Source organism: Undibacterium sp. Ji83W, from assembly GCF_049340385.1.
In the GTDB taxonomy this organism is placed as follows: domain Bacteria; phylum Pseudomonadota; class Gammaproteobacteria; order Burkholderiales; family Burkholderiaceae_D; genus Undibacterium.
This window is the reverse complement of record NZ_JBMPOZ010000022.1, coordinates 1-115,343: the sequence shown is the minus strand read 5'-3', so window position 1 is coordinate 115,343 and position 115,343 is coordinate 1. Positions and strand designations below refer to the sequence as shown.

The window sequence follows — 115,343 nt, the reverse complement described above, 5'->3', positions numbered from 1 at the left end:
TGACTCCGCTGAAAAAATGCCAGATCATGTCTGAAGATGACTACGCTGCCAAGTACGAAGAATTCGGCGACGAATTCACGGCATTCATGGGTGCTGAAGGTATCCGCGAACTGTTGCGTTCCATCGACATCGACCGTGATGCAGAAACCCTGCGCACAGAGTTGAAAGAATCCAAATCTGAAGCCAAGATCAAGAAATACGCAAAACGTCTGAAAGTACTGGAAGCATTCCAGCGCTCAGGCATCAAGCCAGACTGGATGATCATGGAAGTTCTGCCGGTCCTGCCGCCAGAACTGCGTCCATTGGTCCCGCTGGATGGTGGCCGTTTCGCGACTTCCGATCTGAACGACCTGTATCGCCGCGTCATCAACCGTAACAACCGTCTGAAGCGTCTGATGGAATTGCGCGCTCCTGAAATCATCACACGCAATGAAAAGCGCATGTTGCAGGAAGCCGTCGATTCCCTGCTCGATAACGGCCGTCGCGGTAAGGCAATGACAGGCGCCAACAAGCGTCCTCTGAAATCCCTGGCAGAAATGATCAAGGGTAAGGGCGGTCGTTTCCGTCAAAACTTGCTGGGTAAGCGCGTCGATTACTCTGGCCGTTCCGTTATCGTGGTTGGTCCACAACTGAAATTGCATCAGTGCGGTCTGCCAAAATTGATGGCATTGGAACTGTTCAAACCTTTCATTTTCAATAAACTGGAATTGATGGGTCTGGCTACCACTATCAAGGCAGCGAAAAAACTGGTCGAAATTCAAGAACCAGTCGTATGGGATATTCTGGAAGAAGTCATCCGCGAACATCCTATCATGCTGAACCGTGCGCCTACGCTGCATCGTCTGGGTATCCAGGCTTTTGAGCCGGTCCTGATCGAAGGTAAAGCGATCCAGTTGCATCCACTCGTCTGCGCGGCTTTCAATGCCGACTTTGACGGTGACCAAATGGCGGTCCACGTTCCTCTGTCTATCGAAGCACAGATGGAAGCACGCACTTTGATGCTGGCATCCAACAATATTCTGTTCCCATCCAATGGTGAACCGTCTATCGTTCCTTCCCAGGATATCGTGTTGGGTCTGTACTACGCTTCCCGTGAAAAAATCAACGGCAAGGGCGAAGGCATGATGTTCCCTGACGTTTCAGAAGCGATCCGCGCCTGGGACAACAAGGAAGTCGAACTGAGCACACGTATCACAGTCCGTATTACTGAATTTCCGAAAGATGCTGAAACTGGCGAATTCGTTAAAACCATCAAGCGTTATGAAACGACTGTCGGCCGTGCGATCTTGTCCGAGATTCTGCCTAAAGGCTTGCCATTCACCGTACTGAACCGTGCGCTGAAGAAAAAAGAAATTTCCAAACTCATCGATACATCATTCCGCAAGTGCGGTCTGCGTGCCACGGTCGTGTTTGCTGATCAATTGATGCAAATGGGTTTCCGCCTGGCGACACGCGCCGGTATCTCCATCTGTATCGATGACATGTTGGTTCCACCGCAAAAAGTGACTTTGCTGGCAGCAGCAGAACACGAAGTCAAACAGATCGAACAGCAATATGCGTCCGGTCTGGTGACTGCGGGCGAACGTTACAACAAAGTGGTCGATATCTGGGGCAAGACTGGTGATGAAGTCGGCAAGGCCATGATGGAACAACTCAAAGTTGAACCGGTCACACGCCGCGACGGCTCTGTCGGTACACAAGAATCTTTCAACGCCATTTACATGATGGCCGACTCCGGTGCGCGTGGTTCTGCAGCCCAGATTCGTCAGTTGGCAGGTATGCGTGGTCTGATGGCGAAACCGGATGGCTCGATTATCGAAACGCCGATCACCGCGAACTTCCGCGAAGGTCTGAACGTTTTACAGTACTTTATTTCCACTCACGGTGCGCGTAAAGGTCTGGCCGATACGGCATTGAAAACAGCGAACTCCGGTTACCTGACACGTCGTCTGGTTGACGTGACGCAAGATCTGGTCGTGGTTGAAGATGACTGCGGTACATCCAATGGTTCGTCCATGAAAGCTATCGTTGAAGGCGGTGAAGTTAACGTGCCTTTGCGTGATCTGATCCTGGGCCGTGTTTGCGCGAATGACATTGTCAATCCAGAGACACAGGAAACACTGTACGAAGCTGGTTCCCTGCTCGACGAAACAATGGTAGAACGCATCGAAGCCCTGGGTATCGATGAAGTCAAAGTACGTACGCCACTGACTTGCGACACACGCTACGGTCTGTGCGCAATGTGCTATGGCCGTGATCTGGGTCGTGGTTCCCTGGTGAACTCTGGTGAGGCAGTCGGTGTTATCGCTGCGCAGTCCATCGGTGAACCAGGTACACAGTTGACGATGCGTACCTTCCATATCGGTGGTGCGGCATCCCGTGCAGCGATTGCATCTTCTGTTGAAGCCAAGTCCAACGGTACTATCCGTTTCACAGCGACCATGCGTTATGTCACTAACGGTAAAGGCGACCAGATCGTCATTTCCCGTTCTGGCGAAGTGCTGATCACTGATGACCACGGTCGTGAACGTGAGCGTCATAAAGTACCTTACGGTGCAACCCTGATCGTTAAAGATGGTTTGATCATCAAGGCTGGTACTGCATTGGCGACATGGGACCCATTGACCCGTCCTATCATTACCGAATACACCGGTACGGTGAAATTCGAGAACGTCGAAGAAGGCGTGACTGTTGCCAAACAGGTTGATGAAGTGACAGGTTTGTCCACGCTGGTGGCGATCGATGCGAAACGCCGTGGTAGCGCAGCAGGTAAAACACTGCGTCCACAAGTCAAGCTGTTGAACGAGCAAGGCGAAGAAGTCAAGATCGCTGGCACAGAACACGCAGTAACGATCGGCTTCCAGGTGGGCGCGCTGATTACCGTTAAAGACGGTCAGCAAGTACACGTGGGTGAAGTTCTGGCGCGTATCCCGACAGAATCACAAAAAACCCGTGATATTACCGGTGGTCTGCCACGCGTTGCCGAGTTGTTCGAAGCCCGTTCACCAAAAGATGCCGGTATGCTGGCAGAGGTAACAGGTACGGTTGCGTTTGGTAAAGAAACCAAAGGTAAGCAACGTCTGGAAATCACAGACATGGACGGCGAGAAACACGAGTTCCTGATCACCAAGGACAAACAAGTCCTGGTGCATGACGGCCAGGTCGTGAACAAGGGTGAGATGATTGTTGACGGCCCAGCCGATCCACAAGACATCCTGCGTTTGCTGGGTATCGAAGCGCTGGCACGTTACATCGTTGATGAAGTTCAGGACGTGTACCGTTTGCAAGGCGTTAAGATCAATGACAAGCACATCGAAGTTATTGTGCGTCAGATGTTGCGTCGCGTTGTCGTGGTTAATCCAGGCGATGCCAACTACATCGTTGGTGAACAGGTAGAGCGTTCTGAATTGCTGGATGAAAATGATCGCGTAGCAGCAGCTAACGGTATCCCTGCAACATATGAAAATATCTTGCTGGGTATTACCAAGGCATCCTTGTCTACAGATTCCTTCATCTCTGCGGCGTCCTTCCAGGAAACCACACGTGTTCTGACCGAAGCTGCGATCATGGGCAAAAAAGACGGTCTGCGTGGCTTGAAAGAAAACGTCATCGTTGGTCGCCTGATCCCTGCTGGTACAGGTCTGGCATTCCACCGCGCCCGCAAGTTGAAAGAAACTTGGGAAGCAGATGAACGCGTAGCCTTGCTGGAAGCGGAAAAGGCAGCATTTGCTCCTATCCCGGAAGTAACAACAACTGATGTAGTGGATGGCGGCGAAGCATAAGTAGCCACTGCACCAATGCCGCGCGAATACCGTAGCATTAAGATGTTGATGTAAGAAAAAACGGCACCTGCATAAGGTGCCGTTTTTTTTGGGGCCTGAACATTTGTTCCGGCAGCAGTACAATACGGCTGCTAACCATAGACAGATTATGCAAGAGAATAAAAACCTGGAACTGAATGCGGCTGCCATAGAAAAACTCTGCGATGGCGCAGCCCGCGAAGTCGATATTGAAGTCGTCGCAGAAACCGGCTCCACCAATGCCGACCTGATGGCACGCCTGCCAACATTGCAGCGTCCGGTGTTGCGGGTGGCCGTGCATCAGACTGCAGGGCGTGGCAGGGCAGGTCGCCCATGGCTGACCGTGCCTGGTGGCATGCTGACTTTTTCGTTGGCCTGGCATTTGCCACAAGCGCCACACAACCTGCTGGGCTTGCCGCTGGCGATAGGCGTTGCCCTGGCAGAGTGCCTGAATGCCTTGAACCAGAATGTGCAATTGAAGTGGCCGAATGACATTTTGCGCGATGGTAAAAAACTCGCCGGTATCTTGCTGGAATCTGCTGCCGCCAGTGAGGGCGGCACCTGGATAGTCGCTGGCATAGGCCTGAACCTGCAAGTGTCGGATGAGCTGGAAGCACAAGTCGGCCGCGCCTTGGCAGATGCACCCTGGCTGGCAAAAATGGACAGGAACCTGTTGCTGGCGCAGTTATTGAACGCCCTGGCAACAACATTGCAGCAATTTGGCCAGCAAGGTTTTTCAGCATTCTTGCCACGCTGGAATACCTTGCATGCCTACGCCAATCAAACCGTGCATATACTCGACCACGGCCAGGTTTTGCACACCGGCAAAGCACTCGGTGTGGATTTGCATGGCTGCCTGGTATTGCAGACTGAACAGGGGCAGGTCAATGTATTGGCGGGCGATGTGTCCTTACGGCCTGTTGCATAAAACAAGGAAAACCAAGGCATGATGCAGTTGTTAATAGACGCCGGGAATACACGGATAAAATGGGCTACAGTTAATCTGGATGCTGCACAGGCGAACTCCGTAGCGGCGAAGTCAGTACCGGTCAACTCTGCAGCAGTCTGGCAGCAGATTGCCTCCGTCAGTCATGCCGAACTGGATACTCTGAAAACCAGCTGGCAAGGCATGCGCTTTGCACGCGTTCTGACTTCCAATGTTGCCGGTGCCAGCATCAAGGAGAAACTCACGGCTTTACTGCAAGAAGTACAGCCGGACTTGCACATAGACTGGTTTGCCTCGCAAGAAGACATCGCGGGTCTGCATAATGGCTACCGTAATCCCGCGCAACTGGGTTGTGACCGCCTGGCCTCCATGATAGGTGCGCATTACCTGTTTCCGCAACAAAGCCTGATCGTCGCCACTTGTGGAACTGCCACCACAGTCGATGCAGTAACAGCACAAGGCATATTCAAGGGCGGCATGATCTTGCCCGGTCTTAAACTGATGGCAGAATCGCTGGCACGCAATACCGCACAATTGCCCCAGGTGGCAGAATCAACGGATATCGCCAAAGTCTTTGCCGATAATACCGATCAAGCCATCGTCAGTGGCTGTATCAGCGCCCAGGTTGGCGCAATTGTGCGCGCCGTCAATACCCTGGAGCAGCAAGAAAACCAAGCCATCAACTGTGTGATTTCTGGCGGCGCTGCCCCGTATTTATTGAGCCATCTGGGCATTCCTTATCAATATGTAGATAATCTGGTCTTGACGGGGCTGTTTGTCGTGGCACAATCAAGCCCGGACTGATAACACTGACACTTACCATGCTGAGATTCTTTTTTTGGAGCCTGCTCATACTGAATGCCTTCTTGCTGGCATTTAATCTTGGCTATCTGGGACACTGGTCCCTGGATACGCACGAGCCAGAGCACCTGAAAAAACAGCATCATGCCGATCAGTTAAAGCTCCTGACCGCGACCGAAGCAGCTTCGCCAAGTGAGCCAGCAGCAGAAAAGAAAGCCGAAGTCATCGCCTGCCTGGAAGTGGGCAATTTCCAGCAAGGCGATATTCCCAAGTTTGAAGAAAAATTAAAAACCTTGGCCCTGGGTGACCGTCAGTCCCGCATCAACGTCGTCGATGTCGCTACGCACATGGTTTTCATCCCTTCACAAGGCAGCAAAGAAGGGGCTGACAAAAAAGCCGGTGAATTGCGCCGCCTTGGCATTACCGATTTCTATGTCGTGCAAGACCAGAGCAATCTGCGCTGGGGTATTTCGCTGGGCGTGTTCAAGACCGAAGAGGCAGCAAAACTGCACTTGAATAACCTCAGCAATAAAGGCGTGCGCTCAGCCCGCATAGGCCCGCGCACAGTTAGCACGAACAAGTTCGCCTACCAGTTCAGAGCCTTGAGTGCAGAAGAAAAGAGTATGTACGATGTCATCAAGGCTGGCTTTCCCGCGCAGGAAAACCGCAATTGCCAGATGACGGCATATAGCAGGAGCTAAGGCATGAGCAATCTTGAGACGCTGACGATATACTGCCTGTGCACAATGTGTGCGATAAACATCTACGTCAGTTACTGTATCTTGCGTAGCGATTATTATGGGGTCATGCAAAAAATTGCCCAATTTCTCTTGATCTGGTTACTCCCTGTGCTGGGTAGTCTGTTTTGTTATTCGCTGGCCAAGCCATCTACGGGGCGCAAAATCAGTGTAAGTGAGGATGCCCCTGAATATCCTGGGGTTGGTTTGCAGGGTCTGGATCACTAAGAAGCTGTTTATAACGAATAAAAGCATCTAACAAGAGCTTGGTTCTCCTTACTGAAAACTCTGCTACCCTTATAAATATGGATATTCTCTTGCTTGTAACCGTCTGCATAGTGAGCCTTTTACTGGCTCTGAACTTGTACATCAGTTTTTTGGTCGTGAAGAGTGACTTTTACGAGCCTGCTCAAAAGTATGCACAATATGCGCTGATCTGGCTGCTCCCGGTTATCGGAGCGATAGCTTGTTATCTGTTTGTACAGCCTACCTTAGGGACTAACAGTAAGCATATTGCTTGTGATTATGATAATGATGTCGCATTCGTCACTGGGGACGATGGTTATGCCGGTCCACAGCACCACGATTAATTTTTAAATAAAAATAAGCAGTAATTCTCATTGCATGAGAATTTGCAGTTGATGTTTCCCGCCTTAATGCTAGCATGAGTATATACAAATTTATGTGCTAGCTCTCTATGGCTGCTCTTCACCAAATAGACATTCCTCAAAGCGAACGGGTTTTACAAGTCCTGGCCTGCATCGCCCGCCATGGCGAAGCACTATCTGCGCGTGAACTGGTAGAGCAAACCGGCTTGCCACTTAGCACCCTGTACCGCCAGCTCGCACCGCTCAAGAAATGGGGCCTGGTGCAGGAACATGCGCAGACTGGCTTATATGAACCAGGCCCGCTGGCGGTGCAGCTGGCGCGTGGCTTTGACCAGCATTCCTGGCTTATGAGTGCAGCGCGCGATGAGCTCGCAGACCTGGTACAAAAGTCAGGTGAAAGTGTGGGCTTGCTGGCCTATGTAAATGGGCAGGTGGTATGCCTGGACATGCAGGAAAGCCAGCAAGCCCTGCGCTGTTCCTTTGCCAAAGGTCGCGCCAGTTCCAGCGTGCGCGGTGCGTCGGCCAAGGCTTTGCTGGCGTATTTGCCGCCAGCTTTGCAAGACGATTTGCTGGCACAGAATTTTTTGGAAAATGCGCCATTACCAAATCAGCCACTGCAAGACTTGCAAACCCAGTTGCACAGCATACGAGAACAAAGATATGCCACCAGTGAGAATGAAGTTGACCTTGGCATCTGGGGTGTCAGCGCCCCTGTGTTTTCTGGCCGAGACAAGCTGGAAGCGACCTTGTCTTTGATGGCACCGGCGCAGCGCATACAGCAACGCAAGCAAGAACTCATCAACATGACCCTGGCTGCAGCCGACAGGCTGAGCCGCAAATTACAATATCCATAAATACGGGAGACACCATGACTGCGTATCACTTTCAACAAGGCAGCCTGCCCCTGCTGATTTCCATGCCGCATGTGGGCACCAGCATACCGGACGATATCGCTGCCCAGATGCTGCCAGTCGCGCAAGAAAAGACCGATACCGACTGGCATTTGCGCAGCCTCTACAATATGGCAGCAGAGCTGGGCGCATCCACCATCGCAGCTGAATATTCGCGCTATGTGATAGACCTGAACCGTTCTTCCGACAATGCCAACCTGTATCCCGGGCAAGATACGACCGGTCTGTGCCCGGTCGATACCTTTGCCAAACAGCCGCTGTATGCAACCGAGAATCTGCCGACAGAAGCCGAAGTGCAACGCCGCATCGCCACTTACTGGCTACCCTATCACCAGCAATTGCAGCAAGAGCTGGAACGTCTGTTGAGCCTGCATGGCAGCGTCATCTTGTGGGATGCACATTCCATCGCATCCGAAGTGCCTCGTTTTTTTGATGGCAAATTGCCAGACCTGAACTTTGGCACTGCTGATCAAAAGTCCTGTGATGCAGGCATGCAGACAGCTATCGCAAACAGCCTGCAGAATTCGACTCACACATCTGCCTATACCCATATTTTCAATGGCCGTTTCAAGGGTGGTTTCATCACCCGTAATTACGGCCAGCCTTCACGCAATATCCATGCAATACAACTGGAGATGAGCCAGTGCATCTACATGAACGAATCTGCACCGTATGAATACCGGCCTGACCTGGCGGTGCAGGTACAGCCTTTGCTGAAGCAATTGCTGCAAGCCTGCCTGGACTGGAACAAGACGCAAGGGAGTGTCGCATGAGCAGTTTGTTTGCCCATCATGCTTTGCTGCCCCAAGGCTGGACCAGCAATGTACGCCTGCACTGGAATGAGGGCGGTGACCTGAGTCAGATCGAGCAGGATGCCGTTTTGCAGGCACATGAAAACCAGGCACAATTTGTCGTGCCCGGTATCACCAATCTGCATTCGCATGCCTTCCAGCGCGCCATGGCTGGCATGACAGAAATGGCAGGCGAGGGCAAGGACAGCTTCTGGACCTGGCGCGATCTTATGTACCGCTATGCACTGCATATCACGCCTGAGCAAATCCAGGCCATCGCTGCACAACTATATGCTGAATGCCTGCGCCATGGCTATACCGCAGTCTGTGAATTCCATTACCTCCACCGCAATCAGGACGGCAGTTTTTATGCACGCCCAGCCGAGATGGCAGAACGCGTCATCGCTGCTGCAGAGCAGACCGGCATGGGTATCAGTATGCTGCCCGTTTTGTACAGTTACGCCGATTTTGGCGAACAGGCTTTACGCCATGACCAGCGCCGTTTCTCCACCAATGTGGCAGAGATCATGCAATTGATAGAGGCACTGGAAGGCAAGCGCAGTGACCAGGTTGAAGTCGGCGTGGCCCCACATTCATTGCGTGCTGCCAGCATCAACCAGATACGTGAACTGGTAGCTGCACTTCCCGCAACGCGCCCCATCCATATCCATATCGCTGAACAACAAAAAGAAGTTGATGCCTGCATCGCTTACTCAGGCAAACGCCCGGTAGAACTCTTGCTCGATAGCGGTTTGGTGAACGAACGCTGGTGCCTGGTACATGCCACCCATTTGAAAAAGGCAGAAGTGCAGGGCATGGCTGCCAGTGGCGCAGTAGCTGGTATTTGCACGACCACGGAAGGCAATCTCGGTGATGGTTTTTTTGATCTGCCAGATTACATCGCAGCCAATGGCCGCTTTGGTATCGGCAGTGACAGCCATGTGTCACAAAGCCCGGTAGAAGAATTGCGCTGGCTGGAATATGGCCAGCGCCTGCGCCTGCAAGGCCGCAATATTGCCAGCGTTACTGGGCAGCGCAAGGTCGGTGATTTCTTATATCAGGCCGCTTTGCAAGGTGGTGCGCAAGCCAGCGGACGCAAACTGGGGCAACTTGCTACCGGTTATCGCGCTGATATCGTGGTACTTGATGAGCAGCATCCAAACCTGGCAGGTATCAGTAGTGCTGATGTACTCAATACCTGGATCTTTGCGGGTAATGATAATCTGGTGCGTGACGTCTATGTGGGCGGAAAGAAAATAGTGCAGGCAGGCCAGCACAAAAATCAGACAGAAATACAGCTTTCCTATGTAACTTGCATGCGCCAACTGAGGCAATTGTGATGCCTCGCCATTACAATGACAGGCTCATCAATTGAATAGCCAAGGTGTGTCCATGTTTAAAACCAGCCTGTCACTGATTGCCTCCAGTCTGCTCTGCAGCATATACGTATCAGCTTATGCTGCCGACAATATCACTAGTCCCAAGACTGAGGCAACACGCGTCATCAAGGCCAGTGGTATTGTCCGGATGGTCAAGGCGACTAACCAGCCAGCAAAATTTGCTTGCGTAGACAAGGCATGGAAAAAATCTGAAGTGGAAGTGCAGGGACTGTTAGCCACCAACTTCACTGGTGAGGAATTGCATACCATCGCTGATTTTTATGAAACACCTCTGGGTGCCAAATACATCACCGCCATAGAGACCCAGGTCTATAACCGCAATCATCCAGCACAGGCGAAAACTATCGCTAATTTCAGTGATGCCGAACAGCTTGAGCTCAAGCAATTTTATGAAACCCCGGCTGGTAAAAAATACTTGAGCAGCCCTGAAGCACAAATCATTACAGACGCGACGATTAAGGCTGGTTTTGATATTGCCCTGGCTTGCTTTAAACCAAAATGAATTACTGTTGAAGTTCTGGCCAGATATAAAAATGGATGCATGTATTGCATCCATTGAGCAGTTTAATATGTAATTTGATGAACCGTTTAATCACATGCCAGGCCGGAAACGGCCAATGCCCTGGTTATCAAGGAGTTGCGTCAGACTGCGTTTTGCCGTGCCTATGTTGTTTAATTTCCAGGACCATTTCGTTTGTATTTTTTGTTCTTGAAGTTTCTCCTGGACATGCCTCAAGTAGTAAGCCTCATCCTCGTTACTGACAAGCTTGGTATCAGATAGCAAGGCATCGACTACTTTCTCGTTATGTACAAAAAATTCTGGTTTTTTGTTGAGCCAGATATTTTGGAAAAGCGCATCCAGCAATAATCTTTTGCGTGTATGCGGATCTTCGCTCTGGTCTGCCAGATAATTCGCCAGGCAGGATTGTGCATGTAGAAAAGTTTTGTACTCTTGGTTTCTTTTCCATAAGAAAAAACAGACGGCACTTGTGATGAGAGCCACGATAAACATCGCGGCCCCTAAAAACATGAAGCTACCAAGAATGCTCAGCACTATTCCTATCAATTTGAATTTTGCAAAGTAAATCCTCGGCTGGTAACCCAGCTTATCTGCAACCGTGCCTATGACAAGAAATAATGTGGCTACACTGGCGTACCGGATTGGATATTCCGCATTTGGAAATACTAAAGTGATCAAGAAATAAATACCGCCAATGATAGCCCCGGCGATCATGCCTTCCATATTGATAATCAGCATAAGTTTTTTCCAGACCTGGTTAGCCGCGCAATCTCACCGCAGCATCCCGCAACATCTTCTCCGTCGTTTCCCAATCCACGCAGGCATCAGTCACCGAACAACCGTATTTGAGTTGCGACAAATCTTCAGGGATAGGCTGGTTACCGGCAATGATGTTGGATTCGATCATGACGCCAACGATATCCTTGTTGCCATTGGCAATCTGGTTGACGACATCGGCCATGACCAGCGGTTGCAATTCTGGTTTTTTGTAGCTGTTGGCATGTGAGCAGTCGACCACGATATTGGGTGGCAGCTTGGCCTTGGCCAGGGCTTGCTGGGCCATGGCGACCGACACGGTGTCGTAATTAGGGCGGTCACCACCACCACGCAAGACCACGTGGCCATATTGATTGCCGCTGGTGCGTACGATGGAGACACGGCCCTGGCCATTCAAACCCAGGAAAGAATGCGGATGTGATGCCGACAAGATTGCATTGATGGCGATGCTGATATCGCCATCCGTACCATTCTTGAAACCGACAGGCGTAGACAAACCGGACGACATTTCGCGATGGGTCTGGGATTCAGTAGTGCGGGCACCAATCGCCGTCCAGGCAATCAGGTCACCCAGGTATTGTGGTGAAATCGGGTCCAGCGCTTCGGTTCCGGTCGGCAGACCGAGTTCACAGACATCCAGCAAAAACTGGCGGGCTTTTTCCATGCCCTCGTCAACACGGAAAGAATCATCCATGTACGGATCATTGATATAACCCTTCCAGCCCGTGGTTGTGCGTGGTTTTTCAAAGTAGACGCGCATGACCAGCAACATCACATCCTTGACTTCTTCCTGCAGGGCTTTCAGGCGACGGGCATAATCCAGCCCGGCAACCGGGTCGTGGATGGAGCAGGGACCAACCACGACGAACAGGCGCTTGTCCTTGCGCTCCAGTATGCTGCGCAGGCTTTCGCGGCTTTGCTCAACGACATCGCCTGCCAGATCGCTCAAAGGCAGGCGCGCATGCAATTCTTCAGGGGTGGGCATGTTCTCGAAAGAACTGACGTTGATGTTTTCCAGTATGGTGTGTGTCATGTCTAGTAAGTGGCTTTTGCGTTAGTTTATTGCGTTAAGGAATCTCTGATTAGGTGTAGCGAGCGGCGTTAGTTTGGGTTAAGAAGCGCTTCGTAAGATAGTACGGCGAGCATCGCAGGCCCCAAATAGCGTCGCGCAGTAACTTAATTAGAGGTTCCTTAAATTTGGCCTACATTATCACCTATTACGGGATTTTAATTGTGACGCCCTAATCACAATCGCGCTTAAATTGCCTTGATCTGTTCTGATCACCTGAAGAGAATTCACCTAAAATCAAGAGTGCGCCATTTTAGTGCGTCACGAACGATGCACAGCAATGGTATTTTGCTCACTGAAGATAATGACCATGTTAAGTACTGCGCAACAACAAGAATTTGCCAGCCAGGGGTTTCTGGTATTGCGGCACCAGGCCAGCGCGGCCTATTGTGAAGAAGTGATTGCCTATTGCGAACAACAACTGGCGGGGCAGGTGCAACCCATAGAATATGAGGCAGATATCCGCTACCCTGGCGCGCCTGCTTCACGCGACGCCGAGGGTGGCCTGACGGCCAGACGCTTATTGCAAGCGTATGCGCGTGACCCGCGTCTGGCGCAATGGGCGACCGGGCCAGCATTGGCAGCACCTTTATTGCAATTACTGGGTGATGGTGCCTTGCTGTCACAGTCGCATCACAATTGCATCATGAGCAAGCAGCCGCAATACTCAACGGCCACAGGCTGGCACAGGGATAGCCGTTACTGGAATTTCCAGCGGGCAGAACTGATCTCTTCGTGGCTGGCATTGCGCAATGAAACACTGGGAAATGGCTGCCTCCTGGTGATACCCGGCTCCCACAAAATCGATATTGATGTTGCCCAACTGGACGAAGCCCAGTTCTTGCGCACTGACCTGGAACAGAACCAGGCTTTACTGGCACACGCCCAGCCTGTGCCTTTGCAGCAGGGCGATGTCTTACTATTCCATAGCAATCTCTTTCATGCTGCGGGCAAGAACCTGACTGCGGCGACCAAGTTTTCCATGGTGTTTACTTACAGGGCGGCAGATAATCCGCCACGACCTGGTACACGTTCTGCGGCTTTTGCTGAAATTGCCATATAAGCGCAGGCAGACAGCTTCAATCTGCACTATGCTGTAAGGCATCTTGCAGACAGAAGTGGAGTACTACCATGCTCAGTATGTCAAAGTCTCTGGTTGCGGCTGTTATTGTCGCCTCCAGCTTCAGTACCCAATTCGCCTTGGCTGCCAGCAAGGATGTTTTTCCTGCTCAACCCGCCTTGACAGGCACCATGTTGAACGGCAAACCCTATAAGCTGGACACAAGTAAAGGCGAAGTCATACTGGTAACCTTCTGGGCGACCTGGTGCCCAACCTGCCAGGCTGAAATGCCCACTTTCCGCAAGTTTTATGAAGCCAATAAAAAGTCAGGCTTTGAACTTGTTACCGTCAGTATCGACGATGCCATGAGCGATATTGATGACTATGCCAAACAGGCAAAATGGCTCAGCAAGGACAATCAGGGTTTCCCTTCACTGTGGCGCAATGCCTCTGATTATCAGGATAATTTTGGCAAGGTGTTTGCAACGCCGACGGTTTTTCTCATAGGTCGTGATGGCAAGGTCATCGAGTCCTTCAAGGGTGGCATCAAAGCTGCGCAATGGAAGCATATCAAGGCCGTCATTCAAAAACACGCTGGTCCGGCTAAAAGCTGAGGCCAATCCTGCTGCTTATAGGTATTACAGCGGGCATCACAGTGGGCATGACTGCATTTTTATTGTAATAATTTCTTGCTAATCTTGCTGCGTTGCCATATTGACGTTACTATCTGATAAGTTTCTTTAATGGGAAACGAATTAGTTGTGTCGCTTGTCTGTTTTACTCTCCCAAACGATCTCATATCCCAGGCCAATAGCCATGCATATGCTTGACCGGCACAGCTTGTGAGAGTTTTGTATGAAAGGTCCTGGTGACGTCACATGCACTTGTACAACCCTCTTCCTGCTTTGCGGCTGACATTATTTGCGCTGGCATATGGCATGAGTGCGCAGACAATATATGCCAAGGAAGTGGTGATACTGACACCTGACCCCATAGACCAGCGCGGCCAGCCTTTCCCCTTGAAACTGGCAGATAAACTATTTGAGTTTATTGAACGGGAAGGGAATTTGCAGATACAACAGCAGCGTAGCCCCTGGCCACGCGCATTGCAGGCAGCAGAAAATGGTGAGGGCGTTTTATACGGCGTCAGCAAGACTAAAGAGAGGGAAAAAATCTTCCACTTTTCCCTGCCCATACAATCAAAGTACATGTTCCTGGTCACCAGAAGCGATGCCCAGTTTCGCTTCAACACCATGGCTGACCTCAAGGGCAAGACCATAGGTATCCCACGCGGCTTTAGCTATGGTGACCGCTTCGATGCCATGAAGGACAATCTCTTCAAGGTTGAAGTCGATAATTACGCCCCTTTGTCGCGCATCTATAAACTCTTGTTCCGGCGCATGGATGCTGGCTTGTTTGGTGCTGTGAACAAAGACCCGCGTTTTCTCGAAAACAGGTTGCAGGCTTTGCGGGACGAAAACGAAGGCAACAGTTCACCTTTTGCTGACGTGCGCCTGACGGTCTTGCCCAAGCCGCTGCTGATAGATACCATTCATTTTGCGGTAAGGGCAGACAAGGATGACGGCATCATAGACAAACTAAATGTCGCCATCCTCAAGGCAAGAAAAGCAGGACTTCTCGAAGAGCTTCGTCAATAAAAGCTTAGACGTTTTCCAGCGCAATCAATTCCTGCACAGTCTGGCGACGGCGGATTTGTTTTATCTGCTCACCATCCACCAGAATCTCAGGTATCAGCGGGCGGGAATTATAGTTCGACGACATGCTGGCACCATAAGCACCGGCATCATGGAAGACGAACAGGTCACCGATCTCGCAAGCTGGCAAATCCTGGGTGGTGACCACGCCGCCATCTTCTTGCGTGAACACGTCGCCAGATTCACACAAAGGCCCGGCTACCACGGTAGGGCGCAAGGCCGTGGTACGCGCCGTGCCATCCGCCGTATGACATGTAATGCGGTGGAAGCTGCCATACATGGACGGGCGCACCAGGTCATTAAAGCCAGCATCAACCAGCGCAAAGAAATTGCTGCCCACCTGTTTTTGCGCACGCAATTCAGAAATCAAAATACCAGATTGTGCCACCAGGAAACGCCCAGGTTCTATCTCCATGCTGATCTTGTGACCCAGCAGGGTTTCGATTTCTTTCCTGGCCTTGTCCCATATTTCAAAATAATGCGCAGTATCGACCGCAGGCTCGTCGCCACGGTAAGGGATGGACAAGCCGCCACCTATGGAAATCGCCTGCAAGTCACGCTTGCAGATTTTCACCTGTTCTATCATGGCATCGCAAACGCTTTGCAAATGGTCATAATCAACACCCGAACCGATATGCATGTGCAGACCCACCAGCGTCAAACCATACTGATCAATGATGGCCAATGCGTTTTGCAATTCTTCATGCCAGATACCATGCTTGCTTTGCTCGCCCCCGGTATTGGTCTTGCGGCTGTGGCCATGACCAAAGCCAGGGTTGATGCGCAACCACACTGCATGACCAGGATGAGCTTGCCCCAGCTGCTCCAGCATTTGTGGTGAGCCGCAATTGACCGGGATATTCAGTTCCACCACGCGCTTCAAGGTCGCACGGTCCAGTAAATCGGCAGTGAACACGATAGGCGCATGGCCGCCATGTTCAGCCTGGCTGGCATAACCTGCGGCCAGCGCACGTTCCACTTCACCCAGTGAGACAGAATCCACCATCACGCCCTCTTCACGCATCAGGCGCAGCAAATGGATATTGCTGGATGCCTTCTGGGCAAAGCGGATCACATCAAATTGACGCAGACGGGCTATTTGCGCTCTTATAATGGAGGCGTCATAGGCCCAGCACGGTGTGTCGAATTCGTTGGCAATATGGGCAAGCTGGGTGGCAGTAATAGTCGTCGTCATGGCAATTTTTCCAGGGAATTCTAAGGTTTGGTGTAAGCTCTACAGTAACTCTACTTTAGCAAGTGCAATCCAAGGTTTGAATGGGATTCCATAGGGAATTACCTGATCGGACAAGGATTTGATTGGAAATCTACGCAAAATGCTTATGAATCATAAACTCGACCAGTTTGATCAAAAAATCCTGCAATTATTGCAACAAGATGCGCGCATGTCGCATGCTGAAGTTGGCCGCCAGGTGCATTTGAGCCAGCCTGCTGTGTCAGAGCGCATCAAGCGTCTCGAAGCTGCCCAGGTGATACGTGCCTACCGTGCTGATATTAATCCCAAGGCTCTGGGTTATCAAATCACCGCCATGATCAGGCTGTCTACCCAGCAAGGGCGGCCCTACGCACAATATGTGGCCAACTGCCCTGAAATTATTGATTGCTATACTGTGACAGGTGAAGACGGTGCAGTGATGCGCGTGCTGGCGACCGATGTAGAACATTTACAGCGTATCATTAATGAATTGAATGCTTTTGGCTCGACTTCGACAGCGATAGTGCTGACTACCCATGTCGCTGGCAAAGCCATCACTGCTCCTGCTATGCTGATCACAGAATGAAAGGAAAACCATGTCCAGAATATCCCGCTTGAATTTAGTCGCACTGGCTGCACTGACCTCCCTCACATGCCTGGCCGGCCAGTCCGCCTATGCTGCCGATGAAGAAGTAGATGCCATCACTCCTTATCGTCCATCGGTATCGAATTCTGCGCAACTTCCTGTCGCCGGGCAAGTGGAACTGGAAATGGGCATCAACACCATTAAAACCGGGCCAGCGCAGCGCCAGAGCTTGCCTTATCTGTTCAAGCTGGCTTTTTCCAAGGAATGGGGAGTCTTGCTCGGTGGTGAAGTGCATATCATCAATGACGATGGTGCAGGCCAGCGTGACCGCGGCTTTGGCGATACCTCGCTGACCATCAAGCGGGCGTTTGTCATCAGTGACGATACCGCTTTTGGCCTGGAATTCGGCAATAAATTTCCCACGGCCAAAGATACATTGGGATCGGGCAAATCAGACTGGACTTTGAATAGCATTGTCAGTCAGGACCTGGGCAAGGTCCACGCGGACCTGAACCTGAATATGACACACCTGGGGTTTGCAGAAGAGTCCACTTCGCACTGGCAAAGCGGTTTGTCGGCTTCGTTTTCTACCGAGATTCATGACAAATTGGGCCTGACTGCAGAATGGGCGGGTTGGCACCGTGCGGGCACTAAAAACCAGGGGCAGGCGCTGATAGCCCTGACTTACAGCCCCAACAAGCGGCTTACACTCGATGCCGGCATGACCAAGGGCCTGACCAGCAATTCCCAGGACCGCTCCTGGTTTGCCGGTGTCGTTGTGCCTGTCGCCAAGCTTTGGTAAAAGCAGAGCCCCGCTGTTGATGTAGCTGTGATAGCGCAAAACCTGATTTTGACTTAGGCCGTATAATGCGCTCTGGTATTATTTATTGATTTGTTTCTTGCTCTGGAAAAACCATGCTGGCGCCTTCTTCACCGCGTAAATTCGCCATATTTTCAGTCATTGCCGCAATGGCGCTGATTGCTTTGGCGGTCGCTTTTTTTGTGACTTACAAGGCGAAAACACCTATGCCAGATGTCAGTTTCACCAATCTCAAAGGTGAAAAAATATCTACGCAAAGCCTGCGCGGCAAGGTGGTCATGGTGAACTTCTGGGCAACATCCTGCACGACTTGCGTGGCAGAGATGCCCAAGATGATAGAGACTTACAATAAGTATAATAAGCAAGGCCTGGAGTTTGTAGCTGTCGCCATGAGTTATGACGCACCCAACTACGTGATCAATTATGCCGAAACCCGCAAATTGCCTTTCCATGTCTCCCTTGATCCCCAAGGCAAGCTGGCCCAGTCATTTGGCGATGTCAAACTGACGCCAACGACCTATGTCATCGACAAGCAAGGCAATATCCTCAAACGCTATGTCGGTGAACCATCGTTCACTGAATTGCATACCCTGCTTGAACACGCTTTAGCTGCTTAGAACTCATTTCATAAATAGAGTGAGATGCGTTTGTCTCATAACGTGGGCTGGCCAATGGTAAAACTATGGACGAGGCAGTCAATAGCTTTGCCTATTGACAACGAGTCCAACGTAGTCCAGCGCACGTTATGAGACAAACCCTCCGGGAACTGACGATTTGGGCGCATTGCAGCGTGCAGTTTGTTACCCCGCTCTCGCTAAGGCACCAGCCTTAGCTTCGCGTCACGCCTTGCACTGCATCCCAAATCGTCTTGTTCGCACTCATCCTATTTATGAAATGAGTTCTAATCAGCTTTGACCAGTTTGCCACTCCGTTCTGGCAGCAACCAACGCAGTTTTTAAAATTCCCGCTATTTCAGGATGGCTGAGCATGCCGTCCTCGTCCAGTTTCGCGCCTATGACTGGTACTTTTACCGATGCTGTCTCCAGTATCCTGGCCGACATGACACTCAATATTTCCCGCAATGCTGCATCTGCATGGGTGGCTCTGGGTGAGGCGTTCAACACTACGACAGGTTTGTAGACAAACACATCGCTGCTGACTGTCCAGTCCAGCGCATTCTTGATGACCCCTGTTATGCCATGCGCATATTCCGGGCTGGCAATCAGTATCACATCGGCGGCAGCGATCTGTTGTTTCAAGTTCACGACGCTGGCAGGGGGCGTTAAATCCAGGTCTGGATTAAACAAGGGCAGCGTTGCCATGCCATCATAGGTCAGAATGTCAATATCCGGCGGTGCCAGGCGTATCAGTGCACGTATCAGCATGGCATTGAGAGAGGCAGCGCGCAGGCTGCCGCAGATGGCGAGTATTTTCATTGATTATTTTGAATATGGATGGCATAGCAGGCATTATGCGACAAACAAGACGGCTCTGTTGCAGGGGCCGCTGAGCCAAAAAAGCAACTGATGTTTCAAATCATGGCATTTAGCTATATCATTTTATTGACCCGTAGTAATAAGCAGTCTATTTTCAAGAAAAATAAATAAAAAGGTAAATGGATGTCTGCATCATTAAGCAATGACGAAATAGAAGATAAATTTTTCCTGCTGGGGCAGAGAGAAATTCTGGGCATTTTGAATGAGCTGTCCCACAGACGCGAGCCAGTTACGGTCTACTTTAATGAGGGCCGTGAATTTATCGTCACCCTGATACTCTCAGCCAGGGATGATGGCCTGGTTTTTGATATAGGCGGCGATGCCCGCGCCAACAAGTTGCTGGAAAAAGCCAGCTCCTGTGTTTTTCTGGGCCGGCCGGATGGCATACGCGTGCAATTCACCGGGCTGAACCCTGAACGCTTCACCTGGGGTGGCCAGGATGCTTTTTGGGTACCTATCCCACCGCGTGTGGTGCGCATGCAGCGCCGTGAGTATTTCCGCAATGAATTGCCTATCGTCGACCCGCTCAAGGTCAGGCTCTACGATGATAAAGGCGAGACCCTGGCTTACTGGCCCATCTTTGATTTATGCGTGGGTGGCTTGAGTGTGCAAGTGTCTGGCCCACCAGAAATCAAGGTGCAGGACCGCATTGCCAAATTGCATATCGTGCTTGGTATACGCAATGTGGTGCGCTGCGAAGGCATAGTGCGCCATGTCACCCAGATAGAAAAAAGCCGGCAGGGCAAATACCGCATAGGCATCAGTTTTCAAAAACTGCCGCATGAAATGGATGTGGCCATACAGCGGCATATCAACCAGCTTGAATATGAACGGCGCAAGTTGCTGCCTAAGTAACTAAGTAAGCAAGGATATTGCGTAGCTGTGCTGAGTATCTGGAACGCATCTCATCCTATTGATGAAACGAGTTCTAATCTTCCAGAATGCCGTATTATCAAATTAAAATTTGTGAACAATCAGCTTATCGTGTCAGTGTCGATTAACCTGGACTTAAACTGATACTACTATGGCACTGGTACTGCGCACCCTTTTCCAAAGCGAGCTCTTGTCCATACGGCATGGCGTGGCACGCCCCTCGCCTGAAGATACAAAAGAGCTGGAGTGTGAAACTGCTGACCTGGTATTGTTGCCCATCGCCGGTGTGCTGGCCAAACATGATGGTCCCAGACAGCATGTAATTGCGAATGCCAATCATGCGATTTTTCTGGGTACAGGTCAGCCTTACCGCATTAGTTTTCCCGGTGATATAGGCGATGAAGCTTTGGTCCTGGATTTCTCAAAAGAAGCACTCATGCAAATGCTGGTCGATGCTGCCGGTGTGCAGCAACTATATGCTCCCATGCTCAGGTCGCACAGCCTGCTGCCACCTGCCAGCGTACTGAACCGCGAACTCTTGTGGCGGCATCTGCATGAGCCTGTCGTCGATCAACTGGCAGTGCAGGAAATCAGTGTTTCCGTGCTGACGGCATCGGTGCAGGCTGCTTGCAGGGACCGTCAGCAACTTGATCGCGCCACACCTACGCAGACACAGGGACGCAGGCGCCAACAAGTCGAGACCGTCAAAGAACTGATCTCGCTTTATCCCCAACAGGATTGGGCGCTCGATGAGCTGGCCCGCCATGTGCATACCTCTCCCTTTCACCTGGCAAGAGTATTCAAGGAAGAAGTTGGCCTGCCTGTGCATCGCTACCTGATACGCACCCGGCTGGCCAGAGCCTTGCGCACCATGCAAGCGAGCTGTGCAGACCTGACCCAGATTGCCCATGCATGCGGCTTTGCCAGCCATAGTCACTTTACATCCAGCTTCCGGTCTGTATTCGGCATGACGCCTACGCAATCCCGGCAGCGTGGCATGATTTGAGCAAGATCATGATAGCGGTTTGCATAGCGGGTGTTTAAGATAGCTGGAAGTGTAAACTTCCAGGCAAGGCATATGTCCCACTACTTTGATACCAGAGCCAACCCGCATCAGGCATATCCCATACTGGCATTGCTGATCACGATGATGCTGGTTTTTCCCTTCATTGCCATGCAATATGGCAATGCCTGGGTGCGTATCATGGATTTTGCCTTGCTCTACATCATGCTGGCGCTGGGCTTGAATATCGTTGTGGGTTTTGCCGGCTTGCTTGATCTGGGTTACATCGCTTTTTATGCCCTGGGCGCGTATATGACAGCCTTGCTGGCGTCGCCGCAGTTTGCCGTCTTGCTGGAATCTGTGGTCAACAATTTTCCCTTGCTGGGTAATGCCCTGTTATGGTTGTGTGGACCAGGGATAGCCGAGCATGGCATACATCTGTCGGTATGGTTTATCGTCCCTCTTGGGGCAATGCTGGCAGCAGCACTGGGGGCATTGCTCGGAGCACCCACCTTGAAGTTACGCGGTGATTACCTGGCCGTCGTCACTCTCGGCTTTGGTGAAATCGTGCGCATATTCATCGTCAACCTGAATGCGCCTATCAATATCACCGATGGCCCCAAGGGCATCAATATGATAGACCACATCCGCATCTTCGGCGTCTCACTGGGTGGGGAACCAGGATCACAGGCGACCGTGTATTTTGCTGGTTTTTCCATGCCATCCGTGAATGCCTATTACTTTCTTTTTTTAAGCCTGTGTGCCAGCATCATCTTCGTGACCGTGCGCCTGCATGATTCGCGCCTGGGACGTGCCTTTGTCGCCATCCGTGAAGATGAAATTGCCGCCGTTGCCATGGGCATCAATACCCGCAATATCAAATTACTTGCCTTTGCCATGGGGGCATCCTTCGGTGGCGTGGCTGGTGCCATGTTTGCCTCGTTCCAGGGCTTTGTCTCGCCAGAATCATTTTCATTGAATGAATCGATTACCGTCCTGTCCATGGTGATACTGGGTGGCATAGGGCATATACCCGGCGTCATACTAGGTGCAGTGCTGTTGGCACTTCTGCCAGAAGTATTGCGTTATCTGGTGCCACCGTTGCAGCAGCAATTGTTTGGCCACATGCTGATAGAGCCAGAAGTCTTGCGCCAATTGCTTCTGGGTCTGACCATGGTCATCGTCATGTTGAAACGCCCGGCAGGTTTGTGGCCAGCACCCCGGCATGAAGATCGCGTGCTGCCTCAAGGCTGAACGAGTATTTATATAAACTAGAAAAAAAGTTCTAGACAAAAGTTTCTAGAACATTTATTCTGCATCCATTGTTTAATCTGGATGCAGAATATGTCTTCCTCTGTTGCAAAATCATCTATTCCCAAGCCCACGGCTTCTGAGCTGAATTTGCTCAAAGTGTTGTGGCAACATGGCCCCATGAGTGCCAAGCAATTGCATGAAACCATACAGGACGAACGTCCGGACCTGGCCTATGCCACGGTCTTGCGTCATCTGCAAATCATGCACGGCAAGGGCATTTTGACGCGCGATGAAAGCCAGCGCTCACATGTGTATGCACCTTCGCAAGAGCAGGATTCGCTGCAAACCAATTTGCTCAAGGACATGATACAAAAAGTCTTTGCCGGTTCTGGCAAGGCTCTGGTGCTGGCTGCCTTGCGCGGCCATGTCACCGATAAAGAACGTGATGAAATCGAACAGATCATGCAGGATGAGAAAAAATCATGATGCCCGCTGCCACATTCACAGAATATACGCTCACCGAATTGCTGGGCTGGCCCCTGCTGCATTTTGTCTGGCAGGGTGCATTGATCGCCAGCGTCTGCGCCATCCTGCTGGCCGTGACCCGCAATGCCCGTCCGCAATTACGTTATGTGCTGGCCTGCGTCGCAATGCTGGCTTGCCTGCTGTGGCCTGCGCTAGGCATACTGCAGCAATGGCAAGACCCGCAAACCATCAACTTGGAAACAGCCATACAACTTGCCAGCAAGGCCAGCATCTCGCTGGACCTGGTCTGGGTCAGGCAGAGCCTGCTTGCAGCACAGATAGAGGCCTGGTTGCCGCTGGTGGTCAGCCTGTGGAGCATGGGCGTGCTGTTGATGCTGATGCGTCTGGCTTTGGGCTTGCTGTGGGTCTATCGGCTTGGCCAGCATGGCAATGATATCGCTGTCCTGACGCAGCAATGGCAGGCACGTACCAATCAACTGGCCTATCAATTTTCCATACGCCGCCAGGTGCAGGTCAAGTTCCAAAAAGACTTGTTAAGCCCGATCACTTATGGCTGCATCAAACCTGTCGTGGTCATGCCCGCATCCTTGCTGACTGGCATGGCACCCGACATGATAGAGGCCTTGCTGGCACATGAACTGGCCCACATCAAGCGCTGGGATTATATTGTCAACCTCTTGCAAAACCTGGTCTTGTCGCTGCTGTTTTATCACCCTGCAGTGTGGTGGATTTCCAAACGCATTGATGCTGAAAGAGAATTGATTGCCGACGACATGGCAGCCGCCATGCTTGGCCAGACCCGCCCATTGGCCCGTGCCCTGCAAGTGCTGGATAAATTGCAGATCGCCGCAATGCCGCAAGCTGCGATGGCAGCTAACGGTGGCGACCTGCTGTCACGCATCAAGCGCCTGGTGCGCCCTGATACACAGCCATGGCATTGGAAGATGGCAGCACCCGTGCTGGGTATCGCGGCGGCCTTGCTGCTGGTATTGCAAACCCAGGTGAATGCTGCACCAGATCCATCATTGCAAGTTGCTGTCACAAAAGCAGAGCCTGCAACGCACATCAGCGCCTATGTCAAAACCAGTTCAGAACATGTGCTGGTGGTGGATGAACAAAGCGGCAAAGTCTTGCTGGAAAAAAATGCTGACACCATCGTACCCATCGCATCCATCAGCAAACTGATGACCGCCATGGTGACGCTGGATGCAAAGCTGGATAAAGATGAAGCCATCACCATCACCAAAGAAGATGTCGCGGGCTGGCATACCAACCAGGTCAAATTGCAACCGGGAGCTGTCTTGTCGCGCCAAAATCTGCTGGAACTGACACTGATACCATCCAGCAATGCAGCTGCCAAAGCCCTGGCCAGAACCTACCCCGGTGGCAAACCCGCTTTTGTTGCCGCCTTGCAGAGCAAGACCGCCAGCCTGGGTTTGCAAGCTACGCATCTGGAAGAAGCTGCCGGTATCTCCCCCAATAACCGTTCCACCGCCAGAGATGTCGCACGCCTGGTCAAGATCGCCGCCAGTTATCCAGAATTGCGCAGCCTTGCCAGCCGCAGCGAAGGCCAGTACACGGTAGCCGGGCAGACCTACGACTACCAAAGCACCAACAGTCTGACCGCCAGCAAGGACTGGGACATCAGTCTCTCAAAAACAGGCTACTCAAAAATCGCTGGCCGCTGCCTGACCATGCGCACCACCATCGCAGGCAAACCTGTCATCATGGTCTTGCTGAATGCAAAAAACAGCGATGTGCGTACTGACGATGTCATGCACATACGTACTGCACTCGAAGCTGCAAAAACTAGCTAAGCAGGCTAAACAGACTTCCCATTTAACGCACTCAACACCTGACTGTCCTGCGCCCTGAACGGCGCAAGGACCAGTCACGCCCTTCAACCTGTCGAAGAAAGAAAACACCATGCTTTTTAAGCAGACCTCAACACGTCTGTCCACCATTGCCCTGAGCGTTCTGGCGCTGTTCGCCAGTAAACCGGTATTGGCACAACAACTGGCACAACCAACACCGCAGCAAGTAGAAATCAGCGGAAAATCGCAAGCTGTTCGCGACCGGCAGGACGATGTCGGCATGCGCAGTGTGTATGGCCGTGAAGACATAGAAAAATACGGCGACACCAATCTCAGCGAAATATTAAAGCGCCTGCCCGGCATCAGCGTCACGGAGAGTAAAGGCAAGGGCGCAGAGATACGCATGCGCGGTCTCGGCAATGGCTATACGCAGATATTGCTCAATGGCCAGACTACCCCGGTAGGTTTCACCATAGACAGCATCGCCCCAGACTTGATAGAAAAAATAGAAGTCATGCGCGTGGCCAGTGCTGATGTCAGTGCCCAGAGCATTGCCGGTACCATCAATGTCATCCTCAAGAAAAAAAGCAGCAACCAGTCTACAGAAATCAAAACCAACACCAGCCTCCAGGCCGGGCGCTTGTCGGGCAATTTGTCGTGGAGCATGGGCGACCAGTTATCGCTCAACAAGGCTGATATTTCATACGTGCTGGCAGGTACGTTTGAAAGCAATGCCAACCAAGTCAATACAATTGCCGCAGAAAGCTACGCCACCCGCGCAGGCGCAAATGACACATGGCAAACACAAGCCGACAGGCAACTCCAACAAGGCCAGCAAAACCGCCGCGATGTGGCCAGCCTGTCGCCGCGCCTGAACTGGAAAATCGATGCACAAAACAGCCTGAGCTGGCAAGGCAATCTGAATCTCTCCAGACTGGAAAACGCCAAACAAGAAAAAGAAACGACCTATGTTGGTAATAGCACAGAGTTCCCGGATAATCATTCCATCTGGGCCGCACACATATTCACCTCCCGCAATGACCTTAGCTGGGAACGCCGCCTCGCCGACAGCGCCAAGCTGACCATGAATTTTGGCTGGAACAGTTTTGACAGATCCGCCAAATTCCACTTCTGGGGCAAGGACAATACGGGGGCATTGAGCGTACACCGCTATGTCACCGGTGATGCCGATGAAAATGAATATCGCTTCAACGGCAAATACCTGGCACCGTATTCAGAATCACATGTGCTCAGCCTGGGCTGGGAAGCCAGCCGGGCATTACGGCATGAAAACCGCAATGAACAGGAGCTCGCTCTCCTTACGGGCATCGCTGATGACAGCATACATTATTACCAGGCTGGTCTGCAAAAACTGGCTGTCTACCTACAGGACGAATGGACCATCAACAGCGCCTGGTCTGCTTATCTGGGTTTGCGCATGGAGCGTATCAGTAGCAATAGCAAAGAAGCGGGTGAATTTGATTTTTCAAATAAATCCACCATGCTGAGCCCGATACTGCAAAGCGTCTGGAAGCTCGATGCGCAAAGGCAATGGCGCATGGCGCTCAACCGCAGCTTCAAACTGCCCACTGTCGCCAACCTGGTGCCGCGTCTGTTTCGCATCGACAACAATAACACTCCCTTGAATGCTGACTTTCAGGGCAATCCCAACTTGCGGCCAGAACGCGCCTGGGGTATGGAACTGGCTTATGAGCATTACCTGACAGAGAGCAGCGTCATCAGCGCCAACGCCTATTGGCGACGCATAGACGATGTCATGCTGGAGCAACTCGCGCAGCAAGGCACTACCTGGGTCGCCAGCCTTGCCAACAATGGCCGCGCCAGAATTCTCGGTTTGGAAATCGAGGCCAAGCTAGACTTGCAACAACTGGCCGCCAGCATGCCCGCCATAGAAGTACACGGTAACCTCAACCGCAACTGGTCGCGCGTAGAACAAGTACCAGGCCCCGACAACCGTCTGGCTCAGCAAACGGGTTTGCTTGTCAGCGCCGGGGCTGACTACCAGATTGATCCCGCCTGGCGCATGGGCGCAGACTATAGCTATCAAGCCGCCAATAATGTACGCGAATCAGCTTACCTGACAGGGCATAGCAGCCCCAGACGTCACCTCGATATTTACCTGGCCTGGAAACAAAACAAACAAAGCCAGTTACGTTTTTCTGTCGCCAATGTTTTGCAGCAAGACAAGACAGACAGTGGTAGCTATACCAACGCACTATCGCGCTGGACAGATATCAACCAGCAGCAAACCGCAAGAATCTGGAGGCTGGTTTGGGAATTGAAATTGTGATTTTCCCTGGCAGAACTCACTCATCAAAAAAACAATTTGGACGCAACAACTTGACGAACTTTAGGAGCATTAAATGAAATCACTAGCCCTGCAATATTTACGAATCAGCATCCTGTCTATCACTGCCACATTCAGCCTGACAGCCATGAGCGCCGAAGTGGGCGCTGTTAAACATATCGCTGATGAAGCCATACTCCCGGTCATGAAAACCCATGCCATCCCCGGCATGGCCATCGGTATTTTTGTCGATGGCAAGCAATATGTATTCAATTATGGATTCGCTTCCAAGTCAGAAAAAACACCAGTCACCGATACCACCCTGTTTGAGATAGGCTCAATCAGCAAGACCTTTATCGCCACCATGACGACCCTGGCACAGGGCAGGGGGAAACTGGCGCTGACTGACAAGGTCGCTGATCACCTTCCCAACTTGAAAGGCTCAAGCTTTGGAGAAACATCCTTGCTAAGCCTGGGCACGCACACCACGGGTGGTTTGCCACAGCAGGTTCCAGATGAAGTGACAAATGACGAACAACTGAACACCTATTTAAAAAACTGGAAACCTGAGCATCCAGAGGGGCAATACCGGACATACAGCAATATCAGCATAGGTCTGCTTGGCATCATCACAGCCCGGAGCTTGCAGCAGCCTTTTGCCACCATCATGCAAGAACAGATCTTTCCCACCTTTGGTATGAAAAATAGTTACATCGCGGTGCCGGACAGCAAACGGGCAGATTATGCACAAGGCTACAAAAAAGACGACACCCCAGTCCGCCTGCGTGAAGATGTGCTATCCACAGAAGCCTACGGCGTCAAAACCACCGCCAACGACCTGGTGCAATTCATCAAGGCAAACATAGGCGAGATGAAGCTGACACCTGAGTATGCCCTCGCCCTGAAGAATACCCACACCGGTTATTTCAAAGCTGACGGCATGACCCAAAGCCTGGTCTGGGAACTATATCCCTACCCGACAGACATAGCCGCAGTCATCGAAGGCTCTTCAACTCACATGGCCATTGATGCCACACCCGTAGAAAAAATCACACCACCGATGATCCCAGGTAAAAAAGTTTTCATCCACAAGACAGGCGCTACCAGTGGCTTTGGCGCATACATTGCTTTTGTGCCTGAAAAGAAAATAGGGATAGTTATCCTTGCCAATAAAAATTATCCAAACAAGGCGCGCATTGAGACTGCGCAGCAAATTTTGAGGCGGTTGGGGATGTGAAACGTTCCACAGACTTGATAAATCAATTTTCTGGACAAAAATACGGATATCAATTCTTGGCACTTTGGTAAGCATCAAAGATTCATGAGGCAAAAGCCGCTAAATGCGGTCTTTTGCCTTTACCAATGAAGATGCTCATAATATTGCGGCTTGCTCTGAGTACGATCGTCAATGCTTGCAAATTAGCAACACCCGTCAAGCGCGCTCCTAATCGAACGGCCACAAATCACCCCCATTGCATGAAACATGTAGACGGGGCGCTATCGCTTCAGTATTCTTTCATTATTCCAACAGACTTTGCGCCTGTTCAATAGGGGGATGTGCCTGGCTGGTTTTGGGTATGTCTTGTAGTCCATAGTGGGAGTATGCTGTTAATTGCTATTCCAGATAAGTTTCGTATTGCCGTTACCAATGTTGGGGCGGGAATGCTGTGTCTCTATCTTGCCAGGATGTTGAGTGTGACCGCAGACTTGCGGTGCTTAGTGTTCATTGGGGTTCATTGGGCAGGGTGGATTGATTTTTCATGTAATAAATTCGGGAGTTGGTCATGGCCACAGAAGAAACTAGCGTTGTGTATGGTACAGAGGACTTGTTGACCAGTTTGTGTAATTCGGTGATACGGGTGCTGAACGTCGCCACAAACAGCAAGGTCCATTATTCTGCCATGGTGCAGCGCATCACAAAGATAGGTTTGAAGCCGGATATCGGTTGCTTCGTGCTGTTTGATGGTGGCTTTTCTGGTCTGGTGGTGTTGAATTTTGACGGCGATACAGCGCTGGAAATCTATGAGAAGTACATGCTCAACATGGGCATGCCCAAGTCTGAGCTGGCGACTTCGTTTACTTCAGATGAGGTGGCGAATATTCTGGGTGAGTTGATGAACCAGATCGTTGGTGATTTTACCGGCAAGGTACGCCGCGAATTGCAAACCAATATTACCCAGAACCAGCCCAAGATGCTGGTGCTGACCAAGCAAGTCATGCTGAGCGTGGATACGCCGCTGGACAGGCCGGAATTACGCCGTGTGTCTTTCTTCACCGAGAAAAATAATATTTTCTATCTTGAGCTGGCGATAGACAGAACTGAATTCATTAAATTGCATGATTTTGAAACGCACGAAGTTTCTGATCCTGATGCCCTGCTCCATATGCAGCAAGCTGCCGATCAGAACGCCGCTGGGGCAGCAGCTTCTGCAGCCGATGATGATGACGAAAACTCTGAATTGCTGAAGTCTTTGGGGATGTAAGACATCTGTATCAGTCTTATGTGCTGATCAGTAAAACAAAAGGCCGCATTGCGGCCTTTTCCTATTACTGGGCGAAATTGAAATTTAGCCCAGCTTTTTCACCACCACGCAGCCTATAGAATAACCCGCTCCAAATGAGCAGATCACGCCTATATTGCCAGTTTCCAGGTCATCCTGGTATTTGTGGAAGGCAATGATGGAGCCAGCCGATGAAGTATTGGCGTAAGTGTCCAGAATGGTTGGTGATTCTTCTGGTGATGCATCACGGCCCAGTATCAAACGGGCGATGAGCAAATTCATATTCAGGTTAGCCTGGTGCAGCCAGTAGCGCTTGACATCAGGGATGGCGATGTCGGCAGCCTGTACTGTAGCTGTAATGACAGATGCAGCCATGGGGCAGACATCCTTGAATACTTTGCGGCCTTGCTGGCGGAACAGTTTGTCTGGCTTGCCTATGCCGCTTTCATCAGCGCGGTTCAGGAAACCGAAGTTATTGCGGATGTTGTTCGAGAACTGTGTCTTGAGCCTGAGGCCGACGATTTCAAACTGGTGTTTGGATGTCGCCAGGTCTGCGCGTTCTACGATGATGGCAGTACAGGCATCACCAAAAATAAAATGGCTGTCGCGGTCGCGCCAGTTCAGGTGGCCGCTGGTAATCTCAGGGTTGACGACTAACACTGCACGCGCCTGGCCGCTTTGTATGGCAGTGACAGCGGCCTGTATGCCAAAGGTGGCAGACGAGCAGGCGACGTTGATGTCGTAGCCATAGCCGTCTATGCCGAGTGCATTCTGGATTTCCACCGCCATGGCAGGGTAGCCACGTTGCATATTGCTGGCAGCGCAAATGACGGCGTCGATATCGGCAGCGCTGCGGCCTGCACGTTCCAGCGCCTGGTTGGCAGCTGCTACGGCCATTTCACACATGATGGATGGCTCTTCATCGCTGCGTTCCGGGATGTGCGGCACCATGCGGTTGATGTCGAGCACGCCTTCTTTGTTCATGACAAAGCGGGATTTGATGCCGGATGCTTTTTCGATGAAGGCAACGCTGGATTCTTCCAGTGCGACTACTTCACCACTGGCGATGGCCGCCGCGTTTTGTACATTGTGTTGCTGGACATAAGCATTGAAACTGGCGATCAGTTCTTCATTGGAAATGGACTGGGAAGGCGTGTACAGGCCGGTGCCGCTGATGACTACTTTACTCATCTCTTGCTTTCTGGTTATGTCGTTCTGAAGTATGCGCAAAAACGCGCGACGAAGTCGCTCGATTTTACACAATAAAGATGACAGTTAAACGAGAAACGCACAGAAATAGAGTGCTTGTTCCAGTTTGGTGCGACTGGAACAAGCAGCCTTGGAGCCGTTTTTGCTGCGTTTTGAAGCGCTAATGAGAGGTATCAGGCATTCAATTGCTGTTTGTGGTGCAGCAAATGGTCTTCAATGAAGGTATTGATGAAGTAGTAACCATGATCGTATTCAGGCTGATAGCGCAATGTCAGTGCTTGCCCGACTGCAGTACAAGCCTGAGCAAATTTCTCAGGATGCAATTGTTCAGCCAAAAATTTGTCGGCAAATCCCTGGTCGATCAAAATGCCTTTGGGGAAGGGTGGCTGGCTCTGCTTTTGCATGAGTGCTGTGGCGTCATACCCGGCCCAGGTATTTTGATCAGGTCCCAGGTAGCCGGTGAAGGCTTTTTGGCCCCAGGGGCACTGGCTTGGTGCTGCAACAGGGGCGAAGGCTGATACGCTGCTGAATAGCTCTGGATGGCGCAAGGCTAGTACCAGTGCGCCATGGCCACCCATGGAATGCCCCATGATGCCGACGCGCGACTTGTCCATGGGCAGGCTGGCAAGCAGCATGGGCAGCAGTTCAGCGACGATGTAGCTGTGCATGCGGTAGTGCTTGCTCCAGGGCGCTTGCGTTGCATCCAGGTAAAAACCGGCAGCCACACCAAAATCCCAATTATCGCTGTCGCCGGGGATGTTGGCATTGCGCGGGCTGGTATCTGGAGTGATGAGGATGATGCCTTCGCGTGCAGCAATGGCTTGCGCACCTGCCTTGATCATGAAGGTTTCTTCGGTGCAGGTCAGGCCAGCCAGATAAAAGACTGCCGGGCAGGTTTCGCCTGCCATGGCCTGTGGTGGCAGGTAGACTGAAAACCGCATGGGCAAGCCTATCTCGGCAGATTCGTGCTGATAAAAGCGTTGCACGCCGCCATGGCAGGCGTGCTGGCTCAGCAATGTCACTTCTTCTGCGTCGTCTGCTGCATCATCGTTGGATTCGCGCTGCGTCATCAGAACAACACCACCGAACGTATTGATTCACCGCTCTTCATGAGATCGAAACCTTCATTGATGCGTTCCAGCGGCAGGCGGTGGGTGATCAGGTCATCGATATTGAGTTTGCCTTCCATATACCAGTCGACGATTTTTGGCACGTCGGTACGGCCACGTGCGCCGCCAAAGGCCGAGCCTTTCCATTCGCGGCCAGTGACGAGCTGGAAGGGGCGGGTAGAGATTTCTGCACCGGCCTCAGCGACACCAATGATGATGGATTTGCCCCAGCCCTTGTGGCAGCATTCCAGCGCCTGACGCATGACCTTGGTATTGCCTATGCACTCGAAAGAATAATCTGCGCCACCATCGGTCAACTGGATGATGTGGTCAACTACGTTTTCTACTTGTGTAGGGTTGATGAAATGGGTCATGCCGAATTTGCGTGCCATGCTCTCACGCGCAGGGTTCAGGTCTACACCAATGATCTTGTCAGCGCCTACCATCTTGGCAGCCTGTATGACGTTGAGGCCTATGCCGCCGAGACCAAACACCACGACATTTGCACCAGCCTCAACCTTGGCCGTGAAAACCACGGCACCAACGCCAGTAGTGACGCCACAACCGATGTAGCAAATCTTGTCGAAAGGCGCATCTTCACGTACCTTGGCGACGGCGATTTCTGGCACCACGATGTAATTGGAAAAAGTCGATGTACCCATGTAATGGAACAGCGGCTTGCCGTCCAGCGAAAAACGCGATGTTGCATCCGGCATCAGGCCACGGCCCTGGGTGGAGCGTATTGCCTGGCAAAGATTGGTTTTGCGTGACAGACAGAATTTGCACTGGCGGCATTCTGGTGTATACAGCGGGATCACATGATCGCCTTTGCGTACACTGGTGACACCAGGGCCGGTATCGACGATAACGCCAGCACCTTCATGACCGAGGATGGCCGGGAACAGGCCTTCAGGATCAGCACCAGAGAGTGTGTAATAGTCGGTATGGCAAATGCCGGTGGCCTTGACTTCGATCAGTACTTCGCCAGCTTGAGGGCCTTGCAGCTCAACTTCTTCTATTGTCAGCGGTGCTCCGGCTTTCCAGGCGATGGCGGCTTTGGTTTTCATGGCTATCCTTTAAATGGTGGTCTTGTCTTGCACTAAGCTTAGTTTGCTGATTGTGCTGTAAAGCTGCAGTAGTCCTGTAATCTTTTTACATGTCTGGCCGATTGTGCGCTAAGAATGGCTTAAAAAGACGGGCGACGTGGTTTGGATTATGATGCGTACTTTGCTGAAACCGGGCTGAGGATGAAATCGATGAAAACTGTTAAACCAGGCAAGCTCAGGCAAGCCGTGTCAGCACGCACGGTAGATATCGTGATTTACCCTGGCTTCAAGGCATTGGAAGCGATAGGCCCCATGTCGGTGTTTGAATATGCGAACATCCATTTACAGCGCCAGGGTAAGCCTGCCGCTTATGATGTGAAGATTGCGGCGGCACATCTGGGGCCAGTGCGCTCAGATACCCTGATGTGCCTTGAAGCCAGCAAGGTCATCAATACGCTGGCTTTGCCAGACGATGCCATCATCGTCGGTTCGCGGCATATACAGCAGGCGCTGGAAGACAATCAGGCCATCATTGATTGGGTGGCTGAAGTTGCACCGAGGATCAAACGTCTGGCGGCACTATGTTCAGGGGCTTTTTTCCTGGCCAGGACAGGTTTGCTGGATGGGAAACATGCGACAACGCACTGGAGCGTCGCCCAACAATTGCAAGATGACTTTGCTGCCGTACAAGTAGATGCCGATGCGATTTTTATCCGCAGTGGCAACCTGTGGACTTCTGCTGGCGTGACAGCCGGCATTGATCTGGCACTGGCCTTTGTGGAAGATGATTGTGGTCACGAACTGGCGCTGGAAGTTGCCAGCGACATGGTGGTGTATCTGAAGCGTCCGGGTGGACAGTCACAATTCAGCACGCATCTGATGAGCCAGAAAACTGCGCAAACCAATATTCGTGAATTGCAGCAATGGATATTATCCAACCTGCATCAGCGCCTGCCAGTATCGCAACTGGCCAAGATGGCAGGCATGAGCTTGCGCAATTTCACCCGTTTGTTCCAGCATGAAGTAGGTGTCAGCACAACAGAATTTATTGAGACAGCGCGCCTTGAGTTTGCCCGGCAATTGCTGGCAGACATGTCTGAACAAACCTTGCCTGTGAAGACGATCGCGGCACGCTGTGGTTTTGGCAGTGATGACCAGTTGCGCAGGGCATTTCAAAAACGCTTGCAGATGTCGCCGACACAATACCGTGCTGCGTTGGTCTGAACAAAATAAGCTTAACATCAATAAACTTAACATCGATCAGCTTCACATCGCCATATAACGGCCTGGCCTGTGATTCAGGCTGATTGCCAGGTTCAAGGCGAAAGCACCCAGCACAGACGCCAGCAAAGCCATCGGTGTTACCACGGCCAGCGAAGCCAGCACGATGATGAAATCCAGGCCCATTTGCAATTTGCCTGCGCGTATACCATGTTTTTCCTGCATATACAGGGCCAGGATATTGATGCCACCGAGGCTGGCCTGATGGCGAAATAAAACGATGAAACCGACCCCCATCATCAGGCCACCTGTCAGTGCAACATAGAAGGGTGTCAGTGCAGTTATTGCTGTCAGATGCAAGAGCTTGGGATGCAGGCTGGAAAACACTGATACCAGTGCTACCGCGCAAAAAGTTTTCAAGGTAAAGCGCCAGCCCATGCGTTTCCACGCCAGCCAGTAAAACGGCAGGTTGATCAAAAAGAACAAGGTACCAAATGACCAGCCGGTGGTGTAATGCAGCAAGAAGGCCAGACCAGCTGTGCCGCCTGTCAGCAAGCCTGCCTGATTGAACAAGGCCACTCCAAGAGAAACCAGTAAGCTGCCTGTGATGATGGCCAGCACATCTTCCAGCAGGCTATGCGGGATAAAGCGTTTCGATGCAGTCGCGGTTTTCATGACGGAGCAGGGAGGGGGAGTGAAACAGAATTTTACGCCGTCGCTCCTGAGTTCACATCAGGCAAATACCGGCATTCCTGCTTTCGTTGACCTGCGTCAAACCTGGATGATGAGTTTTGCAACACAACAACTGATAAAACAAATGGCTGATCAAATGTGATCAGCCATACATGTTTTCAACAAATCAGCGTGTCAGCCTGTGCAAGCCAATCAGGCTTTCAATGCCTTTAACTGCTCTTCCGCATCTGCCCGCAGTTTCTTGCTCAAGGCTGGTTTGAAGCTCAGTGCTTTTTCAAAATACGAGATTGCCTTGGGCTTTTCATTCACGGCTTGCAGGCATTGTGCCAGGCGGTAATAGATACCTGCATTGGTATCGAGAGTCTGGGCTTTTTCAAACCAGCTCAGCGCTTCTTTGTGTTTGCCCTGCTCCTGCAAGGAGCGGCCCATGCCAAATGCTCCCTGGTACTTGGCAGGAAAGCGTTGCTGCATGTCGGTAAAAATGCGCTCTGCATCATTGTATTTCTTTTGCTGTACATAGCTTGCACCTATGCTGTACAGGATACCGCGCTGCATGCTAATCAATGATTCTGTATTGCCGGGGATTGCGCTCAAGGCTGCTGTTTCTGCACTGGCAAATTTATCGTCTGCCAGGTCCATATTCGCTTGCAATAAATTACCCGCAGCACTATTCACCTTGGCAGTTTCTATGACCAGGTTTTGTGCCTTGCTTTTACCGCCACCGGCAATTGCTGGTGCCTGCAAATAATATTGCAGCAATGAACCGCGTGCGCTGTAATTTTTTGGGTCCAGCTCCACTGCCTTGATAAAGGCATCGCGTATTTTGCCAGCATACGACATGGCAGCCAGCATGCCGCCTGAGGTGGCTTTTGTACCCAAGACATTGCCGAGCATTTCATGGCATTCAGACAGTTGAGGATGGGCGCTGACACATTGCTCTGCGTACTTTGCTGCCTCATCGAGTTTGTCGAGCTTGCCTTCTGCCAGTATCAATTCTGCCTTGACCAGCAAGGCGTCGGCATTATTGGCATCCGTGCTTAACTTGGCATTCGCCGCTTTTTCTGCCTCAGCGTATTTCTTGGCCTTCATCAAGCCATCATATTCGTGGGCACTGACGGCCTGGACGGTGAGCAAGGTGAGGGCGCTGGCAAGCAGAGCAGGTATGAGTTTCATGAATTACCCCGGAAAAGAGTTGATCCAGTGTAAACGCTGCGCCAGGCATATGGTTGACTGACGCAGCAATGAAATCGATTAAAGTGAGAGACGAATCTCACTTTTTATTTTCCACTTCCTTTTCATTTTCATTTTCTTTTTCGCTTTCGCTTCCTGTTTCAGTTTCAGTTTCTATTTTGACTTCCTTGGCCGGGAAGAAATAATCGCGAGGATTTTCCTTGAAGCGCGTCCACAGCAAGACAGTCAGCAAACCGCCTTGTCCAAAACTGACACGGCGTGAACGCAATGCCACCAGCATCGCCAGGCTGAAGCTGACACCCAGGTTCACCATGCCTATCGCAATGATGCCAAACAAGGAATAAGCAGCCACTTGCCAGCTCATGACATTGTCAAGGCCGACCAGCGCAAAGGCAAAGTTGGCACTGGCAAAAGTGATGTGACGTATGTCTATCGGCAAGCCAAAGAAACTGCCCAATTGCCCTATCGTGCCGAGCATGATGCCGAAGAAAAAGTTACCCGCCAGTGCACCCAGATTATTACCTATGTAAGTAGTGACACGTAGCAGGCGCGCTTCACCCAGAAGACGCTTCAGCCAAGCCAGTTGACGCAAGCGCTCAGGTATATTTCCATAGCTGGCCTTGTTATCGTAATAGCCTGAGATCAGGCCAGACAAGAACAGGCAGACACCGGCGATGGCCGCATGTGGCAGCGCCAGGCTGCCAAAAGGGTCTATGTCATGCAGCAGATGCTGGGCTTTCTCTGGCGATACCAGATGCTTGCCCGTGATGGCAAGCCAGGCCCAGGCGATAGCATAGGCAGTAGGCATGGCCAGGCCTACATTGCCGATGATGGCAATGAATTGTGAGCGCAATACGCGTACGATGAGTTCAGCCAGTTCATCGAGTTTCTGTTTGCCGCCATCAATGGCCCGCGCCAATAGTGCTGCGGTCATCGCCGGTTGCTTGGTAGCGATAGTGAAATGCAATACATGCACCAGCATGAAGCCGCCAGAATAATTCAGGCTGTACAACACTGCGTAGCCAAACGGTGCCAGCGCCAGCGTGCCAAACAAAATCTTGATGAGCGCCATGAAGCCGACGATGAAGCCAGCACCCAGGGCAGAGCGCAACATCTCCAGCCACTCTGCGCGGTTATTCGTGACATAGTGTTCGCCACTTTTTCCGGCCCGTTCTGTCACTTGCAGTGACAAAAGCTCAGTATTGCTTTGCATCAGATTGCGCAGGCTATGGCTGTGGTTTTCTGCGATAGACAATTCCTTGAACAGGGTCGTGCCTATGGCTGCGGCATGGTCAGTGCTGCGGCTGTCGAGCATGTCCAGCAACTGGCGCAGTCGCGCTATGCTTTGCATCAATTGCAGCAGCAGGCGCGTCAGGCTGATCGATACGCCTTGCATGGCTGCAGTACGACGGATACGGTTGGCGATGTCTTCGCACTGCGTCAGCAAGACTTCGATATGTTTGCTGTCTTCCCGTTCATGCGATTTGTCTGCCAGCCATTTGGTATAGCAAATCACATAGTCATTGATGGCATCATTTTGACGCAAGAAAGGTGATTCGAATTTTTCTATGTCTGGATAGTTGCGCACCAGTTCGGCTTCCAGACCGATATTCGTAATACGGTAAGACAATACCTGCACGGCACTCAGGATTTCACATGTCAGTGCAGCATAGGTTGCACGTGGGGCGCGTGAGCGAAAACCTATGGCCTTGAGTAAGTCCATCCAGGACTGATCTGCTACTGCATTGATCCAGATATGATCCGTTTTTTTATAAAACAACTGGCCAAACACATCCTTGATATAGGTGTCATTCACCAGCGGCGGCAAAAATTTATTCATTAATCTTTGCCTGGCCGCTGACCAGAAACCAATATTCTGGGTAATACCGACGTCGGTGAACAAATGCACCAGCTTGCGCGTGGTCAATACCTGTACCAGATAGCAGCGCAAGGCATTGCGCCATGCCGGGTTACTTTGCAACACAAAGCACAGGGCGCGCAAATTATCGGTGGCCCGTGCGGTATCTTGTGGGCGGGGTGGGCGTATTTCTGCAATCAGGTCACGCAAGTACTGGATATCATTGAGTGCAGGATATTCGCCAAGGCGGACTTCAATTTCCGCTAAAACACTGTCTAAGCTCAAACCTTTCTCCTCAAAATGCCATGAACATAAGCTTTTAACGCAATTCACGGGTTTTGTCATGCAACTATCGAAAGTGGAGAGTTTTTCGTTAGCACACCTAAGGCTTTAAGAGGTGTGGCAAATTGCTGGTTTTTCAAGAGCAGCCTTATGCAAGCCATTGCATTTGCATGCAAAAAGAGGCAATTTAGTCTAAAGTGTCGGTGTGTTCATTAAAAAGGTTAAGCGTTGGATAATTTATTGTTGGTGCTGGCTGCCCTGTTACTGGTCTTGTTAAATGGCTTTTTCGTGGCGGCAGAATTCGGTCTGGTGAAGTTGCGTCAGACCAGGGTGCGCAGTATTGCGAAGACTTCAGGTTTGCGAGGCCGCCTCTTATTCACGGTGCATCAACACCTGGATACCTATTTATCCGCCTGTCAACTGGGCATTACCCTGGCGTCGCTGGGACTGGGCTGGATAGGTGAGCCCGCCTTTGCCCGCTTGTTGCATCCTGTATTTTCTGTGGTCGGGGTTGACTCTGAAGAATTGATACACGGCATCTCCTTCTTTTTTGCTTTCTTTGTTATTTCCTTCCTGCATATCGTCGTTGGCGAGCTTGCGCCCAAGTCCATGGCGATACGCATGCCAGAGCGCGTCTCATTATGGACAGCGCCAGCCCTGTATGCGTTTTACTGGAGCATGTATCCTGCCATCTGGGCATTGAACTTCAGTTCCAACAAGGTCTTGAAATGGATAGGTCTGAGCGCCGAACACGGTGGCGATGCTCATTATTCACCCGAAGAGCTCAAGCTCATCTTGCGCGGCAGCCATGGCGGCAAAAAAGAAACCCGCGATGAATGGAGCATCATGGCCCAGGTGCTGGACTTTGGTGGCCTTGAAATTTCTGACCTGATGCGTCCAATCAATGAAGTCGTGGCCATGTACAAAAGTTCTTCGCTGGAAGAAAACATGCAGACGGCAGCGCGTAACCGCTTCAGCCGTTATCCCTATTTTGATGAAGATGATGAAACCGTGCTCGGTATGCTGCATCTGAAAGATTTGTTCCTGGCACAGCAGGCAGGCAAGCCCCTGGATGACTTGAGCAAGCATTTACGCCAGGTTGAATTTGTACCGCCTACCATGCCGGCGCTGGAGTTGTTCCGCCGCTTCCGTAAAGGTGCGCCACATTTCGCCATCGTTGGTGTGCGCGGTAGCAAGCCTGTCGGCTTTTTGACGCTGGATAATTTGCTGAGTGCCCTGGTGGGCCAGATACGCGACGAGTTCCGTCAAAATGAAAACGACTGGACCTCGCTGGATGACGGTACACTGATAGGCAAGGGGAGCCTGCCTCTGTTTACACTGGGCAGTGCCCTGGGTTTTGATGTTGACAGTGATGAAGTCGAATCCATCGGTGGCCTGATCATGCACAAACTCGGTGATTTGCCGGTTGAAGGGCAAAAAATTGAATTCGAACGCTTTGATGCAGTAGTCAAGAAAATGAATGGTCCACGTATCATCCTGGTCAGGATACATCCCAAAGCCGAGACATAAGCAACACAATCAGCCACAGGCAAGCAAACTAAGGCAAAGTAAGGCAAAGTAAGGCAAAGTAAGGCTTGCTTCAGGAGAAACTTGTTTTAGAATAATTGCTTCCCTCAGGTCAGCACGTATGTTGCTAATTTTTTGCTGACTTTTGTTGCCCGGTTCTTGAAAGCGCTGACGCAATGGCTACTCATAACAACTTATCCATCTATTCGCGCAGCTTTTGGCTGACGCTGGTGGTATTTGCTGTGTTTACTCTGGTTTTTGGCTGGTATGTGTATTCAGAAAAAACCGTAGACCGCTTGAACGACTTGCGTTTTGAATCCCATGCCCTGTCCCTGGAGTTGGAGCAAAGCTCAGAAGACCTGACACGCATGGTGCGCAGCTATGTGGTGACTGGCAACCCCGACTATAAACGCTATTACCAGCACATCCTGGATGTACGCAATGGCAAGGCTGCCCGGCCTGCGCTGGGTAAAAATTTGTTCTGGGATCTGGTCCCAGCCAGTCAGGCCAAGTCAATAGAGCAGGCCGGGCAGGTGGGTCTGCGTATTCCCTTGATGGATCTCATACGCAAAACCGGCATCAGCGAGGAAGAATTCAAGCTGTTGGAAATGGCCAAGCATAATTCTGACGCTCTCACAGCGATAGAGTACAAGGCTATGGATATGATAGAACATCCAGGTGCCGATGTGCAGGTGACCACTGAGCAGGCCAGCAAGCTACTGTATGACGAACAATACAGATTGGCCAAACTGGCGATCTTGCGCCCTATTGCAGAAGCCAGTGATTTGATGGAAAAGCGCGGGTTGGCCCTGGTCGAGGATGCCGCCCAGTTTGCCTTGCAGGTACGCATGCTGTTTATTTTTGTCGGCATCCTGCTGGTTGGTTTGCTGTGGCGCGCCTATCGCTCCCTCAACATGAGCCTGGGTGGTTCCATACACGAAGTGTCTGCCAGCCTGATTAATCTGGGCAAGGGTAATTTCACCGCGCCTGTTATCGTCAAACCCGGCATGGAAGAAAGCATCATGGGCTGGCTGGCCATCACCCAGGCCAGGTTGGCCGAGATAGATGCAGCACGCAACCAGGCAGCGCAAAAAAATGAGAGTCTGAGCCGCTTGTACAATGCCCTGAACCAATGCAATCAATCGATCTTGCGCCTGGAAAACAAGGCTGATTTATTGCCACGCATCTGTGAAAATGCAGTAATCGTAGGTGGCCTGAAAATGGCATGGATAGGTCTGGTGCCTGAAGGTACACAGATGCTTAAGTCTGTGGCGTCTTTTGGTGCCGGGGCCGGCTATCTTGATGACTTGCAGCTCTCAGTCCACCCAGACCAGGTGGAAACACATGGCCCCAGCGCGCTGGCCTATCTGCAAAACCAGGCTTACTGGTGCCAGGATTTTTTACATGATGAATTGACCGTAGCCTGGCATGAACGCGGCGCTGCACAGGGTTGGCGTGCTTCCGCGGCGCTCCCTTTACAAAAAAATGGCAAAGTGGTCGGTACCTTCAATTTATATGCCGAAAATGAAAATGCCTTTGACGAAGCAGTGCAAGGCTTGTTGATGGAATTTGCCACTGATATCAGCCATGTCCTGAATCGTTTCGAGCTTGAAGACGAACGCCTGCATGCCTTGCAGATGGAAGAATTGCGCAGCTATATGCTGGAGAGGATTACTGCCAATACCACACAAAAAGAATTGTTTCATGATGTGGTCCTGAAGGTCGAATCCTTATTGTCAGATTGCCTGTGTTCCATTATGTTGCTCGACAAGGATGGCATGCATCTGCGTACCGGTGCGGCCCCCAGCTTGCCCGTGGCCTTTACTCAGGCCATAGAAGGTGAACCGATTGGTGTTGGTGTAGGTTCTTGTGGTAATGCCTTGTTCACTGGTGAACGTACTATTGTTACTGATCTTTCTACCCATGCTTACTGGCGCGACTACTGGAAGCTGGCAGAACAGTTTGAGCTGCGTTCATGCTGGTCAGAACCCATACGCTCAACCGAGCGCAAGGTCATAGGTGCATTCGCGATTTATCATCGCCAGCCGTCAGTGCCAGATACGTTTTCCCTGAATCTGCTGGAGATGGCCGCCAACCTGATCGCCATCGGCATGGAGCGCAAACAATCTGAAGAAAGCTTGCACAAACTCTCGCAGGCAGTTGAGCAAAGCTCGAATGCCATCGTGATTACTGATATGGCAGTCAATATAGAATATGCCAATGCGGCTTACCTGAAGAATGCCGGTAAAGAACTCAAAGAAGTCGTAGGCCGCAAACCCAGCATCATGCGTTCGCGCAGGACATCACCAGAAGTATATGCCGACATGTGGCAACAACTGGGGCGTGGTGAAAACTGGAAGGGGGAGTTGATCAATCGCTATGCCGATGGCCTGGATCATACTGATCTTGCGCATATCTCACCCATCCGAAATAGCGAAGGGGTAGTAACGCATTTCCTGTCGATACAGGAAGATATCAGCGATAAAAAACGCACCGAAGAACGCATCAAATATCTGGCGCATTATGATGCCTTGACCGGTCTGCCCAACCGCACCTTGCTGGATGAACTGGCGCGTTATGCCCTGAGCCTGGCGGAACGTAATCAGGATGCACTGGCCGTTATCTTTTTTGATCTTGATCATTTCAAGGACATCAATGACACTCTGGGCCATAGCCTGGGTGATGTCTTGCTGGTGGAGTTGGCCAAGCGACTGGTGGCCGCCATGCGCGAGAACGATACGATCTCGCGCCTGGGTGGCGATGAATTTATTTTGCTATTAACCGGCGTTGATGAACACAAGGTTGAGCAAGTCGTGCAGAAACTCATGCAAGTCGTGAACACGCCTTTCCATCTGGGTGAATATGATTTGAATGTGACGGCTTCCATGGGCATAGCAATCTACCCCAATGATGGCAAGGATCTGGAGATGCTGTCGCGCAATGCTGATGCTGCCATGTACAGGGCCAAACGCGAAGGCAGAAATTCTTATCGCTTTTTCACCCAGGAAATGCAGGAGCGTTCTACCCGCCATCTGGAGTTGGTGAATGCCTTGCGCCAGGCGCTGGAGAAGCAGCAATTCCAGTTGCATTTCCAGCCGCAACTCTCCATGCAAACTGGGCATGTGCAGGGGGCTGAAGCACTGTTGCGCTGGCACCATCCGGTGCTGGGTCATGTATCCCCTGCAGAATTCATCCCCGTGGCAGAAGACAGTGGTTTGATTTTACCCATAGGTGAATGGGTCTTGCGCTCGGCAGTAAAACAATGGAAGCAATGGCAGGCCAGCGACTTGCCAGATTTACTGATTGCGGTAAACCTGTCAGCAGTCCAGTTCCGTCATCATGATTTGCCTGCACTGGTGACACGCATATTGCAAGAGGCTGACATGCCGCCGGCGTGCCTGGAGCTGGAGTTGACTGAAGGCGTGGCCATGCATGATCCGCAAGGGGCAATAGCTGTCATGAATAATCTGCATGAGCGCGGCATACGCATGTCTATCGATGATTTTGGTACGGGTTATTCTTCACTCAGTTACCTGAAAAAATTCAAGGTCTACAAATTAAAAATAGACCAGAGCTTTGTACGGGATATTACCAGCGACCCGGAAGACCGCGCCATCGTCAGCGCCGTCATCAGCATGGCCAAGAGCCTGGGTTTGTTGACAATAGCCGAAGGTGTGGAAACAGCAGAGCAACTGGAGTTTTTGCGGCAACAGAAATGTGATGAAGTACAGGGCTATTATTATTCACGGCCTTTGCCTGCAAATGAGTTTGCAGATTTTTACAGGAATAGTCTGAAATAATTTTGAGTCGGTTTTGAGTTGAATTTCACCGCATCAATCGCCAAAACAAATTCCTATATCCCTGCCTGTTTGCAGCGTATCGCTATCCATGGGAACGGCTTTCATGCGGCCTGCCACTTCTTCCAAAGCCACATAGTTCACATTTGGAAAAGCCAGCGCCACCATGATGCCGGAATGACCTTCGTCAAGCGCCCGTACGGCTGCCGCACCAAAACGCATGGCGGATAAACGGTCAAAGGCAGTCGGACTACCGCCACGCAATAAATGTCCCAGCACGACAGCGCGTGCTTCCTTGCCTGTCAGGGTTTGCAAGTCATGAGCCAGTCGTTCTCCTATGCCGCCCAGTCTTTCCTCTTGTCCTGCTGCTGCACCCTCTTGCACCATATGCAGGCCATTGACTGGCAGTGCCCCTTCGGCTGCCAGCACGATGGAATAGTTGCGGCCATTGGTGTCACGATTGCGTATCATCGCCGCAATTTTCTCTACGTCGTACGGTATCTCTGGTATGACTATCGCATGTGCATTGGCTGCGATGCCCGAGTGCAGGGCGATCCAGCCTGCATACCTTCCCATGACTTCCACCACCATGATGCGCTGATGGCTTTCTGCCGTGCTGTGCAGGCGGTCCACACATTCCGTGGCAAATGAGACAGCAGTGTCGAAACCAAAGGTGGTGAAGGTCTTGTCGAGGTCATTGTCTATGGTCTTGGGCACGCCCACCACGCGCAAGCCTTGCAGGTGCAGGGCATTGGCTATGGTCAGCGTGCCGTCGCCACCTATGCAGATCAGGGCGTCGATATCCATTTGCTTCAGGTGACGGTGAATGTCGGCGCTACGGTCTATTTCCTGTACGCTGCCGTCAGGCATGGTAGTGGCAAAGCGCAGCGGATTGCCATGATTAGTGGTGCCCAGTATGGTGCCGCCCAGATGTCCTATGCCGCGTACCTGGTCCACCGTCAGGCGCGCTACCCCATTGTGCGGGTAACGCTCAGGCAGCAGGATACCGTTGAAACCTTCGCGTATGCCATAGCATTCCCAGCCGCGCAGTTCGGCGGCCAGCACCACGGAACGTATGACCGCATTCAGCCCGGGGGCGTCGCCGCCGCCGGTGCTGATGGCAATGCGCTTGATTTTATCTGCCATGATCAACCGTAAGGAATGAACTCTATGCCGTGGGATATCTGACCGATAACTTGTGCGAAATTTTCGGCACTCTCGCTGAAGCTGGCCAGTATATCGGGACGTGTCATACCATCCTTGATGCGACCATTCCAGTAATCGAAGCCTGCCTGATCCGGATTGCGGTGCAAGACATTATTGTACAAGGCAGTCATGAAAGCATTGTCGGTAATATTATCGCCATATAGTTTTTTGAATTCTACAGAATTGACAAAGCCTGCAGCGGCATGATTGAGAGTTTCTGCGCCGCTGTCGAGTTGCCCTATCCAGTAACCCAAACCCGCCTTGTCAGGTATGCGATTGAATGCTGCCTGATACAGGCGATATGCCTGTCCCGCATTGCCATCAATGTCGATCGCCAATGTTTTGTCGGTGAATTGCAGACGCTCAATATTGGTAAAAGTATCGGTGAGTCCGTTCACTGCAGTACCTGGTGCCACGATGGTAGTGACCATACCATTTTTTGTCAGATTGACGCTGAAGTAGCTTGACGCAATATTCATCAATACGGTGTCTGTCCCGGCACCCCCGTCATAAGTATCTGAGCCAGAACCAAGGGCAAACAGATCATTCACAGCCGAACCCGTCCAGTTATCGTTGCCTGATACCATGTTGATTAGTACCTGATCCAGTTTGTTCCAGTCATCAGAAGATGACAGCAGGTAGTTCAGATTGCTGATGCTGAACTGTTCCAGGCCAAGTCCATTCTTCACGGTGATGGAAGTAATGGTGCCTGCCGTTGGCAGGCTCACTCCTGTCGTGTAACTCAGTCCTGTACCCGTCCAGCTGGCTTGCATCTGATTGGTAATGAAAAAGCCCGATGTCAAAGTTTGTGCGCTGGATGTAATATTCGCATTTTGGGCGCTAAAGAACAGACCCTTGCCGTTGATTCTGATGTTCGCCATGAATTTCCTTAAAAGTGGATGCGGAGCTCAAGTTGAAATGCCGGGGTAGAAAAGATGTTCTCAAGTGCAAAAGTTTAGCATTTTTCTTGTTGTGGAGTTGATAAGTATTTGCTTATCTGGAGTAGCTGCTTTTTAAAGACTGTTCAATGGTATTTTTAAATAGCGTATGCCGTTGTTTTCAGCATTGGGCAAGGCCCCTGCGCGGATGTTGACCTGTATTGCCGGTATCAACAGATAAGGCATTTCCAGCCCGCTGTCACGCTTCTGGCGCAAGGCAACAAATTCAGCTTCACCGACACCATCACGCACATGAATATTGTCTGCTTTTTGTTTCGCCACGCTGGTATGTGTGCAGACTTCGCGTCCCGCAGGCGGGTAGTCGTGGCACAGAAATAGTCGCGTATCAGGCGGGAAGGACAAGAGCTTCTGTATCGAGTGGTATAACTGAGTTGCATCCCCACCAGGAAAGTCGCAACGCGCAGTACCAACATCAGGCATGAACAAGGTGTCGCCTACAAAAATACTGTCACCAATGACATACGCCATGTCCGCTGGCGTATGACCAGGAACGTTGATAGCCTTGGCCTGCAATTGACCAATGGAGAATTCCTCCTGATCCACGAACAGTACATCAAACTGTTTACCATTCACCGGAAAGTCTGACCCCAGATTAAACAGGACCTTGAATACTTTTTGCACCGCGCTGATATTCTTGCTTATGGCAATTTTGCCCCCGGCCTTTTTCTTGAGGTACTGTGCTCCTGATAAGTGATCCGCATGGGCATGAGTTTCCAGCAGCCATTGCAATGTCAAGTTATTGGTCGCAAGAAATTCCAATACCTGATCGGCAGATTTGTTGGTGGTATGCCCTGATTTGGGTTCGTAATTCAGCACCGGATCAATTACCGCAGCATGACCGCCAGGCGCATCAAAGACGATATGGGTGGCGGTACAGGTTTGCGTATCGAATAAGCTGTGTACGTGTGGATTGGTGTCTGGATTCATGATGAGCTCGCGCATCGCGATGAAATGAGTTTTTGAATAATAACAAAAATGTTGCTGATTTTGACATCCGAAATGCGAGCGCCACATTAAGCCTAGTTTCACACTCGACGTGAAGGCTAGCCAGGAATACACTAGCGCATATTTTTATCCAAACTCTCGATATGTTCCTCTCCGCAGCAGAACTTGTGGTCGCGCTCATCGGTGCTTTGGTCGGTCTCATCATGGGCCTGACCGGGGCTGGCGGTGGCATACTGGCAGTGCCTGCACTGGTGTATACCCAGGGCTTCAGCATGCAGCAAGCCATGCCCATGGCCTTGCTGGCCGTCAGCAGTGCCGCCATGATAGGCGCGATAGAAGGCCTGGTACGCAAGCTGGTACGTTACCGTGCCGCCATCCTGATGGCGGTGGCGGGTAGCCTGCCGACCCTGCTGGGCGTGCAAGTTGCGCAGCGCATGTCGCAGCAATGGCTGATGCTGGTGTTTGCCATGATACTGGGCGTGGTGGCTGTGAGGCTGATTATGCAATTGCGTTCGCCTGACTGTCATGATGACAAGCGTGCTGCCATGGCGCGTATCAATAGCAGTACAGGTCGCTTTGAATGGTCTTTCAAAACCGGGGCAGTGATCGCTGGCATAGGCGCGGTTTCTGGCTTCATGACAGGTTTGTTGGGCGTGGGCGGTGGCTTCGTCATCGTCCCCATGCTCAGGCATTACACCAATGCCAGCATGCATGTGGCAGTAGCGACTTCGCTGCTGGTGGTCAGCATTGTTGGCTCGATGGGCGTGGGATCAGCCTTGCTGAGTGGTGCCCATTTACCCGTCTTGCTGTCCGCCGTGTTTGTGGTGACTACGGTAGGCGGTATGTTGCTGGCCAGGCGCATAGCCCTGCAGTTGCCTGCGCAAAAAGTGCAAATGATCTTTGTGGCGGTGCTGCTATGTGTGGCTGCCAGTCTTGTTTACCGCGCCATTGCCTAGCTCACACGATTTAGTTCAGGCTGCGGCTGCCATTCGTCATATTCGTGCCATTCAAGATGGCAGCTTGTGATTCCAGTTGGCGTGCCACGTTGCCACACACCAGATCGCACAGGGCATAAATCGATTCATCCGCAATATGGTAATACACCGAAGTACCACGACCTTCGCGTGCCACCAGGCCGTGCTTGGCCAGGGTAGACAGATGGCGTGAGACATTTGCCTGCGAGCATGCGCAACGCTCGGCCAGCTCGCCAACATTATGTTCTTTTTCGCGCAGGCAATTCAGGATACGCAAGCGCGTAGGCTCAGCCAGCGCCGAAAAATAATGGGCAATCTGTATCAATGCCTGATCAGATAATCCGTCCATAACAGTCAATGTAGTAGTGGGAATGTTTCTATCATACCCCTAGTCACGATGATTGCACATGCTTAATTTACTATTTGCGTAATTGCGCAAATAAGAATATTATATTTTTGCAGCGCATGTAAAGAACACCTGCAAAAAGCATCTGCGAAAAACCTGCTATCCGTGCCACCAGCATCCATTCATTAATCCAGAACCCTTGATTACTCCGTGATGAAGCAAGTGCTTACTTTATTGATTATTCTGTTTGCAGTGCCAAGTGCAACTGTCACTGCGTCTGCCGCAGAGCTGGAGGTGGCTACGGTCAGGTCCAGCAATGCAGCCAGCCAGATTACAACAGATGGCGTGGTCGAAGCTGTCAGGCAAACGACTATCGCTGCCCAGGTATCCGGCGCGATCACAAATTTACCAGTCAAGGCTGGTGACAGCATGAAGACCGGGCAAATACTGGTACGCATCGATGGCCGTGCCGCCAGCCAGCAGGCACATGCCAGCAGGGCGCAGGTGGACGCAGCGCGAGCGGCTTTGCAGGTGGCAAGCAAGGATTTTGAACGGCAAAAGCAGCTGCTTGCGCGTCTATACATCAGTCAGGCGCAACTCGACAGAGCCGAAGCACAATTCAAATCAGCCACCGCTGATGCGAATGCACAAATAGCCCAGGCAGGTGCAGTGCAGACGCAAGCAGGGTTTTATACATTGACTGCACCGTATGTGGGTCGCATTGCCGATGTCTATATCAGCCAGGGCGACATGGTCACGCCGGGCAAGGCCCTGATGACGGTATATGATCCTGCCGCCCTGCGCGTGACGACAACATTACCGGAAATCCAGCTAGCCAGCCTTGCGCAAGGCCAGAGCATTACAGTAGAGATACCAGCGCTGCCAGCCGCGCAAGGTATCATCAAACTCAATAAATTCACCATCTTGCCCGTGGCAGATGCCAGCACGCATACCGTGCAACTGCGTCTGGATTTGCCAGCGGTGCATGGGCTGGCACCCGGCATGTTCGTGCGTCTGCAATTACCAGTACAGGCCGCACAAACTGGACAAGCCGTGAGCAAGGATGATGCTGCACGCCTGTATGTACCTGCCAGAGCAGTATTGCGCCGTGCAGAGTTGCATGCTGTGTATGTCGTCAATTCGCAAGGCAGGCCCATGCTCAGGCAGATCAAGCCTGGCCCCGTCATCGGTAGCGAGCAAGAAGTGCTGGCTGGTGTTGCCGCAGGTGAAAAGGTGGCACTCAACCCCCTGGCAGCAGCGCAGTCACGCTGAGGATAGGCCATGGCAAAACAATTGGGATATTCTGGCCGCATAGCCAAGTTTTTTCAGACTGCACAAATCACGCCCCTGCTGGCGCTGGTGGCATTTTTACTTGGCGTATTTGCCATCATCGTCACGCCGCGTGAAGAAGAGCCGCAAATCAATGTGACGATGGCGAATGTGTTGATACCTTTTCCCGGCGCATCGGTGAAACAGGTGGAGCAGCAAGTCGCAATACCAGCGGAACAGGTGCTGGGGCATATCGCCAATGTCGAACATGTAATCTCGGTATCGCGACCAGGCATGGCGATCATGACGGTGCAATTTGAAGTTGGCGTGCCGCGCACTGAGGCACTCGTGCGTTTGTATGATGTGGTCCACAGTAATCGCGACTGGTTGCCCGCAAAATTGGGTGTGCAGGAAGCCATCGTCAAACCCAAAGGCATCGATGACGTACCCATCGTCGCCCTGACTTTGTGGAGCAAGAATCCACAGACCGCAGCGTATGATCTGGAGCGTGTTGCCCAAAGCATGGAAGCTGAACTCAAGCGTGTAAAAGGCACGCGTGAAGTAAGCACAACAGGTGGCCCCGGTCGCGCCATCAACATAGAACTGGATCCAGCCAGGTTGGCGGCAAATGGCTTGACAGTGGCGGATCTGCAAAACAGCCTGCAAGCCGTCAACCTGGGTTTGCCTGTCGGTGAATTGACGTATGCGAATCAAAGCGTCGCTATCGATGCAGGGCCATTTTTGCATGATGCACAAGCCGTGTCTGAAGTGGTGGTCGGCGTCAAGGCAGGCAAGCCCATTTACATGGGCGATGTGGCAAAAGTGGTGGATGGTGGATTGCCAGTGAGCTCTTATGTCTGGCATGGTCAGGCAGGTAAAGACGCTGCCGAATATCCAGCTGTTACCATCGCCGTCAGCAAGCAAGCTGGCCAGAACGCGGTTGCTGTTGCTGATGCCATTAAACAGCGCGTGGCAGAACTGCACAATACTGTGATACCAGAAGGCATGGAAGTCAGCATGACGCGCAATTATGGCCAGACTGCTGACGACAAGGCCAAAAAACTCATACAGAAATTATTGTTTGCTACTGCCTCCGTGGTGGCCCTGGTGTTTATTGCACTGGGGCGGCGCGAAGCAGCAATTGTCGGCACGGCAGTGATTTTGACCTTGACGGTAACCCTGTTTGCCTCCTGGGCCTGGGGCTTTACCCTGAACCGGGTATCCCTGTTTGCCCTGATTTTTTCCATAGGCATACTGGTGGATGATGCGATCGTCGTGGTTGAAAACATACACAGGCATCAGGCGCTGTTTCCCGCCAAATCGCTGACAGAAATCATACCCTCCGCAGTAGATGAAGTCGGCGGCCCCACCATACTGGCGACGCTGACCGTGATTGCAGCGTTGCTGCCCATGGCCTTTGTCAGCGGCCTCATGGGGCCGTATATGAGCCCCATCCCCATCAATGCCAGCATGGGTATGTTGCTGTCACTGGCGATCGCTTTCATCGTCACACCCTGGCTGGCGCGTATCTGGTTGAAGTATGGTAACAATACGTATGAGAGTAAATTGCAGGAAAAAATTGGCAGTATTTTTATGCGCGTATTTCGTCCCTTCCTCGATGAGCGCAAGGGGCGATGGAATGGCTGGACGCTGGCGCTGGCAATTTTCGCTCTGATCGCCATGTCCATTATCTTGCCGGTACTCGGCTGGGTACAATTGAAGATGCTGCCCTTTGATAATAAATCAGAATTCCAAGTCATCGTTGATATGCCTGCCGGTACGCCAGTAGAAAAAACAGCTGCAGTCTTGCGCGAGCTTGGTACTTACTTGTCCAAAGTGCCAGAAGTGGCTGACTATCAGGTGTATGCAGGGACAGCAGCGCCCATTAATTTCAATGGCCTGGTGCGTCAGTATTATTTGCGTTCTGGTGGTGATGTCGGCGACCTGCAAGTCAATCTGGTGGACAAGCAGCATCGCAGCGAACAAAGCCATGCCATCGCCAGCCGCTTGCGTCCTGCACTCCAGGAAATTGGTCAACGATTTTCTGCCAATGTCAAAGTAGTGGAGGTACCTCCCGGTCCACCAGTGCAGGCTGCCATCGTTGCAGAAATTTATGGCCCCACAGATGAAGGCCGTCAGCAAGTCGCTCGCGCTGTGCGTGCCGTATTCAACAAGACTGCGGGCGTGGTGGATGTCGATGACAGCGGCATCATCAATGCGCCGCGCAAGGTTTTGCTGATAGACCAGCGCAAGGCTGCAGCACTGGGCATCAACCAGGCCACCATAGTCACAACCCTGCGCGCTGGTTTGCATGGCGATGCAGCCAGCTATCTGCATGACGAAAGCAAATATGCGACCGCTATACAATTGCAATTGCCAGTCACTGAGCAAGGTAATCTGGATAGCCTGTTAAGCCTGAGTGTCAGGTCGGCGCAAGGGAGGCTGGTGCCGGTGCGTGAGCTGGTGAGTATCTCAGATACTCTGCGTGAACAACCGCTGTTTCACAAGGATGGCCTGGCAGTCAATTACGTCATTGCTGACATGGCAGGGGCCATAGACAGCCCGCTGTATGGCATGTTCGCCATGCGCAAAGATATTGCAAAAATCATTGCACCTGATGGTGGCAAGCTCAATGAATTTTTTATCCACGCGCCATCTGACCCGTATCGTGGATTCAGCCTGAAATGGGATGGCGAATGGACGATCACTTATGAAACCTTCCGCGACATGGGCGCTGCTTATGCAGTTGGTTTGATATTGATTTACTTGCTGGTAGTGGCGCAATTTGGCTCTTACCTGACGCCGCTGATCATCATGGCGCCAATACCTTTAACCATCATCGGTGTCATGCCGGGTCATGCACTGCTGGGCGCGCAATACACCGCGACCAGCATGATAGGCATGATCGCCCTGGCAGGCATCATCGTCAGGAATTCCATCTTGCTGGTGGACTTTATCCATGTGCAGGTAGCCGCTGGCATGGTGTTCAAGGATGCGATAGTCAGCTCTGCCATCACACGTGCGCAACCTATTGCGCTCACCGGTTTTGCTGCCATGCTGGGTGCCTTCTTCATCCTTGATGACCCCATCTTCAATGGCCTGGCGATCTCGCTGATTTTTGGCATCCTGGTGTCTACCTTACTGACACTGATAGTGATACCGCTGCTGTATTACCACGCTTATAAAAACCACCCTGAATACCAACAAGGAGCTTCATCATGACCAGCTGGCAAATCGTGCGCATCGTTGCAGGTTGCTTTATTCTTTTGAGCCTGGCGCTGGGCATACCCGGCAGCCCGCTGTTCGTGCATCAGTGGTGGCTGGGTTTCACGGTTTTTGTCGGCATTAATTTGTTGCAGAGTGGCGTCAGCAAGTGGTGCTTGATGGAGAGTATTCTACGCAAGCTAGGCGTGAGTCCCGGCAACTGAAAAGCCCGCACTTAACCCTTGATAGAAAAATGAATGCGTGAATTTGGCGCAGCCAGTTTATCGCTCAGACGTCGCCCCGGGTCTTTGCGTCTGCCTTGCAATTTGCGGGTATTGAGCAAAATGGCTTGCTGTTTTTCGCGGCGGTCGGCACTCCGCCGGTTTTCGGCTTGACGGCGTTCTACCTCTGGCCAGGTGGCTTCTTCAACGGTAGATTTGCCATCTTGTGCTTGCCCGTGTGCAACAGGGCGGCGGTATTGGCTGGTGGCATGCGGCATTTCTGCGGCTTGCTCAAAGAGTCGGAATACTTTTAATGGAAACATAACATAAGTGCTCAAAATAAGGCTGTTCGCACTTAGAACGGTCAAATTGCCTAAAACTTTAGCAAGTCTGCATTTTCAGGCCAGTTGCAGACGCGCCCAAGCTCCAGGAAAATTTCCCCGATGAAATGTTGATCCTGCTTATACTTTTAATTGGAAAGGGGTGAAATTGGTATCTTTGTCATAGTAGTCTTCATTCTCTTTGCGCTTCAAAAAGGCGACGACTTTATACGTTACCGGCGTCATGACGACTTCCCAACTGGTCTTCAAAATATATTGCGCGACCATGACTGTTATCAGTTGGCTGTCTGACCAGATACCGTAAAAAGCGATCACATAAAACAGGCTGGAATCAACGAATTCGCCGCAAATGGTCGAACCTATGGTGCGCATCCATAGATGCCTGCCTTCCATCGCCACCTTCATCTTGGCCAGCACATAGCTATTTACAAAGCTGCCACACCAGAATGCGGTAACTGAACCCAGGATGATTCTTGGAGTATTGCCGAACACTGCATTCAGGTGAGTCTGGTACTCGGTGTTAAAAGGGTCCGCAGCTGGTGTCAGGGCCAGTACGACTACTGACATGATGGCGGCAAACAGGACCGCGCCAAAGCCAGCCCAGATCACACGGCGGTCACGTCCATAGCCATACACTTCAGTCAGTACATCGCCAAAAATATAAGAAATAGGGAAAAACAGCACACCAGCACCAAAAGTCACTGTTCCCAATATCGGCAGCGTGACTTGTGCCGCCTTGGCCGCGCCGATGAGATTCGAGCACAACAACACAGTAACAAATGCTGCCATAACAAAATCGTAATATTTATAACTGGCAAGTGGGCGTGTCATCAGATTTATCCTGGAGTGTGTTGCTGTATGTTGGTATGTTGTTATGCCAGCAGGCAAGGCCTTAGGCTTCAGGCATATTCTGGCACCCGGCTCAAACTTGTCAACCTTGACCCATGTTTTTGTTGGAAAATAGACCAATACAGCATTTTGCTACAATGAGCTTAGTTCAGTTCAATCCGCTTTAAAGTGTTTACATGTGCGCAACCCCAATTACCGTTGATGTTCCAGTTGAGCAATTATGCATAGGCTTATATGTGCATCTGGATATTTCATGGCTGGAACATTCTTTTGCCCTTAATAGTTTCAAGATCAAGAGCCAGCAAGAGATCAATGCGATAAAACAATTGGGCTTGAAAACCATCAGGGTCAATCCGTCCAAATCCGATAATCGTCCCTTGCCGCCACAAGCAAAAACTGCAGAGACAGTGGAGCCAGAAGCAGCCATCGTGCACAGCCCGGAAGAACTGGCCCTGATCGCTGAAAAAAAAGCGCGCATAGATCGTTTGATCAAGGAGCGCAATGCCATCGCCCAATGCGAGAAGCAATTGCTGAAGGCTGCCAATACCCTCAAAAATATCACCAAGAATCTATTTTCGCGCCCGCAGGAATCTGTGCGTGAAGCTGAACAACTGGTGCAGCAAATGCTGGATTCCTTGCTGATCGATAAAGACATCGCCATTCATCTCATGAACGACAAGATAGTCGGCGAAGAAGCCTATTATCATTCTCTGAATGTGGCCGTGCTGACCATGATGCTGGCAAAAGAATTATCCTTTCCGGCGGACGACATCAAGCAATTGGGCATGGGCTGTATGTTCCACGACATAGGTAAAGTCGAGATCCCTGACCGTATCGTCAACAAGGCCTTTGCCCTGACCAAGGCCGAGCAAAATCTCTTGCAGATGCACAGCCACTATGGTCAGCAGATTGCCGAGAAGCTGAACCTGCCCAAGGGCGTGACCGAGATCATCGCGCAACACCATGAGCTGGCTGACGGCAGCGGTTACCCGCAACAACTCAAAGCCGAACGTATTTCGCCGCTGGCGCGCATAGTCGCCATCACCAATGCCTACGATAATCTGTGCAACAAACCCAACCCTGCTGATTCACTCAGTCCGTATGAAGCCATGTCTTATATGTTTGCCCACCAGCGCAAGCAATTCGATGCAACGGCACTGAACATCTTCATACGCTGCATGGGCGTCTATCCGCCAGGTACCATCGTCAAACTCAGTGACGGTACTTTTGGCATGGTGGTGGGCGTCAATTCAGGCAAACCCTTGCGCCCCAGCGTATTGATCTATGACCCCAGCGTACCCAAGTCCGAAGCCATCATCCTGGACCTGATACACGAACCCATACTAGACATCACTGCCAGCCTCAAGCCCGGCCAGCTGTCGCCAGAAGTGTATGAATACCTGAGCCCGCGCAAGCGCATGACTTATTTCTTTGATACGCAAAAAGCAGAGAATCAGCGCAAGCCATAGTAGAATAATTAGCATTCATAAATGCCAATTATTTTACTATTCCGTTAGGGGACTCCATGCGTGCCAGACAGCTACTGCAATACATCATTATCGCGACTGCATTTGTTGGTATTGTGGATGTCAGCTATGCGGCATCGAATGAGCGCTTGCGTGCCATGTATGAAGCAGACCAGAACGAACGTAAATCAGCACAGAATGATTTTTCTCATATCATCAATAATGACAGGGATCGTCGTGCTGCAGTATTGAGCATGTTGCAAACTACAAAGCTAAGCAGTGCAGAAGATTATTTTCACGCGGCCATGATTTATCAACACGGCACGACGCTGGAAGACATACGCCTTGCATATAGCCTCATCAATATTGCCGTGACTCTTCAACCGGATCAGGTGCGTTTCCAGCGCCTGCGCGCTTTGGCCTGGGACAGGATGATGATGCAATTGCACAAGCCTCAGTGGTATGGTTCGCAGACAGTCCAGCATGGCAGCCTGCAGCCATGGAAATTATATGAAATCGACGAAACAGCAGTGACGGATCAGGAAAGAACAGCATTGGGCATACCCACACTCGCAGAAGCGAGGGCAGATGTCGCCAGACGCAATGCTGATTTGCAAAAAGAGCAGACGTCTGAACCAGAAAAGCCCAAAGGACAAGCGGCGATTAAACCTGCTGTCATCAGCTTTCAGCGCGATCCTGGTACAGGACATGAATTGTTAGCCATCGATCGTTGCCTGGCCATGTTCTGGATACGGCTCAGCGACAGAGGACTGACAGAAAATTTGATAGCACAGCAAAGAACTGCCCAGCCACGCATGATGGTGCTGCGCAAGGAAGAAAGAGATGTGCTTGCCCCGCTGGATGGCAAAACCAAACTAATTTATCCGGAAATGGGCGGCGAAGCCTGCTTTTTCGATTATGTCGCTTATGCAGATGAAAATCGTCATCTGGTCCTGGACCTCATGCTGGATGACAAGGTCGTGCCTGGTCCTACTTATGAAGTGAAGCCATATAAATATTTCCGCGTCAGGCTGGGACAACTTGATACGGATTTGCAAGGCAAACAAGTGAAATTATTGAAAGCTGAAAAAATCAAACTTGAAGACCTGGGCCATTGATTGCATTACCTCGGTAGCATCTGCTTTGTGGTTCAAGCGCTTTGTCTCGGCAGCGATGCAATCAGATCCGCAAAACGCTGACCCTGTATCATGATATGCCCGCGCAATAAATTCGCGGTCAGTTCAGCCTCACCCTGCAAGATGGCTTGCACCACCTGGTCATGTTCGTTATAGGAGTTGGCGATACGGTCACGTACCCGCAATTGCAGGCGACGGTAAGGGCGCAGGCGACGGTGCAAATTCATCGCTTGCGTCTCCAGAAAATCATTGTGGCTGCCGCGATAAATCAGGTAGTGAAACACTTCATTCTTGTAAAAATACTCGTCCGGGTCTTCGGCATCACGTGCTTCTTTGCAGGCTTCATGGGCAGTTTTTAAATCTGCCTGTTCCTGCCTGGACATGCGGCGTGCCGCCATGCGGCCACACATGGCTTCAAACTCTGCCATGACTTCAAACATTTCTACCAGTTGCTGCGGGCTGATGGTGGCCACCTGGGCACCACGTCTTGGCCGCATTTCTATGATGCCCATTGATGCCAGTTGTATCAATGCCTCACGTATGGGGGTGCGGGATACGCCAAAGCGCTCGGCCAGCTCGGTTTCATCAAGGTGATGGCCAGGCTGCAGTTGTCCTGTTGCTATCAATTCTTCTATTTCTTCCCGCAGGCTTGCTGATCGGTTTTTCATTTTTCTTGTGTATCTAATTAATTCGTAGGCCTAGTATATATTCAAGTTGACTTTGAATGCAAAATAGTCGATCTTGTATACAAGAATTTTAATAAGGCATACAAGGCAGAGTTTTTAGCGGGATATGCAAAGATCAATGACAAGGCAAAAGCTTGTCAAAAAGAGATGTCTCATCCATAAAACCTTAGGAGTAATCATGTCGCAACTGAAGAGAAGAACAGTCTTGCAAGCTTTAAGCATGGCACCAATAGCGGCGGCATGGTCGCCAATGACTGCCTGGGCACAAAGTACGGCGCTGAAAATTTCCCATCAATTCCCAGGCGGCACGCTGGAAGAAGGTGATTTTCGTGATCGTCTGTGCCGCATGTTTGCCGCAGAAGTACAAAAGCGCACGAATGGCAGCCTGAAGTTTGAAATCTATCCCGGCTCTTCACTGATGAAGACCAATGCGCAATTCTCATCCATGCGCAAGGGCGCGCTGGATTTGTCGCTGGTGCCTTTATCGTACGCCGGTGGCGAAGTGCCAGAAGTGAATATTGGCCTCATGCCGGGCCTGGTGCCATCCTATGAAGTGGGCGCAGCATGGAAGAATGCCGAAGTAGGCAGGGAACTGAATAAACTCTTGCTGGACAAGGGCATCGTCGTGGTCAGCTGGATCTGGCAGGCTGGTGGCGTGGCATCGCGCACCAAGGCGGTGGTCGATCCGGACGATGTCAAGGGCATGAAGATACGTGGCGGCTCCCGTGAAGTCGATCTGGTATTAAAAGCTGCTGGTGCTGCCGTGGTATCCCTGCCATCGAATGAAATTTATGCCGCCATGCAAACGGGTGCGATGGAAGCTGCCATGACTTCATCGACGTCGCTGATCTCTTTCCGTCTGGAAGAAGTATCCAAATTCCTGACCAGCGGTCGCGGCCAAAGTTACTGGTATATGTTTGAGCCGCTGATGATGTCGAAAGTAATTTTTGACAAGCTGACGAAAGACCAGCAAAACACCATCATGACGGTGGGGGCAGAACTCGAAACCTTTGCCATCAAGGCCGCCAAGCAGGATGATGTTGCCGTCGCCACTGTCTATGAAAAGAAAGGCGCCAAGGTAGTTGACCTGAACGCTGCCACCGTCAAGAAATGGCAGGCAATCGCCCGCACCACGGCCTGGAAAGACTATGCCGACAAAAATGAAAACTGCGCCAAATTACTGAAGCTGGCGGAGAAATTATTATGAGTCATGGCTTTGAAATAGCAACTCCTAAAGGGCCTCCAGTTCCGGACCATCCCTTTGTAGCCCGGCTGGCAAAAGTACTGGAATGGATTAACAAGGCCATCGTGCGCATTTCCATGTTTGCCATGCTGCTGACGGCCTTCATCCTCACCTATTCTGTCGTCACACGGTATCTTTTCAAGATACCGACAGACTGGCAAGATGAAGCCTCGGTCTTCATGCTGATAGGCGTGACTTTCTTTTCTGCGGCTTACGTGCAATCCTATCGTGGTCATATAGGCATAGAAGTCCTGTCATCCATCTTGCCGCCAGCAGTCAACCGCTTTCGTCTGTTGCTGGTGGATATCATCAGCGCGACGTTTTGCTTGTTCTTTTCCTGGAAATCCTGGACGCTGTTCCATGAAGCCTGGGTGGATGGACAAACTACCTCCTCCACATTTGCGCCGCCCTTGTGGATACCCTATGCCATGATGGCAACCGGCATGACACTGTTGTCACTGCAAATCCTGGTACAGATACTGGCTGCCGCCACCAATACAAGCAGCAAAGGGAGGCCAGCATGAGTCCGCTTACCCTCGGCGTTTTATATGGCATTGTGACTCTGGTCGTGATGTTTTCCGGCATGCCCATCGCCTTTGCTCTGGGCGTAGTGGCCACCGGTTTCATGTATTTTTTCATGCCTGCCGCGTCACTCGATACCATTACCCAGAACGTCTATGAAGAAATGGCGTCGATCACCTTGTTGTCGATACCGTTGTTTATTTTAAAAGGTGCAGCGATAGGTAAATCACCCGCCGGACGTGACCTGTATTCAGCCATCCATGCATGGTTGCACAAGGTACCGGGCGGCCTCGGTATCGCCAATGTATTCGCCTGCGCCATGTTTGCAGCAATGGCAGGTTCCTCACCTGCGACCTGTTCCGCGATCGGTTCGGCTGGTATACCAGAAATGCGCAGGCGTGGTTATTCGCCTGGCTTTGCAGCAGGCATCATCGCTGCCGGAGGCACCTTAGGTATCTTGTTGCCACCATCGATTACCATGATTTTGTATGCCGTTGCTGCTGAACAGTCTTTGGGACGTTTGTTCCTGGCTGGCATAGGCCCGGGTGTTTTGCTGGTGATTTTGTTTTCTGGCTATGCTGTATATCGCGCCCGCCGTGAGTATGCGATTGCGTACAAGGCGTACGAACAGGGTGGTGTCAAATCAGCTTATCTGGAAGAAGAACATTTCACTCTCGCGCAAAAAGTCGAGATGCTGCCGCGGGTTTTGCCCTTCGTGATCCTGCTCATTGGTGTCATGGTGGCTCTGTATGGTGGCTATGCCACACCTTCAGAAACAGCAGGCCTGGGTGCCTTGCTGGCGATGGTATTGATTGCGATTGTATATGGTGTCTGGCGGCCAAAAGACATTTCGCCCTTCATCACCTCGACCATCAAAGAATCAACGATGCTGCTGTTCATCATAGGCATGTCGCTGCTATATTCTTATGTCATGAGTTATCTGCACATCAGCCAGTCTGCGGCACAATGGGTGGTCGATCTGCACTTGAGTAGATGGATGTTGCTGACAGTGATCTTGCTGATGGTGGTGGTGTTTGGCTTCTTTTTGCCACCGGTATCGATTATCCTGATGATGTGTCCAATCATCTTGCCACCCTTGAAAGTTGCCGGGTTTGACCTGATCTGGTTTGGCGTGGTCATGACCATCGTCATGGAGATGGGGCTCATACATCCACCCGTGGGTTTGAATATTTTTGTCATCAAAAATATTGCGCCTGATATCCCCCTGAAGGATATCGTCTGGGGTGTCATGCCTTTTCTGTTATTGATGCTGGTAGCGGTGATTTTGCTGTGTGTATTCCCGCATATCGCCACCGCATTTCCTGATGCCTTGATGGGAGCAAAATAATGACCGCAGCCGGTCGCTGGAACACCCTGCAAACCAATCGCCAGCAGCGCCTGCAAAGGGCTGCCGACGTGCTGGGTATTGATTTGCAGGGCAAGCTATTTCCGCAGCAGCGCATTGGTGATTGCCTGCATGCGGTACTGGAAACAGGCGACCGGGTTTGCCTGGAAGGGAATAACCAGAAGCAGGCAGATTTCCTGGCCAGGGCACTCACCAGGCTGGATGCTGCACGTGTCCATGATTTGCACATGCTGCTATCCGTGCTGGCCCTGCCTGAACACCTGGATGTATTTGATAATGGCATCGCCAGCAAGCTGGATTTTTCTTTTTCCGGTCCGCAGGCAGCTCGTCTTGCCAAGCTGGCCTCGGCAGGCAAATTGAATATCGGTGCCATCCATACCTACCTGGAATTGTATGCGCGTTATTTTGTTGACTTGACACCACGCGTGGCCCTGGTGGCTGCGCAGTCAGCAGACCGCGCAGGCAACTTATATACCGGCCCCAATACTGAAGATACGCCAACAATAGTTGAAGCCACTGCTTTCAAATCCGGCATCGTGATTGCCCAGGTCAATGAGATAGTCGATGTTTTGCCGCGTGTCGATATCCCGGCAGGCTGGGTAGATTTTGTCGTGCAGGCACCGACACCGCATTACATAGAACCCCTGTTCACCCGTGACCCGGCCTTGATCTCCGAGATACAGGTCTTGATGGCGATGATGGCCATCAAGGGCATCTATGCTGAATATGAAGTCAAGCGACTCAACCACGGCATAGGCTTTGATACTGCTGCGATAGAATTGCTCTTGCCCACCTATGCAGCATCGCTGGGCCTGAAAGGCAAGATTGCCAGCCACTGGGCACTGAACCCGCACCCGGCACTAATACCCGCGATAGAAGCAGGCTTTGTCGAATCCGTGCATTCCTTCGGCTCTGAGCTTGGCATGGAAGACTATATCCGTGCCCGGCCTGACGTTTTCTTTGTCGGTGCTGACGGTTCCATGCGCAGCAACCGCGCGCTGTCACAGGCAGCAGGGCATTATGCCTGCGATATGTTCATAGGTTCTACTTTACAAATCGATTTGCAGGGCAATTCATCTACCGCAACGCTGGGGCGTATAGCCGGTTTCGGTGGTGCACCGAATATGGGTGCTGATGCACGTGGCCGCCGCCATGCCAGCCCTGCATGGCTAAAGGCAGGTCGTGAAGCACGGGCAGGCAGCAATCAGATACCGCGCGGACAAAAGCTGGTGGTGCAAATGGTGGAGACTTTCCGCGAGCACATGCAACCCGCCTTTGTAGAAAAACTCGATGCCTGGCAACTGGCAGAACAGGCCAATATGGCCATACCACCGGTGATGATTTATGGTGATGATGTCACCCATATCCTGACGGAAGAAGGCATCGCCAACCTGCTTCTGTGCCGCAGTGAAGAAGAGCGTGAGCAAGCGATACGCGGTGTTGCTGGCTACACGCCAGTTGGCCTGGCCCGTGACAAACGCATGGTAGAAAACCTGCGTGACCGCGGCATCATCAAGCGCGCAGAAGACCTGGGCATAGACAAACGCATGGCTACGCGTGATCTGCTGGCCGCAAAGAATATGAAAGACCTGGTACGCGCTTCGGGTGGCCTGTATCAACCGCCCAAGCGCTTCAGGAACTGGTAAGGAACTTCATCATGGAAACTTTGGTATACCGCTTTGAACAAGGACAGCGCAAGCTGGGGCCAGTGGCGCAACTAGTCGGCGTGGTCAGCTCAGGCAATCTTGAAGTACTGGTGCAGGCTGTGGATTTGCAGTTGGCCTGCGAGATAGAAATCAGCACGGCTGCCACTGGCTTTGGTGCGATCTGGCAAGCAGTCATGCATGATTTTAACCAGCGCTGGCAGCTGGCCGATTGCCGCATTGCCATCAACGACATGGGCGCTACCCCCGCCGTTGTCAGCCTGCGCATGGATCAAGCCATAGAAGCCTGCCTGGAGCAAGTCAAATGAGCAGCTATCTGGAAGCAACGGCCAGGCAAAGAGTGACCGCATTGATCAGCGATTTCGCAGAATTTTTGCCACCCGCAAAAGAGTGGACCAGCCCGCATCTGCCGCAACTGAATGCACCTGTGTCCTTTGATGACGGCGTGGTCATCGGTCGCGGCACTGTCGATGGCAGGCAAGTCTATGTCGCCGCGCAGGAGGGTGGCTTCATGGGCGGTGCAGTAGGCGAAGTGCATGGTGCCAAACTGGTGGGCCTCATGCGTGCAGCCGTCATCCACAAGCCGCAGGCATTGGTGTTGCTGGCAGAGTCAGGCGGTGTGCGCCTGCATGAAGCCAATGCGGGCCTGATTGCCGTGTCTGAAGTCATGCGTGCCTTGCTGGCTGTGCGTGCTGCTGGCATACCCGTCATCGTTGTCATCGGTGGCAGTAATGGCTGCTTTGGTGGCATGGGCATAGTCTCGCGTTGCGCGAATGTCATCATCATGTCGGAAGAAGCGCGCCTCGCGATGTCCGGCCCAGAAGTCATAGAAACTGCCAACGGCGTTGAGGAATTTGATTCACATGACCGCGCGCTGGTATGGCGTACTACTGGCGGCAAGCACCGCTATCTGCTCGGTGATTGCCAGATGCTGGTGGCCGACGATGATGCCGCCTTCAAGACGGCGATAGTACAAGCCATGCAGGACAGTGTACAAAGCGAAGTTGCGCTCAGCCTGGCTGCACTGGAAGCTGAACAAAAAATGCTGACGACGCGCCTGCAAGATTTTGGCAGCAAGACTGAACCCATGGATATCTGGGCTGCCATGGGCATAGAACATCCAGAGGATATTGCCATGCTCGATACCCAGGCTTTCTTGCAACTGAGCGCCAGCGTCAGGCAGACGGAGCGCCAACATGGATAGCATGCAATTGCTTGCGCAGTTATTCCCGCAAGGCCATGAGGTCACTATCGTTGATGATTTCATTTCTGGCACAGCAGTTATCGATGAACAGAGTATCAGCGTGATCGGTACCAGCGGCCACACACCCATAGGTGTAGAGATTGCACTGACACAAGCCAGGGCAGTGCTGGCGACAGTGCGTAATCATCCGCAAAGAGCTATCTTGCTGCTGGTCGATACCCAGGGCCAACGCTTGCGCCACCGCGATGAAATGCTGGGCATTAACAGCTATATGGCACATCTGGGTAAATGCATAGAGTTAGCCAGACAGTCTGGCCACAAGGTCATCGCGCTGGTATATGACCAGGCACTGTCTGGTGGCTTCATCACCAGCGGCATGATGGCCGATGCCTGTTATGCCTTGCCAGAAGCCACCATACGCGTCATGGGCTTGCCAGCGATGGCACGCATTACCAAAGTGCCTGAAGAAAAGCTGACTGCGCTGGCATTGCATAATCCTGTATTTGCACCCGGCCCCAAGAACTATGAACGCATGGGCGGCGTGCAATCCATCTGGGAAGGTGATCTCGCGCAATGCCTGCGTGTCGCATTGACCCAGGTAAATGCAAACGATCAGCGCAGTGAACTGGGCCAGCAACGCGGTGGCCGCCGCAAGTCGCAGCAAGTGATAGATGTTGTACTATTACAAGCGGCACAAGCAAAGTAGAGTATGGATAGTATCGCGCAATATCAAAGACATGATCTGGTCTGGCTTTCTGACGAAGCCTGGCTGGCCGTCTTGCAGGCTTTTGGCGCGCCAGACATGCTCAGACAGTGGCAGCAAGAGGAATGGCCAGCCGTAGTCACACGCCGTCATCCTGATGCTGCAGAAGATGAAGTCTGCATAGGTTTCCCGCTACCACCTGTCAATGGCAACAAGCCGCGCTTTGCCGCCAGGGTAAAGGCTGAGCATATCGCTATCCATCAATCTGCCTTGTCCTTGCATACTGTCGTCGCGGTAGTTCCATTTGCCTGGCAGGCCGGTTTGCAAGGCCTGCACCAACATGCACTGATGGCAGGTATCAAGCTGCGCGTGTATGGCTCGGTCGCCATGCAGTTTTTGACTGGGCAAGATTATTTGAGTGCGACTTCAGATATCGATATTCTGTTCCGGCCCTATCACCAGGCACAACTGCGCGCTGGGCTGGCCTTGTTGCAAGAGCATCAGCAAAGCTTACCCATTGATGGCGAAATTATTTTCCCTGGCGGGGCCGCGGTGGCCTGGAAAGAATGGATACAGCCCGCCCATCCCGGGCAGGATTTTAATCAGCAGCGCGTGATGGTGAAAGACATGCGTGGCGTTAGCCTGCGCACGCGGCAAAACCTGCTTGAACTATTGGCTGAGGGTGAATTGCCATGCTAGCGCAAGCGCATGTACATACTGAACGGTGTTCAGTTCAGTCGCCGATAGCTTCACCTCAAAGAAAACATATTGCGCAGCAAATCGCCATACTCGCAGTGCGCAGCCTGTATGCAGAACTGGTCTTGTATCCCAAACCTGGTCTGGTATCCCTGCGTGACAATGGCAGTCATGTTGATATGGATGCTGCCTGCTTCATGCGCAGCCTGTTTTCGCTACGCCATTATTTCAGAGACATTGCGCTCGCTGGTGCCGCTGGTGCTGAATTCAACATACTAAAAAATTTAGGTATTGCAGCAGAACAGCGCATGTTGAAAGCGACCAAAGGCATCAATACACATCGCGGCGCCATCTTTGCCTTGGGCATGCTCAGTGCAGCAGCAGGTTATTGTTTGTCGCGTGACGGCGTATTGACGACGACAACTGTACGGCAGGCCCTCATCTCGCAATGGGGGCAGGCTTTGGCTGCACATAGTGCTCCAGACGCTGCGCAATATCTGAGCCATGGTTTGCAGGCCGCAAAACGCTATTCTGCCAGCGGTGCCAGGGAAGAAGCAGCGCTGGGTTTCCCCTCCATCTTTGAACTTGCCCTGCCACGTCTGCAGCAAAGCCTGCGAGAAGGCCGCAGCCTGTATCTGGCGCAGATAGATTGTTTTTTCACTCTGATGGCACATATCAGCGACACTAACTTGTACCATCGTGGCGGTGCGGCAGGCATCGCTTATGCCAGGGATGTGGCACAAAATTTTCTAGAGCAGGGCGGTACAGCTGATCCGCAATGGTTGCATACGGCAGAAAACTGTCATCAAGAATTTATCGCACGCAGACTGTCTCCGGGTGGTGCCGCAGACATGTTGGCAGCAACTTGCTTTGTGCAGCTATGCCTGGAAGAATTTTCTGCGACGAGGATACATGAATAAGTTCGCCCTGCTTTGTCCGGGGCAGGGGGCGCAGTTTGCTGACATGTTTACTCTCGCTGAGCAACACAAGCAGGCGGTGAGTTTTGTGAAAGATGTCTTGAGTCAGGCGGTACAGCAACATACGCTGGCAGATGCATTGTCATCGCCTGATCTGCTATTTGATAATCGCTATGCCCAGCCTTTGATCGTCGCAACCACTCTGGCCAACTGGCTGGCGCTGCGGGATAATTTACCCACGCCCGACTTGGTTGCCGGATACAGTGTCGGCGAAATTTCTGCACATGCCGTCAGTGGCAGCATGGATGTGCAAGCTGCACTGCAACTCGCCACCACCCGCGCCGCTTTGATGCAGGCTTGCGTGCATGAGCCGCAACGCATGCTGGCGGTGTCTGGCATTGCCATCATCGATGTACAAGAATTCGCTGCCAGCCATGATCTGCACGTCGCCATCATCACGGCTGACAACAAGGCCATCATCGCTGGTCTGGCCGACAAGATCAGCGCGGCAATACCAGAAATAGCCAAGTTGCCTGGACATGATGTTACGCACACAGAGATTGCTGTGCACATCGCTTCACATACCCCGCTGATGCTTACTGCTGCACCTGGTTTTGCGCAAGCACTGAATGACATTCCCTTGCATGAATCCGACACTCCTGTATTGGCAGGTATCAACGCTGAAAAAGTCACAGAGCCAGCGACCATACGCAGCAGCTTGCTGGCACAACTGACCCAGACCATACACTGGCATGCCTGCATGGATGCACTGGCTGAAAACGGCATCAGCCATGCGCTGGAACTGGGCCCAGGCTCGGCGCTATCCAAAATGCTGCAAGCCCGCCACCCGCAAATCGCCTGCCGCTCTATTGCAGATTTCCGCAGCCTTGAAGGTGTAGTCCACTGGGTGCAACGCCAGAGCGAGAATTGAAATTCACTAGCCCAAACCAGAACAAAGCAGCACATACAGGAGACATCATGAAACGTATTACACTGAGCAATATTCTCATTCCTATCATACTCACCATGACCATCAACACACTGGCGCAGGCTGCCGAACGCCTTCCTACAATACCTCCATCACAATACACAGACGAACAAAAGAAAGCGGCTGAAGAATTCCTGGCAACGCGTAAGGTGCCTGTCTTTGGCCCGTTTGAGCCTTTGATGCATAGTCCTCAAGTCATGAGCCAGGCACGTGCCATGGGCGATTATCTGCGTTATCAATCTGCACTAGGCACCACCCTTAGTGAACTGGTGATACTGATCACCGCAAGAGAATGGTCGCAGGATTATGAATGGTATGTGCATCACCCCATTGCTCTCAAGGCGGGCATCAAACCGGAAGTGACAGCCGCAATTGCCGATGGCAGGCACCCGGCAGGCATGACAGACGATGAAGAAATCGTCTATGACTTTTCCATGGAACTGCACAAGAACAAACGCGTGTCAGATCGCACGTATGAACGTGCAGAAAAACGCTTCGGTAAAAAGGGAATAGTGGATCTGACCGGCATCAATGCCTATTACACGCTGTTGGCCATGCAGATGAATGTGGCGCAGTATCAGATACCCAAGGACGGCAAGAAGCTGGTGCGATTTCCTGAATAAAGCAAGTGGCCTGAAATCAATATAAAAGGACAAAAAAATGGGGCCAATGCCCCATTTTTTTACATCAATATATTTGCTGCCAGCTACGATGAGCTGCGATCAGTAACGACGACGCTGTTGACCACCACCAGATGGACCGCGTGTTTCAATATGGCGGAAAGTGATTCTGCCCTTGCTCAAATCATAAGGTGACAATTCCAGCGTCACCTTGTCACCGGCGAGTATGCGTATGTGATGCTGACGCATTTTGCCGGACGTGTAAGCGATCAGTTTGTGACCGTTTTCCAGGTTCACGCGGAAACGTGAATCGGGCAGCACTTCTTCAACTTGACCACTCATTTCCAACAGTTCTTCTTTTGCCATGGTTTTTTCATCTTTATAGTAGAGCGTGACACTGTGCACAGACTGCGTCACTAATGGCAGACGATCACATAATCATCTGCAAGGGATTACGGTGAACTCACTGTTGATCGCCTGATACTGTAAGACGAAAAGAGTGTGAGTGTTGAAAGAGGCTGTGCACAGATGGCTTTGCCATCACATCAACACAGTGCTTGAATACCAACCAGAAGAATGTGCTAAAGGTCAGTAACTAGTGCAAGGTAAAGCAAGTCTTGTAGCAGCTTGTTACCAGAAACGCTGCTCAGCGCTTATCAGAAACACTTCGTCAGAAATACAGCGATTTATCCGAAGATAAAAATTCTTTTGCAATAGGATTATACCCCGAATACCATACTTCCTCCGCGATTTGTCGATAAATCGCCAGAGAAATCAAGAGTTACTGTCTTTTTGTTGATAAATTGATCTGTAAAGCCACTTTTCGCTGTCATTGATGCAAATTAATTTCACATGTGTTTGTTATTTCAACACAAACAAGCATATAAAGTATTTGTACTGCACTTGCCTGACCGGCAAATAACCTGGAATTTTTGCCGGATTTTCACAGAACGGCAAGTTTATAAACTGACCTGCTGTATGTACTCACAATAAGCTTTTTGTACATCGCTACGCCTCAGCAAACCATTGTGTCCAGCGTCTTTGATGAACAACTGGCGCTTGGTCCTGGATGGAATCGCTTCATAGACTTTCTGCCCAAGCTCCGCCGGGGTCAGTTTGTCTTTTTCTGCCGTCAGCACCAGTGCCGGGCCCTGATAGTGTGACATCGCCCTGATGTTATCTACCTGCTGCAAACTGTCCTGGATATTGATGCTGACAAAAGGCTTGGCATACCATGGGGTGGACAGCGACACCATGTCCCTGACATTGCTGGCTGTGGTTTCCAGGATGATGCCATCTGGTTGGCGCTGTTCAGCAATAAAACCGGTAGCAAAACTGCCCATGGAATGCCCATGCACCACCAGCTTGCCAGTGGTCTTGGCACGCATGGCATCGTAAATTTTCAAGGCATCTTCCTGCATGTTTTTAATGTCAGGCACACCCACCGTGCGACCATAACCGCGATAGTCAAAACTCACCAGATTGACATTGCAACTGCCTATATTTTTCAACATGAAAGGCAATGAATCTTCCACATGTGACAGGTTGCCACCAAAATACAGCACGGTGACTTTGCTGCCATTTTGCTGGAATGCCGCACCTTCCAGCTTGGTCTGGTCAGCGGCGACGACAGTTTCATCCTTGAGCTGTACTGCCGGATTGATTTTTTGCATATCGTCCTGCGTCAATTTTTGCCTGAGCTTATAGCCGGTTGAACTGTCGGGACGTATGTATTGCTGGTCAGTGATGTCAACATGCATGCACGCCACCAGTTGGCTGCTGGCTCCAACAACAAGTGCAGCTAAAAACCAATTTGATTTGATGAGGCGCATGCTGTCTCCGCTATTCCACTATGAACAAGTACGGGGAATATTATCACGTGGATTCTTGCAATATCCTGTCCCAGTAAGGCGGCTCACCAAAACTGTTGCGCAGATGGGCGATAAATAACTGCGCTTTTGCTGCATGTGAACGCCCCGGCATGCGTACTGCATGAATACCTGGCCGTATCTTTGCGTGGGTGTTGTGGGCATTCGGGAAGAGCGAGATCAATTGCCCCGACTCTATCGCATCACACACCATCCAGCTGGCCAGATGGACTATGCCTATGTCTGCCAATGCTGCCTGCAATAATGACTCGGTATCGTCAGAGCGCAAACTGCCGTGTATAGGCAAGCTGGTCTCGCGGTTCACACCAGGGTAACACCACCAACCGGCGGGTATGGGCGTTGTCGCTATCGTCAGGCAATTATGCTGGAGCAAATCTTGCGGCGTGGCTGGCCTGCCATGGCGCGCCAGATAAGCCTGGCTGGCGCAGGTCAGCCTGTGCAGCGGTGCCAGTGTGGTCGCCACCAGATCGCTATCCGGCAGCACGCCTATGCGCACTGCGACGTCGACCCTGCGCGTGGACAGATCAACGATGTCATCGTTGACATGCAAATCCACTTCCATCAAGGGATAACGGTTGAGAAAGCTGGCAACAGCCGGGGCAATATGCCGCCTGCCAAACGCAGAGGGTGCTGTTACCGTCAGCAAACCACGCGGGTCAGCATTCAATGCTGACATGGCTTGCCGGGCATCATCCAGTTCTGCTGCGATGTTTTTTGCCCTTGGCAAAAACTGTTCACCTGAATCAGTCAGCAGCAAGCGTCTGGAGCTGCGATGGAATAACTTGATGCCCAGCTCAACTTCGAGCGCATCTATCTTCCGTGAGATGGATGACACCGCCACATCATGCTTTTTCGCGACGGCAGACAGGCTGCCAGCCTCATGTACTTCCAGAAAAATCTGTATTGCATCGAACATGGCTGGTCTCGGTCTGTTTGCGAAAAACGCAAAGATGGTTTGCAATGTGAATTATTGTATCGTTTTTCGCAAAGAAATAGAATCTCTTCCATCAACCGCACGTAAACACTTCGTAGTACAACACATGGCGAATAGCCCCAAGGAAGAGAATATGATCAAGAACACTTTGCATAAATTAGCCCGCGCCGCCTTATACCTGTCCGTCGCCGGTGCATTCGGCATGAGCAGCGGTGCAGCTTATTCCGCAGCACCGATGGTTAAAACTTCTGCCCCTGCGTATTACCGCACTATGCTGGGCGCATTTGAAGTGACCGCGCTCAGTGATGGCACCGTCAAACTGCCAGTAGAAAAGATATTGATGGAGCCTGAGCAAAAAACCAAAGAAGTACTGGCAAAATCATTTTTGCAGGCACCGCTGGAAACTTCAGTGAATGCCTACCTGGTCAATACCGGCAACAAGCTGATCATGATAGATGCAGGCACTGGCAGCCTGTTTGGTCCCAGCCTGGGCAAGCTCATTGCCAACCTGAAGGCGTCAGGCTATGAGCCATCACAAATTGACGATATCTACCTGACGCACTTGCATCCCGATCATGCGGGTGGTTTGATGATCAATGGAGAAATGGCTTTTAGCAATGCCAACATCCATGTTGACCAGGCAGAGGCCGATTACTGGCTCAGCCCAAAAAACATGGAGCAGGCACCGGCAGATGCCAAGTCTTTTTTCCAGGGCGCGATGGTTTCAGTCAATCCCTACAAGACAGCACAAAAATTGCAAACCTTTAGCAAGGATGGTGAATTGCTGCCCGGCCTGACTGCGCACTCCACCCATGGCCACACCGCTGGTCACACGTCTTATCTGCTTGAAAGCCAGGGCGAAAAAATGCTGGTGGTCGGTGACCTGATCCACGTCGCATCTGTTCAACTCGACAAGCCTGAAGTGACCGTGACTTTTGATAGTCATGCCAAAGAGGCCTCAGCCATGCGCCAGAAAGTATTTGCCCAGGCAGCAAAAGACGGCGTGATTGTCGCCGCTTCGCACATACAGTTTCCTGGCATGGGTCGCTTGAAAAAAACAGGTTCCAGCTATCAATGGGTACCAGTGAATTTCACGCTGATGCCTTAGGAAATTGATGAGCCAGGCAATTGCAGGCCTGCCATGGCAGGCCTGCATCCAGTTCCAATTACTCTCAAAGAGAAAAAATGATCAAGTTCTATTATCACCCTTCACCCAATCCAGCCAAGATAGCCCTGTTTCTTGAAGAGTCTGGCCTGCCGTATGAACTGGTGCCAGTTGACACGCAAAAAGGTGAACAACATGGCGCGGCCTATTTAGCGATTAATCCCAATGCCAAGACCCCTGCCATTGTGGATGAGGAGACTGGCGCAGTCGTTTTCGACAGCAATGCCATCCTGCTTTATCTGGCAGAAAAATCAGGACAATTCCTGCCAGCACCTGACCCGGTAGTACGTGCAGAAACGCTGTCCTGGCTGATGTTCATCGCCACCGGCATAGGGCCGTTTTCCGGGCAGGCGGTACACTTCAGGCACTTTGCGCCAGAACCAAAAATCTATGCGCTGAACCGCTATGACTTTGAAGCCTGGCGTCACTGGCGCATACTCGATGCACGCTTGGCGGAGCGCCAATATCTGGTTGGCAAGGACTACAGCATAGTCGATATGGCTTTTTGGGGCTGGGCACGTGCAATACCGTTTATCCTTGGCGACGATGCCTGGGACGCTTTACCGAACGTCAAGCGCTTGTTTGATGAAATCAATGCCAGACCGGCAGCGCAACGTGCCGATAATCTAAAGACTGCTCATGCTTTCAAGATGGCGATGGATGCAGAGACCATGGCGGCGATGTATCCACAAAATGAACGGCTTGGCACCGTGGTTGTCGTGGATTAAGTGAAGCTTCAGTGGTGCAAGCAAGATCAATGCATCACTGAACAAATTCAGGAAGCACCGAGTATTTCTTTGAGTTTCGGGTACATGGAGCGAGAAACCGGAATCTCTTTTGAAAAATTTGTATCTACCGAATACTTACCACCTGCAGCTATCGACAAGCGCTTGAAGTGCTGCATATTCACCACATACGAGCGGTGTATGCGTAAAAAATTCTCAGGTAAAATTTGCAGCATATTTTCTAAAGATTTTTCATGGAAGTGTTGTTGACCATCACAACAAACAATCTTGCTGTAATGTCCGTCAGCCTGTAAAAAATCGATATCGGCAATAGCCAATAATTCTATATTGCCCATTTTTTTAATCACCAGACTGGCGTCTTTATTATTCGATGGCTGACCTTGCTCATAGCGTTCAAATGCTAAAAATAAACGTTCCTGGCTAAAAGGCTTGGGTACAAAATCGACGACGCCAAAACCAAAAGCGGTCACTGCCCGCTCAGTATGTGCAGAAATAATAATTGCATGGAAGCTGATAGCGTTCTCATTACTTGCCATGTGCTTCAGTTGCAAGATTTTGAAACCATCATGGCCCAGTAAATTCAAGTCCAGCAGCAACAAATCAAAATTTGTTTTTTCGAGCAAGGCCAGGGCATCATCAACATCATCACAATGATGCAATTGAACCAGCTTTGGTCCAAAATAATGTCGTGCCTCGCGCAGCAGTCGCTGTGCGATCAAGGGCTCATCCTCGACGATCAATAATTTCATGGGCTTTCTTCGTTCTGTTTTTGATCAATTTCCTGGGCAGATATCAACGGCAACTGAAAGCGTGCGTGCCACACATCACCCAATTGTTCCGTCACATAACTGGCACGGCCATCAAAAACTTCTTGCAGGCTCTGGTGAATATAGTGATTTCCCATACCTGTTCCGGCATGCGCCTTTGGACTGACGACAGGTATTTTCATGACAATTTCTATCGTCTTCTGGTCTCTATGTATATGCAGTTCAAACCGCGTCTCTTGCCTGTATTTATTGTGTGAAAATGCATTTTCCAATACGGTCAGCAAGATGGCAGGCGGGATAATGATGGCCGACGGATCTCCCTGTATCTGTAAATGGCATTTCTTTTGCAGGCGGGTACTCATGATCTCCAGATAATTCTGGCATAACTCAAGTTCCTGCGTCAAAGCGATACTGGTGTGATTGGCATACTCATTCAGCATTCTGAATTCTCGCCCCAATGCCTGGATAAACTCTTCTGCCTGCTGTGGGGATTGATGCAGTAATTCACTCACCAGGCTTAAAGAATTCATGAGGAAATGCGGTTGCAAACTGCGCCTTAGTAATTGATTTTCCAATTGGGTGGCCAGTGCCGCCTTTTGCTTGTCCCTGGCAAACTGCTGCAGTAGTTGCAGCAAGAGAGTAAATAATAAAAAACACAGGCTGAGGGCAAAACCTGTTTCAGCAAAATGGAACGCAGGCGTCAAAAACAGTACCAAGGAGAAAATCACGACTAACAGACTCATTCCACTGCTTTTTTTCTGGCGTTTGTACGCGATGAAGTTGATCAACAAACTTGCCAACAGCGCGACGCCAAACATCAACGCGCTCTTGCTATCAAAGTAAGGGCTGATGAAAGTCACTGCGGCAGTAAGTACGGCCAGGCTGCTGGCAATCAATGCCAACCGTTCAAACCGGAAGTAAACCAGGAAATACAGCGGCAATAAAATAGAAAACAAGTAAGTCAGTCCTGCCACCAGATACAATCTGGTCAGGTGAAATGGATACAGGTAGCCTACCAGGGCGCGCCAGGATTCAACCATGAGCAGGCTGCTCGCCACCAGGCTCAGTGTTAAAAAAAGTATCCAGTGGGTATGCCGCTGATAAAACAAAGTCAGGCCTGAAAATAATAAGACCACCAGCAATAATGCACCTGTCAATAGCAGTGGCAAAATAATTCCCCTGTTATCGGCTGCATGCAGGCCCTGGTGCTCCGTGATGGATAAGTCATAGAAAGGATTCATGACACGCTCACTGCCATGATAGCGAGAAATTTTCAATACCAGGCTGTGTGCGCCTTGTTGTAACTGCTCAGGCGTCAGGCTGACACTGTATTCAATATACCCTGGTACTTCTTCATTCGCCGTGATTGCCGGCTTGCCATTTCGCCCGACTTTGACACTATCAAGAAATAACTCGGTGGCTGCGAGCAAGGATAAAGACAAGACTTGATTTTGCCCTGGTTTCTCTGGCATCAAAAATCGCGCCCCCAGACAATAATGCTGCTTCGCTGTCAGATCATGCAAAGAGTATCCCGCTTGAGCGGGCGCGGCGGCCTGATCAGTTGCGGCTATCAAGCCTGTTTCACCACATCGAGAAAAGTCGCCGGGCAGATGCTGGAAGCGTAGTCCCATCAAATCTACTTGTGCCAGACAGGGTTCCAGCACCAAGAAGAAAAGAAAAAATACCAGGCATTTTGTAAAGGTTGAAGTCATGGGTGGATTGTATCCATGTTTTTCTGCTGCCAAGTGCAAATCAGGTAACGCAAGTGCAGTTCGCGTGGTTTTTGCTTTTTTCTCGTTGATGCATGACTAAGATATTGCTCTCTATTTTCTTTGCGCTCATCTGCTTCTCCATCATGCGAAACATATTCCTGTTCCTCCCGGTTTTCATGCTGACATTTTCCGCGAACAGTTCAGCGGCTACTTTGCCAGCCGACACGGACAGGAAAATCCGGCTGAAAAAATTTGAACATTTCGTCGTTACCCAAATGGCGAGAGATAATATCCCAGGTTTATCCATAGGCTATTTGCAAGACAAGCTAATGTGGACCCGTGGTTATGGCTATGCTGACCTGGAAAACAAAATCCCTGCTACGGCAAGGTCCAGTTATCGCCTGGCCTCTGTGACCAAACCCATGACTGCGGCTGCGATACTGCAACTGGTAGACAGCGGCAAGGTCTCGCTGGATGCCGAGGTGCAGATCTATGTGCCTTACTTCCCCAAAAAACCATACCCCGTCACCGTACGCCAGTTGCTGGGCCATCTGGCAGGCATCAATGCCTACGTAAATCCACAATTGGAACAGCACTTCAAAGACCATAAAAGCACCAGGGAATCCATCGCCGTATTTGAGAATTTCGACCTGATCGCTGAACCGGGTACGCGGTTTCGCTACACCAGTTATGGCTATAACTTGCTGGGTGCAGTGATCGAAGGAGCATCAGGCATGTCGTATGGCGATTACATGACAAAGAATGTGTGGAGCCCTTTGGGTATGACCGCCACCAGAATGGATGATCCCTACGACATTATCCCTGGAAGGGTGCGCGGTTATCAATTGCAGAATCAGCTACAAGGCCAGCAGATAAAACACGCCGAGTTCATTGATGTAAGCAGTCGTTTTTCTGCTGGTGGAACACGTTCCAATGTCATCGACATGCTCAAATTTGGCGATGGTATTAACCGTGGGCGCATTGCCTCCGCGGAGGCGCAGGATCTGATGTTTGAGTCCATGGCGACCAATAAAGGCAGATTGACCAATTACAGTGCAGGCTGGCTCACTAATCCTGTCAATGGCAGGTTTTCTATTTCTCACGATGGTGTGCAACCGGAAACGTCCACCTATTTATTCAGTTTTCCTGAGCGCCATCTGACGATTGCCGTCGCAGCTAATCTGCAAAGAGTCGACACCAGCATTTTTGCCGAGCAATTATTTGAAGCCGTCACGGGTGAGACATGGGATATGCCCCTGTACATCCATGATGCGCAAAAACGGGTTTATTACGATGCCATGAAAGCGGTGTTTAATGAAGGCAATGCTTATTTTGAGCGCAAGCAGGCTGCCTATCTTGATGAGCTAAATGAAAGCAAAATACTGGGTGAAGCGTTCAGTCTTTTCAATCAACATCTGAAGTCCGCAGCCTTGAAGAACGATGCAAAGCAGGCGCAACTTTTCATGAGCGAAGCGCAGCACCCGGCAGGAGGATTGCAGCTACGTAAAGTCGGCTCATATATGGCAAAGAAACTGCATGATGCACATCCTCAATTATCAACATATTCAAATCGAGGAGCGATTGCTTTCTTTCATGACTATATCGCCTTGTACAAAAAAGATAGCTCTATCGCTACAGCATTCCGTTTTGATGAGGCGTTTGAACAGCAAGTCGGGCAATTAAATGCAGCTTGGAAAAAGACCAGCCATATCAAATTGCTCAAGCAAGATTTCGATATGCAAAAATATATTCCAGTAGCAGGGGCACGCAGGGTTGCCAGTGAGGCCGGACTGGTGAAAGCACTGGCGACTCTACACCAGAAAATGAAACATGCATATGAGGGTGCAATAGTAGCGCCTGACTATCTTGCAGATTTGAAGGTTCTGAGCCAGGATTTGATCCGTAGTGGCAATGCTGGTCATGCACTGAAAATCGGGCAACTGGCGCAAGAAATTTACCCCTCATCGGATGGTGCTCACGCACTTGCAGGCGCATTGGAAATTTCTGCAGGCGATAAGGACAAAGGAGTGGCTGCACTCAAAACGGCTGTCAGCCTCAATCCCCAGGGTGAGGCCAGCGCCGTTGGCCTCAATAATGCTGCCTACCGCTTGAGAGGTACAAGTGGACCCGAAGCGGGGTTAAAGATACTTCAGGCTGCGATAGAGCTTTATCCTGATGAAGCTAACTTATACGATAGCCAGGGTGAATTTTATGCTGCGCTGGCAATGAACCAGGAGGCGCTTATTGCTTATCAAAAAGTCCTGGACATCAGGCCGGGTGATCAAAATGCAAAAACAGCGATACAAAAAATGCAGGCAATGTCAAAATTAACTTCCGGAATTAACTACCAGCATTAATTACAAGGATTAACTACCAGTAAAAATTGAACACAATTTGTGCATGTACTTATGGGGCACTAATGCTGGGGATGATCTGCGTGCCGGCGCAGCGCCTGGTCAACGCTGGAGGCGAGTTCGATAAGTTGAAAAGGTTTGCGCAAGATGGCGTGACCTTCTATGACCTGGTCAATCGCTTCCATATCTGCATAGCCGGTGGCGATAATCATGGGCAGGCCAGGGAATTCCTGATTGGCGATATCCACCAGTTTGGCTCCGGTCATGCCCGGCATGAGGTAATCGGTGATCATCAGATCCGGTTTCTCGCGCCTGAGTTCACGCAAGCCAGTCTCGCCATCAGGTGCCTGGCTTACCTCATAGCCCAGCGCTTCCAGCGATTCCACCATCGATTGCCTGACTGAATCGTCATCTTCCACCACCAGTATCCGTGTTCCCGTTGTCACCAATCGCAAAACGGGAACCAGGCCCTGCTTATCCGTATCTGTAAAATCTTCCGCTGACCTGAGCCATATTTCTATCGTAGTACCGACACCCATTTCGCTGGACACCCGGGCAGTGCCGCCGGATTGTTGGGCCATGCCATAAACCTGGCTTAAACCCAGGCCGGTTCCCTTGCCTACACCCTTGGTTGTGAAAAAAGGTTCAAATACTTTTGCAAGAATGTTAGGGGCTATTCCATGTCCGGTATCTGTTACTGAAATGAGTCCATACTTGCCTGGCGGGAGCAAGCCTTCTGGTGGCATTGCCCTGCATGCTTTCACCGTTAGTTTGCCGCCCGATGGCATGGCGTCGCGGGCATTGATGGCCAGATTGAGCAAAGCCATTTCCATCTGGTTCTTGTCGGCCATGACAAATTCGAGTTGATGGTCCATTTCAAATTCCAGCTCTATCAGTGAACCCAGAGAAGTTTTCATCAACTCCCTGACACCTTCGAACAGCGCCAGTACGTCAGTCGAGCGCAGGTCCAGTCTTTGATTACGGGAGTAAGCCAGCAACTGGCCGGTCAGTTTGCCGCCCCGTTCGCATGCACGCCGGGCCACCTCGGCCTTGCGTCTTGCAATGTCATCTTTGGACAATAGCAAGATCAAATCCATGCTGCCCTGTATGACATTGAGCAGGTTGTTGAAGTCATGCGCAATGCCACCAGTCAGTCGTCCCATGGCTTCCATTTTCTGGAATTGCACCATCGCCTGTTGCACCCGTTCACGCTCAATGACCTCATTCATCAGCCTGTCGTTGGCTTGCGCCAGTGCACGTGTGCGTTCTTCTATGCGGGACTCCAGCGTCTCATTCAGTTGCAGGAGTTGTGCCTGGCTGTCGCGCAATTTTTCCGTCGCCAGCATTCTGTCCTGCAAGATATTGCGCGCTTCGTATTGACGCCTGCGGCCCCGCAATGCAGAGGCAGCAGCACTGCGTAAGGTTTCTGAATTGAGCGGGCGTTCCAGCAAGACGACATTGCCCAGTTGGTCGAAAGTGCTACTGGCTGCACTGCCAGCGATGTTACTGCCTTTGGAAATCAGTACCACGAAGGGGAAATCAGACCAGGGTTCCTGGGAACTCAGCCAGGTGATGAGTTGCCTGGTGCTGGAGTCTTGTAAAGTCTCTTCGGCAATCACGCAAGCACCAGCGCCTGCCGACAGTTCATTGACCATGGCGTCAAAATTTGTTACCGCGCCGCATCCGAAGCCGCTGCGTAGCAAGAATTGATAAATGACTTCAGCATCCCTGCCATGGGGCGTCAGTATGAGTATGCGCTCGTCTAGCGCGCTGTTATCGCTCTTCATCAGCAACTTCCACCAGCATTGGGGTCGTGCCGCGATAGGTGGGGAGGCCAGTCAGTACGCCTTCAAATCCTTCCAGCGCTGCACCGATAATGATGCCGCCGCTGCCCAGTTGCAACTCATGAATAGTCAGCATGTGGTTGCTGGTCCTGCTTTTTATCACCGTAATGGCGCGGCGTAATCTGCCATTCGATTCAAAAAAGCGTAGCAGCACCGTAGTGTCACTCAGGTAGCTGAGGTCAACATCCGTACGCACTTCACCTATCAATCCATGCTGGCCCAGCACCAGTACTGTAGTGACCCCCTGCTGGTTCAGGTAAGACAGCAGCTCGTGCATTTGCAGTGTCAGGAAATGTTCGCCAGGCATCGCCTGCAGGTAAGCATTCAGGCTGTCGATGACGATAAATTGCACGCCATTCAATTCAACCGCATCGCGCAACATTTGTGCAAATTCACCGGGAGCCAGCTCGGCGGGATCAATGTGCTGAATCGCCAGTTGACCATTTTCAACATAGGGCCGCAGGTCCATATCCATGGAAGCCGAGCGGGTAAAGAAAGTCCCCAAACCTTCATCGAACAGATAGAAAGATGCCTTTTCTCCACGCTCCAGCGCTGTCAGCAGGCAGCGCACCGACACCGTCGTCTTGCCTATGCCGGAGGGCCCGACGATCAGCGAATTCGTACCGGCGACCAGCCCACCACCCAGCAATTGATCAAAACTTTCCAGGCCAGTAGAGCTGATGTGAGTTTCAAATTGCCGGTAATGTTCTGCCGCCACCAGGCGCGGGAATATTTTCAGGCCGCCAGTTTGCAGGATATAGTCATGATAACCACCACGAAACTTGATGCCGCGCATCTTGATGACGTTGACACGGCGTCGTTCTTTGCCAAACTCTTGTGCAATCTGCTCCAGGCTGATGACGCCATGGGCAATGCTATGCAGCTGTTGATCGGGGCTATTTGACTTGTCATCCAGCAACAACACCGTGCAATCACGCAGCGCGAAAAACTGCTTCAGTGCCAGAATCTGCCTGCGGTAACGCAAGGGGTTTTGTGCCAGCAGGCGCATTTCAGACAAGCTGTCAAAAACAACGCGCAATGGCTTGAGCTCATTGACACGGTCCATGACGTTTTTGGTGGTTTCACCCAATTCAACTTCAGATGGATGAAATACAGATTGCTGGGCATCCGGGTGCAGCGAATTATCGTTGGCCAGCTCAAATACCGTGATCTTGCCGATATCCCAGTTATGGCTCTGGGCTACCGCATCCAGTTCATCCGCCGTTTCTGACAGGGTGATATACAAGCCGCGTTGCCCATGGGCCACACCCTCCAGCAGGAACTGCAGGCCCAGCGTAGTCTTGCCTGTGCCGGGTGAACCTTCGACCAGATAAACGCGCTGGGCGGTCAGTCCACCACAAAGAATGTCGTCAAGTCCTGCCACCCCGGTAGAAATACGTGTGGTCGGTTTGCGGGTTTCGCGTGAGAGAGAAGTTTCTATCATATAGAGTCAGCGCATGAGGCGTAAAAGTAAAACAAGGCACCGCATGAAATAGAGGTCAAACCACACCAGATGTTGCCGGGACCCGTATGCTGACAGCTATATCCATGGCTTATTTTAATTCTTTGGTGACATCTTGTATGTTCGAAATCTCACATAGGATTGCGAGTACTGCTCCTGACTGAAGCCACATGGTAGATTTATGGAAAGTCAGTCATCCATCATATGAATTGACCATGTGAATTGACCATATGATTACGGTCATATGCTTACCAATATGCTGGCCAGATTCTGAACCTGAATCACAAACTTGCTGCCTAAGCCAGGCTTTCCAGTATGCCGCGCTGCCATAACCACGCAGTGATCTTTTGTGAGTTTTGCGTACCCATGACTGTTTCCAGTTTTTTTAATGCGTGGGCTGGCGGCTGTGGCTGCCACAAGAAATCAAGGTGGGGTAGTAGCGCCTGGTTTTCCAAAAATGAGATGGGGCGCTCCAGATTGGGGTGATTCAAGGCCAGTTGTTTTTGCACCTTGTCATCCACCACACAATAACTGGTCACCATGCTGGTGGCCGGGTGGATGCGCAGGTGCTGGTGGGGATTGAAAGCGGCCAGCGGCTTTAATTCTGTGGGCCGATAATCGTTTAATTGCTGGCTCTGTTCTTGTAGTGCGAGTACCAGTGGATGCGCAGAAGCAGCCCCGGTGCCGCTGGCATTTTTAAACCCAGCACGCTCTTGCCAGAATGGGCTGTCATTACACCAGGCCTGGGCATAATAAGACTGCGTCCAGTAACTATGCCGGGCACTGGTTTCTATCAGTCTCTGTTCAAAGAAATTGCGTGCCAGTTCGTGGCTGTCTTCTTTTTCACCAGGCCCGCTCAATATCGTATGTATCGCAACCACGGCTTGCAGAGAAAAACGCATGGCCTTTTCCACGCCTGAGGATGACACCGGGTCTAGTGCAAATGCGGCATCGCCAAGCTTGAGCCTGCCGTCTTGCCAGCTATCGAGTGACAGATAAGGTGTAGCCGCGCAGGCTTGCAAGCGGCCGGCGTAAGGTGTTTGCGCCACGGCAGAAAATAACTGGCTGGATGCGCAATGCGAGCGCAGCCATTGTTCTGCCTGCCCCGGCATTTGCTGGTGAGCAGTATGCGGGTCGCTGAGCAGCATGATGCGGTAACGACGGTCGGGCAGGCGGGTGCCCCAAAGCCAGCCATGTTCCAGCGCTTCGACTTGCGTGAAATTGGCTAACTCAGCGGGGATATGTTCGGGCGATAATTCTGCCCAGATCGCAGACAGGCGGGGGGCGCAGGCATGCTGTTGCTGGCTACTGCTGCGCCCGCTGGCATCGAGGATAAAACGCGCATGCGTTTGCTGTGCGCCAGCATTCGTCTTGATGCTGATTTGCCAGTCATAAGGGCTGCCCTTGATATCCTGCACTTGCGCCGGCATGGCAAGGCTGATCCCGCGTTGCAAGGCCAGTTGCAGCAAGGCTGTATCAAAGGCGGCGCGGTTCACGACGGCTGCGTCGCCATGACGGATTATCTCAGGCTGTTTGCTGCGCCAGCACAGGCGAGTCGCCAGACCGGCCAGATGGGGCACAGCCTGCATGGCCTCATTGGCATCCAGCATGGCTATGATGTTTCTGATGCCGGGTGTCAGTGCCTCGCCTATCTGTGGGCGTGGCCAGGTCGCACTACGCTCCAGCACTTGTACGCGATAACCCAGTTGCAGCAAGCGCAGGGCAGCTGTCAGCCCGGCTGGCCCGGCACCGATGATGAGTACATCGACTGCGCTTTCCGTGCTCGTCATCTCAGGCCTGCGGGCTGTCCGGTGTGCCGTTGAACCAGTCCGGTGTCAGATGGCTCAGGCGTTGATGTGCGCCTATGGTGTAGTGCAGCCAGCCGCGTATGTAGTCGCAGGCATGGCGCCCACGTGCCAGCACTTCATGGTGGCAGCCACCGCCGCACAGGTAACGCGCCCAGCAGTCATTGCAAGGCTGTTGCTGGTGTACATGGCGTTGACTGAGCCAGATAGCTTGCCTGCTGCGGTCTACCCCCGCATCCAGGCTGCCCATCTTGCCCTGTTCATCACCAACGAAACGGTGGCAGGCTGACAAGTCACCATCGGCAGACACACCAAAATAACCGGCACCTGCACCGCATGGGTAGGGCCGGTGCGTACCACGCTGCAATTCACGCAAGGCATTTTGCATATTCATGAAAGGGTAACGCTGACCCTGCATGACATGCTGCTCGAATGCCAGGCCACAGGCGATCATGCCTTGCAGCATTTCGGCCATGTCTTCCGGCCCCATTTCTGCCTGTCCGTTTGATGCACGCAATAGCGGTGAAAACCCCACGCTGTGAAAACCCATGTGGATGAAAGTATCCAGGGTGTGCGGCAGGTTCAGGTTGAACGGCGTGACTGTCACGCGGGCGGATACCTGCATCTGGCGCTGGCGTTCCAGTAGCGGGGCGATACGTTCTACAATTTGATCGAAAGACCCCTTGCCACCCTTGAAGGCGCGCAAGCGATTATGCTGCTCTGCCGGGCCATCCAGACTCACCGTAACGGCAAAGCCATGTTGTTCAAAAAAATCAGCATCATCAGTCGTCACCAGCGTGCCATTGGTGGTGATGGAGAAATGACAGCGCACATCGCGCTGCGCTGCTTGCTCGACCGCGTAATCAGTGACACTGCGCAAGACAGCGCGGTTAGACAAGGGTTCACCACCCATGAAAGCCAGGTTGACCTTGGCACCCGGAGCCGCTTGCCCCAGCAACAAATCCACTGCCTGCATGGCTTTTTGCAATTCCATGCTCTTGGCCTTGCCACCAAATTCACCTTGCTGTGCATAACAATAAGTGCAACCCAGATTACACTTTTGCGCAATCGCCAGCGACAGCGCATGCACTGGTGGTGAAGACAGCGGTTCGTCATCAATATACGGCTGAGCCTGCAAGCCATAGCTAGCTACGAGCGCTGCCAGTAATTGCTGGTCTTCACCGGCAATCGCGGTGCGAAATTCTGGCACCAGATCCGGCGGCAAGTGAAACAGCCTGCTGCCATTCACCAGCAAAAGTTGCGCACCCTGCGCATCTTCTACCAGATGCGCATCACGATGTGAAGGGCGCGATGCTGCGACAGTGCGCAAGGCCAGCGCCGGTGCAAGCCTGGCATCTGCCTTTTGCAGTGTTGCAGTCTTAGGGTCTGCAACAGCGTCGGCAACCGGGTCTTCGACGAGTTCAGGACTCATCAGCGTCTTTGCCACGGATAATGAATTGCAAATCCTCTTGCCAGGATTTGAATAAATCATCGTAAGAATACAGGCGGCTATCAGTGCGGTTATCGGGTATGTATGTACCTGTACGTTTCTTGGCAAACCACATGTCACCACGCGACAAGCCATCTACACCCGGTTCTACATTCACATAATCCGGCCGTGACGCAGCCCAGTAATAGCAGGCGCATTCGCGATAATCATTTTGCCAGGGCGCGCACAAACCTTGCGTCAGTTCACCCGGTTGCAGCAGGGCAGGGTTGAAGGACGCAGTATCTGCCTCAAAGAAATGGCGCAAGCGCAAACTGGCTTTGACGGTAGGCGTGTCTTTTGTGTACAGCACCTCAGTATCAGCATCAGTGTCGCCAGTGAATTCACACTCCACCATCTGCCCCTGCAAATGCACGATGCGGGCAATCGAGTTTGACCATTCCATGAAAGACACGGCATTTGGGTTAGCCACAGATGCCAGCGTGCCCGAACTACCGTCCGGGAAAACCGGCCCGGTCGTCACCACCATGGTGCCCGCATCCAGACCGGCAAAGCGCAACAGGCGACGGGTTTTCAAATGCTCATGCGGCGCTTCTGCGTCCACCACATAGTTATTGTTTTCAACCAGGGTGATGCCTTCAAAGGCGCGCCGCCATAAATTCCTGAAGTCAAATTCCAGGCCAGGGAAGCAATTTGAAATCGCGCTGCGTGGCGACACCGATGCCGGGTTGCCCGTGCCACGGTAATGGATTTGCGCCATCAGGTTGCTGGCGCTGATAGTTTTTTTGTCAGACATGGCTAGCTCCAGATGAGGGTTCTGCAAACATCGCATTCCTGGCCGCCTTGATGACCATATCGATATGGCGGCGCGTCAGCGTCAGGCTGCGGCCATCGGCACCACGCATCAGCGCAGGCATTTTGCGCAAGGTGGCGGCAGACAGATCACCTATCTCTTCAGGCTGGCGCAAAGCCTGGGCAAACCACGGCGCACCACCGGCAGACAAGGCGCTGAATACGCGCTCATGCAAAGCCCGCAAGGCCAGGTTATCGACCAGGGAACTAGCCGCTATCGGTTCGTAATAACGTTCAAAGTCATTGGTGTTTTGCCGCACCATGGTGCTGGCAGTATTCAGGCGGCCATTAACCGGGTTGCCATTCATGACGGCAGTATTCATCAGTCGCACGGTTTCCAGCGCACGCAAGACCAGCTCGGTGGCTTCATCGAGTGAGACTTCTTCTTCCTTGACTTCAGGGCCGTACAGCAATTGCTCCATCTCATCGGTGATGACGCGTATCGGCAAGGTATCTGGCGCAAACGCTGGTGGTCCGGCACCGATATAACTTTGCGCATGCAGCACTTTGCCATCTTGCAGCTTCAAAAAGACTTTGACGTGACCATCACATTCATCATCGAGATAACCCCAGCTGACCTGGTTGCCATCGGTATTGGCATAACCCGCATAAATACCGGCGGGGTTGGTCAGCGCTGGCCCCACGCTTTCTGTGTAATTGAGCCAGTCCTTGTTTTCGTTATACAAGATCAGCTCATCATTATCGATGATGGGGTCTGGCTGCAACACTGGCACATTATTCTGGTCAGGTTCCAGGCGTTCCCTGCGTGAACCATAGACGATGCCCGCTGCCGGTGTATACCGGAAACGGATTTCAGGAAAATCCTTGTTCGGTTTGATGAATTGCACATGGCCCAGCGGCAGGGTTTTGCCATGTACGAAGTTCTTGCAATGCCCCAGCATGGGGTGGCGCGCATGATCCTTGATACCCAGGTGCCGCGCATGTATCTGGTCATCCACATCACCCGTACGGCGGAACAGCTTGATATTGCCCAACACCACATCCCAATGCAGGCTGGCCAAGCTCAAGCCTTCCTGATGCAGCAAGTCTGGTGTCAGTGGCTGCAATTCTTCTGGCTGTTCACTGGTGCGCACATACACATCCAGGAAAGGCGCAACCGGCCTGATTTTTTTATTTTCATCCTTGAAGCGGATTTGCTCAGGCACATAGGCCCGCAAAATCTCGCCGGTGGTCTTGCATACTTCCAGGCTGGGCTGTGGCACGATGCGGCGGTAATCGAGAGGATTATCCGGGTCTGTTTCCAACTCAAACGCTTCCAGCGGTTCTGCAGCAGCACCCAGACGTGCAATGGCCAGGGGCGGCAAAATTCTGATTTCCAAGATAGACATTTTGGGCTCCTAGATCAATGCAGTATCAATGCTGCCCGACAAAATACGCAGCGCCAGCTCACGCATGTTCTTGTCCGCTTCACACATCGATGCCAGATAAGTATGGCGTGATGGCGGCGCGATCAGCAATAGCGCTTCCACCAGGTTTTGCGCAGCCGTTAACAAATCCAGGTGACCACGCCAGCGGTTGGCTTCACCAAAAGGGCTGTTCAGGGTATACGGCATCTGGAAAGGCGGCCCGGCAAAACCTGCATCCGGCTTGGTTGATACGGGTGACTGCATCAAGATATCGGATATCGCACGCAGGTTATACATCTCACCAAAAGTACCATTCACAATGGCACCACGCGGCGTAATCGCCCCCGCCGCATTCAAGCCACCAAACAGCGTGAAGCTATGTATCAGATAATTCAGCAGCATGCGGTAACGCACATTGTGCAACTGCGCCCACAAGACAGATTCAGGGTGCGTGATGCGCGTGGTCTTGCCGCCATCCTGTTCAGGTTCTTCTTCAGTATTCAGTGACACATAAGGGTTGACCGCCACCTTGCGTGAAGGTGACCAGGGTGCAAGTGTGGCGCGCAGCAAGGCGGGCTTGCTGGCAGGCTGCAGCTTTTGCCAGCCATCTACCGTATAGTCATCGGGGCGCGCAGCACTCCATTCACTGTCGCTCAGGCTCTCTTGCTCCAGCGCCTCGCGCATTTCTATATACACAGTCAAAAAGCGCACAAAGTGTGATTTGCTCGACCCCGTGGTCGCCTCACCCTGGAAGGCAATTGCCTGCAAGGCAGACACCATGTCGTCACGGCAGGTTTGCGGCACCACCAATACATCCGGCGTCTGCCTGGGCTGGCCAGTGCTGTTGCCCCGATTACCGCCCTGATAGCCACGCCCCCATTCAGCCCAGTTGGCCTGCGCTGGAAAAGTGTTGGCCTGGAACACATAGTCAGGCAAATAATCCGGGTCTTGCACCAGCGGTATCAGGGTATTGAACAAGACCGCCACCTGATGCGGATCATCCACCTCGGCAAACACGCGCGCACGTATCTCGTCACCCAGAGCACCACCCTCCCAGTCCACCGGCGATTCGGCATACACATACTTGGCCAGTGAATCCAGCGTCAACGGTTCCAGCGCAAACGGGAAAGGATAAAACGGCCCATCCCAGGGGTAATCCTCACGCTCCATATGCAGCGGCGCACCAATCAGCCGCAAAGAATTCTGCACAGAGATCAGATGCCCCATCTCTTCCTTGGCAATACCCAGTATCACCTCCTGCCAGTTACGCACCGCATCCCTATACATCTCAGGCACCTGCGGCCCACCCAGCGAGTATGCCGCGTACAGGTATTGCACCATCAGGCAATGCTCAATCTCGGCATCGATGGACAAGAGATACGTCACATAATCACGCGGAGAAAATTCCAGGTTCAGTGGCGGCTTCTCGCTCTGTGATTGAGGGCCAGGCTGCGGGCTGATAGATTCAGCCGACAGCAAATTCACCCCACCCAGCAAACCCTTCTGAGTCCCCGTCACCGGTAAAGCCTTAGGCTGATTCATCGCACCAAGATGACGCCTGATTTGTGCAGCACGCATTTCCTTGTCCTTCTGGTTGAGGGATGGGGCAGAAGCAAACATTCTCCCAGGAAAATTGGAGGGAGTTTGCAAGGGATTTTTGGTTAAAAATAAGGCAATGAAATTGATATTAAATCAATGACTAAATATCATCAAGTGAATGATGAGGATTTTAGTTTTTAGGGAATTTGAGAAGCAGGAGTGTTGTTATTGCAAGACATTGAAGATGAATTAGCCGACAAGCTTTTAGTTGGAATGAGCGTCGCCTTTCCTTGTAATAATTGATGTTGTAGAAAACGGGAAGAAGATTTTTTGATTATAAAAATTAACTTTTGCTCGTCGATGGAGCCGCGAAATTACGCACTTCTCGGAGGAGGTCTGGCATTCTGGCAGAGCAATAAAACTAGAAGTTGATTTCGGCAATACCAAGTTGGTTGCTGAGGAATCTCTACCCATTCCTCTCGCATAGTTTCATCACACAATACTTTTGCAGAAAGCCATTGAGGCTGTGCCCGAACAATTTCTGTGATTAAATCTATTCCTGAAAACGCACTTTCCCACAGACGAGAACGGCTCGCTAAAACTTGCACGTAAACGTTTGAATAGCAATTGATGACGGGATTCACGGTAACAGTCATAAGTATAACGAGTTTGATTCCATCCTTGCCTTAGCTACGCTACCATTGCAGTTGCTCTTCTAGTCGCAACAGCTGGTTGAGGTTTACAACCTCCGGATATGTTAAGTATTAATTTGCGCGCTTAATCTTTGATTTCTTCAATTTCTTTTTCTTCCTTTTCAGAAAATAACTCAGTAGTTCAGTGGCTTCGGTTAATGTCCGAAGAATAAGCGACTCAAGGCGCGCCATCGCCGTTGGATAATCTTTAAGCGCTAATGCTCCTATCAATAATATGTACGTCAACCAATTATGTTTGAAATGGTGCCAGCATATTGCTTTTACCAAAAATCGGAATTTTTTATTCACCAACAAAACCTCCAATAAATTATTGGAGGTTGTTATTACTCATACATATTGCCGGGTATAGCTGAACCAGCAATCATTGAGTTGGGGATGATTGAGTTGGGTTCAATGGTTTTTTTACTCAAAGACGAATTTATTTCAGAAAGCTTTTCCGGCACTCGCGATCCAAGTGATGGATATGCAGCATGCAGTGTTGCATTTTTAGGCAATGCTAAACTGGGTTGAGAGGAAGGTTATTGATATGGTTTTTTAAAATATCCAGTTTTCTTTTTCCATGAATCCGCGCAGGTCAAGACACGCCACGTTAAAGTGTTTGCAGATGTTAGGAATTTTTGCACCGTTAGGTTTAAATTGCTCCATTGTTAGAACAATTCCACCTAAGCACGCTGCGCGTGCTATCAAAAATGGATCTGCATTGTGCCCACCGCGTAATAATTTTTGTTTCTCAATGTTTGCTTGAAAATGTTCAACAGCATAGATTGACGCTATAAAAAAACCTTCCTTCGCATTTGGAATTGTGAAAAGGTTGGAATTGACCTTCGCCCAATCAAAACTGTCCCCGCCTCGATCATCAAGTTCGCGTAGTACTTCGCGCACTGAAGCAAATTGCCCATCATCTATCAATGCATCAAATTTTTCCCACAATGAAGGAAACCGAGACCTGTAATAATTTTTATGGAGGGCTGAGATTACCGAAGTATCTATTATATACATCAGAGTTTACCTCCAAACTTTGCTTCAAAAGCCGGAAGGTTTTTCGGTTTAATATTCAAGTACTCCGCAAGTCGATTTTCGTCAAATCGATGTTGATAATATCGTTTAAATGCTAAATTTATATAGCGTATTCCAAGATATGAGAAATGGCTGTTGTAGTAGTTACCTGAACCTTCTTGCTTTGGTTTTACTTGGCTGATCCAGAGATTTGTTGCTGAGTCATATTCGTCATGGTCTATTAATCCTTGGTCAAGAAATTTTCGATATATCACCTCTCGACTGACGGAGAAGTAAGTTGCCAAATTGTTTGCCAATTCACGATTGGGTGTTCTACCCTTTATCATACTTTCCAGAATGGCATCGGGCACCAAGATTTTTGCGGCCAAACCATTGCAAATAATCTCAATTTTTTTCTCATCGCCATCTATGTTTTGAATGAAATGGTCATCAACAATATCAATGCCGCTTGTGTGAAAGAGTAAGTGACCTAGCTCATGGAAAAGTGTAAAAATTTGGCGAGTTTTCGTTGAGCTATTATTCAAATAAATAATCGGAAATTCGGTGTCATACAAGCAGAAACCGAAATAGTTAGGTGCATGGAATGCATCTTTGAAAACAAAAATTCCCATTTGAGTAAAAACTTCGCGCCAAGCTTCTAGGGCTACTTCTGCACTTTTCCAACTGGCCTGCGTCCCAATGCTGACACCAAGGTAATTGCGTACAGTAGTGGCGATCTCATCTAAAGACGTATTCGTCGAAAATTGTAGATCCCGTGTAACAAGCCTTTGAGCTTGGTTTTTACCGTCATTTAGCTCAGCAAGATTGATTTGCATAGCTTGTCCTTGGCGCAGGAAATTTCGAACCGTGCGCGGAATTGACGCAAAGTCGGCGGACGACAAAGTACGAAAGGATTGGTCAATCGAAGTGACATCTGGAGGTTTGGGGAAAAAGAAAACCGCTATAGGGCATTTGAAACGCTCTGCCATTGCCTCTAACTGAGCATAAGTAGGCTTAGCTTCACCGTTTTCCCATAAGGAAATTTTTTTAAATAACCTACTGGCGTCGTCAATTGAAAAGCCAGCGCGCTCTCTAGCCCATTTCACAACTGCAGGCGTAATTGGCATACCTTCTGTTTCTGCCATGTCATATTTCCAGTGGATGTGAGTTTTCTATATATGCTTACTTTACTGCATAAGTTCTCATGAAATAAAGTTCATCTAATTTTGTTTACCAAATTGTAGGTCTTAAAGGAATTTAAATATCAAATTACCAATTCTTCTGATAGGGCTCATTGGTTTCATGTATTGAGTCATAGCTAGCATATGATGTTTTTGAAATTTGTATTTCTCCAGATTGGCCAAGGACATAGAACTATTTGATATTTCATAAGTCCAATTGTCATTGGCGCTGGAATATTTGGATGCTGACAATCAATGCCTAGCTCGCTTAGGTAAACATATTTCTCACTCAAATATCTCGGCTGTATTTCCCTTTGAAAGCAAATTTAGATGACAAAACTGATTGCCACACTTTGCGTAGTCTGTAGTTTGATAGGAGTGACAGTCACTACTAATGCTGCAAATGCCACCGACACTTCCGCAAAAGCCCTACCTTCTGACACAGAAATCAAACAGCAAATTGACCGCTATATCAAAAACGAAATGCAGGAACGCCGCATCCCCGGTATGCAATTGGCTGTCGTCAGGGGTGGCAAGATTGTTTTGCTGAAGTCGTATGGTCTGGCTGAGATTCCAAATGCGGTGGCCGTGAATGACCAGAATGTGTTTTCCATCAATTCTGCGACCAAGTCTTTTACCGGCGTTGCCGCCATGCAGTTGGTGGAGGAGGGCAAGCTGGATTTGTCTGCACCAGTGTCGCGTTATCTGGATGGTTTGCCTGTGGCCTGGCAGGCGGTGACTGTGCGGCAACTGCTTACGCATACCTCCGGTATTCCTGACATTATCAGCAGCAAGATCCCATCGCTGGCGACGCCGCAAGAAGTGGATGCGGCTTGGGCGGCGATACAGACCTGGCCTATGGAATTCAAGACGGGGGAGCGCTACCGCTATAACCAGACCAATTACATTTTGCTGGGCAAGATCATAGACGGCTTGAGTGGCATGCCGTTTATCGAGTTTTTCCAGAAGCGGCAGTTTGCCGTTGCGGGTATGCGCAGCGTGGGCTTTGGTGAGTCGCGTGATGTGATACCGCACAAGGCGGTGTCGTACAGATATGAGGAACCGGGTGGCAGCCTCAAGCATATCGTTGAGACCTATCCGCCTTTCTTGCGCACGGGCGCGGGCATGAATAGCAGTGCGGAGGATGTGGGCAACTGGCTCATCGCCCTGCAACAGGGCAAGCTGATTTCTGCTGCGGCTTTGAAGCAACTCTGGACACCGGGTACTTTCAATAATGGGAAGCCGACTGTGTGGGCGCTGGGCTGGCCAGTGATGCGGCAGGGCGACTATGCTGCAGTGGCTGGCGTGGGTGGTGCGCGTTCGGCGTTTTATGTGTATCCCGGTCATGATCTTGCCATCGTCACGTTGACCAATCTGGCAGGTGCTGATCCGCAGGGGATGATCGATGATATCGCTGGCTTTTATTTGCCGGGCTTGAGAAAAGCACACGGCGGCGCTTATGCGGCACATCTTTTGCGTGAGCAGATTGCGCAGGGTGGCTATGCGGGGTTGGCGGCCAGATTGAACAAGATCAAGGCGGCCCAGGGTTTGCCTGATCCTACCGAAGATGATTTCAATTCCTGGGGTTATCGTTTGCTGAGCAAGAAGATGGCTGAGCAGGCGGTGACGGTGTTTGGTCTTGGCGTACAGGTTTATCCCAACAGTGCAAACCTGCATGACAGCCTGGCGGAGGTGTATGAGTTTCAGGCGGACAAGGTAGCGGCTTTGAAACACTATCGTTTGTCGCTGGGGCTGGATGCGCAGAATACGCATGCGGCGGAGCGGATAGCGGCGCTGGGTGGGAAATGAATGACAGCTAGATGAGCTAGCTGTCAACACTGCCATGCCAGCTTGATATGCTGGTCACACTTTCCACAAACGGCGGGCTTCTTCCGCAATCAAATCTGGAAACTCTTCCTGAAAAAATAGCTTCCCTTCTGGTACCACGCGTATGCCGCGCGACTGTGGAAATAGCTGGTCAAGGTATTGCGCATCAGCCATGGAAAACAGGGTGTCGCTGCCGCCCCATACTATCCTGACGGGAATGTTGCTGCGCTTGAGTTTTGCCTCTATGCCCGCCAAGGGGTTGGGTTCCAGCGCAAGGTGAAAAGCGTGGTATTGCTGGCGGCGCAGTGGTGAGCTGACTAGCGGGGTGACGTAACAGGCGATATTGTCCGCGCTAAGAATTGATGGGTCGTGGAAGACTGCAGCACCAAAGGTGGCGCGAGCCAGGGTGTTGTCGCTCAGCCATTTGGCGGTTTCGTCAGCCAGGGTGCCAGCGCGGGCCATCTTGATGACGGGCTGCACGCCTGCTGGCGGGCTGTCTGGCTCGACGTCGCAGTTTGTCAGCAACATGCTGCGCACGCGTGTTGGATAGCGTGCGGCAAATAGCTGGGCTACTGCGCCGCCACTGTCGCTGGCAATGATATCGACTGCTACTATCTTCAAGTGATCCAGCAGGCTGATGAGCATGTCCAGCTGTGCATCAGCCGTCAGTGATTGCTGTACTGGCACTTGTGTATAACCCAGGCCCATGAAGTCGGGCGCGATGCAGCGGCGGTAAGGCGATAGCCTGTCTATCGCACCACGCCACTGGAAACCATTGAGTGGCGCACCGTGCAAGAACAGGGCGGCATCACCCCGACCTCGTTCGACATAAGCGATTTTGCCTGAGGGCAGGTTGGCAAAGCGGCGCATGGCATGAAATGCTGCGGCATCTGTTGTCTGCTGCCGCGTGTCTTGATCAACGGGCCTGGCCAGCGCTGGCAGTATCAGCGTCGCAGTGATGCCGCTGGTAATGACGGTGGGGGTGATTTGCAAGAAAAGCCGTCTCTTCATTTTTGTCTCCTGGTGATGTTAATTCGTGGACCGTAGTAGTGGAGACGATGCTAGCAATATCACTTCGAGATGGCGCGCACAAACAGCCGACCATGAGCACGGACGGATGATTTGCGCTACATTTATGTTTCTCCTGGTGTGCATACTTAGAGGGCGCGATGACCAGACCTGCATGCTATCCCCATCCATCTGCAGCGCTGCTGGGCAGTGCTGGCAGCCATGATTTGCCGTTGCTTGATGTGCTGACCTCACCTGTGCCAATTGGGCTGTTCAATTCCCCTGTTGATGCACGCCATGTACTCTGCCTGCATCTGGGTGACCCTGTGCCTGTGTCTTATCGCGCTGGTAATTATGAGCGTCAGGGCGTTCGCCTGCACGGCCAGTTTTGTGTCGTGCCTGGTGGCTCCAGCACACGCTGGACACTGACCCAGCCCGCCACATCTTTGCTGTTGCGCTTGTCGCCACAAATCCTGAATGACACTGCAGAAGCCATGAAGCTGGGCGCACAGAATACCCAGCTTGCACCAGCCATACACATACGTGACCCACAGATAGAATGCATAGGCTGGATGATGCAGGCCGAGGATCATGATGCATATCCGGGTGGGCGTATTTTTGCCGACAGCCTGGCAGTTGCACTGGCCGCCCGCTTGTTTGCCGTGCAGTCACGCCAGCCAGTGACAGATAAACTGACTGGCCCCGGTTTGCCAGGCTGGCGGCTGTGTCATGTTATTGATTATGTAGAGTCACATCTGGATAGCGACCTCACGCTGGCTGAACTCGCTGCCGTGGCCGGGTTCAGCCTGTCGCACTTCAAATCACTATTCAGACAAGCGACAGGTATGCCGGTACACCGCTATGTCATGGAACGACGCCTGCAACGTGCGCGCCAGCTCATGATGGAAGGCAAGCTGAGCATGACAGAAATTGCGCTGGAAACCGGCTTCGCCCACCCCAGCCATCTCGCCCGCAGCATGCGCCGTGCGCTGGGTTTGAGCCCGGCGCAGATTCGGGGGATGATGACGTCGGCAGCTTGATGTTCAGAGGTTTATCTTGTCTGGTAGGTGAAGTGGCTTGATGGTAGGGAAAACGATCATCCTGAATCAGGGTTGGGCTGCGAAATACTTGATACTTATTTGGGAGTTGAAGAATACGACAACATTTCTTTGTTTTAGTCTCATGCCACTCCAACGCCTAGTGTTGGGCTGATGAAGCGTAGCCCAACCTACATAAGTGAAGAGGCCCGGCCCAATCTACGCGACTCACATAAAAAAACGGCTCATTATTCTGAAAATAATGAGCCGTTTTTTTATGCTTCTATTCTTAAATTTTTACATCCGTCCCCACGCCATGTGCTTGCTGATCTGCATGGTAACTTGACCTGACCATTGCGCCAACGGCTGCATGGGCGAAGCCCATTTTGTAGGCTTCTTCTTCATACATCTTGAAGACGTCAGGGTGGACATAGCGGCGTACCGGCAGGTGGTGGCCGCTTGGGGCCAGGTATTGGCCTATGGTCAGCATGTCGACATTGTGGGCGCGCATGTCGCGCATGACTTGCAGGACTTCTTCATCGGTTTCACCCAGGCCAACCATGATGCCGGATTTGGTTGGGGTGTTCGGGTGTTGCTCCTTGAAGCGTTTCAGCAGGTTCAGGGAGTATTCATAGTCAGAACCCGGGCGCGCTTCCTTGTACAAACGTGGCGCGGTTTCGAGGTTGTGGTTCATGACGTCTGGTGGTGCCATGTTGAGAATTTCCAGCGCACGGTCCATGCGGCCACGGAAATCCGGTGTCAGGATTTCTATGCGTGTCATGGGGGACAATTCGCGCACGCGGGTAATGCACTCGGCAAAGTGGGCGGCACCGCCGTCGCGCAAGTCGTCGCGATCTACTGAAGTGATGACGACATAGCTGAGCTTCAAGGCTGCGATGGTTTTTGCGAGATTGGCTGGTTCATCGACATCGAGTGGGTCAGGGCGGCCATGGCCTACGTCGCAGAAGGGGCAGCGGCGGGTGCATTTGTCGCCCATGATCATGAAGGTGGCCGTGCCTTTGCCAAAGCATTCGCCTATGTTGGGGCAGGAGGCTTCTTCGCAGACTGTCACCAGTTTGTTTGCGCGCAGGATGTCCTTGATTTCATAAAAGCGGGTGGTCGGTGAACCGGCCTTGACGCGTATCCAGTCTGGCTTGGGCAATCTTTCCATCGGGATGATCTTGATGGGGATGCGCGCAGTCTTGCTTGCCCCTTTTTGTTTCTCGGTGGGATCGTAAGCGGCGGTGGCGACGGGTGTGTTTTCGGTTGTCATGGTATGAAGCGATGTCGAAAAATCAGGAGGCAGTCAAAAGATCTTGCAAATTCTGTGCGAGTGCATTCTGGACTTGGCTTAGCGGCACGGTCACGCCCAGGGTTTTCATGTCCACGGTGGCAAGGCCAGCATAGCCGCAGGGGTTAATCCAGGAAAACGGTGTCAAATCCATATCTACATTCAGTGATACGCCATGATAGGTGCAGCCGTTGCCGCGCACTTTCAAGCCCAGGGCGGCGACCTTGGCGCCTTGCCACTGGCCGTCGCTGACATAGATGCCGGGCGCGCCTTCCTTGCGTTCACCAGCGAGATTATACGCTGCCAGGGTGTTGATGACTGCCTGTTCTATCTTGTTGACGAATTCGCGGGCGAATAATCTTGCCTTGGGGTGGCTGCGGCGCAAGTCTATTAACAGGTAGGTCACAACCTGGCCGGGGCCGTGGTAGGTGACTTCACCGCCGCGGTCGGTCTGCACTACCGGGATATCATGAGCGGCCAGCACATGTGACTGGTCGGCGCCCAAGCCCAGGGTGTAAACGGGCGGGTGTTCCACGATCCAGAATTCATTTTGCGTATGCTCATCACGGGCATCAGTGAACGCGCGCATGGCGTCGAAAGTGAGCTGGTAAGGCTCAATGCCGCGATGGATGATGCGGGGTGTTACGTTGGGGGCGAGGGCAGCTTGCATAGGCTGCTAGTGTAACATTTTGTGGGGGCGGGGTCTTTGCTTGTGTAAATGATATGGAATAGTCATCTTGTGCTGTGTCACTCTTTATGCTGAGTGGATGAGTTCCCTCCCTTTCAAGGGGAGGGTTAGGGTGGGGATGGGGTTCGGTAAATTGACGGCAATTGAATTTGCGGCAGAACCCCATCCCCATCCCAACCTTCCCCTTGAAGGGGAAGGGGCTTTAAACACAATATTTACAAGAATTTGCGACCTTTGGCCCATCAAATCCGCACCGCCATGGTCTTTTCCACCCTGGCACGACCACCCACCATGAGGCTGGGTATCTGCCCCTCTTGTATATCCAGCTCAACCTTGATCAGGCTGGGGGAGGCGGGTTCCATGAGTACGCCTTGTTCTATCTGCAAGGTCGGGCCGGGGATGTTGTATTGGGTGTAGAGCAGGCAGGCCAGGGGGCCGGCGGCGGTGCCGGTGGCGGCTTCTTCGCCTATGCCGTAGCGTGGGGCGAACATGCGGGTGCTGGCGGCGTGGCTGCTGTCTTGTACATCAAGGGTAAAAGGATAGAAGCCGACGAGGTCGAGCTCTTCGCTGATGTTGCCGATTTCTTCATGGTCGGGCTGGATATTGGCCAGGCATTCGCGGCCTATGATGGGGATGGCGAGGAAGGCATTGCCGGTATTGACGATGGTGGGCAGGCGGTCACGCAGCAGGTCGTGCTCGGTCAGGCCCATGCTTTGCAAGATGCGGGCATACAGGCTGGTGTAGTCGGCGCCATTGCTATCATCGGCAGAGATGACTTGATAGCGCGGCGTGCTTTGCTGCATGAAGGCGAGTTCGCCCTTGATGAGGATGTCGCGGTTGCCGTCTATGGTTTGCTTGCTGCACAGGCCTTCGCTGACTTTGCCCAGTTCACGCAAGAGTGAAAAAGTGGCGACTGTGGCATGGCCGCAATGGGCAATTTGTCGATTCGGGGTGAAAAATTCCAGCTTGTAGGTGGCGCAGTCTGAGCTTGAGACAAAGGCAGTTTCTGATAAACCTACGGCGCGGGCAATTTGCAGCTTTTGCTGGGAGGTGTAAGTGTCGGCATTCAACACTACCCCGGCAGGATTGCCGCCTTCGTTCTGTTGGGTAAATGCGTGAACGATATGCACTTCTATCGGCTTGCCCATGTCCATTCCTATGCTTGTCGGAATGGACATTATAGGTGGCTAAGTCATGGATATGCCAGCCAGATTTCTAGAGCACTTATTTGGTATGAGCAGCAATCACGTCAGAAGTATTTTTAACCACGCAAAATTCATTGTGCAGACTGGCCAGGTGGACGCGGTGGATTTCTTCTGCCGGTATCAGTTCACCATTGACACCTGGCCGGTCAAAGGTGGCGCAGGCATCGGCTACCAGTTCTACGCTAAAACCGAGGTTGCCCGCCATGCGGGTGGTGGTTGATACACAATGGTCCGTGGTCAAACCTGCAATAACAAGCTGCCTGATGCCTTTGGCTTGCAGCCAGGCTTCCAGTTCAGTGCCGATGAAGGCGCTGTTCACCTTTTTGGTGAAGATGGTTTCGCCAGGCAGCGGGTGTGCCAGCGGCTTGAATTCATAGCCTTCTTGCCCGGCACGCAGGGGCGAATCTGGTTCTTGCGACTGATGGCGGACATGGATCACAGGCTGGTCTTGCTCACGCCAGTGTTGCAGCAGGGCAGCCATATATTGCTCGGCTGCCGGATTATTTCGCTGCCCCCACTTGGGATGATCAAAGCCTTGTTGTACGTCAATTAAGATCAGTGCAGTCTGTGCCATATTCGCCCCGGTGCTTCTGTTCTATTTAATTAAGCAAACGCCTGGCTCAATTTACGTGTCAGTTTTTGCAGATAGCCGGTGCCAGCCATCGTTTTAACGTTGATCACGCTTGATACGGCTGACAATTCGATGACGCTGGCTTTATTCTCAGCTTCGATCACAACGAATTGATTGGCTGGTATGACCATGGATTCGCCTGTGCTGAGCCAGTAATCATCAGTCTGGCCTGCTACTGTCAACCACACGCGGCCACATGCCACTTCAATTTTGCGGGCGTGTTCGGCTGTGCCAGACAATGTGCCACCGGCGGCGATCATGTATGATGGGTTTGCGAAATTATTTGTCATTTCCTTACTCCTGGTTTTTTACTGCTAAAGTGGCAATGCTGTCTACTGAGTAGAGGGTGAAAATCACTTTGTTGCACTGCGATAGAAGCATTGTAGTCTTGCCTCACAAGAAAATAAAACGAGTAATTTTTGAATGACTTGCTAAAATAATTCACAATAAGATCGTAATAAGCTTATAACAAATTCACACCCGGCTGACACTCAGTTTATATAATATGGATTTTCGACGACTCCCCAATTTAGCGGCCCTGCGTGCCTTTGAAGCAGCGGCACGCCATCAGAATTTTTCCAAGGCAGCGCAAGAAATCCACCTGACCCACGGTGCGATCAGCCATCAGGTGCGGGCGCTGGAGGAGGAGCTGGGTGTGCCCTTATTCATCCGCCATGGCAAACGTATCAGTATCACGGCTGATGGCGAGCAGTTTGCTGCGACTATCAGAAAAGCCCTGATGGAGCTGGGTGACGCCGCTGATTTGCTAAAAAAGCGCAATAAGCAAAAGCGCCTAGGCATTACCTCGTTGCCATCGTTTGCGGCGCGCTGGTTATCGCCGCGCCTGGGGCGCTTTATCGAACATCATCCCGACCTGGAAGTCAGCCTGCAATCGAGTAGTCACCTGGCTGATTACAATATGGAATCTATTGATGTGGGGATACGCTTTGGCTTGGGTAATTACCCGGGCATGATCAGCGAATTATTGATGGGGGATTATTATTACCCTGTTGCCAGCCCGCATTATCATGGTGGGCAGTTGCCACAAACACCGGCAGAGCTGGCCAGCATGCAATTATTGCGCTGTGACGGCGAACCCTGGGAACCATGGTTTCGCGCTGCCGGACTGGATAATGCAGAGCCAACTGGCGGCCTGGTATTCCAGGATTCATCAATGCTGACGCGTGCTGCGGTAGATGGCCAGGGTATTGCCCTGGGCAGGCATATCATCGTGCAGCCGGATATCAAGGCGGGGCTGTTGCAGCGCCTGTTCAATATCGATATACCTTGTGAAGTTGCTTATTACCTGGTGTACCCGCCAGAGGCACTGGCCAAACCACAAGTCAAGGCTTTCAGGGAATGGCTGCTGGCAGAAGTTGCCGAAGAGAAAAAGCAAATGGACATGTCAGGGGCACTGACCTGAGGGCTTTACCTGACTGGCCATGACCAGTCAGGCAAGATATCTTAGAACCTGCTTGCGATCTTACTGCGCGAGCGTGATCGGGGCTCATGTGCTGCTCAAAATGCTCATGTACTTAAGTACATTCCGTTTTTTGCGCTGCTCTTCACCCCGCTGACGCGCGCTCGCTACAGATCGTAAACAGGTTCTTACAGCACGAACTTCACCATAGGGTGGGACGACAGCGCACGGTACAAATTATCCAGCTGATCGCGGCTGGTGGCCAATACAGTCACTGTCACCGAGATATAGGCCCCCTTGCTGGATGGGCGCATTTCTACCTTGCCAGCATGGAAAGTCGGGTCGAACGAAGTCACGACTTCCACCATGGTCTGGGTGAACTCGTCATGCATAGGTCCCATGATCTTGATGGGAAAGTCACTTGGATATTCAATCAGACTTTCTTCGGGGGGGATGGGTCTCATTTCCATAATGTTTCCAAATCTCAAAATAACTTAATGTCAGTATATGGGGTCTTGCCACTAAATTCCAATAGCATCGCTTGCTCCCTGGACGTGGCCTGGGTTCATGCATAAAAGCTAGTCAGTGATGCCAGTGGGACATGCAAAGACTCGGTCTGTGCCAGCTCTTCCAGCAAAAAATCTACCGTCGCCTTGACGCGCGGAGCAATCAGGGCGCGATGTGGATATTGCAAGACCATCTGCCTGTTGCCTTCTTCATGAAAAGTGCCCAGCACGATTTTTAGCTTGTTGTCGCGCAAATAACGCCATGAATGGTGGACGGCCACCTGGGCAATACCCAGGCCCATGACGGCCGCTTGCACTGCAGATTCCGGGGCTGACACCGTCAGGTCAGGCTCGCGCGGGTAAGGGCGGTTTATCTCACCCTGCCTGAGCTTGAGGTTCCAGGTCGTCATTTTGCCATTCAAAAAACGTACTGCGATTTGCTTGTGACTATCCAGGTCACTGATCTGTTGCGGCACGCCGTGCTGCGCCAGATAAGAGGGGGCAGCCGCCAGTATGGTGTATAGAGGGCACACAGTGCGCGAAATGATGCTGGAATCTTCTATCATGCCGCCGCGCAAGGCCAGGTCATAACCGTCACGCACCAGGTCTATGCGGTGATCATCAAAATCGATCGCCAGTCGCAAACCGGGATGGCGTTGCTGCAATTTCGGCAGCAAGGGCAGCAGGTAATGCTGACCAAAGGCATTGCCTGTCGATATCCTGACCTGACCCACCACCTCTGCATGCTGACGACTGACACTGTCCACAGCATGATCCAAAGCATCTATCGCTGCGCGCGCGTTTTCCAGGAAAGTCTGGCCTTCGCTGGTTAATTGCAGCGAGCGGGTACTGCGATTCATCAGGCGCACGCCCAGGGTTTGCTCCAGCCCTGCCACGTTCTTGCTGACCGCTGCTGCTGAAATATGCAATGCCCTGGCGGCTGCCGCAAAGCTGCCACGGTCTGCTGCCTGTATGAAAGACAGCATGGCGGGAATGCGTTGAGAGGCGTCGAGCTTCATATTCGTAACCTGAGGTTGTGAGTGAAAATAAGAATAGCTGGCTTATCAGCATTAATCAATGAGATCACAATCAAGCCATCAACACACAGACAGGAGAAACAAAATGCAAACAGCTACAAAAACAGTCGCGGTCCTGGGCAATGGTATTGTCGGCGTTGCCGTCGCCAAAGGATTTGCCAGCCTGGGTTATCAGGTGATATTCGGCACCCGTAATCCTGATAGCGATAAAAGCAAGGACGCACTGGCAGCTGTGCCAACGGCGCGGGCCAGCAGTTATGCAGATGCTGCCAAGGCTGCCGACCTGGTGTTCCTGGCTTTGCCATGGGATGGTTTGGCAGCAAGCCTGACACTGGCTGGCCCGGCCAATTTTGCTGGCAAAACCGTCATTGATGCTGTCAATCCACTACTGGATTTTGCTACAGGTTCGCCCAAGCTGGCGGTAGGTTTCAGTGATTCTGCGGGTGAACTGGTGCAAAGACTGTTGCCGCAAGCAAAGGTGGTCAAGGCTTTCAACACCATCGTCACCACGCATATGGTGCAACCAAAATTTTCAGATGGTCAGCCGGATATGTTTATTGCTGGTAATGATGCAGGGGCGAAACAGGAAGTATCGGCCATCCTGCGTGATTTTGGCTGGCGTGGAGCAATCGACATGGGTGATATAACAGCAGCACGTTTGATTGAGCCGCTGGCGATGTTGTGGATCAGCTATGCATTCCAGCGTCAGCATTGGACGCATGGGTTTAGTTTGTTGGGGCAGGCGAAGGTGTAATAGGTTTGCTACCGTAGGTTGGGCTACGCTTCATCAGCCCAACACTCGGCCTCTGCAAACGTATACGTCATTCAAACGCCAAGTGTTGGGCTGGTAAACCGTAGCCCAACCTACGCGGTAATACGTTTTCGGTATTTTTTAAGCCGCCTTGGCCTCTTGATAAGCCGCATACAACTGATGATAAACCACACCCGGTTTGCCATTACCTACTACCGCATCATCCAGCTTCACCACCGCCAGCACTTCTTTGGTGGCAGATGAAAGCATGACTTCATCTGCTGCAAAGACTTCTTCGCGGGTAATGCGGCGTGCTTCGAGCCGGATATTGTTGGCGGCGCACAGTTCTTCTATGAGACCGTAGCGTATGCCTTCGAGTATCAGGTTGTCTTTAGGCGGGCCCATGAGGACGCCGTCCTTGACTATCCAGACATTCGATGCCGATGCTTCGGTCAGGTAGCCATCGCGGAACTGTATGCTTTCGGCAGCATCGTTTTCGGCAGCATTTTGGGCTGCCAGCACATTACCCAGCAAGGAGATGGATTTGATCTCGCAACGCAGCCAGCGCTTGTCTTCCATGGAGACACAGGCAACGCCGTTTTCACGTGCAGCCGCAGTCGGCAGGACGATGGGGTTGGTCATGATGAAGACCGTAGGTGTGACTTCATCCTTGGGGAAGGCATGGGCACGTTTGGCAACACCACGGGTGACTTGCAGGTAGACCATCTGGTCATCCTCCTCGTGCGCTGCCATGACCTTGGCGATCAGGGCCAGCCATTCTTCCTTGCTGTGTGGGTTGGTGATGCTGATGGCTGCCAGGCTGCGGAACAGGCGGGCCAGATGCTGGTCGGCACGGAACATCTTGCGCTGATAGACAGGGATGACTTCATAGATGCCATCACCAAAGATAAAGCCACGATCCAGCACCGGGATTTTGGCTTCGGACAGCGGCGTCATTTCGCCATTCAGGTAGACCAGGGGTTCATTCATGATGTCTTTATACGCAAAAAAAGTGAAGGATTTATTCTTACATGGAAAGCTGGAGCGGCTTATGCAAATACGGCATACGGGCATAGCCAGGGTTTATGTGCCGCATGAAAGTCGGGCCGCACATAAACCAATATGCAAGTAAACTTCTAATTAATTACTTGAACATCAGGCGTATCGAATCCCAGGCGCGGCCAAAAATGCTGGCCTGATTGACTTGTTCCAGCGCAATCACTGGTACTTCAGCAACTGCCTTGCCATCCAGCATGACTTTCATGGTGCCGACTTTGCTGTTCAGTGCGATCGGCGCGACCAGCGGGTCTTTGCGTTCCAGTGCCGGTTTCAGCTTGGCGGCAGAGCCTTTGGGCAGGGTTACATACAATTCACGGTCAAAGCCTATCTTGACCTGGGGCTGTGTGCCTTTCCAGACTTCTGGTGTGGCAATCGCCTGGCCTTTGTCATATAGCTTCAGGGTTTCAAAGTTCAGGTAACCCCAGTTCAGCAATTTCAGGCTTTCTTGCGCACGTACTGAGTCACTTTCGGCACCGATGACGACAGAGATCAGGCGACGCTGCCCTGTGCCATTCGGGCGATTCGCAGAAGAAACCAGGCTATAGCCACCGCTGGTCGTGTGGCCGGTTTTCATGCCATCGACAGTAGGGTCGAGCAACAACAGGCGGTTGCGGTTAGGCTGGGTGATCTTGTTATAGGTATAGCTCTTGGTGGAGTAATACGTCTTGTAGAACTCAGGGTGATCAATGATCAGGCGCGCCGCCAGATTGGATAAATCCTGTGCTGTCGAATAATTATCCTTGCTGGGCAAACCATGCGAATTGGCAAAGTGCGTGGCTTTGAGACCCATGCGCTCAGCTTCGCGGTTCATTTGCACGACGAAGGCTTCTTCGCTACCGGCCACGGCTTCTGCCAGGGCAACAGCGGCATCATTGCCAGACTGTACGATCAGGCCATACAACAATTCATTGATAGTGACTGGCTTGTTGGGTTCGATAAACATTTTCGAGCTGCTGCCATCGACTTTCCAGGCACGAACAGAGACATTGATGCTCTGGTTCAGGTCCAGCTTCTTGTCCTTGAGGGCAGAAAACACCAGATAAGCCGTCATGATCTTGGTCAGCGATGCTGGCTCTACGCTCATGGTTGGTTCTTGTGCGGCAATGACTTGATTGCTGGTGGCATCCAGCAAGAGCCAGGCTTTGGAAGCAATGGTAGGCGCAGGCAGGGTTTGCGCGACGGCAGCTGTCATGGTCAGCAGCGAGACGGCAATTGAGGCGAGGAATTTTTTCATTGTGGTAGCTAATAAAACAAAGGGTGACAAAAAACGAATAATTGTGTGACTAATTGGGTATTCAGTGGGTATTCATTGGGTATTCAGCAGACTCATGATCAGCACCTTGCCTGCATAGAATCTGGCTGCACCAGCATCAGGCTTTATCCCACATGCTGGTGATGAGTTGTTTGATATGGTGCAGACGACGGTGGAAGAAGTGGTCAGCACCGGGTATCACGGTGACGGGTATATCTTGCGGGCGCAGCCAGTCCAGCACGGCAGAGAGAGGTATGGTGTCATCCAGTTCACCGTGGATCAGGACGGTATTTGCAGGTATCGCTGGCATATCCCATTTACCGGCAGCGGCACCGACCAATGCCAGGCGCTCTGCCGGTTTGCCATTTTCTTGCAGACGCCGCTGCAGGCGGGCCTGGACAAAAGTACCGAAGGAAAAACCGGCTAATGCCAGTGGCAAATCGGGGTAGCGTGCACGCATGGCGGTCAGTAATAATTCCATGTCGTCGGTTTCACCCATGCCTGCATCGTGGGTGCCTTCTGACTTGCCGACACCGCGAAAATTCATGCGTACGGCAACGTAACCCAGGGCTGTGAAAGTGCGTGCCAGGGTTTGCGCCACTTTATTGTCCATGGTGCCGCCAAACAGCGGATGCGGATGGGCTACCAGTGCCAGGCCTATGGGGGTGGCATGTGTTTCAGGATCAGGCAAGTCCAGTGCGCATTGCAAATTGCCAGCCGCGCCCTGGAGTGAAAAGTGTTCAGTCTGCGCATTCATGATGATCAGACCCTCAGACGTTCGACGACACCGCCGCCTATCAGGTCAACATCAATGATTTCATCAATATCGGATTGATCGACAAAGGTGTACCAGGTGCCTTGCGGGTAGACCACCAGGACCGGGCCTTCTTCGCAACGGTCGAGGCAACCGGCTTTATTGATGCGGATTTTGCCCTGGCCACTCATGTCCAGCTGTTTGATGCGGCGTTTGGCATGTTCCTGGGCGGCTTGCGCACCACGGTCAGCACAGCAAGGGCGGCCGTCTTCGCGTTGGTTCAGGCAAAAAAAGACGTGTTTTTGAAAATAGAGTGCTTCAGACATAAGATATCCAGCCTGCGGTTGATACCGCCACCGGTTGATGGCGCTTGTTGCCCGCTATGATACTGCAATTGTGAAGTCAGGGGACTTTTACACCGGGCGCGGCTTGCGTAATAGCACCCAGATAGCCAGAAACGGCCAGAACAATGACAAGAATTGCGCTGCGCCATTGAAGTTCAAAAACTTGCCCTGTACCCAGGTTTGCATGGTGGCGGCAAAGTAAGGGTTATCAGAAACCAGGTTGATGACCACCAGCGATATCGTCAGCATCAGCAAGGCCAGCCGTTTTTGTACATGAGACGGGGCAAAGGAAAAACCATACAGCATGATGATACTGATCAGCAAACCACCACGCGCACCAGGGGTCAGCCAGGCAAAGGCATATTCAGGTTTGAACAGCAGGGCGCTGGCCAGTGCCTTGATGGTCAGGGCCGCACCCAGCAACAAGACCGACAAGATGGTTTTGGGTGCATGCCGGTTCAGCAGGCTCAGGCAAATCAACAGGGCACCAGTGCAACTGCAGGCGGTGATAATGGTTTCTGACAACAGGTATTCCTCGGCGCTAAGCTCGAAACCCTGTAGCAGGAAGGCACTGATATCAATATCCATGTCCATCAATTCGCTCAGGGTTTGCGAAATCACGGGCAAGACCTGGCCCAGTCCAAACAAATAGGCTTGAGGATATATTTGCGCCATGGTCCACAGACCCAGAACCAGGATTTCTCGACTGGATTCTTTATGCGTCCATTGCTTGCGCAGTAATTGCAAGCGACCTTTTTCCAGTATCAACGGGGTCAGCAGGGCCCCCAGTATCGCGCCCAGCATGGCACCTGAGGTATTGGTCAAAAAATCCAGCAGTGAAGTAACGCGGCTGGGCAAGAAATTTTGCACAATTTCAGCCGTTGCAGATATCAACGCACCGCTCAGGGTTGCCAGCAATGCTGCCCACCAGCGTCTGACCAGTGGGTAGAGTGCAAACACAATCAGCATGCCAAAGGGCATATAACCGACCACATTGATGATGGCGTCAAAGCCACCCCAGTAACGCGGCCATTGTTGTATGAGCTCGGGCAGTGCTGCCCAGCTATTGGTTTGCCAGCCGGTAAACGGGAACCAGCTCGCATAGATAATCAAAAACAGATAGGCGACCAGACTCACCCTGGCAAAGGGAGAGCTACGCAGGCTGCTTAGTTGCGGACCAGGTTGCAGGTTCGGCTGCGCTGGACCTGGTTGCTCACCAAGTGATTCACTCAGTGATTCACCTGGTGGCTCACCAGGCTGCGCGTCTGCTGATACTGTACTTGGATCTGGCTGCATGCGGTCGGCTTCAAAGATCGATTATCGGCTTGATTAATCAGCTTTATTTCAATGGCAGGCTCATGATCCAGGTCTGTATTTCAGCAATGCTGGCATCGGCAGCTTCGCGCATGGCTCTTGCACCACCGGGCGCATCGGCTGTGTTTGTCGCTACTTTTTGCTGGAAGCTTTTCTGGGCAATCAGTTTATGACCCTTGATGACAGAGGCCCGCAAGCTGATGTGCGCATTGCTTTGATTGACTGCTGTGAAAATTTGGGAAAACTCATCTATTTCCAGGCGCAGGATGGGCAGGTTTGCTCCATCGGTATTCGCCAAGACATCCGCACCTTGTGCCACCAGAACGGCTTTCAATCTTTGCGCCAGCAATTGTGCCGGCGGCATGCTCCAGCGATGCAGGGAATAAGCCTTGAGCTGTTGCACATTGTCATATTGCAGCCGGTATAGCATGGCATTGCTGTCCAGCGCTGGCGGGATCGTGACCTCTGCTATGCTGATCTGCAATTTCCCCTGATTTGGCGGCACTGATGTAGCTGATGCAGTCGTGCTCAGTGGCCCAAAATCATATTGTTGAAGTTGCTGCGTAACAGGTGTGCTGCTACAGGCAGTCAATAGCATTAGGAGAAATACAGTAGCACCAGTGTTTCCAAGATTGCCAAGGCGGTCCAAAAATGCGGGATAGTTCATATGTATTCCTTTACTTGGGCGCGACAAAGCCAGGCTCACCCGGACCAGGTGCAGGGATGGGGTTGCCAAACAAAAGGCTTTGTGGCCTTTCTTTAAGTGAGTCCGAGAGGCGGCCAAAAGAGCGCAGGCTGGTCTTGGCTTCGCCTGCCGCACTTTGTACCTTGGGCAGGGTATCCAGAATCAGGCTGTTGCTGACATTGTCCATCACCAGATTAAACCGTGCCAGCGGGCCATCCTCGGCTTGTATGCTGCTCGTCAACTGATTCAGGTTATTGCTGAGTTTGCTGACATTGCCAGACAGGGTGCGTATTTCTACCATGGTCATTTTCGCCTGGTCTGCCATTTCAGGCAGGCGCGCCAGCGTGGGCTCAAATTTTGCAGGCAGGGCCTTCCATGCCGCAGAGGCCTGGCCGAAATTTTGTATTGCTGTCATCAGTGATTTTTGATTGGCTGGGTCCAGCATGGTATTCAAGCGACGGGTTAACTCTTCAGCCTGTCCCAGGATGACCTGACTGCGTTGCTCCAGATTTTGCATCATGCCAGGACGCATGGGAATGCGCGGTACAGCATCTGGATTAGTGCTGGCAACCAGCAATTGTTTCGACGTGCCACTATCATCAAGTTGTATAAAGGCGATGCCCGTCACCCCCTGATAACCCAGGGTGGCATAGGTGGAACTGGTAACGGGCGCATCAGGCACGATCTCCAGCCGCAAGATAATTTGCCCAGGGTTTTTGTCATCAAAGTCGATGTCCGTGACATTGCCGACCTTGATACCCTTGTAACGCACCGCTGCCTGCAAGTTCAGGCCAGAGACTGCCGACGAGGTCACTACGTCATACGGCACGCGCTTGATCTTGTCGCGCCCCAGCCAGATGGCCAGTACGGTCGTCAGTGTCAGCAGGGCAATGGTGAAGAAACCTGCCATGAGCGCATGAGATCTGTTTTCCATAGCTTATATTTCCTGAGGCGTTTGGGGTGGCAGTGCTTCCATGGCGCGCTCACCGCGCCCGCCAAGGAAGAAACTGCGTATGAATGGATGTTGGTAAGCCACGACTTCCCTGGGTGTCCCTATAGTGACCACATGTTTTTCTGCCAGCACAGCTATCCGGTTGGAGAGGGCAAACAGGCTGTCCAGATCATGCGTCACCATGATCACGGTCAGGCGCAATTGCTGGTGTAGCGATAGTATCAGGTCGACAAAGCTGTCGGAGCGATCAGGGTCCAGCCCCGCAGTTGGCTCATCAAGAAACAGCAATTCAGGGTCCAGTGCCAGCGCACGCGCCAGGGCTATCCGCTTGATCATGCCGCCAGACAAATCCGCTGGCATCTTGCGCGCATGCTCAAAGGCAATGTCAACCATGTGCAGCTTCAGGTAGACCAGGTCGTTAATGAGGTCTTCGGGCAGTGTCCCCAGTTCGCGCATGGGTTGGGCAACATTGTCGAACACGCTCAGGGCAGAATACAGGGCACCATGCTGGAACAGCATGCCAGAACGCTTGCGCAGATAATCCAGATGCCGCGCTTGCGAATCATGCAAGTCTTCGCCAAATACCTTGATACTACCGCGTGCAGGTATTTCCAGCCCCAGCATCTGCCGCATCAGCACAGTCTTGCCTGAGCCTGAGCCGCCGACAATGGACAGGATTTCACCCCGTTTGACGTCCAGTTCCAGCTGGTCATGCACCACGGCGCGGCCAAACTGTGTGCGCAAATCGCGGATTTCTATGATGTTTTCGCTTGCCATCAGTAACCCGCCTTGCTGAAGATAATGGCATAAACGGCATCGGCAATGATCACCACCGTAATCGCGACAACCACAGAGCTGGTGGTGCCACGCCCCAGGCTTTCAGTATTCGGCTCTATGCGCAAGCCATAATGGCAGGCAATCAGGGCAATCAATATGCCAAAGGTGACGCCTTTGGACAGGCCTATCCAGAAATTGATGAGCGGTACGACTTCCGGTAATTTGTAGATAAAGAATTCTGGCGACATACCCAGCAAAGCTTGCGCCGATATCATGCCACCTATCAATGCCATGATATCCGTCCAGATCACCAGCAAGGGCATGGCAATGGCCAGCGCCAATACTTTGGGCATAATCAGGCGAAAACCATGCGGTATGCCCATGACGCGCATGGCATCCAGTTCTTCGGTCACCCGCATGACTCCCAGTTGTGCCGTAATGGCAGAACCAGAACGCCCGGCCACCAGGATGGCGGCCAGCATGGGGCCAAGTTCGCGGATGATACTCATGCCCAGAATATTGACGATATACAGGTCACCACCAAAGGTGCGTAATTGCTGGGCTGACAGATAAGACAGTACTACACCTATTAATATACCGACCAGGGCAGTAATGCCCAGCGCCTGCGCGCCGGTGTGATAGACATTGGACGACAATTCCTTCCACGGCGCTTTCATGGGGTGACGCACAAGACGGAATAAATCCAGCATGAGCTGGCCGAGCAGGGCAGTGAAACTATATAGATGCTGAATCAAGCCCAGTACTTTTGCACCCAGTTGCATGGTGCGCGTCAACCGTGGTTTGGCCGGAGGTGGAACTAAAATCTTGCTGACTTCTTCCAGTCGCGCAAACAGACCTTCATGGGCTGGCAGGATGGTGATGTGTTTTGGTCTTTGTTTACCCCAGATACGCCACAGCATTTGCGCACCTATATGATCGAGCGCGCTGACCTGGCTTAAATCCCAGTGTAATTCAGCTTGTTTGGCAGCCAGGCTTAACTGCGCACTGATTTCCTGCATGGTCGCTTTAGGTGACAGGATATGCACCAGCCAGGCACCTGCGACGATGGCAGTGGGCTGATGCTGGTGGCTGAATTGCAGGGTGGGCGCTATCTCATGAGGCATATTTCGCAAGTGTAAGTGAGAAAGTACTTTTACCGCAATCAAGCATATCCACATTCACGGGGTATAACTATTTAATACCTGCAGGCTATTTTTCTTGTACCAAAGGGGTTTTTTTATCCATGACTTCGCGACAATCCCCTTTCAGGGTGGCGTTGTCATAATTGGTCCAGCCATAGCTGTCTACATAGCGGGTATGTGCTTTCAATTGCTTGCTGAGTATGCTCCATTCCAGTTTTTCATCCGGGTAGCGGATGTTGGCCATGTCCAGCAGGCTGTGAAAAACGTTTTCAGTCGATAGCTTGGCTTTTTGATGCAGGCGCAGCTGGACTATCTTGTCCGGGAAATGTTCTTGATAAGCATCGGAATACCACATGAAAGCCGGCACATGGAATTCATACTCAGTATTGTGACCGTGAAAAGCCAGGTTGCAAGTGCCGTCATACAGCGTTTGCCCATGGTCGGATATATATAGCAACGAAGTGATTTGCGAGCTGGTTTTTAATTTTTGTATGACTTCTGACAGCATCCAGTCTGTATACAAGATGGAGTTATCATAACTATTGTTCAAGGCCTGCTTGTTCTTCAGGTCGGTATAAGCAGGATTGACTACACCGTACAGCGATGGTTTCCAGTTATCAAAAGACTGTGGGTGACGGTGGCTGTAATTCCAGTGATTGCCGAGGGTGTGCAAGACGATCAGTTTCTTTGGCGAGGCATCACGCATGGCATTTGCCATGGGTTCCAGCAAGACCTGGTCAAGATTCGAACTATTGGTAAAGCCACCCAGGTTCAAGAATTGAGTGACATCAGCCTCTTTGGCGAACACAGAAGTTGGCGTATCAAACTGACCAAAGCTCATTTGATTTGACAACCAATAAGTCTTGAAGCCCGCTTCCTTGAAGGCGGTTAAAAATGATTTTTCAGAAAATCCCGCCTTCAGGCTTTGTGCAGCCGGTTTACGCGAGACGATGATGGGTACCGACAGCCGTGTAGCCGAAACGGCTGTCACCACATCGCTGAACGCGACCAGATTGCTTTCTTTCTTGAGCAGGGGATTGGTATCACGCTCATAGCCATTCAGGCTCCAGCGGTCAAAACGCGAAGACTCGCCTATCACCATGATAATGGTTTGCGGCGTTGCCGGGTTGCCATCCAGATGCGCCTGGAAGCGGAAAGCGCGACTCTTTTCTGACAGCTTGGCCAGGTAATCCCGCTCTACCCAAAAATCATTGGCCCGCAAGACCAGGCCAAATGGCCAGGTGCGTATATAAGTCTCTTCGTCATACGGGATTTTGGCCCAGTGCGGCAAAGGCGGCAGGTTTTTCTTCAGGCTGGTGCGCCAGCGGGTCAGGGTATCTGCAGAGGCGCTGGCAGAGCTTGAGGCTGAGTCTGAAGCCGATGCACTGGCTTCTTCCTCTTCATCTTCGTCTTTTTCCTCATCTTCGGTTGAGGATGAATCTGAACTTGAACCAGAATCTACGGCGGCACTGCCACTGGCCTTGCTGGCACTGGCGGAAGGCGGGGCTTTGGCAACGCCTATTTGTTCACCATAAGTCCAGGTGGCGATACCCAAGGCGATAAGAAGCAGTACTACCCAGCGCGAGCGGTGTATCCAGTCCCAATGGGTATGGTTTTTGGCAACCCGTAGCAGGCTCCACCACCAGGCTGTTACTGCAATCACCAGTAATAATAGCAACCAGACTTTATTACCCAGGAACTCCGTCGCCTCCTTGGGGCTGGTTTCCACGATGATGCCCAGGTGATGGGTAGAGATACCTTGTCCAAAATACAAGCGCAGGTAAACTTCTATGGGCACGGCAAAGAATGCCGGCAGCAGCAGGTAATGAAACCAGCGCGGTCTTTGCAGCAAGGCCCAGAAACCCAGCCAGGACACCAGCTCCATCGCCAGCAAATGATAGGGCTTTTCCACAGGCTGCCCTTGCAGCAATGGGAAAAATGGCAAGCTCGAAATCAGCAGGTAACTGACAAGAAGATATAGCGAGGCTGGGCGAAACAGGACGGGCATTGTGTTTTTATACTTGCAACAGGGTGGGCGGCTGCGTGAAGCAACAGTTTAAGGGCGTAAATAGTAAATGATTTACTTTGTATTGACTGCATATATGCCGTGCGAATGTGGGATTTAAGCATATTTTGCTTTTCAGTCATGCCTGGCAAATTCCCTCGCATACCGACAAGCCCGGTAAACCTTGATTTTTTGCTGAAATTTTCTACTCTGAAAGGCTGCTTGGACGCACGCAAAATCACCTAAGCGCTTGAATTGTAGAAATAAAAAGCGTTGACATGCTTGTGCGAAGCGACATAAAATTGCGAGTTCTCGATTTTGGGTTTGCATTTGCTATTCTTGTTTTGCCCGGTTTTATCAGGCAGACAATGCTTAAAAAGCAGGCAAAAGCAGGTGGCTAAGTCGGGTTGGTCTGAGGATTCAGGCTGAAAAATGATTTTAAGTTCCCGGGCAACCGTTTCCGGGTTTGTGTTTAACGTTGTATTTTGTTGGATTAAAAACGATGCCAACCATCAATCAACTGATTCGCCAACCACGTGTTTCTGCACGTGTTAAAAGCAAATCGCCGGCGCTGGAAAACAGCCCGCAAAAACGTGGCGTTTGCACCCGCGTTTATACGACAACTCCAAAAAAGCCTAACTCGGCTTTGCGTAAAGTTGCCAAAGTTCGCCTGACTAATGGTTTCGAAGTTATTTCGTACATTGGCGGTGAAGGCCATAACTTGCAAGAACATAGCGTAGTTTTGCTGCGCGGTGGTCGTGTAAAGGATTTGCCTGGTGTTCGTTACCATATGGTTCGCGGTGCTTTGGATACTCAAGGCGTTAAAGACCGTAAGCAAGCTCGCTCCAAATATGGTGCCAAGCGTGCTAAGGCAGTTAAGAAGTAATTATCTCGTAATTTAATCTCCGTAATCTATTACGGATCAGTGTCGGTTTGGAAATAAGCCGAGTAAGTGACCGGTTATGATGGCCTGTCGCGAGCGTGGAGCAAAATGTTGCTTTGTGCTCAACTGAAGATTGAAAGGAATTGAAATGCCACGTCGTCGTGAGGTCCCGAAACGGGACGTACTGCCGGATCCAAAATTCGGTAATGTAGAAGTAGCAAAATTTGTAAACGTTTTGATGTTGTCCGGCAAGAAGTCTGTTGCTGAAGGCATCATCTACGGCGCATTCGATCACATCCAGCAAAAATCTGGTAAAGATCCTTTGGAAGTGTTTGCGCTGGCAATCAGCAACGCCAAACCACTGGTTGAGGTTAAGTCCCGCCGTGTTGGCGGCGCGAACTACCAGGTGCCTGTAGAAGTGCGCCCAGTTCGTCGTCTGGCTTTGTCTATGCGTTGGTTGCGTGAAGCCGCTAACAAGCGTAGCGAAAAATCCATGCCACAACGTTTGGGTGGTGAATTGCTGGAAGCCGCAGAAGGCCGCGGCGGCGCAATGAAGAAACGTGATGAAGTCCATCGTATGGCTGAAGCCAACAAGGCCTTCTCTCACTTCCGCTTCTAAGAGTAAGAGTAAGGAGCTGTTGTATGTCTTTAGTGCAACGGCTCTGGCAAGTATTTTGAATCAGGCCGGGCGCGATTTTTGTAAAAAAATGCGCTCGGTTTTGTCCATTAAAAGATTTAGGATTAGCTATGGCCCGTAAGACCCCCATTGAGCGCTACCGCAATATCGGTATTTCCGCTCACATTGATGCCGGTAAAACAACAACGACAGAACGCGTACTGTTTTACACAGGTGTAAACCACAAAATTGGTGAAGTGCATGATGGCGCGGCTACCATGGACTGGATGGAGCAAGAGCAGGAACGTGGTATTACCATTACTTCCGCTGCGACGACATGCTTCTGGAAGGGCATGGCGAACAACTTCCCGGAACATCACATCAACATCATCGATACACCAGGCCACGTTGACTTCACTATTGAAGTTGAGCGTTCCATGCGTGTTCTGGATGGCGCCTGCATGGTTTACTGTGCAGTAGGTGGCGTTCAGCCTCAGTCTGAAACCGTATGGCGTCAGGCTAACAAGTACAAAGTCCCACGTTTGGCATTCGTCAACAAGATGGACCGTACTGGCGCGAACTTCTTCAAAGTGTACGATCAAATGCGTGCACGTCTGAAAGCCAACCCAGTTCCTCTGCAAGTACCTATCGGTGCTGAAGACCTGTTCGAAGGCGTTATCGATCTGGTCAAGATGAAAGCGATCATTTGGGATGCAGCATCTCAAGGTATGAAATTTGAATACCGTGATATTCCTGAAAACCTGTTGGCTGACGCACAAAAATGGCGCGAAAACATGGTTGAAGCAGCTGCTGAAGCCAGTGAAGAGCTGATGAACAAATACCTTGAAGAAGGCGATTTGACTGAAGAAGAAATTAAGTCTGCTTTGCGTCAACGTACTATCGCTTCTGAAATCGTTCCTATGATGTGTGGTACTGCATTTAAGAACAAGGGCGTTCAGGCGATGTTGGATGCGGTTGTTGAATACCTGCCATCCCCATTGGACATCCCACCAGTTCCAGGTCTGAACGAAGATGACGAACCAGTTGTTCGTAAAGCTGAAGATACAGAGAAATTCTCTGCACTGGCATTCAAAATCGCAACTGATCCATTCGTTGGTCAATTGTGCTTTATCCGTTGCTACTCCGGTACATTGAATTCTGGCGACAGCGTTTACAACTCTGTTAAAGAGAAAAAAGAACGTATCGGCCGTCTGGTTCAAATGCACGCGAACCAACGTGAAGAAATCAAAGAAATGATGGCGGGTGATATCGCTGCGGTGGTTGGTCTGAAAGACACAACAACTGGTGATACCCTGTGTGACGAAAAAGCTATCGTTGTTCTGGAACGCATGATATTCCCAGAGCCAGTTATTTCTCAGGCAGTTGAGCCAAAAACCAAAGCCGACCAGGAAAAAATGGGTCTGGCATTGAACCGTCTGGCCGCTGAAGATCCATCTTTCCGCGTACGTACTGACGAAGAATCTGGTCAAACAATTATCGCCGGTATGGGCGAGTTGCATCTGGATATTATCGTTGATCGTATGAAGCGTGAGTTCAACGTAGAAGCCACAGTGGGTAAACCACAGGTTGCTTACCGCGAAACTATCCGCAAAACTTGCGAAGAAATCGAAGGTAAATTCGTTAAGCAATCCGGTGGTCGTGGTCAGTATGGTCACGTCGTTCTGAAGATCGAACCGCAAGAACCAGGTAAAGGCTTTGAATTCGTTGACGCGATCAAAGGCGGTACAGTTCCACGCGAGTACATCCCTGCAGTTGAAAAAGGTGTTCGCGAAACACTGACTTCCGGTGTATTGGCTGGCTACCCAGTTGTTGACGTTAAAGTTACACTGTTCTTCGGTTCCTACCATGACGTTGACTCCAACGAAAACGCCTTCCGTATGGCGGGTTCGATGGCGTTCAAAGATGGCTGCCGTAAAGCAAGCCCAGTTATCCTGGAACCAATGATGGCTGTTGAAGTAGAAACACCTGAAGACTACGCTGGTACAGTCATGGGTGATCTGTCTTCACGCCGTGGTATGGTTCAAGGTATGGACGAAATCGCTGGCGGCGGTGGCAAGATCATCAAAGCTGAAGTGCCTTTGTCTGAGATGTTTGGTTATTCCACATCCCTGCGTTCTGCTACACAAGGTCGTGCAACGTATTCCATGGAATTCAAGCACTACTCTGAAGCGCCTAAGAACGTGATTGACGCTATCGTCACATCCAAAGCTAAGTAATAAAGAATCAAAGGCCTGCCCCATGCCGGGGTAGGTTTTCTATTGTTGATAAATCGTTCTTTTTGAAGGAAGAATAAAATGGCAAAAGGTAAGTTCGAGCGCACCAAGCCGCACGTCAACGTCGGTACAATTGGCCACGTTGATCACGGTAAAACTACACTGACAGCAGCGATTGCAACAGTCCTGTCGAAAAAATTCGGCG

104 protein-coding genes (1 of these 104 running past the window's edge) are annotated in these 115,343 nt (G+C 51.5%); 55 read left to right on the top strand and 49 right to left on the bottom strand.

Features of this window, described 5'->3' with window-relative positions:
* The 9 genes from rpoC to ACO0LD_RS26345 all read left to right on the top strand — a co-directional run.
* A protein-coding gene (gene rpoC / locus ACO0LD_RS26385; RefSeq protein WP_423011561.1) for a DNA-directed RNA polymerase subunit beta' crosses the window boundary here: on the top strand, window positions 1-3,782 show its 3' portion. Its footprint begins 451 nt before the window's first position; only the last 3,782 of its 4,233 coding nucleotides appear in the window; its start codon lies off the left edge, out of view; its stop codon occupies window positions 3,780-3,782.
* A gap of 148 nt (window positions 3,783-3,930) precedes the next feature.
* Window positions 3,931-4,728, top strand: coding sequence for a biotin--[acetyl-CoA-carboxylase] ligase (locus tag ACO0LD_RS26380; RefSeq protein ID WP_423011559.1), 798 nt, complete (start codon window positions 3,931-3,933; stop codon window positions 4,726-4,728).
* Between the two features lie 18 nt (window positions 4,729-4,746).
* The gene (locus ACO0LD_RS26375) at window positions 4,747-5,550 is read left to right on the top strand and encodes a type III pantothenate kinase (protein ID WP_423011557.1); all 804 of its coding nucleotides are present in this window, start codon (window positions 4,747-4,749) and stop codon (window positions 5,548-5,550) included.
* Window positions 5,551-5,567: 17 nt separating this feature from the next.
* Window positions 5,568-6,248: an SPOR domain-containing protein gene (locus ACO0LD_RS26370; RefSeq protein ID WP_423011555.1), complete on the top strand. Its 681-nt coding sequence runs from the start codon at window positions 5,568-5,570 to the stop codon at window positions 6,246-6,248.
* Window positions 6,249-6,251: 3 nt separating this feature from the next.
* Entirely contained in the window at window positions 6,252-6,512 is a 261-nt protein-coding gene (locus tag ACO0LD_RS26365) for a hypothetical protein (RefSeq protein WP_423011553.1), read from the top strand.
* A gap of 469 nt (window positions 6,513-6,981) precedes the next feature.
* Window positions 6,982-7,746 carry an IclR family transcriptional regulator gene (locus ACO0LD_RS26360; RefSeq protein WP_423011551.1) on the top strand — a complete coding sequence of 255 codons (765 nt, stop codon included), beginning with the start codon at window positions 6,982-6,984 and terminating at the stop codon, window positions 7,744-7,746.
* 14 nt (window positions 7,747-7,760) lie between these two features.
* On the top strand, window positions 7,761-8,576 hold the full coding sequence (hutG, locus tag ACO0LD_RS26355; protein WP_423011549.1) for an N-formylglutamate deformylase: 816 nt from the start codon (window positions 7,761-7,763) through the stop codon (window positions 8,574-8,576).
* A complete protein-coding gene (locus tag ACO0LD_RS26350) occupies window positions 8,573-9,934 on the top strand; it encodes a formimidoylglutamate deiminase (protein ID WP_423011547.1) in 1,362 nt (453 codons plus the stop codon). Before hutG ends, ACO0LD_RS26350 begins: the two co-directional genes overlap by 4 nt.
* Window positions 9,935-9,986: 52 nt before the next feature.
* A complete protein-coding gene (locus tag ACO0LD_RS26345) occupies window positions 9,987-10,496 on the top strand; it encodes a DUF2059 domain-containing protein (RefSeq protein ID WP_423011545.1) in 510 nt (169 codons plus the stop codon).
* 90 nt (window positions 10,497-10,586) lie between these two features.
* Here ACO0LD_RS26345 and ACO0LD_RS26340 read toward each other — a convergent pair whose 3' ends face one another.
* Window positions 10,587-11,252 carry a hypothetical protein gene (locus ACO0LD_RS26340; RefSeq protein WP_423011543.1) on the bottom strand — a complete coding sequence of 222 codons (666 nt, stop codon included), beginning with the start codon at window positions 11,250-11,252 and terminating at the stop codon, window positions 10,587-10,589.
* 19 nt (window positions 11,253-11,271) lie between these two features.
* A complete protein-coding gene (locus tag ACO0LD_RS26335; RefSeq protein ID WP_423011541.1) occupies window positions 11,272-12,324 on the bottom strand; it encodes a 3-deoxy-7-phosphoheptulonate synthase in 1,053 nt (350 codons plus the stop codon).
* A 340-nt stretch (window positions 12,325-12,664) separates the two neighbouring features.
* Here ACO0LD_RS26335 and ACO0LD_RS26330 point away from each other — a divergent pair, with 340 nt between their 5' ends.
* The 3 genes from ACO0LD_RS26330 to ACO0LD_RS26320 all read left to right on the top strand — a co-directional run bounded on the left by ACO0LD_RS26330 (window position 12,665) and on the right by ACO0LD_RS26320 (window position 15,078).
* Entirely contained in the window at window positions 12,665-13,423 is a 759-nt protein-coding gene (locus ACO0LD_RS26330; protein WP_423011539.1) for a phytanoyl-CoA dioxygenase family protein, read from the top strand.
* A gap of 68 nt (window positions 13,424-13,491) precedes the next feature.
* Window positions 13,492-14,034 carry a TlpA family protein disulfide reductase gene (locus ACO0LD_RS26325; RefSeq protein ID WP_423011537.1) on the top strand — a complete coding sequence of 181 codons (543 nt, stop codon included), beginning with the start codon at window positions 13,492-13,494 and terminating at the stop codon, window positions 14,032-14,034.
* Window positions 14,035-14,358: 324 nt separating this feature from the next.
* Window positions 14,359-15,078: a substrate-binding periplasmic protein gene (locus tag ACO0LD_RS26320; protein WP_423011535.1), complete on the top strand. Its 720-nt coding sequence runs from the start codon at window positions 14,359-14,361 to the stop codon at window positions 15,076-15,078.
* A 4-nt stretch (window positions 15,079-15,082) separates the two neighbouring features.
* Here ACO0LD_RS26320 and lysA read toward each other — a convergent pair whose 3' ends face one another.
* Window positions 15,083-16,330: a diaminopimelate decarboxylase gene (lysA, locus tag ACO0LD_RS26315; RefSeq protein WP_423011533.1), complete on the bottom strand. Its 1,248-nt coding sequence runs from the start codon at window positions 16,328-16,330 to the stop codon at window positions 15,083-15,085.
* A gap of 145 nt (window positions 16,331-16,475) precedes the next feature.
* Between lysA and ACO0LD_RS26310 the strand changes: the two genes are divergently transcribed.
* The 3 genes from ACO0LD_RS26310 to ACO0LD_RS26300 all read left to right on the top strand — a co-directional run bounded on the left by ACO0LD_RS26310 (window position 16,476) and on the right by ACO0LD_RS26300 (window position 18,371).
* Window positions 16,476-16,934 (top strand): Lrp/AsnC family transcriptional regulator, encoded by a 459-nt coding sequence (locus ACO0LD_RS26310; RefSeq protein WP_423011531.1) that lies wholly within the window; start codon window positions 16,476-16,478, stop codon window positions 16,932-16,934.
* Window positions 16,935-16,944: 10 nt separating this feature from the next.
* Window positions 16,945-17,736 (top strand): transporter, encoded by a 792-nt coding sequence (locus ACO0LD_RS26305; protein ID WP_423011529.1) that lies wholly within the window; start codon window positions 16,945-16,947, stop codon window positions 17,734-17,736.
* A gap of 113 nt (window positions 17,737-17,849) precedes the next feature.
* The gene (locus ACO0LD_RS26300) at window positions 17,850-18,371 is read left to right on the top strand and encodes a TlpA family protein disulfide reductase (protein ID WP_423011527.1); all 522 of its coding nucleotides are present in this window, start codon (window positions 17,850-17,852) and stop codon (window positions 18,369-18,371) included.
* A gap of 288 nt (window positions 18,372-18,659) precedes the next feature.
* Here ACO0LD_RS26300 and ACO0LD_RS26295 read toward each other — a convergent pair whose 3' ends face one another.
* The gene (locus ACO0LD_RS26295; protein ID WP_423011525.1) at window positions 18,660-19,190 is read right to left on the bottom strand and encodes an NADPH-dependent FMN reductase; all 531 of its coding nucleotides are present in this window, start codon (window positions 19,188-19,190) and stop codon (window positions 18,660-18,662) included.
* Between the two features lie 183 nt (window positions 19,191-19,373).
* On the opposite strand from ACO0LD_RS26295, the gene ACO0LD_RS26290 reads away from it, so the two are divergent.
* The 8 genes from ACO0LD_RS26290 to ACO0LD_RS26255 all read left to right on the top strand — a co-directional run bounded on the left by ACO0LD_RS26290 (window position 19,374) and on the right by ACO0LD_RS26255 (window position 29,471).
* Window positions 19,374-20,105 carry a flagellar brake protein gene (locus ACO0LD_RS26290; protein WP_423011523.1) on the top strand — a complete coding sequence of 244 codons (732 nt, stop codon included), beginning with the start codon at window positions 19,374-19,376 and terminating at the stop codon, window positions 20,103-20,105.
* Window positions 20,106-20,274: 169 nt separating this feature from the next.
* On the top strand, window positions 20,275-21,129 hold the full coding sequence (locus tag ACO0LD_RS26285) for a helix-turn-helix transcriptional regulator (protein WP_423011521.1): 855 nt from the start codon (window positions 20,275-20,277) through the stop codon (window positions 21,127-21,129).
* A gap of 72 nt (window positions 21,130-21,201) precedes the next feature.
* Entirely contained in the window at window positions 21,202-22,380 is a 1,179-nt protein-coding gene (locus ACO0LD_RS26280; protein ID WP_423011519.1) for an ABC transporter permease subunit, read from the top strand.
* 90 nt (window positions 22,381-22,470) lie between these two features.
* Window positions 22,471-22,866, top strand: coding sequence for a BlaI/MecI/CopY family transcriptional regulator (locus tag ACO0LD_RS26275; protein ID WP_423011517.1), 396 nt, complete (start codon window positions 22,471-22,473; stop codon window positions 22,864-22,866).
* Complete coding sequence (locus ACO0LD_RS26270; protein WP_423011515.1) at window positions 22,863-24,683, top strand: M56 family metallopeptidase; 1,821 nt, start codon at window positions 22,863-22,865, stop codon at window positions 24,681-24,683. Before ACO0LD_RS26275 ends, ACO0LD_RS26270 begins: the two co-directional genes overlap by 4 nt.
* A gap of 109 nt (window positions 24,684-24,792) precedes the next feature.
* On the top strand, window positions 24,793-26,991 hold the full coding sequence (locus ACO0LD_RS26265) for a TonB-dependent receptor plug domain-containing protein (RefSeq protein WP_423011513.1): 2,199 nt from the start codon (window positions 24,793-24,795) through the stop codon (window positions 26,989-26,991).
* Window positions 26,992-27,064: 73 nt separating this feature from the next.
* A complete protein-coding gene (gene ampC, locus ACO0LD_RS26260) occupies window positions 27,065-28,225 on the top strand; it encodes a class C beta-lactamase (RefSeq protein ID WP_423011511.1) in 1,161 nt (386 codons plus the stop codon).
* A 547-nt stretch (window positions 28,226-28,772) separates the two neighbouring features.
* Window positions 28,773-29,471 carry a DUF3334 family protein gene (locus ACO0LD_RS26255; RefSeq protein ID WP_423011509.1) on the top strand — a complete coding sequence of 233 codons (699 nt, stop codon included), beginning with the start codon at window positions 28,773-28,775 and terminating at the stop codon, window positions 29,469-29,471.
* A gap of 84 nt (window positions 29,472-29,555) precedes the next feature.
* Here the strand turns inward: ACO0LD_RS26255 and ACO0LD_RS26250 are convergent, their stop codons facing one another.
* The 3 genes from ACO0LD_RS26250 to ACO0LD_RS26240 form a co-directional block, all read right to left on the bottom strand.
* The gene (locus ACO0LD_RS26250; RefSeq protein WP_423011507.1) at window positions 29,556-30,680 is read right to left on the bottom strand and encodes a beta-ketoacyl-ACP synthase III; all 1,125 of its coding nucleotides are present in this window, start codon (window positions 30,678-30,680) and stop codon (window positions 29,556-29,558) included.
* Between the two features lie 191 nt (window positions 30,681-30,871).
* Window positions 30,872-31,768 carry an S-formylglutathione hydrolase gene (gene fghA, locus ACO0LD_RS26245; protein ID WP_423011505.1) on the bottom strand — a complete coding sequence of 299 codons (897 nt, stop codon included), beginning with the start codon at window positions 31,766-31,768 and terminating at the stop codon, window positions 30,872-30,874.
* Window positions 31,768-32,874: an S-(hydroxymethyl)glutathione dehydrogenase/class III alcohol dehydrogenase gene (locus tag ACO0LD_RS26240; protein WP_423011503.1), complete on the bottom strand. Its 1,107-nt coding sequence runs from the start codon at window positions 32,872-32,874 to the stop codon at window positions 31,768-31,770. Before ACO0LD_RS26240 ends, fghA begins: the two co-directional genes overlap by 1 nt.
* A gap of 189 nt (window positions 32,875-33,063) precedes the next feature.
* Here ACO0LD_RS26240 and ACO0LD_RS26235 point away from each other — a divergent pair, with 189 nt between their 5' ends.
* Entirely contained in the window at window positions 33,064-34,077 is a 1,014-nt protein-coding gene (locus tag ACO0LD_RS26235) for a GlxA family transcriptional regulator (RefSeq protein ID WP_423011501.1), read from the top strand.
* A gap of 42 nt (window positions 34,078-34,119) precedes the next feature.
* On the opposite strand, the gene ACO0LD_RS26230 is transcribed toward ACO0LD_RS26235, so the two are convergent.
* The 3 genes from ACO0LD_RS26230 to ACO0LD_RS26220 form a co-directional block, all read right to left on the bottom strand.
* Window positions 34,120-34,749 carry a YitT family protein gene (locus ACO0LD_RS26230; protein WP_423011499.1) on the bottom strand — a complete coding sequence of 210 codons (630 nt, stop codon included), beginning with the start codon at window positions 34,747-34,749 and terminating at the stop codon, window positions 34,120-34,122.
* A 210-nt stretch (window positions 34,750-34,959) separates the two neighbouring features.
* Complete coding sequence (locus ACO0LD_RS26225; RefSeq protein WP_423011497.1) at window positions 34,960-35,940, bottom strand: CDC27 family protein; 981 nt, start codon at window positions 35,938-35,940, stop codon at window positions 34,960-34,962.
* Between the two features lie 97 nt (window positions 35,941-36,037).
* Window positions 36,038-38,101, bottom strand: coding sequence for a site-specific recombinase (locus ACO0LD_RS26220; RefSeq protein ID WP_423011495.1), 2,064 nt, complete (start codon window positions 38,099-38,101; stop codon window positions 36,038-36,040).
* Between the two features lie 225 nt (window positions 38,102-38,326).
* Between ACO0LD_RS26220 and ACO0LD_RS26215 the strand changes: the two genes are divergently transcribed.
* Complete coding sequence (locus tag ACO0LD_RS26215; protein WP_423011493.1) at window positions 38,327-39,628, top strand: hemolysin family protein; 1,302 nt, start codon at window positions 38,327-38,329, stop codon at window positions 39,626-39,628.
* A gap of 173 nt (window positions 39,629-39,801) precedes the next feature.
* Window positions 39,802-43,425, top strand: a complete 3,624-nt coding sequence (locus tag ACO0LD_RS26210; protein ID WP_423011490.1) for a bifunctional diguanylate cyclase/phosphodiesterase — start codon at window positions 39,802-39,804, stop codon at window positions 43,423-43,425.
* Window positions 43,426-43,458: 33 nt separating this feature from the next.
* Here ACO0LD_RS26210 and ACO0LD_RS26205 read toward each other — a convergent pair whose 3' ends face one another.
* The 3 genes from ACO0LD_RS26205 to ACO0LD_RS26195 all read right to left on the bottom strand — a co-directional run bounded on the left by ACO0LD_RS26205 (window position 43,459) and on the right by ACO0LD_RS26195 (window position 46,514).
* Entirely contained in the window at window positions 43,459-44,568 is a 1,110-nt protein-coding gene (locus tag ACO0LD_RS26205) for a 6-phosphofructokinase (protein ID WP_423011488.1), read from the bottom strand.
* A gap of 2 nt (window positions 44,569-44,570) precedes the next feature.
* On the bottom strand, window positions 44,571-45,509 hold the full coding sequence (locus ACO0LD_RS26200) for a DUF4214 domain-containing protein (protein ID WP_423011486.1): 939 nt from the start codon (window positions 45,507-45,509) through the stop codon (window positions 44,571-44,573).
* A gap of 132 nt (window positions 45,510-45,641) precedes the next feature.
* Window positions 45,642-46,514: an MBL fold metallo-hydrolase gene (locus ACO0LD_RS26195; protein WP_423011484.1), complete on the bottom strand. Its 873-nt coding sequence runs from the start codon at window positions 46,512-46,514 to the stop codon at window positions 45,642-45,644.
* 161 nt (window positions 46,515-46,675) lie between these two features.
* Here ACO0LD_RS26195 and ACO0LD_RS26190 point away from each other — a divergent pair, with 161 nt between their 5' ends.
* Window positions 46,676-47,488 carry a sulfite exporter TauE/SafE family protein gene (locus tag ACO0LD_RS26190; RefSeq protein ID WP_423011482.1) on the top strand — a complete coding sequence of 271 codons (813 nt, stop codon included), beginning with the start codon at window positions 46,676-46,678 and terminating at the stop codon, window positions 47,486-47,488.
* 10 nt (window positions 47,489-47,498) lie between these two features.
* Here ACO0LD_RS26190 and ACO0LD_RS26185 read toward each other — a convergent pair whose 3' ends face one another.
* A complete protein-coding gene (locus tag ACO0LD_RS26185) occupies window positions 47,499-47,855 on the bottom strand; it encodes an ArsR/SmtB family transcription factor (RefSeq protein ID WP_423011480.1) in 357 nt (118 codons plus the stop codon).
* 210 nt (window positions 47,856-48,065) lie between these two features.
* On the opposite strand from ACO0LD_RS26185, the gene ACO0LD_RS26180 reads away from it, so the two are divergent.
* From ACO0LD_RS26180 to ACO0LD_RS26170, 3 genes are read left to right on the top strand one after another with little or no spacing between them, the layout of a single operon-like run.
* On the top strand, window positions 48,066-49,124 hold the full coding sequence (locus ACO0LD_RS26180; RefSeq protein WP_423011575.1) for an efflux RND transporter periplasmic adaptor subunit: 1,059 nt from the start codon (window positions 48,066-48,068) through the stop codon (window positions 49,122-49,124).
* Window positions 49,125-49,133: 9 nt separating this feature from the next.
* Window positions 49,134-52,343, top strand: coding sequence for an efflux RND transporter permease subunit (locus ACO0LD_RS26175; protein WP_423011478.1), 3,210 nt, complete (start codon window positions 49,134-49,136; stop codon window positions 52,341-52,343).
* Window positions 52,340-52,549, top strand: coding sequence for a YgaP family membrane protein (locus ACO0LD_RS26170; protein ID WP_423011476.1), 210 nt, complete (start codon window positions 52,340-52,342; stop codon window positions 52,547-52,549). The genes ACO0LD_RS26175 and ACO0LD_RS26170 overlap by 4 nt, the downstream gene beginning before the upstream one ends.
* Window positions 52,550-52,560: 11 nt before the next feature.
* On the opposite strand, the gene ACO0LD_RS26165 is transcribed toward ACO0LD_RS26170, so the two are convergent.
* Together ACO0LD_RS26165 and ACO0LD_RS26160 are read right to left on the bottom strand one after the other, a co-directional pair.
* Complete coding sequence (locus ACO0LD_RS26165) at window positions 52,561-52,869, bottom strand: hypothetical protein (protein WP_423011474.1); 309 nt, start codon at window positions 52,867-52,869, stop codon at window positions 52,561-52,563.
* A 138-nt stretch (window positions 52,870-53,007) separates the two neighbouring features.
* Window positions 53,008-53,718 carry a queuosine precursor transporter gene (locus ACO0LD_RS26160; protein ID WP_423011472.1) on the bottom strand — a complete coding sequence of 237 codons (711 nt, stop codon included), beginning with the start codon at window positions 53,716-53,718 and terminating at the stop codon, window positions 53,008-53,010.
* 194 nt (window positions 53,719-53,912) lie between these two features.
* Here ACO0LD_RS26160 and ACO0LD_RS26155 point away from each other — a divergent pair, with 194 nt between their 5' ends.
* Both ACO0LD_RS26155 and ACO0LD_RS26150 read left to right on the top strand, forming a co-directional pair.
* Window positions 53,913-55,205 (top strand): HD-GYP domain-containing protein, encoded by a 1,293-nt coding sequence (locus tag ACO0LD_RS26155; protein WP_423011470.1) that lies wholly within the window; start codon window positions 53,913-53,915, stop codon window positions 55,203-55,205.
* A 56-nt stretch (window positions 55,206-55,261) separates the two neighbouring features.
* The gene (locus ACO0LD_RS26150; RefSeq protein ID WP_423011468.1) at window positions 55,262-56,320 is read left to right on the top strand and encodes a hypothetical protein; all 1,059 of its coding nucleotides are present in this window, start codon (window positions 55,262-55,264) and stop codon (window positions 56,318-56,320) included.
* 32 nt (window positions 56,321-56,352) lie between these two features.
* Here the strand turns inward: ACO0LD_RS26150 and ACO0LD_RS26145 are convergent, their stop codons facing one another.
* A complete protein-coding gene (locus tag ACO0LD_RS26145) occupies window positions 56,353-57,006 on the bottom strand; it encodes a GntR family transcriptional regulator (RefSeq protein WP_423011466.1) in 654 nt (217 codons plus the stop codon).
* 196 nt (window positions 57,007-57,202) lie between these two features.
* On the opposite strand from ACO0LD_RS26145, the gene dctP reads away from it, so the two are divergent.
* From dctP to ACO0LD_RS26090, 11 genes are read left to right on the top strand one after another with little or no spacing between them, the layout of a single operon-like run.
* The gene (dctP, locus tag ACO0LD_RS26140; protein WP_423011464.1) at window positions 57,203-58,231 is read left to right on the top strand and encodes a TRAP transporter substrate-binding protein DctP; all 1,029 of its coding nucleotides are present in this window, start codon (window positions 57,203-57,205) and stop codon (window positions 58,229-58,231) included.
* Window positions 58,228-58,791, top strand: a complete 564-nt coding sequence (locus tag ACO0LD_RS26135) for a TRAP transporter small permease (protein WP_423011462.1) — start codon at window positions 58,228-58,230, stop codon at window positions 58,789-58,791. Before dctP ends, ACO0LD_RS26135 begins: the two co-directional genes overlap by 4 nt.
* Entirely contained in the window at window positions 58,788-60,137 is a 1,350-nt protein-coding gene (locus ACO0LD_RS26130; protein WP_423011460.1) for a TRAP transporter large permease, read from the top strand. Before ACO0LD_RS26135 ends, ACO0LD_RS26130 begins: the two co-directional genes overlap by 4 nt.
* Complete coding sequence (gene mdcA / locus ACO0LD_RS26125) at window positions 60,137-61,801, top strand: malonate decarboxylase subunit alpha (protein WP_423011458.1); 1,665 nt, start codon at window positions 60,137-60,139, stop codon at window positions 61,799-61,801. Before ACO0LD_RS26130 ends, mdcA begins: the two co-directional genes overlap by 1 nt.
* A gap of 11 nt (window positions 61,802-61,812) precedes the next feature.
* Window positions 61,813-62,127, top strand: coding sequence for a malonate decarboxylase acyl carrier protein (mdcC, locus tag ACO0LD_RS26120; RefSeq protein WP_423011456.1), 315 nt, complete (start codon window positions 61,813-61,815; stop codon window positions 62,125-62,127).
* On the top strand, window positions 62,124-63,023 hold the full coding sequence (locus ACO0LD_RS26115) for a biotin-independent malonate decarboxylase subunit beta (protein ID WP_423011454.1): 900 nt from the start codon (window positions 62,124-62,126) through the stop codon (window positions 63,021-63,023). The genes mdcC and ACO0LD_RS26115 overlap by 4 nt, the downstream gene beginning before the upstream one ends.
* Window positions 63,016-63,729, top strand: coding sequence for a biotin-independent malonate decarboxylase subunit gamma (mdcE, locus tag ACO0LD_RS26110; protein ID WP_423011452.1), 714 nt, complete (start codon window positions 63,016-63,018; stop codon window positions 63,727-63,729). Before ACO0LD_RS26115 ends, mdcE begins: the two co-directional genes overlap by 8 nt.
* 3 nt (window positions 63,730-63,732) lie before the next feature.
* A complete protein-coding gene (mdcG, locus tag ACO0LD_RS26105) occupies window positions 63,733-64,425 on the top strand; it encodes a malonate decarboxylase holo-[acyl-carrier-protein] synthase (protein ID WP_423011450.1) in 693 nt (230 codons plus the stop codon).
* Complete coding sequence (mdcB, locus tag ACO0LD_RS26100; RefSeq protein ID WP_423011448.1) at window positions 64,419-65,342, top strand: triphosphoribosyl-dephospho-CoA synthase MdcB; 924 nt, start codon at window positions 64,419-64,421, stop codon at window positions 65,340-65,342. The genes mdcG and mdcB overlap by 7 nt, the downstream gene beginning before the upstream one ends.
* On the top strand, window positions 65,335-66,270 hold the full coding sequence (locus tag ACO0LD_RS26095; protein WP_423011446.1) for an ACP S-malonyltransferase: 936 nt from the start codon (window positions 65,335-65,337) through the stop codon (window positions 66,268-66,270). Before mdcB ends, ACO0LD_RS26095 begins: the two co-directional genes overlap by 8 nt.
* Window positions 66,271-66,317: 47 nt before the next feature.
* Window positions 66,318-66,950, top strand: coding sequence for a carboxymuconolactone decarboxylase family protein (locus tag ACO0LD_RS26090; protein ID WP_423011444.1), 633 nt, complete (start codon window positions 66,318-66,320; stop codon window positions 66,948-66,950).
* 99 nt (window positions 66,951-67,049) lie between these two features.
* Here ACO0LD_RS26090 and infA read toward each other — a convergent pair whose 3' ends face one another.
* The 3 genes from infA to ACO0LD_RS26075 all read right to left on the bottom strand — a co-directional run bounded on the left by infA (window position 67,050) and on the right by ACO0LD_RS26075 (window position 69,752).
* On the bottom strand, window positions 67,050-67,313 hold the full coding sequence (gene infA / locus ACO0LD_RS26085) for a translation initiation factor IF-1 (protein WP_110258049.1): 264 nt from the start codon (window positions 67,311-67,313) through the stop codon (window positions 67,050-67,052).
* Window positions 67,314-67,906: 593 nt separating this feature from the next.
* Entirely contained in the window at window positions 67,907-68,779 is an 873-nt protein-coding gene (locus ACO0LD_RS26080) for an alpha/beta hydrolase (protein WP_423011442.1), read from the bottom strand.
* A 43-nt stretch (window positions 68,780-68,822) separates the two neighbouring features.
* On the bottom strand, window positions 68,823-69,752 hold the full coding sequence (locus ACO0LD_RS26075; protein WP_423011440.1) for a LysR family transcriptional regulator: 930 nt from the start codon (window positions 69,750-69,752) through the stop codon (window positions 68,823-68,825).
* A 151-nt stretch (window positions 69,753-69,903) separates the two neighbouring features.
* Between ACO0LD_RS26075 and ACO0LD_RS26070 the strand changes: the two genes are divergently transcribed.
* Window positions 69,904-70,878: an MBL fold metallo-hydrolase gene (locus ACO0LD_RS26070; RefSeq protein WP_423011438.1), complete on the top strand. Its 975-nt coding sequence runs from the start codon at window positions 69,904-69,906 to the stop codon at window positions 70,876-70,878.
* Between the two features lie 77 nt (window positions 70,879-70,955).
* The gene (locus ACO0LD_RS26065; protein ID WP_423011436.1) at window positions 70,956-71,663 is read left to right on the top strand and encodes a glutathione S-transferase family protein; all 708 of its coding nucleotides are present in this window, start codon (window positions 70,956-70,958) and stop codon (window positions 71,661-71,663) included.
* A gap of 47 nt (window positions 71,664-71,710) precedes the next feature.
* Here ACO0LD_RS26065 and ACO0LD_RS26060 read toward each other — a convergent pair whose 3' ends face one another.
* Both ACO0LD_RS26060 and ACO0LD_RS26055 read right to left on the bottom strand, forming a co-directional pair.
* Complete coding sequence (locus ACO0LD_RS26060; protein ID WP_423011434.1) at window positions 71,711-72,430, bottom strand: LytR/AlgR family response regulator transcription factor; 720 nt, start codon at window positions 72,428-72,430, stop codon at window positions 71,711-71,713.
* Window positions 72,427-74,160: a sensor histidine kinase gene (locus tag ACO0LD_RS26055; protein WP_423011431.1), complete on the bottom strand. Its 1,734-nt coding sequence runs from the start codon at window positions 74,158-74,160 to the stop codon at window positions 72,427-72,429. The genes ACO0LD_RS26060 and ACO0LD_RS26055 overlap by 4 nt, the downstream gene beginning before the upstream one ends.
* Before the next feature lie 176 nt (window positions 74,161-74,336).
* Here ACO0LD_RS26055 and ACO0LD_RS26050 point away from each other — a divergent pair, with 176 nt between their 5' ends.
* Entirely contained in the window at window positions 74,337-76,517 is a 2,181-nt protein-coding gene (locus ACO0LD_RS26050) for a serine hydrolase (protein WP_423011429.1), read from the top strand.
* A 59-nt stretch (window positions 76,518-76,576) separates the two neighbouring features.
* On the opposite strand, the gene ACO0LD_RS26045 is transcribed toward ACO0LD_RS26050, so the two are convergent.
* From ACO0LD_RS26045 to ACO0LD_RS26015, 7 genes are all read right to left on the bottom strand, one after another.
* On the bottom strand, window positions 76,577-78,301 hold the full coding sequence (locus ACO0LD_RS26045) for a response regulator (protein ID WP_423011427.1): 1,725 nt from the start codon (window positions 78,299-78,301) through the stop codon (window positions 76,577-76,579).
* Window positions 78,288-79,802 carry an ATPase domain-containing protein gene (locus ACO0LD_RS26040; protein WP_423011425.1) on the bottom strand — a complete coding sequence of 505 codons (1,515 nt, stop codon included), beginning with the start codon at window positions 79,800-79,802 and terminating at the stop codon, window positions 78,288-78,290. The genes ACO0LD_RS26045 and ACO0LD_RS26040 overlap by 14 nt, the downstream gene beginning before the upstream one ends.
* Window positions 79,803-80,116: 314 nt before the next feature.
* A complete protein-coding gene (qhpG, locus tag ACO0LD_RS26035; RefSeq protein WP_423011423.1) occupies window positions 80,117-81,610 on the bottom strand; it encodes a flavin-dependent monooxygenase QhpG in 1,494 nt (497 codons plus the stop codon).
* 1 nt (window position 81,611) lies between these two features.
* The gene (locus ACO0LD_RS26030; protein ID WP_423011421.1) at window positions 81,612-83,057 is read right to left on the bottom strand and encodes a radical SAM protein; all 1,446 of its coding nucleotides are present in this window, start codon (window positions 83,055-83,057) and stop codon (window positions 81,612-81,614) included.
* A complete protein-coding gene (locus ACO0LD_RS26025) occupies window positions 83,047-83,868 on the bottom strand; it encodes a hypothetical protein (RefSeq protein ID WP_423011419.1) in 822 nt (273 codons plus the stop codon). Before ACO0LD_RS26025 ends, ACO0LD_RS26030 begins: the two co-directional genes overlap by 11 nt.
* Window positions 83,861-85,273: a hypothetical protein gene (locus ACO0LD_RS26020; RefSeq protein ID WP_423011417.1), complete on the bottom strand. Its 1,413-nt coding sequence runs from the start codon at window positions 85,271-85,273 to the stop codon at window positions 83,861-83,863. The genes ACO0LD_RS26025 and ACO0LD_RS26020 overlap by 8 nt, the downstream gene beginning before the upstream one ends.
* A gap of 9 nt (window positions 85,274-85,282) precedes the next feature.
* The gene (locus ACO0LD_RS26015) at window positions 85,283-86,869 is read right to left on the bottom strand and encodes a ferritin-like domain-containing protein (protein WP_423011415.1); all 1,587 of its coding nucleotides are present in this window, start codon (window positions 86,867-86,869) and stop codon (window positions 85,283-85,285) included.
* A gap of 1,049 nt (window positions 86,870-87,918) precedes the next feature.
* Between ACO0LD_RS26015 and ACO0LD_RS26010 the strand changes: the two genes are divergently transcribed.
* Window positions 87,919-88,053: a hypothetical protein gene (locus ACO0LD_RS26010; protein ID WP_423011413.1), complete on the top strand. Its 135-nt coding sequence runs from the start codon at window positions 87,919-87,921 to the stop codon at window positions 88,051-88,053.
* 24 nt (window positions 88,054-88,077) lie between these two features.
* Here ACO0LD_RS26010 and ACO0LD_RS26005 read toward each other — a convergent pair whose 3' ends face one another.
* Together ACO0LD_RS26005 and ACO0LD_RS26000 are read right to left on the bottom strand one after the other, a co-directional pair.
* Window positions 88,078-88,542, bottom strand: a complete 465-nt coding sequence (locus ACO0LD_RS26005; RefSeq protein ID WP_423011411.1) for a PIN domain-containing protein — start codon at window positions 88,540-88,542, stop codon at window positions 88,078-88,080.
* A complete protein-coding gene (locus ACO0LD_RS26000) occupies window positions 88,542-89,684 on the bottom strand; it encodes an ImmA/IrrE family metallo-endopeptidase (protein WP_423011409.1) in 1,143 nt (380 codons plus the stop codon). Before ACO0LD_RS26000 ends, ACO0LD_RS26005 begins: the two co-directional genes overlap by 1 nt.
* A 366-nt stretch (window positions 89,685-90,050) precedes the next feature.
* Here ACO0LD_RS26000 and ACO0LD_RS25995 point away from each other — a divergent pair, with 366 nt between their 5' ends.
* The gene (locus tag ACO0LD_RS25995; RefSeq protein WP_423011407.1) at window positions 90,051-91,529 is read left to right on the top strand and encodes a serine hydrolase; all 1,479 of its coding nucleotides are present in this window, start codon (window positions 90,051-90,053) and stop codon (window positions 91,527-91,529) included.
* Between the two features lie 54 nt (window positions 91,530-91,583).
* Here the strand turns inward: ACO0LD_RS25995 and ACO0LD_RS25990 are convergent, their stop codons facing one another.
* Window positions 91,584-92,558 (bottom strand): alpha/beta fold hydrolase, encoded by a 975-nt coding sequence (locus ACO0LD_RS25990; protein ID WP_423011405.1) that lies wholly within the window; start codon window positions 92,556-92,558, stop codon window positions 91,584-91,586.
* 158 nt (window positions 92,559-92,716) lie between these two features.
* Between ACO0LD_RS25990 and ACO0LD_RS25985 the strand changes: the two genes are divergently transcribed.
* A complete protein-coding gene (locus ACO0LD_RS25985) occupies window positions 92,717-93,595 on the top strand; it encodes a helix-turn-helix domain-containing protein (protein WP_423011403.1) in 879 nt (292 codons plus the stop codon).
* A 286-nt stretch (window positions 93,596-93,881) separates the two neighbouring features.
* Here the strand turns inward: ACO0LD_RS25985 and lipA are convergent, their stop codons facing one another.
* The 5 genes from lipA to ACO0LD_RS25960 form a co-directional block, all read right to left on the bottom strand.
* Window positions 93,882-94,865, bottom strand: a complete 984-nt coding sequence (gene lipA / locus ACO0LD_RS25980; protein WP_423011401.1) for a lipoyl synthase — start codon at window positions 94,863-94,865, stop codon at window positions 93,882-93,884.
* A 22-nt stretch (window positions 94,866-94,887) separates the two neighbouring features.
* A complete protein-coding gene (gene lipB, locus ACO0LD_RS25975) occupies window positions 94,888-95,553 on the bottom strand; it encodes a lipoyl(octanoyl) transferase LipB (RefSeq protein ID WP_423011399.1) in 666 nt (221 codons plus the stop codon).
* A 260-nt stretch (window positions 95,554-95,813) separates the two neighbouring features.
* Window positions 95,814-96,749 carry a PhzF family phenazine biosynthesis protein gene (locus ACO0LD_RS25970; RefSeq protein ID WP_423011397.1) on the bottom strand — a complete coding sequence of 312 codons (936 nt, stop codon included), beginning with the start codon at window positions 96,747-96,749 and terminating at the stop codon, window positions 95,814-95,816.
* A gap of 46 nt (window positions 96,750-96,795) precedes the next feature.
* Window positions 96,796-97,350, bottom strand: coding sequence for a cysteine hydrolase family protein (locus ACO0LD_RS25965; protein WP_423011395.1), 555 nt, complete (start codon window positions 97,348-97,350; stop codon window positions 96,796-96,798).
* Window positions 97,351-97,379: 29 nt separating this feature from the next.
* Window positions 97,380-97,697 (bottom strand): DUF2917 domain-containing protein, encoded by a 318-nt coding sequence (locus ACO0LD_RS25960; protein ID WP_423011393.1) that lies wholly within the window; start codon window positions 97,695-97,697, stop codon window positions 97,380-97,382.
* Window positions 97,698-97,912: 215 nt separating this feature from the next.
* Between ACO0LD_RS25960 and gcvA the strand changes: the two genes are divergently transcribed.
* Window positions 97,913-98,830, top strand: a complete 918-nt coding sequence (gene gcvA / locus ACO0LD_RS25955) for a transcriptional regulator GcvA (RefSeq protein WP_423011391.1) — start codon at window positions 97,913-97,915, stop codon at window positions 98,828-98,830.
* 185 nt (window positions 98,831-99,015) lie between these two features.
* Here the strand turns inward: gcvA and ACO0LD_RS25950 are convergent, their stop codons facing one another.
* Together ACO0LD_RS25950 and ACO0LD_RS25945 are read right to left on the bottom strand one after the other, a co-directional pair.
* Window positions 99,016-99,297, bottom strand: coding sequence for a DUF493 family protein (locus ACO0LD_RS25950; protein ID WP_423011389.1), 282 nt, complete (start codon window positions 99,295-99,297; stop codon window positions 99,016-99,018).
* A gap of 95 nt (window positions 99,298-99,392) precedes the next feature.
* Window positions 99,393-100,352, bottom strand: a complete 960-nt coding sequence (locus ACO0LD_RS25945) for a LysR family transcriptional regulator (RefSeq protein ID WP_423011387.1) — start codon at window positions 100,350-100,352, stop codon at window positions 99,393-99,395.
* 58 nt (window positions 100,353-100,410) lie between these two features.
* On the opposite strand from ACO0LD_RS25945, the gene ACO0LD_RS25940 reads away from it, so the two are divergent.
* Complete coding sequence (locus ACO0LD_RS25940; protein WP_423011385.1) at window positions 100,411-101,124, top strand: NADPH-dependent F420 reductase; 714 nt, start codon at window positions 100,411-100,413, stop codon at window positions 101,122-101,124.
* 138 nt (window positions 101,125-101,262) lie between these two features.
* On the opposite strand, the gene ACO0LD_RS25935 is transcribed toward ACO0LD_RS25940, so the two are convergent.
* From ACO0LD_RS25935 to ACO0LD_RS25890, 10 genes are all read right to left on the bottom strand, one after another.
* Complete coding sequence (locus tag ACO0LD_RS25935; protein ID WP_423011383.1) at window positions 101,263-102,111, bottom strand: D-amino acid aminotransferase; 849 nt, start codon at window positions 102,109-102,111, stop codon at window positions 101,263-101,265.
* A 154-nt stretch (window positions 102,112-102,265) separates the two neighbouring features.
* Window positions 102,266-103,414 (bottom strand): D-alanyl-D-alanine carboxypeptidase family protein, encoded by a 1,149-nt coding sequence (locus ACO0LD_RS25930; protein WP_423011381.1) that lies wholly within the window; start codon window positions 103,412-103,414, stop codon window positions 102,266-102,268.
* A gap of 136 nt (window positions 103,415-103,550) precedes the next feature.
* A complete protein-coding gene (locus tag ACO0LD_RS25925; RefSeq protein WP_423011379.1) occupies window positions 103,551-104,189 on the bottom strand; it encodes an alpha/beta hydrolase in 639 nt (212 codons plus the stop codon).
* Window positions 104,190-104,194: 5 nt separating this feature from the next.
* On the bottom strand, window positions 104,195-104,512 hold the full coding sequence (locus ACO0LD_RS25920; protein ID WP_423011377.1) for a (2Fe-2S) ferredoxin domain-containing protein: 318 nt from the start codon (window positions 104,510-104,512) through the stop codon (window positions 104,195-104,197).
* Between the two features lie 87 nt (window positions 104,513-104,599).
* Entirely contained in the window at window positions 104,600-105,826 is a 1,227-nt protein-coding gene (locus tag ACO0LD_RS25915; RefSeq protein ID WP_423011375.1) for a VanZ family protein, read from the bottom strand.
* Between the two features lie 43 nt (window positions 105,827-105,869).
* A complete protein-coding gene (locus ACO0LD_RS25910) occupies window positions 105,870-106,511 on the bottom strand; it encodes an ABC-type transport auxiliary lipoprotein family protein (RefSeq protein ID WP_423011373.1) in 642 nt (213 codons plus the stop codon).
* A 10-nt stretch (window positions 106,512-106,521) separates the two neighbouring features.
* A complete protein-coding gene (locus tag ACO0LD_RS25905; RefSeq protein ID WP_423011371.1) occupies window positions 106,522-107,463 on the bottom strand; it encodes an MlaD family protein in 942 nt (313 codons plus the stop codon).
* A 3-nt stretch (window positions 107,464-107,466) separates the two neighbouring features.
* On the bottom strand, window positions 107,467-108,258 hold the full coding sequence (locus ACO0LD_RS25900) for an ABC transporter ATP-binding protein (protein WP_423011369.1): 792 nt from the start codon (window positions 108,256-108,258) through the stop codon (window positions 107,467-107,469).
* Window positions 108,258-109,382 carry an MlaE family ABC transporter permease gene (locus ACO0LD_RS25895; protein WP_423011367.1) on the bottom strand — a complete coding sequence of 375 codons (1,125 nt, stop codon included), beginning with the start codon at window positions 109,380-109,382 and terminating at the stop codon, window positions 108,258-108,260. Before ACO0LD_RS25895 ends, ACO0LD_RS25900 begins: the two co-directional genes overlap by 1 nt.
* A gap of 85 nt (window positions 109,383-109,467) precedes the next feature.
* Window positions 109,468-111,408 (bottom strand): phosphoethanolamine transferase, encoded by a 1,941-nt coding sequence (locus ACO0LD_RS25890; RefSeq protein WP_423011364.1) that lies wholly within the window; start codon window positions 111,406-111,408, stop codon window positions 109,468-109,470.
* A gap of 499 nt (window positions 111,409-111,907) precedes the next feature.
* Here ACO0LD_RS25890 and rpsL point away from each other — a divergent pair, with 499 nt between their 5' ends.
* From rpsL to ACO0LD_RS25870, 4 genes are all read left to right on the top strand, one after another.
* A complete protein-coding gene (gene rpsL / locus ACO0LD_RS25885) occupies window positions 111,908-112,291 on the top strand; it encodes a 30S ribosomal protein S12 (protein WP_110258019.1) in 384 nt (127 codons plus the stop codon).
* A 145-nt stretch (window positions 112,292-112,436) separates the two neighbouring features.
* The gene (rpsG, locus tag ACO0LD_RS25880; RefSeq protein ID WP_186957171.1) at window positions 112,437-112,907 is read left to right on the top strand and encodes a 30S ribosomal protein S7; all 471 of its coding nucleotides are present in this window, start codon (window positions 112,437-112,439) and stop codon (window positions 112,905-112,907) included.
* 128 nt (window positions 112,908-113,035) lie between these two features.
* Window positions 113,036-115,141: an elongation factor G gene (gene fusA, locus ACO0LD_RS25875; RefSeq protein ID WP_423011362.1), complete on the top strand. Its 2,106-nt coding sequence runs from the start codon at window positions 113,036-113,038 to the stop codon at window positions 115,139-115,141.
* A 78-nt stretch (window positions 115,142-115,219) separates the two neighbouring features.
* On the top strand, window positions 115,220-115,343 hold a 124-nt coding region (locus ACO0LD_RS25870; protein WP_017454492.1), incomplete at its 3' end, for a GTP-binding protein.

Coding starts and splice junctions, on each gene's coding strand:
- ACO0LD_RS25925 (WP_423011379.1), bottom strand. CDS start 104,189: ATGAATGCGCAGACTGAACACTTTTCACTCCAGGGCGCGGCTGGCAAT.
- ACO0LD_RS26305 (WP_423011529.1), top strand. CDS start 16,945: ATGTCCAGAATATCCCGCTTGAATTTAGTCGCACTGGCTGCACTGACC.
- ACO0LD_RS26330 (WP_423011539.1), top strand. CDS start 12,665: ATGACCATGTTAAGTACTGCGCAACAACAAGAATTTGCCAGCCAGGGG.
- ACO0LD_RS26275 (WP_423011517.1), top strand. CDS start 22,471: ATGTCTTCCTCTGTTGCAAAATCATCTATTCCCAAGCCCACGGCTTCT.
- ACO0LD_RS25920 (WP_423011377.1), bottom strand. CDS start 104,512: ATGTCTGAAGCACTCTATTTTCAAAAACACGTCTTTTTTTGCCTGAAC.
- ACO0LD_RS26175 (WP_423011478.1), top strand. CDS start 49,134: ATGGCAAAACAATTGGGATATTCTGGCCGCATAGCCAAGTTTTTTCAG.
- ACO0LD_RS26185 (WP_423011480.1), bottom strand. CDS start 47,855: ATGGACGGATTATCTGATCAGGCATTGATACAGATTGCCCATTATTTT.
- ACO0LD_RS26010 (WP_423011413.1), top strand. CDS start 87,919: ATGATTGAGTTGGGTTCAATGGTTTTTTTACTCAAAGACGAATTTATT.
- gcvA (WP_423011391.1), top strand. CDS start 97,913: ATGGATTTTCGACGACTCCCCAATTTAGCGGCCCTGCGTGCCTTTGAA.
- ACO0LD_RS26040 (WP_423011425.1), bottom strand. CDS start 79,802: ATGATAGAAACTTCTCTCTCACGCGAAACCCGCAAACCGACCACACGT.
- ACO0LD_RS26025 (WP_423011419.1), bottom strand. CDS start 83,868: ATGTCTGACAAAAAAACTATCAGCGCCAGCAACCTGATGGCGCAAATC.
- ACO0LD_RS25990 (WP_423011405.1), bottom strand. CDS start 92,558: ATGAAGAGACGGCTTTTCTTGCAAATCACCCCCACCGTCATTACCAGC.
- ACO0LD_RS26150 (WP_423011468.1), top strand. CDS start 55,262: ATGCGTGCCAGACAGCTACTGCAATACATCATTATCGCGACTGCATTT.
- ACO0LD_RS26050 (WP_423011429.1), top strand. CDS start 74,337: ATGCTGACATTTTCCGCGAACAGTTCAGCGGCTACTTTGCCAGCCGAC.
- hutG (WP_423011549.1), top strand. CDS start 7,761: ATGACTGCGTATCACTTTCAACAAGGCAGCCTGCCCCTGCTGATTTCC.
- ACO0LD_RS26255 (WP_423011509.1), top strand. CDS start 28,773: ATGGCCACAGAAGAAACTAGCGTTGTGTATGGTACAGAGGACTTGTTG.
- ampC (WP_423011511.1), top strand. CDS start 27,065: ATGAAATCACTAGCCCTGCAATATTTACGAATCAGCATCCTGTCTATC.
- ACO0LD_RS26230 (WP_423011499.1), bottom strand. CDS start 34,749: ATGAAAACCGCGACTGCATCGAAACGCTTTATCCCGCATAGCCTGCTG.
- ACO0LD_RS26080 (WP_423011442.1), bottom strand. CDS start 68,779: ATGCGCCTCATCAAATCAAATTGGTTTTTAGCTGCACTTGTTGTTGGA.
- ACO0LD_RS26200 (WP_423011486.1), bottom strand. CDS start 45,509: ATGGCGAACATCAGAATCAACGGCAAGGGTCTGTTCTTTAGCGCCCAA.
- dctP (WP_423011464.1), top strand. CDS start 57,203: ATGTCGCAACTGAAGAGAAGAACAGTCTTGCAAGCTTTAAGCATGGCA.
- ACO0LD_RS25900 (WP_423011369.1), bottom strand. CDS start 108,258: ATGGCAAGCGAAAACATCATAGAAATCCGCGATTTGCGCACACAGTTT.
- ACO0LD_RS25915 (WP_423011375.1), bottom strand. CDS start 105,826: ATGCAGCCAGATCCAAGTACAGTATCAGCAGACGCGCAGCCTGGTGAG.
- qhpG (WP_423011423.1), bottom strand. CDS start 81,610: ATGACGAGCACGGAAAGCGCAGTCGATGTACTCATCATCGGTGCCGGG.
- ACO0LD_RS26235 (WP_423011501.1), top strand. CDS start 33,064: ATGAAAACTGTTAAACCAGGCAAGCTCAGGCAAGCCGTGTCAGCACGC.
- ACO0LD_RS26225 (WP_423011497.1), bottom strand. CDS start 35,940: ATGAAACTCATACCTGCTCTGCTTGCCAGCGCCCTCACCTTGCTCACC.
- ACO0LD_RS26090 (WP_423011444.1), top strand. CDS start 66,318: ATGAAACGTATTACACTGAGCAATATTCTCATTCCTATCATACTCACC.
- ACO0LD_RS26170 (WP_423011476.1), top strand. CDS start 52,340: ATGACCAGCTGGCAAATCGTGCGCATCGTTGCAGGTTGCTTTATTCTT.
- ACO0LD_RS26210 (WP_423011490.1), top strand. CDS start 39,802: ATGGCTACTCATAACAACTTATCCATCTATTCGCGCAGCTTTTGGCTG.
- rpsL (WP_110258019.1), top strand. CDS start 111,908: ATGCCAACCATCAATCAACTGATTCGCCAACCACGTGTTTCTGCACGT.
- ACO0LD_RS25960 (WP_423011393.1), bottom strand. CDS start 97,697: ATGACAAATAATTTCGCAAACCCATCATACATGATCGCCGCCGGTGGC.
- ACO0LD_RS26250 (WP_423011507.1), bottom strand. CDS start 30,680: ATGAGTAAAGTAGTCATCAGCGGCACCGGCCTGTACACGCCTTCCCAG.
- ACO0LD_RS26370 (WP_423011555.1), top strand. CDS start 5,568: ATGCTGAGATTCTTTTTTTGGAGCCTGCTCATACTGAATGCCTTCTTG.
- ACO0LD_RS26145 (WP_423011466.1), bottom strand. CDS start 57,006: ATGAAAAACCGATCAGCAAGCCTGCGGGAAGAAATAGAAGAATTGATA.
- fghA (WP_423011505.1), bottom strand. CDS start 31,768: ATGACGCAGCGCGAATCCAACGATGATGCAGCAGACGACGCAGAAGAA.
- ACO0LD_RS26380 (WP_423011559.1), top strand. CDS start 3,931: ATGCAAGAGAATAAAAACCTGGAACTGAATGCGGCTGCCATAGAAAAA.
- ACO0LD_RS26345 (WP_423011545.1), top strand. CDS start 9,987: ATGTTTAAAACCAGCCTGTCACTGATTGCCTCCAGTCTGCTCTGCAGC.
- mdcB (WP_423011448.1), top strand. CDS start 64,419: ATGCTAGCGCAAGCGCATGTACATACTGAACGGTGTTCAGTTCAGTCG.
- ACO0LD_RS25905 (WP_423011371.1), bottom strand. CDS start 107,463: ATGGAAAACAGATCTCATGCGCTCATGGCAGGTTTCTTCACCATTGCC.
- ACO0LD_RS26375 (WP_423011557.1), top strand. CDS start 4,747: ATGATGCAGTTGTTAATAGACGCCGGGAATACACGGATAAAATGGGCT.
- ACO0LD_RS26270 (WP_423011515.1), top strand. CDS start 22,863: ATGATGCCCGCTGCCACATTCACAGAATATACGCTCACCGAATTGCTG.
- rpsG (WP_186957171.1), top strand. CDS start 112,437: ATGCCACGTCGTCGTGAGGTCCCGAAACGGGACGTACTGCCGGATCCA.
- ACO0LD_RS26290 (WP_423011523.1), top strand. CDS start 19,374: ATGTCTGCATCATTAAGCAATGACGAAATAGAAGATAAATTTTTCCTG.
- ACO0LD_RS25950 (WP_423011389.1), bottom strand. CDS start 99,297: ATGGAAATGAGACCCATCCCCCCCGAAGAAAGTCTGATTGAATATCCA.
- ACO0LD_RS26295 (WP_423011525.1), bottom strand. CDS start 19,190: ATGAAAATACTCGCCATCTGCGGCAGCCTGCGCGCTGCCTCTCTCAAT.
- infA (WP_110258049.1), bottom strand. CDS start 67,313: ATGGCAAAAGAAGAACTGTTGGAAATGAGTGGTCAAGTTGAAGAAGTG.
- mdcG (WP_423011450.1), top strand. CDS start 63,733: ATGGATAGTATCGCGCAATATCAAAGACATGATCTGGTCTGGCTTTCT.
- ACO0LD_RS25945 (WP_423011387.1), bottom strand. CDS start 100,352: ATGAAGCTCGACGCCTCTCAACGCATTCCCGCCATGCTGTCTTTCATA.
- mdcE (WP_423011452.1), top strand. CDS start 63,016: ATGGATAGCATGCAATTGCTTGCGCAGTTATTCCCGCAAGGCCATGAG.
- ACO0LD_RS26310 (WP_423011531.1), top strand. CDS start 16,476: ATGAATCATAAACTCGACCAGTTTGATCAAAAAATCCTGCAATTATTG.
- ACO0LD_RS26195 (WP_423011484.1), bottom strand. CDS start 46,514: ATGAATCCAGACACCAATCCACACGTACACAGCTTATTCGATACGCAA.
- lipA (WP_423011401.1), bottom strand. CDS start 94,865: ATGACAACCGAAAACACACCCGTCGCCACCGCCGCTTACGATCCCACC.
- ACO0LD_RS26135 (WP_423011462.1), top strand. CDS start 58,228: ATGAGTCATGGCTTTGAAATAGCAACTCCTAAAGGGCCTCCAGTTCCG.
- ACO0LD_RS26115 (WP_423011454.1), top strand. CDS start 62,124: ATGAGCAGCTATCTGGAAGCAACGGCCAGGCAAAGAGTGACCGCATTG.
- ACO0LD_RS26060 (WP_423011434.1), bottom strand. CDS start 72,430: ATGAAATTATTGATCGTCGAGGATGAGCCCTTGATCGCACAGCGACTG.
- ACO0LD_RS25995 (WP_423011407.1), top strand. CDS start 90,051: ATGACAAAACTGATTGCCACACTTTGCGTAGTCTGTAGTTTGATAGGA.
- ACO0LD_RS26000 (WP_423011409.1), bottom strand. CDS start 89,684: ATGGCAGAAACAGAAGGTATGCCAATTACGCCTGCAGTTGTGAAATGG.
- ACO0LD_RS26130 (WP_423011460.1), top strand. CDS start 58,788: ATGAGTCCGCTTACCCTCGGCGTTTTATATGGCATTGTGACTCTGGTC.
- ACO0LD_RS25965 (WP_423011395.1), bottom strand. CDS start 97,350: ATGGCACAGACTGCACTGATCTTAATTGACGTACAACAAGGCTTTGAT.
- ACO0LD_RS26020 (WP_423011417.1), bottom strand. CDS start 85,273: ATGTCTATCTTGGAAATCAGAATTTTGCCGCCCCTGGCCATTGCACGT.
- ACO0LD_RS26325 (WP_423011537.1), top strand. CDS start 13,492: ATGCTCAGTATGTCAAAGTCTCTGGTTGCGGCTGTTATTGTCGCCTCC.
- ACO0LD_RS26300 (WP_423011527.1), top strand. CDS start 17,850: ATGCTGGCGCCTTCTTCACCGCGTAAATTCGCCATATTTTCAGTCATT.
- ACO0LD_RS26265 (WP_423011513.1), top strand. CDS start 24,793: ATGCTTTTTAAGCAGACCTCAACACGTCTGTCCACCATTGCCCTGAGC.
- mdcA (WP_423011458.1), top strand. CDS start 60,137: ATGACCGCAGCCGGTCGCTGGAACACCCTGCAAACCAATCGCCAGCAG.
- ACO0LD_RS26070 (WP_423011438.1), top strand. CDS start 69,904: ATGATCAAGAACACTTTGCATAAATTAGCCCGCGCCGCCTTATACCTG.
- ACO0LD_RS26030 (WP_423011421.1), bottom strand. CDS start 83,057: ATGAGTCCTGAACTCGTCGAAGACCCGGTTGCCGACGCTGTTGCAGAC.
- ACO0LD_RS25940 (WP_423011385.1), top strand. CDS start 100,411: ATGAGATCACAATCAAGCCATCAACACACAGACAGGAGAAACAAAATG.
- lipB (WP_423011399.1), bottom strand. CDS start 95,553: ATGCAAGCTGCCCTCGCCCCCAACGTAACACCCCGCATCATCCATCGC.
- ACO0LD_RS26240 (WP_423011503.1), bottom strand. CDS start 32,874: ATGAAAACCAAAGCCGCCATCGCCTGGAAAGCCGGAGCACCGCTGACA.
- ACO0LD_RS26285 (WP_423011521.1), top strand. CDS start 20,275: ATGGCACTGGTACTGCGCACCCTTTTCCAAAGCGAGCTCTTGTCCATA.
- ACO0LD_RS26005 (WP_423011411.1), bottom strand. CDS start 88,542: ATGTATATAATAGATACTTCGGTAATCTCAGCCCTCCATAAAAATTAT.
- mdcC (WP_423011456.1), top strand. CDS start 61,813: ATGGAAACTTTGGTATACCGCTTTGAACAAGGACAGCGCAAGCTGGGG.
- ACO0LD_RS26165 (WP_423011474.1), bottom strand. CDS start 52,869: ATGTTTCCATTAAAAGTATTCCGACTCTTTGAGCAAGCCGCAGAAATG.
- ACO0LD_RS26065 (WP_423011436.1), top strand. CDS start 70,956: ATGATCAAGTTCTATTATCACCCTTCACCCAATCCAGCCAAGATAGCC.
- ACO0LD_RS26055 (WP_423011431.1), bottom strand. CDS start 74,160: ATGACTTCAACCTTTACAAAATGCCTGGTATTTTTTCTTTTCTTCTTG.
- ACO0LD_RS25930 (WP_423011381.1), bottom strand. CDS start 103,414: ATGAAAAAATTCCTCGCCTCAATTGCCGTCTCGCTGCTGACCATGACA.
- ACO0LD_RS26360 (WP_423011551.1), top strand. CDS start 6,982: ATGGCTGCTCTTCACCAAATAGACATTCCTCAAAGCGAACGGGTTTTA.
- ACO0LD_RS26095 (WP_423011446.1), top strand. CDS start 65,335: ATGAATAAGTTCGCCCTGCTTTGTCCGGGGCAGGGGGCGCAGTTTGCT.
- ACO0LD_RS26205 (WP_423011488.1), bottom strand. CDS start 44,568: ATGGCAGATAAAATCAAGCGCATTGCCATCAGCACCGGCGGCGGCGAC.
- lysA (WP_423011533.1), bottom strand. CDS start 16,330: ATGACGACGACTATTACTGCCACCCAGCTTGCCCATATTGCCAACGAA.
- ACO0LD_RS25935 (WP_423011383.1), bottom strand. CDS start 102,111: ATGAATGAACCCCTGGTCTACCTGAATGGCGAAATGACGCCGCTGTCC.
- ACO0LD_RS26280 (WP_423011519.1), top strand. CDS start 21,202: ATGTCCCACTACTTTGATACCAGAGCCAACCCGCATCAGGCATATCCC.
- ACO0LD_RS26045 (WP_423011427.1), bottom strand. CDS start 78,301: ATGAAGAGCGATAACAGCGCGCTAGACGAGCGCATACTCATACTGACG.
- fusA (WP_423011362.1), top strand. CDS start 113,036: ATGGCCCGTAAGACCCCCATTGAGCGCTACCGCAATATCGGTATTTCC.
- ACO0LD_RS25985 (WP_423011403.1), top strand. CDS start 92,717: ATGACCAGACCTGCATGCTATCCCCATCCATCTGCAGCGCTGCTGGGC.
- ACO0LD_RS26015 (WP_423011415.1), bottom strand. CDS start 86,869: ATGCGTGCTGCACAAATCAGGCGTCATCTTGGTGCGATGAATCAGCCT.
- ACO0LD_RS26190 (WP_423011482.1), top strand. CDS start 46,676: ATGTTCCTCTCCGCAGCAGAACTTGTGGTCGCGCTCATCGGTGCTTTG.
- ACO0LD_RS26365 (WP_423011553.1), top strand. CDS start 6,252: ATGAGCAATCTTGAGACGCTGACGATATACTGCCTGTGCACAATGTGT.
- ACO0LD_RS26160 (WP_423011472.1), bottom strand. CDS start 53,718: ATGACACGCCCACTTGCCAGTTATAAATATTACGATTTTGTTATGGCA.
- ACO0LD_RS25910 (WP_423011373.1), bottom strand. CDS start 106,511: ATGAACTATCCCGCATTTTTGGACCGCCTTGGCAATCTTGGAAACACT.
- ACO0LD_RS26335 (WP_423011541.1), bottom strand. CDS start 12,324: ATGACACACACCATACTGGAAAACATCAACGTCAGTTCTTTCGAGAAC.
- ACO0LD_RS25970 (WP_423011397.1), bottom strand. CDS start 96,749: ATGTCCATTCCGACAAGCATAGGAATGGACATGGGCAAGCCGATAGAA.
- ACO0LD_RS26340 (WP_423011543.1), bottom strand. CDS start 11,252: ATGCTGATTATCAATATGGAAGGCATGATCGCCGGGGCTATCATTGGC.
- ACO0LD_RS26350 (WP_423011547.1), top strand. CDS start 8,573: ATGAGCAGTTTGTTTGCCCATCATGCTTTGCTGCCCCAAGGCTGGACC.
- ACO0LD_RS25895 (WP_423011367.1), bottom strand. CDS start 109,382: ATGCCTCATGAGATAGCGCCCACCCTGCAATTCAGCCACCAGCATCAG.
- ACO0LD_RS26075 (WP_423011440.1), bottom strand. CDS start 69,752: ATGTTCGATGCAATACAGATTTTTCTGGAAGTACATGAGGCTGGCAGC.
- ACO0LD_RS26180 (WP_423011575.1), top strand. CDS start 48,066: ATGAAGCAAGTGCTTACTTTATTGATTATTCTGTTTGCAGTGCCAAGT.
- ACO0LD_RS26155 (WP_423011470.1), top strand. CDS start 53,913: ATGTGCGCAACCCCAATTACCGTTGATGTTCCAGTTGAGCAATTATGC.
- ACO0LD_RS25890 (WP_423011364.1), bottom strand. CDS start 111,408: ATGCCCGTCCTGTTTCGCCCAGCCTCGCTATATCTTCTTGTCAGTTAC.
- ACO0LD_RS26320 (WP_423011535.1), top strand. CDS start 14,359: ATGAGTGCGCAGACAATATATGCCAAGGAAGTGGTGATACTGACACCT.